The sequence below is a fragment of the Halomonas ventosae genome (assembly GCF_004361885.1).
Taxonomy (GTDB): Bacteria; Pseudomonadota; Gammaproteobacteria; order Pseudomonadales; family Halomonadaceae; genus Halomonas; species Halomonas ventosae_C.
This window is the reverse complement of the sequence record NZ_SNWH01000004.1, coordinates 1-114117: the sequence shown is the minus strand read 5'-3', so window position 1 is coordinate 114117 and position 114117 is coordinate 1. Positions and strand designations below refer to the sequence as shown.

Genomic DNA, 114117 nt, shown 5'->3' with positions numbered 1-114117 from the left:
CCCAGTTGGCATCCGAGGCATACAGCGCAGTCTTGACCAGCGGCGAGTGGGCCACGGTGAAGGCCACATCCAGGGCCTCGCGGCGGCTGCACGCCTCGTCGACCTGCAGGGTGACGAACTTGGTCGCCCCCTCACCGTCGCGGATGATCGCCTGGGCCAGCTCGATCATCACCTGCTGCAGGCCGTCACGGAAGATGGCCAGCTCCGCCTCGTCTTCTACAACAGCCCCCCGCCCGGTGCTGATCAGCAGGCAGGCATCGTTAGTCGAGGTGTCGCTATCGACGCTGATGCAGTTGAAGGAGCATTCGACTGCCTCGCGCAGCAGCCGGTCGAGCAACAGCGGTTCCAGGATCGCATCGGTGGCCACAAAGGCCAGCATGGTGGCCATGTCGGGACGAATCATTCCCGAACCCTTGGCGATGCCGTTGATGGTTATCGTGTTATCGCCCAGCGCCAGGGTCACGCTGGCACCCTTGGCCCGGGTGTCGGTAGTCAGAATCCCCTCGCCAGCCTCTCGCCAGGCGGCAGGCCCATCATCGAGAGCCTGCAGGGCCACGGGCAGGCCCGCCAGTAGCCGCGCCATGGGCAACGGTTCACCGATCACCCCGGTAGAGAACGGCAGTACGCCCTGCTCGCTCACCCCGGCCAGCCGTGCCAGCTCCGCACAGGTGGCACGGGCATCCTGCAGCCCCGTCTCGCCGGTACCGGCATTGGCATTGCCGGTGTTGATCACCAGGTAGCGCACCGACCCTCCGTGAGCCGTGCAGGCGGCGAGGTGCTCACGGGCCACCGTCACCGGCGCCGCACAGAAGGCATTGCGGGTAAAGACCCCGGACACCCTGGCCCCGGCGGGAATCTCGACCACGACCAGGTCGCGGCGATCGGGGGTCTTGATTCCGGCCCTGGCGGTCCCCAGCCGCAGCCCCTCGATGACCGGCATCTGCGGAAAGTGTGTCTCGCCCACTGCCATGATCTGGTCTCCTCAGCTCAGCTTGCCGCAGCATTGCTTGTACTTTTTGCCCGAGCCGCAGGGGCAGGGGTCATTGCGACCCACCTTGGGGCCCTCGCGGCGCAACGGCCGACCGTCGGTCCCCGGGGCCGGAGCGGCCGCGGCCTGCACATCGGCCGTCGTGGGCGCATCGTGGCGGCTCGCCGCGCCGGCCTGCTCGCGTTCCAGCGCCTGGCGACGCTGACGCTCCAGGGCCTCGACCTCTTCGGGGCGTCGTACTTGGACATGGCTGAGGATGCGAGTCACGTCGGCCTTGATGTTGGTGAGCAGGGTCTGGAACAGCTCGAAGGCTTCGCGCTTGTACTCCTGCTTGGGGTTCTTCTGGGCATAGCCGCGCAGATGGATGCCCCGGCGCAGGTGGTCCATGGACTGCAGGTGTTCCTTCCAACGGGTGTCGAGTACCTGCAGCATCACCTGCTTCTCGAAGCGGCGCATCAAGTCCTCGCCCGCCTCGGCCACCTTGGCCACGTAGGCCTCGCGATGCATCGTCTGCAGCCGCTCGCGCAGTTGTTCCTCGTGGAAACGCTCGTCCTGCTCGGCCCACTCGACCACTGGCGCATCGAGGTTGAACTCGCTCTTCAGGTGATCCTGGAGGCCAGCCAGATCCCACTGCTCGGGCAGGCTTTGGGGCGGCACGAACTCGCTGATGGCGAGGTCCAGCACCTCCTCGCGGATACCCATGACGCTGTCGGAGACGTCCTCGGCGGCCAGAATCTCGTTACGCTGCTCGTAGATGACGCGACGCTGGTCGTTAGCCACGTCGTCGTACTCGAGCAGCTGTTTGCGGATGTCGAAGTTGCGGCCCTCGACCTTCTTCTGGGCGCGCTCCACGGCATTGGAGACCATCCTGTGCTCGATCGCCTCGCCGCGCTCCAGGCCCAGCGCCTTCATCATGCGCTGCACCCGGTCGGAGCCGAACAGACGCATCAGGTTGTCTTCCAGCGAAAGAAAGAAGCGTGTCGAGCCAGGGTCGCCCTGGCGACCGGCGCGACCGCGCAGCTGGTTGTCGATACGCCGCGACTCGTGGCGTTCGGAACCGATCACATGCAGGCCGCCGGCCTCGAGCACCGCGTCATGACGAGCCTGCCACTCGGCCTTGAGCTGTTCGAGCTGGGCCTCGGAGGGGTTTTCAAGCTTAGCGGCCTCGGCCTCCCAGTTGCCGCCCAGCACGATATCGGTGCCGCGGCCGGCCATGTTGGTGGCGATGGTGACAGCCCCGGGACGACCGGCCTGGGCGATGATCTCCGCCTCGCTCTGATGCTGCTTGGCGTTGAGCACGTTGAACTGCATGCCGGCACGTTTCATCAGGTCGGCCAGGTACTCGCTGGTCTCGATGGAGGCGGTGCCCACCAGCACCGGGCGCCCCGCCTCGGTCTGGGCCTTGACGTCGTCGATGATCGCCTCGAACTTCTCCTCGGCGGTGAGGTACACGAGATCGTTGAGATCCTGGCGGATCAGCGGCCGATTGGTGGGAATCACCACCACGTCGAGGCCGTAGATCTGGCGGAACTCGAAGGCCTCGGTATCGGCGGTGCCGGTCATGCCGGAGAGCTTGTCGTAGAGGCGGAAGTAGTTCTGGAAGGTGGTCGAGGCGAGCGTCTGGCTCTCGCGCTGCACGGGCACGCCCTCCTTCGCCTCCACCGCCTGATGCAGGCCCTCGGACCAGCGACGCCCCGGCATGCTGCGCCCGGTATGCTCATCGACGATCACCACCTGGCCATCGTTGACGATGTAGTCCACGTCACGGTGATAGAGGTGACGGGCACGCAGCGCCGAGTGCATGTGCTGCAGCAGGTTGAGGTTCTGGGCGGCATACAGGGAGTCCTCCTCGCCCAGCAGCCCCTCGCCACGCATCAGTTCCTCGACCTTGTGATGGCCGGCCTCGGTGACTTCTACCTGCTTTTGCTTCTCGTCGAGGATGAAGTCGCCGCTCTCCGGGTCCTCTTCGTCACTGCACCTCTCGAGATGCTTCGCCAGGCGGTCGACGACGCGGTAGAGCTCGGTGTTCTCGTCTACCGCCCCGGAGATGATCAGCGGGGTCCGCGCCTCGTCGATCAGGATGGAGTCGACCTCGTCGACGATGGCGAAGTGCAGACCGCGCTGGACTTTCTCCTCCAGCGAGAAGGCCATGTTGTCGCGCAGGTAGTCGAAGCCGAACTCGTTGTTGGTGCCGTAGGTGATGTCGCAGGCGTAGGCGTGGCGCTTTTCTTCCGGCGTCTGGCCGGAGAAGATCACCCCCACCGAGAGCCCGAGGAATTCATAGAGTGGACGCATCCACTCGGCATCGCGACGCGCCAGGTAGTCGTTGACCGTGACCACGTGCACGCCCTTGCTCGGCAGGGCATTGAGGTAGACCGCCAAGGTCGCCACCAGCGTCTTGCCCTCACCGGTCTTCATCTCGGCGATGCGGCCACGGTGCAGGGTGATGCCGCCGACCATCTGCACGTCGAAATGGCGCATGCCCATGACGCGCTTGCTGGCCTCGCGCACCGTGGCGAAGGCCTCCGGCAGCAGTGCATCGAGAGACTCGCCGTTTTCCAGGCGCTCGCGGAAGGCCGCGGTGCGGGCCTTCAGAGACGTCTCATCGAGGCTCTCAAGCTCGCTCTCCAGGACGTTGATATCCGTCACCTGACGGGTCATGCGTTTGACATCGCGGTCGTTCTTGGAGCCGACGACCTTGCGTAGGAGGTTGTTGATCATGAAGGATCCAGTGGCAGCGTGGGGTATCGCGTCACGGACAGGCGGGTCCGCGGCGGCTCCGGATAGTCTCGTCATCGGAGGCAAGGAGGGCCACGACGGGTCAGGACATCATGGGCAGCAACCGCTCGGCAGGCCGCGAGGATCGGACCGGCAACGGCTCTGGCTCTCTTTCTCGGCCAGCATGCCGCCCGCCGAACCCAGCGCACCAGGGCATGACGACGGGCCTGTAGCCGGCAGCGCACGCGCAGCAGCGCCGGTACCAAGATGCTGACCTGGGCAGCTCGCTCGATGGGGCGCAGTAACTCGCTGTGCGCCAAGCCAGCCGGCAGCAGACAGCTCACCAGCAAGCCGGCTAGCCACCAGCGGGTCGCGCAGCGCCGACGCAGGCTCCCGTGAGCCCCTGCGCCGATGTCGGTGATGGCGGCTGGCATACTGTCGACGGCCTCCCGTGCGTGCTAGGCTCTGGGTGTTTTGCGACCGCACAGCAGTGGCGGCCGACGCGTAATATCAGGGGCACAGCCCGAGAATCAAGCTGATGAGTATAAAGGTTAAACGGTTCAGAGCACAGCCTATGTCGCGGCTGCTGGAAGGCCATGGCGAGCTGGGTTCATTGATGCGCATGGCCAGCCTGATCGAGCGCGCGCAGGGTTATCTGCGCAACCAGGTGCCTGAGGAGATGCGTGACCACCTGTTCGTCGGCGGCTACCATCAGGGCCGCCTGTCTCTGATCACCGATCGCGCCGTCTGGCTGACCCGGCTGCGCTATGAGCAGCCTCACCTGCTCCAGCGGCTGCAGCAGCTGCCCGGCTTCGAGTCGGTGACCGGCTTCACCCTCAAGGTCCGTCCCGTGCGTCCGGCTCGCCCGCCCCTGCGTCAGGTTCGCCACCTGCCAGAAAAGGCCGCCGACGAGATATCGAGCTGTGCCGCCGATGTCGACGACCCAGGATTAAAGGGGGCCTTGGAGCGGCTGGCGGCCCACGCAGAGCGTCAGCCGTAAGCGGGAGCCCAACATAAAACGAACCGCCCCCATGACAAGTGCCTGGAGGCGGTTTTTCTTCAAACTTACGTCTTATCGCTCCGGACGCACTCCGGTTCAGGCCATGGCCGGCGCGGAATAGGAGATCGGCGCCTTCTCGGACGCGCCCTCGAAGGTGACGAGCTCCCAGGCCTCCGGTTGGGCTAGCAGGGCACGGCAGAGCTGGTTGTTCAGGGCATGGCCGGACTTCACGCCACGAAACTCGCCGATGAGGCTATGGCCGAGCTGGTAGAGGTCGCCGATGGCGTCGAGCACCTTGTGCTTGACGAACTCGTCGTCGTAGCGCAGCCCACCCTCGTTCACGATCCGATAATCGTCGACCACGATGGCGTTGTCGAGACTGCCGCCCAGCGCCAGATTATTGGAGCGCAGGTACTCGAGGTCACGCATGAAACCGAAGGTTCGGGCGCGAGACACTTCCTTGACGAAGGAGGTGGTGGAGAAGTCCACCATGGCGGTTTTTGACTGTTCATCGAACACCGGATGGTCGAAGTCGATGGCAAAGGAGACCTTGAAGCCCTGGTGGGGCAAAAACATGGCCTCCTTGTCGCCCTCGCGCACCACGATCTCGCGCTTGACGCGGATGAATTTCTTGGCGGCGGATTGCTCGGAGATGCCCGCCGACTGGATCAGGAACACGAAGGGTCCCGCACTGCCATCCATGATCGGCACTTCCGATGCGCTCAGGTCGACGTAGGCGTTATCGATCCCCAGCCCGGCGAAGGCCGACATCAGGTGTTCGACGGTGGCGACCTTGGCCCCGCCCACCGAGAGCGCGGTGCATAGAGTGGTGTCGGTGACATGCTCGGCATAGGCCGGCACCTGTACCTCGGGTTTCAGGTCGGTACGCACGAAGACGATGCCCGTATCCACCGGTGCCGGCCGCAGGGTCAGGTAGACTTTCTTGCCGGAATGCAGGCCGACGCCGGTGGCACGAATGACGTTCTTCAGGGTTCGTTGTCTGATCATGGTCGATCGCCAGGCACTCGTTGATTATCAAACAGCGTTCACTTTAACATCGAGCGGACGTTTCAACAAAGAAATCTCGGCCGACACCCCTTATTGACACAATAGGGCGAATCAATCGGCTTGCCGCCGCAGGAAGGCCGGGATATCCAGATAGTCATCGAGTTCCTGGGACTTGCGCTTTTCCGACGCCGGCCTGGTTGCCTCGGGAGACTCACTCCTGGGCGCCGCGGCCTGACCGCGACCGGCGGCCGCCTGCGGGCGCTGGCGATAGCCGCTCGGCTCGGCTCGACGCGCGGCCTCGCGGGAGGCGGGCTTCTGCGCCTTGTTGCCTTCCAGTCCGGCGGCCACCACGGTGACCCGCAGTTCGTCGGTCATATCCATGTCGATGGAAGTCCCCACCACGATGGTAGCGTCCTGGGAGGCAAATTCCTGGACGGTAGCCCCCACGTCATTGAACTCACCGATGGAGAGATCCGGGCCGGCGGTGATGTTGACCAGGATCCCGCGGGCACCGTGCAGGTCGATGTCCTCGAGCAGCGGGCTGCGGATGGCCTTCTCGGCGGCCTCGCGGGCGCGATTCTCGCCGGTGGCGCCGCCGGTGCCCATCATTGCCATGCCCATCTCGGACATCACGGTACGCACATCGGCGAAGTCGACGTTGATGATGCCGGGGCTGGTGATCAGCTCGGCGATCCCCTGCACGGCCCCGAGCAGCACGTCGTTGGCGGCACTGAAGGCGGTGAGCAGGGTCGCGCTCTTGCCCAGCACCGAGAGCAGCTTCTCGTTGGGAATGGTGATCAGGGAGTCGACGTGTTCGGAGAGCTCCTTCATGCCCTCCTCGGCGGCACGCATGCGCTTGGGTCCCTCGAAGGGGAAGGGCCGAGTCACCACCGCCACGGTGAGGATGCCCAGCTCCTTGGCCACCTGGGCGACAACGGGCGCCCCGCCGGTACCGGTACCGCCGCCCATGCCGGCGGTGATAAAGACCATGTCGGCACCACCGAGCAGTTCTGCGATGCGCTCGCGGTCCTCCATGGCGGCCTGGCGGCCGACATCCGGGTTGGCACCGGCGCCGAGCCCCTTGGTGATCTCGCTGCCGAGCTGGAGCACAGTCTTGGCGGCGACCCGCTTAAGGGCCTGGGCATCGGTATTGGCGCAGATGAACTCTACGCCCTCGATGTTGCTCTCGACCATGTGATTGACGGCGTTGCCACCACCGCCCCCGACACCGATAACCTTAATGACCGCACTGCTTGAGGGTGCGCTATCTACGAGTTCGAACATAAGTCCCGTCTCCTGAACCGCGACCGCGGCCCTGTCAGAAATTTCCTTTGAACCAGCCCTTGATCCTTGCCAGCGCCACAATCCCTTTCCCTGTGTCACGCCGGGTGATGTCGTCACGCTTAGGTTGCGCCGGGGTGAGGTTTCCAGGCCCTTGACGGCCAGGCCCTCGACGGGTTTCCAGTAGAGCGTAATGCAGCAGACCGACACCCGTCGAATAAATCGGGTTACGAACCACGTCCGCCAGGCCACGCACGTTCTGTGGGCAGGCGATGCGTACCGGCATGTGGAAGATCTCCTCGGCCAGCTCAACCACTCCCTCCATGCGCGAGGTCCCGCCGGTGAGCACCACGCCCGCGGCGACGAGATCTTCGTAGCCGCTGCGACGCAGTTCGTCACGCACCAGGGTGAAAAGCTCCTCGTAGCGCGGCTCCACCACTTCGGCCAGCGCCTGGCGGGAGAGATTCCGCGCCGGCCGGTCGCCTACGCTGGGCACCTTGATCATCTCGTCGCTGGACGCCAGCTGGGTTAGCGCACAGGCATACTTGACCTTAATCTCCTCGGCGTGCTGTGTGGGCGTGCGCAGCGCCATGGCGATGTCGTTGGTGACCTGGTCGCCGGCAATGGGAATCACCGCGGTATGGCGAATGGCGCCTTCGGTAAACACCGCGATATCGGTGGTGCCGCCGCCGATGTCCACCATGCAGACACCCAGCTCGCGCTCGTCCTCGGTGAGCACCGCATGGCTTGAAGCCAGCTGTTCGAGGATGATCGAGTCCACTTCGAGTCCACAGCGACGCACGCACTTCTCGATATTCTGCACGGCATTGAGCGCGGCGGTGACCAGGTGGACGCGTGCCTCGAGACGCACTCCCGACATACCCAAGGGCTCACGGATACCGCCCTGGGTATCGATGGCGAATTCCTGGGGAATGACATGCAGCACGCGCTGGCCTTCAGAAATCGCCCGTGCCCGAGCAGAGTCGATGACTCGATCGATATCGGACGCGGCGACCTCGCGCTCCTTGATGGCGACAACGCCATCCGAATTCATCGAACTAATATGACTACCGGCGATGCCCACATACACTGAATGGATATCGCAACCGGCCATCAACTCGGCCTCCTCCACGGCACGCTGAATGGATTGCACCGTGGACTCGATGTTGATCACCACGCCTTTCTTCATGCCGCGTGACGGATGTGAACCAATACCGGCTATTTCAATGCCGCCAGCGTCTGTGGGCTGCCCTACGATCGCCACGACCTTGGACGTTCCGATATCCAGCCCGACTACCATATTGGACACATTGGGTGGACCTGCCATGAGTCGGGAAGTCTCCTAGAACCTGGCCCCGAAGGGGAAGAATAATCCTGAAAAGTCGATCCGGGCCGATGATAGGAACAACGTCACTTGCTCCACCAGCCTGATTGCCGAAACACCCGTCACGATACGGCGAATTTGTCGTGAAAGAAACACCCGAAATGCCGTCTGGACAACCCCGATGGGTCATCCAGCCGTCAGCTGTCTGCCGCCGCCTGTTCCTCGACCGGCTCGGTCTGCCCATGCCAGGCCACGGCGACCCCATTGGGGTATCGCAGGTCGATGTAGCGAATATGCGCGGCCAGGGGCCCCAGCTCGCGCTGCCAGGCCGCGACCAGACGCCCCAGGCGGGCGGGACGATCGTTGCGACCGAGCATCACCCAGACCCCGCTGTCGAGCTGGAAGCGCCAGGCCCCACGCGGTTCCAGCCGCAGCTGACCCACGTTGACCCCCTGGCGGGCAAGCAGGGCGGCAAGCCGCTCATGATAGGCCAGCACCTCGCCACCGCTGCCGGGCGGGCCGGCGAGATCCGGCAGGCCAGGAGGCGGCGACACCGAGCCGAAGGCAAAGGGTTGACCCTCGGCATTGAGCAGGCGCTTGTCATTCCAGCGCGCTACCGGCACCTGCTCGACCAGATCGAATCTCAGCGCATCGGGCCACTCGCGCCTGACGCGCACCTCGGCCAGCCAGCCGATCTCGCGGGCCTGCTGACGCAGCGCGGACAGATCGACGGAGAGCCAGGTCTGGCCCTGGATCAACGGCGCCAGCTGGCTGCGCAGGTAATCGGCACTGACATGGTGAAGCTCGCCGCCCACCGAGACCCGCTCGATGGGCCGATCGAGCCATACCCACAGCGCTCGGCCACCGGCACCCAGCAATAAGGCCAGCAAGAACACGCCGACCACGCCTCCACGCGGCGCCATGGCTAGTGCCGCTCCTCGGCCGTGGCAAGGATACGCCGCACCAGGGCATCGAAATCGATGCCGGCATGCGCTGCCGACCGGGGCACCAGGCTGTGGTCGGTCATTCCCGGCACGGTATTGACCTCGATCAACCAGAAGCGCCCCTTGGCATCACGAATCACGTCGACCCGTCCCCAGCCCTCGGCGCCAATCGCCTCGAAGGCCGCCCGGCAGAGCGCGGCGAGCTCGGCCTGCTCGGCATCAGACAGGCCGCACGGCAGATGGTAGCGCGTCTCGTCGGAGAGATACTTGGCTGCGTAGTCGTAGAAGCCGCTGGGCACCTCGACGCGGATCGGCGGCAGCACATCGCCGGCGAGCAGCGACACCGTATACTCCTCGCCCTCGATGAATCGCTCGGCCATCACCCGGGCATCGAAGCGGGCGGCATCGCGATAGGCCGACGCCAGGGCGTCGCGACTGTCGACAATGCTGATGCCCAGGGTCGAACCCTCGTGAACCGGCTTGACGATCAGCGGCAGGCCAAGGCATTCAACGACCGAGGACCAATCAGCCTCGGGGCCGAGCATCACGCTCTGCGGAGTCGGCAGGCCAAGCGCCTGCCAGATCAGCTTGGTGCGTTGCTTGTCCATGCCCAGCGCCGAGGCGAGCACCCCGCTGCCGGTGTAGGGAATGCCCAGCACTTCCAGCGCGCCCTGCAGGGTGCCATCCTCGCCACTGCGGCCGTGCAGGGCAATGAACACCCGATCGGGACTCAACGCCTCCAGCCCTGCCAGGCCACCCTCTGCGGGATCATAACCGATCGCCTCCACCGCCGAGCGCTTCAGCGCCGCAAGCACCGCGGCGCCGCTCTTCAGCGACACCTCGCGCTCGGCGGACTGCCCGCCATAGAGCACCACCACTCGACCGACATCAAGCGTCATAGTCTCACCTCGTCAAGCACCAGGGCGGCATCGGCCAGGTGTTGGGCGATCCCGCCCACGTCGCCGGCCCCCTGAGTGATCAGGATATCGCCGGGGCGCAGCACCCGGGCGAGCAACTCCGGCAGCTCGCGCTTATCCTGGACGAAGATGGGGTCCACCGCACCACGCTGGCGGATTGAGCCTGCCAAGGTACGCCCATCGGCCCCGGGCAGCGGCGCCTCTCCGGCGCTGTAGACATCGAGCAGCAGCAGGGCATCGACCCCGGCCAGTATCCGCACGAAGTCCTCGTAGAGATCCCGCGTACGCGAAAAGCGGTGCGGCTGGTAGACCATCACCAGGCGTCGCTCGGGCCAGCCGGCACGCACCGCGTCGATCACCATCGCTACCTCGCGGGGATGGTGGCCATAGTCGTCCACCAGCATCACCTCGCCCCCACCTTGCGGGGCCGGGAAGTGGCCATGCACCTGGAAGCGTCGCCCCACCCCCTCGAAGCTTGCCAGGCCCCGCAGGATGGCGGCATCGTCTACCCCCGCGTCGCTAGCCACGGCGATGGCCGCCAGGGCATTGAGGGCATTGTGGCGCCCCGGCATCGCCAGGCGTACCTCGAGCGGCGCCAGCCCCTCGGGACGTGCTGCGGTGAAGTGTACCTCGCCGGCATGCTGGACGAAGTCGTCGATGCGATAGTCGGCATCCTTGCTGAAACCATAGGTGACGAACTGACGGCTGACCCGATCGAGCAGGCCACGCACCTGGGCATCATCGATGCACAGGATCGCCAGGCCGTAGAACGGCAGGTTGTGCAGGAACTCGAGGAAGGTGCCCTTGAGCCGTTCGAAGTCGCCACCGTAGGTCGCCATGTGGTCGGCATCGATGTTGGTGACGATGGCCACCATGGGCTGCAGATGCAGGAAGGAGGCATCCGACTCGTCGGCCTCTGCCACCAGGTAGTCCCCCTCCCCCAGCCGGGCATTGGTGCCGGCGCTGGTCAGCCGTCCGCCGATCACGAAGGTGGGATCCAGACCGCCCTCACCCAGCAGGGTGGCGGTAAGGCTGGTGGTGGTGGTCTTGCCGTGGGTGCCGGCCACGGCGATGCCATGGCGAAAGCGCATTAGCTCGGCAAGCATCTCGGCACGCCGCACCACCGGCACGCGATGCTCGTGGGCCCAGCGGATCTCGGGGTTGGTCTCGTCCACTGCGCTGGAGACCACCACCACATCTGCGTCCTTGGCATGCTCAGCGGCATGGCCGATGGCCACGCAGATGCCGCACTGACGCAGACGAGCCACCACCGGGGAGGCCTGCAGGTCGCTGCCGCTGACCGCATAACCCTGATTGGCCAGCACTTCGGCAATACCACACATCCCGGCTCCCCCGATGCCCACGAAATGGATGCGCCGGATTCGACGCATGCCCATCCCACGGCCGGGGTGTGGGGGCGAGACTTGACCGGGAACCGGCCCGAGGGTCTCATCGTTCAAAGCCTATCTCCATGCAACCGGCCACCAGGCGCTCGACAGCCTCGAGACGGGCACAGCCTCGGGCCCTGGCCGCCATGGTGGCAAGAGTGTCGGGATCCAGCAGCGATGCCAGGCACTCAACCAGCGTCGCCGCATTCATTTGCTGCTGGGGCATCAGTCGCGCCGCCTGTGCATCGACCAGGGCCCGGGCGTTGGCCGTCTGGTGGTCATCCACCGCATGGGGAAAAGGCACGAAGAGCGCCGGCTTGGCCGCAGCGGCCAGCTCCGCCACGGTCAGCGCACCGGCCCGGCACACCACCAGATCGGCCCAGGCGTAAGCGCCAGCCATGTCCTCAATAAAGGCCGTGACCTCGGCCTGGACACCCTGCTCACAATACGCCTCACGGGTCACCACCTCCTTGTCGCGACCGGCCTGGTGGCGCACCGCGGGGCGCTGGGCCTCGGGCAGCTCGGCGAGTGCCTCGGGCAGCCGCACGTTGAGAACCTGCGCCCCCAGGGAGCCGCCCACCACCAGCAGCCGCAGGCGCCGACCGGTCATCGCCTCCGCGCGCCGCGGGGCCTCGCCGAGCCGGGCAATCTCGTCACGCACCGGGTTGCCGACCACCTCGGCCCGGCCGGGGAAAGCCTGGGGAAAGGCGGCATAAACGCGGTGCGCCAGGTGAGACAGCACCCGATTGGTCAACCCGGCGATGGCGTTCTGCTCGTGAATCACCAGCGGGCGACGCGCCAGCCAGGCCGCCAGGCCACCGGGCCCGCTGGCGAAGCCGCCCAACCCCACCACCAGCTGAGGATCGACGCTGCGAATGACCCGCCCCGCCTGCCATACCGCCCGCACCAGGTGGAAGGGGGCCAGCAACCAGCCGGCCAGGCCGTTGCCCCGCAGCCCGCTCACCGCGATGTGGTGCAGCGCGATGCCGGCCTCGGGAACCAGGCGGTTCTCGATGCCCCGCGGGCTACCCAACCAGGCGATCTGCACGCCCTGCGCCTGCAGACCGCGGGCCAGCGACAAGGCCGGAATGACGTGACCGCCCGTGCCGCCGGCCATGATCAGCACGCGGCGTCCCTCGCGTCGACTCATGTGGCGAGTCCTTGTGGTCGGCCGGGCGTTGGCGTCCGGGAAGCCGTGGGCCTGGCCCGGCGCATGGCCTGGCGGGTCTCGATATCGGCACGCAGCAGCAGTGCCATCATCACGCAGCTCACCACCAGGCTCGAGCCGCCATAGCTGAGCAGCGGCAGGGTGAGTCCCTTGGTGGGCAGCATGCCGGTGCTCACGGCAATATTGATGAAGGCCTGAGCCCCGATGACCAGGGCGAAGCCATAGCTGAGGTAGGCGGCGAAGGCCAGGCCGGCCAGTTCCGCCCGACGCCCCACCGCCATGGCCCGCCAAATCAGCAGCGCAAAGAGCCCCACCACGGCGATGGCCCCCAGCAGGCCAAGCTCCTCGGCCAGCACGGCGAAGACGAAGTCGGTATGGGCTTCCGGCAGGTAGAACAGCTTCTGCACGCTGTTGCCCAACCCCATCCCCAACCAGTGGCCGCGACCGAAGGCGATCAGCGCCTGGGTCAGCTGGTAGCCGCTGGCGAACTGGTCGGCCCAGGGGTCGGCGAAACTGGTCAGGCGTGCCATCCGGTAGGGTTCGGCCACGGCGGCCAGGCCCCCGAGGGCGGCGACCAGCAGCAGCAGCGCCACAAAGCGCCCCCAGGGGGCACCGGCCATCAGCAGCATGCCCATCACCGCGCCGGTCATCACCACCACCGCTCCGTAGTCGGGCTCGAGGATCAGCAGCCCGGCGATCAGTGCCATCACCACCAAGGGGCGCAGGAAGGCCCCCCACTGGCGACGCACCTGAGGCAGAAAGCGCTCCAGGTAGCCGGCCAGATAGACGATCAGGCAGAACTTGGCAAGTTCCGAGGCCTGCAGGTTCAAGGGCAGCCCCGGTACCGAGAGCCAACGCCGGCTGCCGTTGACCTCGCGTCCTACCAGCAGCACCAGCAGCAGCAGCGCCAACCCCACCAGCAGCAGCAGCGGTCCGTTGGCCTTCCACCAGGCCAGCGGCACCCGCAGGGCCAGCGCCCCGACAGCCAGCGCCACCAGCAGGAAGGTGCCGTGGCGCTGGCTAAAGTACCAGGCGTTGCCGGTGAGGCTCGAGGCCACCTCGCTGGAGGCCGAGGTCACCATCACCCAGCCGATCAGCAGCAGGGCGAAGACGGCCAGCACCAGCCAGCCATCGAAAGGATGATCGGCGGTGCTCAGCCGCCGGCGCAAGCGGGAGAGTCGGTTCATGCCACCTCCCCGGCCAGGCGCTCGACCAACCGGCGGAAGGCCTCGCCACGCGCCTGGTAGTCGCTGAACTGGTCGAGGCTAGCGCAGGCCGGCGACAGCAGCACGCAGTCCCCGGGCGCGGCGATCTCTACCGCCCGCACCAAGGCGGCCTGCAGGTCCGCGACGCGGGTCAGCGACAGCCGGCCATGCAGGGCCTGCTCCAGCTGCTCGGCATCCCGGCCGAAGAGGATCGCCTCGCGGCCGTAACGCGCCAGGGGCGCCGCCAGCGGCTGGAAGTCGGCGCCCTTGCCCACCCCGCCGGCGAGCAGGATCAGACGCCCCTCGAGGGTCGGCCCGAGCCCCTCGATGGCGGCCAGGGTGGCGCCGACATTGGTGCCCTTGGAGTCATTGATCCAGCGCACTCCATCGATTTCCGCCACCAGCTCGCCGCGATGGGGCAGACCGGGAAAACGCCGCAATACCTCGAGCATGGCCGGGCGCGACAGGCCCAGGCGGTGCCCCATGGCCAGTGCCGCCAGGGCATTGACCTGGTGGTGGCGACCGGGCAGGCGCATCTCGTCGGCCGCCAGCAGCCTCTCGCTACCGTGCATCAGCCAGTCACGCCCGTCACGCCGGGCGATGCCCCAGTCGTCGTCCTGCGGAGACCGAGTGCTAAAGCGATCCACGGCCGGCAGCGGCGCCTCCGGCCAGGTGCCGGGGTCGTCGGCATTGACCACGCCATGCCGAGCGCCACGGAAGATGCCGAGTTTCGCGGCCCGGTAGTCGGCCATGTCGCCATGGCGGTCCAGGTGGTCCTCGGAGAGATTGAGGAAGGCGGCCGTCTCGGCGCCCAGGCGCGGGGTGGTCTCGAGCTGGAAGCTGGAGAGCTCCAGCACGAAGAGCTCGGCATCGGGGACGACTTCGAGCAGCTCAAGCGCCGGCGTGCCCAGGTTGCCGCCCACCGCCACCCTCACGCCGGCCATGCGGGCCATCTCGCCCACCAGGGTGGTCACGGTGGACTTGGCGTTGGAGCCGGTGATGGCGGCAATGGGAGCGCGGGCCGCACGCACGAACAGCGCGATCTCCCCCACCAGCGCCGGCTCGCCGGTGGTCTCGTGGAAGCGGCCGGCCAGCGCGGCGAGACCGGGTGTGTGCGGGTCGACGCCGGGGCTGACCACCACCTCGGCCACCTCGGCAAGGTCCAGATCGGTGAGCGGCCCGCAGTGAACCTCGATGGTCGGGTGAGCGGCCTGGAAGTCCGCCAGGCCGGGCGGCGCGGCACGGGTATCGGCGACCATATAAGGCATATCGAGCTGCCCGAGGTGGCGGCAGATGGCCCGTCCAGAGAGCCCCAGCCCGACCACCAGCGTCGTTCCCTTTGGCACCTTGACCATGGTGAGCTCCTTGCCCTTGCGGATGACGATTCGATCCCTGCTGATCAGCGAACTTTGAGGGTGGCCAGGCCAACCAGCACCAGCACCACGGTGATGATCCAGAAGCGCACGATGACCCGCGGCTCCGGCCAACCCTTGAGCTCGTAGTGGTGGTGCAACGGCGCCATGCGGAAGATGCGCCGCCCGGTGAGCTTGTAGGAGCCCACCTGCAGGATCACCGAGACGGTCTCCATGACGAAGATGCCGCCCATGATGAACAACACGATCTCCTGGCGCACGATCACCGCCACCACGCCAAGAGCGGCCCCAAGTGCCAGGGCCCCGACGTCGCCCATGAATACCTGGGCCGGGTAGGTGTTGAACCACAGAAACCCCAGACCGGCGCCGGCAATGGTGGCACAGAACACGGCCAGCTCACCGGCGCCGGGAATGAAGGGGATCTGTAGGTAGTCGGCGAATACCGTATTGCCGGTGGCATAGGCGAATACCGCCAGGCCCATGGCCACCAGCACGGTGGGCATGATCGCCAGGCCATCGAGGCCGTCGGTGAGGTTGACCGCATTGGAGCTGCCGACGATTACCAGGTAGGTGAGTACCATGTAGAACACCCCCAGCGGCAGCACGAACTCCTTGAACAGCGGCACGATCAGGCTGGTCTCCACCGGCGAGGCGGCGGTGACGTAGAGCAGCACCGCCGCCGCCGCACCGATCAGCGACTGCCAAAAGTACTTCCAGCGCGCCGGCAGGCCGCGGGGATTTTTCTCTACCACCTTGCGGTAGTCGTCCACCCAGCCGATGGCGCCGAAACCCAGGGTCACCGCCAACACCAGCCACACGTAGTGGTTGGTCAGATCCCCCCACAGCAGGGTGCTCACGGCGATGGCCATCAGGATCATAGCGCCGCCCATGGTGGGGGTGCCGGCCTTGGAGAGATGCGACTGGGGGCCGTCGTCGCGCACCGCCTGGCCGATCTGGCGCTCCACCAGGCGACGGATCATCAGCGGCCCCAGCCACAGGCAGAGCACCAGGGCTGTCAGCGTCCCCAGGATCATGCGCAGGGTCAGGTAGTTGAAGACATTGAAGGCACTCTGGAATTGCGCTAGGAAGTCAGCCAGAAAAAGCAGCATGTATCGCGTTCACCTTGAGGCATCCGCACGCAGAGCGGCAACGACATCTTCCATGCCAGCACTGCGTGAGCCCTTGACCAGCACGCTGGCGCCAGGCGGTAGATGGTGGAGAATATGACGCATCAGCGCCTCTCGATCGTCGAAATGGACCCCGCCTTCGCCGAAGGCCTGGCTGGCCGGCCTGGCCGGCTCGCCAAGGGTACCCAGGAAATCGATGCCCCCTTCCCGCGCGTAGCGCCCGAGCTCGGCATGCAACGGGGCGGACTCGCCGCCCAGCTCTCCCATGGCACCCAGCAGGCACCAGTGCGGGCCGGGCAGCGTCACCAGGACATCGAGCGCCGCCTTCACCGCGCCGGGGTTGGCATTATAGGTATCGTCGAGCAGCCGAGCGCCGTTGAGGCCCGCCACCATGCTTAGCCGACCCGGCATCGGCACCACCGCGGCGAGCCCGGCCAGCACCTCCCGCTCACCCAGCCCCATAGCCAGGGCGGCCGCCGCGGCCGCCAGGGCATTGACCACGTTATGGCGCCCCATCAGGGCCAGCCGAACGCGGCCGATCTCGCGACCGTCGCGGACAAGCGTGAAAGCATAGCGCCCGAGGGCATCACAGGCCAGCGCCTCGCCGCGCAGGCGTGCCCGCGCCTCCAGGCCGAAGTCGAGCACCTCACGGGGCGCTGCCAGGCGCGCCCAGGTGGCGAAGAAGGCATCGTCGCGATTGAGCACCGCCACGCCGTCGGCCGGCAGGCCGGCCAGGATCTCCGCCTTGGCTTGGGCGATCCGGCCTATACCGCCGAACTCGCCCAGGTGCGCCCCGGTGACGTTGGTGATTACCGCCACCCGGGGCTCGGCCAAGGCGGTGGTCCAGGCGATCTCGCCGAGATGGTTGGCGCCCAGCTCCACCACCGCCTGGCGGTGCATGCTCTCCAGCGCCAGCAAGGTGAGGGGTGCGCCGATGTCGTTGTTCAGGTTGCCCTGGGTGGACAGCGTCGCCCCGCTCCGCTCGAGCAGGGTCGCCAGCATCTGCTTGACGGTGGTCTTGCCGCTGTTGCCGGTCACGGCGACCACCGGGCCGCCCCAGGCGCGCCGCCGGGCCCGCGCCAGCAGCCCCAGGGCCAGCCGGGTGTCGGCCACCACCAGCTGGGGCAGCGGGTCATCCACCGCATGCTCCACCAGCGCCGCCACTGCTCCGCCCTCGCGGGCCTGAGCGAGAAACCCATGGGCATCGAAGCGCTGCCCCTTGAGCGCCACGAATAGGCTCCCCGGGGTCAAGCGGCGGGTATCGGTGACGATCGCGCCAACCGGCAGGTCCTCGGGCGGTGCCGGGAGGCCCAGGGCCGCGGCGACCTCGGCCAGTGTGGTCAGCCCGACGCCGCTCATGGCGCGCCCTCCCCGGGGGCCCTGTGCGGGCTCCATCCGGCCAGCGCCCGCTCGGCCTCGGCGAGGTCCGAGAAAGGGTGGCGCACACCGGCCACTTCCTGGTAGTCCTCATGGCCCTTGCCGGCGATCAGCACCACGTCGTCGGGGCCGGCCTCGGCAAGCGCCCGGGCGATCGCCGCGCCCCGCCCGGCCAGCTCGAGGACCCCGTCGCGCTCGGGCGCTTCCAGGCCCGCGAGTATCTGGGCCCGGATCGCCGCCGGCTCCTCGCCGCGCGGGTTGTCGTCGGTGACCACCAGCCAGTCGGCCCGTCGGGCCGCGGCCGCAGCCATCAACGGGCGCTTGCCGGCGTCGCGGTCGCCACCGCAGCCGAACAGGCACCACAGCCGGCCGTCGCCTGGAAAGTGGGCGCGCAGCGCCGAGAGGGCACTGTCGAGGGCATCCGGGGTATGGGCATAGTCGATGACCACCGTGGGAGCACCCGGCCAGGTCAGGCGCTGCATGCGACCAGGCACCGGGGCGAGGTCGGCCGCCGCCGCAAACAGCGCCTCCAGGGGATGGCCCAGGCCGTGCAAGGTGGCGATGGCCAGCAGCACGTTATCCAGGTTGAAGCGTCCCATCACGCCGAGCTCAAGCACCCGCTCCCCCTCCGGCGTGGCGACGAGCGCCCGCTGCCCCTCGGCATGCGGCACCCAGTCGATGACGCGCAGGGTCACCGCCTCGTCCTCGCCGACGGCCAGGACACGCACGTGGCGATGCACGCCAGCAAGCATCAGGCGCGCCAACGGGTCGTTCCCGTTGACCACCGCGAGCTCGAGCTCATGGCGGCGGAACAGGCGCGCCTTGGCAGCGGCATAGGCCGCCATGCTGCCGTGGTAGTCCAGGTGGTCACGGCTGAGGTTGGTGAACACCGCCGCATGCACGCGACAGCCATCGAGACGCCCCTGCTCCAGGGCATGGGAGGAGACCTCCATGGCCACCCGCTGCACGCCGTCGCCCGCCAGTTCGCCCAGCGCGGCCTGAAGGGCCAGGGGCCCCGGCGTGGTCAGCCGGCCGGCCGCCAGGCGCCCCGGCCGGCCGTGCCCCAGGGTGCCGATCAGCCCGGCGTCCACCCCGAGGGCACTGCTCAGCTCGGCCAGGTAGTGGGTCACCGAACTCTTGCCGTTGGTACCAGTGACGCCGATCAGCACCAGGTCATGGGGCACGGCGAACAGCACCTGTCCCAGTTCGCCCTGGGCCTCGCGCAGGCCTGGCAACCACAGTACCCGGGGATCATCGGGCCCCGGTTTACCATCGCCATGGGCCAGCACCAGCGAGACCCCGGCCTCGAGGGCCGCCGGGATGAAGTCGCGGCCATCGGTCGTCACTCCCGGGACCGCCACGAAGATGTCGCCCTCGGTCACTCGGCGGCTATCGAGCACCAACCGAACGCTGGGCGGCAGGGTGAGCGCCCTCAGGGCATGGCGACAATCGGGCCATAGCCCGGCCAGGCCCGTCTCGAGTCGCTCGGCGGTCAGCTGCATCGCATTCTCTCCCCGGGGGTGGCATTCATGTGGCCGGCTCCCGGGCATCCGGCGGCACATCCAGCAGGCGCAGGGCATGGCCGGCGACCCGCGAGAAGACCGGTGCGGCCACCGCCCCGCCATAGTAGCTGTCGCCCCGTGGATGATCGATCATCACCACCGTGACGATCCGCGGGTCCGAGACGGGGGCGATACCCACAAACAGGCTGCGGTAGGCCTTCTGCTGGTAGCCCCCGGCATCGGTCTTGCGCACCGTGCCCGTCTTACCGGCGATCCGGTAGCCTGGTACCAGTGCCCGGCGAGCGCCGGTCCCCGGCGCCACTACCTGATCCATCATGCCTAAAATCCGTCGCGCCACGCCCGGGTCGATAACCGGCTCACCGGCCGGCACCTCGACGAGCTTAAGCAGCGAAGGCGGCAGACGCCGGCCCTCGTTGGCGATGGCCGTGTAGGCGCTGGCCAGCTGTAGCGCCGAGACCGAGAGGCCATAGCCGTAGGCGAGGGCCGCCCACTGGCTACTCGACCAGCGCACCGGGGCCGGGATACTGCCGGTCGCCTCGCCAGGGAAACCGGTCCCCGGGCTCTGCCCCAGGCCCAGGGCACGGTAGGTGGCCGGCACTACCGGGTCATCCAGACGCAGCGCCAGCTTGGACATGCCGATGTTCGAGGACTTCTCGAGAATACCGGCCAGGCTCAGCTTGCCGTAGTTGCCGATATCTTTGATGGTGAAGCGGTCGATGACCATCCAGCCTGGCGAGGTATCGACCACTGTGTCCAGCGGCACCTTGCCGCTCTCGATCATGGCGGCCATCGCCAGCGGCTTGATGACCGAACCCGGTTCGAAGGTGTCGACGATGGCCCGGTTGCGCAACCCCTGGGGGTCGAGACCGGCGCGATTGTTGGGGTTGTAGGAAGGCTGGTTGGCCATGGCCAGCACCTCGCCACTGCGGGCATCGAGCATCACCACGATGCCACCATCGGCGTCTTGCTCGGCTACTGCGGCCTTGAGCTCACGATAGGCCAGGTATTGCAGGCGCTGGTCCAGCGCCAGCGTGAGATCCCCGCCCGGCTGGGCTTCCTTGAGCAGCGCCAGGTCACGCACCAGGCGACCGCGGCGATCCTTGAGCACCCGGCGCTTGCCGGGCACGCCGGCAAGGTACGGCTGGTAGGCCAGCTCCAGGCCTTCCTGACCGATGTCGTCGATGTTGGTGACGCCCAGCAGCTGGGCGCTCACCTCGCCTGCCGGATAGTAGCGTTTGTACTCCTCGCGAGCGTGAACGCCGGGGATGTGCAGCTCCAGCACTCGCTGTGCCGCTTCCGGTGTCATGCGCCGCTTGAGGTACATAAACTCGTGCGTGGCGTAGCGTGCGATGCGCTCGTTGAGCGCATCGAGTGGCTGGTTCAGGCCCTTAGCCAGCATCAGGCGCTGGATGTCGTCGACCGGCAGGTCCTGGGGATTGGCCCACAGGGTGACTACCGGGGTAGAGATGGCCAACGGTTCGCCGTGGCGGTCGGTGATCATGCCACGATGGGCCGGGATGGTGTCGGTACGCAGGGTGCGGGCGTCGCCCTGTCCCTGCAGGAAGGGACGGTCGAAGACCTGTAGATTGACGATGCGGCCAGTCAGCAACGCAAGTCCCGCCAGCACCAGCAGCATCACCACCCGATAGCGCGCCTTGCCCATGGGCGGCATGGGCAAGGCGCGACGCGGCGTCACACCGCTGCGACTGTCATTACTCATGGACGGATGACCTCAACCTCATCGATCGCGGGCAGGCGCATCTCCAGCCGCTCCTGGGCCAGCCGCTCGATACGCGCCGGCGAGGACCAGGCGCTCTCCTCGAGTAGCAGCTGACCCCACTCGGTCTGCAGCTGCTGCTGCTCGCGCTCGAGCTGCTGGAGGTGGGCGTACTGGAGACGCGTCAGATGGCTGGTAGTGATCACCGCCAGGGCCGTGCCCAAGCAGGCCGCCAGCAGCAGGGCGACGAGCAGCAGCCGCGGCGAAACGCTCACGCGAAGAGGCCAGCCGAAGGAGGAGCTCGCCGTGGATGGTGCCTGTGCCATGAGCGTCCTCAGTATTGCTTGCGGGCCATACGCATCACCGCACTGCGCGCGCGAGGGTTCTCCTGAATCTCCTCGGCGGAAGGGCGACGCGCCTTGCCCAGCGACGCCAGGCGGCGTTTCAGCTGGTCGTCGCGGATTGGCATGCCGCGCGGCAGGTCGGTGTCGCCGCGCACGTGGTCGCGAATGAAGCGCTTGACCCGACGGTCCTCCAGCGAATGGAAGCTGATCACCACCAGATGCCCCCCTGGGGCGAGGGCCTCCAGCGCCGCCTCCAGGGCGGCATCGAGTTGTTGCAGTTCGCCGTTGACCTGGATGCGCAGGGCCTGGAAGACGCGGGTCGCCGGGTGCTTGCCCTTCTCCCAGGCGGGATGGGCGGCCTTGACCACCTCGGCGAGGTCCGCGGTCCGCGCGAAGGGCCGCTCGGGGCGTCGCGCCACGATGGCACGTGCCAGGCGCCTGGCGAAGCGCTCCTCGCCGTAGGCCTTGAAAACCGCGGCGAGCTCACCTTCGTTTGCCCTAGCAAGAAAGTCGGCGGCACTCTCGCCGCGGGTGGGGTCCATGCGCATGTCCAGGGGGCCATCACGCAGGAAGCTGAACCCTCGCTGGGGATCGTCGAGCTGGGGCGACGAGACCCCCACATCGAGCAGCACGCCAGCCAACCGGCCATACAGGCCATGGCGGTCGACGATCTCGCCAAGATTGGCGAACTCACCCTGCTCGATGAAAAAGCGCGGATCGTCGATGGCGGCAGCCTCGGCGACGGCCTGGGGGTCGCGGTCGATGGCCAGCAGGCGCCCTTGCGAGGTCAGTCGCGCGAGGATCGCACGCGAATGGCCGCCGCGGCCGAAGGTGCCATCTAGGTAGGCGCCTTGGGGATCGTGGACCAGTCCCTCCACCGCACCATCGAGCAGCACGCTGGCATGGCGAAAGCCGCGGGCGGGCTGTTCAGGGGCGAATGTCGGCATGGGGCTCTCGTTTGAGGGGCGAAGGGCCGTGCGCAACGGCGGTGTGCAAAAGAAGGGGGAGTCAGCCGATAAGCCGGGTTCTGTCATGGACAGTCATTCCTCTAGGGGCCCTGTCACCAGGACCCTCAAGCAACCTACCCGAACCCGACGCGGGCCACGTCATGGGGTTCCTATTTGGTCTTGCTCCGAGTGGGGTTTACCGTGCCACGCTCTGTTGCCAGGCGCGCGGTGCGCTCTTACCGCACCCTTTCACCCTTGCCGGCCTCCCGCAGGAGACGTAGGCGGTCTGCTCTCTGCTGCACTTTCCGTCGGCTCGCGCCGCCCAGGCATTACCTGGCACTCTGCCCTGTGGAGCCCGGACTTTCCTCCCCCGCTGCGGCCCGAAGGCCAGAGCGGCGGCGACTGTCTGGCCAACTCCCGCGGCAAGCATACCAGCGCCCTTCCTCTGCCTCAATGTCCGTCCTTAAGCGCCTGGAGCCGGCCATACCAGACCTTCTTGGCACCGCCCAGTACCCGCGCCGCCACGGCCGCCGCCTGCTTGACGCCGACGCCCTCAGCCAGCAGCGCGACCAGCAGCGCCTCGCCCTCCACCACGCCGGCTTCGTCCTCCTGGCGCGGCGACGCGCCGGCCACCATCACCACGAACTCGCCACGCGCCTGATCCGGGTCGGCGTCCATGCGCTCAAGCAGCTCGGCGGCACAGCCGTCCAGGAAGGTCTCGAAGGTCTTGGTCAGCTCACGGGCCAGCACCACCCGGCGCGCGCCGAGGGTGGTGGCCAGATCCACCAGGGTGTCGCGGATGCGGTGCGGCGACTCGTAGAACACCAGGGTCTCCTCGCGGGATGCTAGCCTCTCCAGCCGCCCCTGCCGGGCGCCACCCTTCGCCGGCAGGAAGCCCTGAAAGAGGAAGCGGTCAGTAGGCAGCCCCGCCGCCGAGAGAGCCGCCACCAGCGCACAGGCCCCCGGAACCGGCACGATACGACGACCACGGGCACGCAGCTCGCGCACCAGCACGAAGCCGGGATCGCTGATCAGTGGCGTGCCAGCGTCACTAATCAGGGCAACGTCCTCCCCGGCGACCAGGCGAGCGTCCAGGGACTCGACCCGCGCAGCCTCGTTGTGCTCATGCAGCGAGAGCATCGGCCGCGCCAGGCCCAGGTGGCGCAGCAGGCGGCCACTGTGGCGGGTATCCTCGGCGGCGATCACGGCCACCTCTCCCAGCACCCGGGCGGCGCGAGGACTCAGGTCGTCCAGATTCCCAATGGGTGTAGCGACCACGTACAATGAACCGGTAGGGGTATCGGACATCTCGGCTCCCTGGGATGCTCACGGACACGGGGCAAGGAAGGATTCATGAAGATCTCGTTACGCGGCCCGCTGGCCGCTGCACTTACCGCGCTGCTGCTCGCGGGCTGCAGCATCCAGCCGGGTATCATCGAGCGACAGGCCGACGACGACCCGCAGCGCCTGCTGCAGCAAGCCGAGCAGCAGGCGCCCGGCCAGGCCGCGCTGTCGCGCCTGGAGGCGGCCGATATCCTAGCACGCCAGGGAAGCCGCACCCAGGCACTGGAGATCGCCAAGGCGATTAACGACAGCCGGCTGGAGCGCCAGGCACGGACGCGCTGGGCCTTGCTGCTCTCTGAACTGGGTGAGGCCCAGGGAGATCCCTGGGCGGTGATCCAGGCCGGACAGCTGCTTGACGAGATCGAACTGTCTCGTGAGGCCTCCTTGACCCTGCGCCAGCGGTTGGGCATGGCCCTTGCCGCGGTCGACGAGCCACGTGCCGCGGCCCGGGCGCTGATCCGGGTTCAGGCCGAGACTGATCGCGAGGATCTCAACGACACCATCTGGGACCAGCTCTCGCGACTGGATGGTGGCTCGCTGGAGAGCCTGCGCGAGGAAGGCGGCGAGCTGACCCGGGGATGGGTTGGCCTGGCCGAGCTGGTTCGCTCCAGCGGCGGCGACATTTCGCGGCTCTTCGCGCGACTGGATGAATGGCGCGAGCGCTATCCTGATCATCCTGCAGCGCGGCGTCTGCCCAGCGAGATCGCGGCCCTGGGGGAGCTGCGCGGCCAAGAAGTTACCCATATCGCGGTCTTGCTTCCCGAGTCCGGGCCCCTCGCCGGCATCGCCGGGGCGATCCGCGAGGGGATCGTCACCCAGCATCTGGGTGACGATGGCACCCGCCTGACCTTCTTCGACACCAGCCAGGGCGATCTTCAGGCCCTCTATCAAGCGGCGGCGCAGCGAGGTGCCCAGGTGGTGATCGGCCCGCTGAACAAGGATGCCGTCAGCCGCCTCGAGCAGCGCGAACAGGTTCCCCTGCCGACCCTGGCGCTCAACTACGGACGCGGGGAGCACAATCGCGCCAAAGGGCTTATCCAATACGGCCTATCGGCCGAAGACGAGGCCCACCAGGCCGCCCGTCGCGCCTGGATCGATGGCCACCGCCTGGCCTCGCTGCTGGTGCCGGATAACGACTGGGGTCGCCGCGTCGGCGAGGCCTTCTGGAGCACTTGGCGCGAACTTGGCGGAGAGATTGCCAATGCCGTTCGCTACAACCCCGATACCCCGGCCACCGAGAGTGCTCGCCGCGCCGTGACCAACCCTCAGCCGGATATGCTGTTCCTGCTGGCCCTGCCGGAGTATGCCCGCCAAGTACCGCCGACCCTAGATTACTACGGCAGCGGGAAGTTGCCGATCTATGCCACCTCGCATCTCTTCGAGGGCCGTCCCCAGCCCCGACTGGATCATGACCTGAACGACGTTATGTTCCCCGATATTCCCTGGCAGATTCCCGACGCCGCCGTCGGCGGGGTCGAGGCCCTGCCGTTCCTCGACAGCTATCGCCGGCTGCGCGAGGAGTCCGACCCCGCCATGTTCCGGCTGATGGCCATGGGCGTGGATGCTTATGAGCTGGCCACTCGCCTGCCCCAACTGCAGGCCATCGGTGGCATCGAACTGCTCGGCGCCACCGGAACCCTGAGTGTCGGCGACGATGGCCGGATCCAACGCCGTCTGCCTTGGGCGCGTTTCGTCGACGGCATTCCCCAACCCGTGCTGACCGGCGTGTTTGACGATGACCGGGCCCCGTGACGCTCGCGCGCGCGGCAGCGCCATCGAACAACTCGCGGCACGCTGGTTAATGGCGCGCGGGCTCTCCCTGGAAGCAAGCAACCAGCATGCCAAGGGTGGCGAGATCGACCTGGTGATGCGTGATGGTAGCGTTCTGGTGTTCGTCGAGGTCCGCCACCGTGCCGACCCGCGCCATGGACACCCGCTGGAGACGGTAACAGCGACCAAGCAACGCCGCCTGATCCGAGCGGCGCGTTTTTATCTCCAGCACAACCGGCTATCATGTCCCTGCCGTTTCGACGTACTGGCCGTGACCGGCACGCCGCCAGACCTCGAGATGACCTGGGTGGCGAATGCCTTCGAAGCGTACTAAGCGGTCAAGCCCTTCAGCGTAAAGGACCAGGAACCCCGCATGGATTTCCAGCAGCGCATTCTCGGCCACTTCAATGCGAGCATCGACACCAAGACCTATGCCAGCGAGGTGCTGCCTCCGTTCATCGAAGTGGCTAGCCAGATGATGGTTCAGTGCCTGGTCAACGAGGGCAAGATACTGGCCTGCGGCAATGGCGGCAGCGCCGGCGATAGCCAGCATTTTTCCTCGGAGTTGCTCAACCGCTTCGAGCGAGAGCGCCCCAGCCTGCCGGCCCTGGCCCTGAGCACCGATACTTCGACGCTGACCTCGATCGCCAACGATTACAGTTACAACGAAGTCTTTTCCAAGCAGGTCCGCGCGCTGGGTCAGCCCGGCGACATCCTGCTGGCGATCTCCACCAGCGGTAATTCCGCCAATGTCATTCAGGCCATCCAGGCCGCCCACGACCGTGACATGGCGGTGGTCGCACTCACCGGGCGAGATGGCGGCGACATGGCTTCCTTGCTGGGCCAGGACGACTGTGAGATCCGCGTGCCGGCGACCTCGACGGCACGCATCCAGGAAGTCCACCTGCTGGCGATCCACTGCCTATGCGACCTGATCGACGAACAACTCTTCGGGACAAGCGAGTGACCCCCATGACCGGCAAGACCCTGCTCTCTTCTCTACTGCTCAGCCTCGGCCTGATCCTCGCCGGCTGTACGACCGTGACCGCTGTCACCAATTCTGGCACCATCGATGAGGACTATGGTGAGCGTACCTTCGGCACCCAGATCGAGGACGAGGGCATCGAAACCAAGATCAGCCACAACCTCGGGCGCACCGATGCCCGACTGGGCGACGCGCGGATCAACGTCGACAGTTTCAACGGCGTGGTTCTGCTTACCGGTCAGGTGCCCAGCGAGGAACTCAAGGAGAAGGCAACGCAGGTGGCCAGTAAGGTGCGCAATGTTCGCGAGGTACATAACGAGCTCGCCATCGCCGCCAATCTGCCGGCCAGCCAGCGCCTGGCTGATACCTGGCTGAGCACCCGAATCCGTACCAGCCTGGCGGCCAACCAGGAGATCGACTCGGGGCGCATCCGGGTCATCGTCGAGAACAACAGCGTCTACCTGATGGGTATCGTCACTCGCGACGAGGCACAGCGCATCGTCCAGGCCGTCTCCGCGATTGGCGGCATGCAGCGTATCGTCAAGGTCTTCGACTACCTGGATTGAAAGCCGATCCTGCATAACGCCAGACGGCAGGCCATGGGGCCTGCCGTCTGGAATGTCATCTCTGGATCACTTGATGACGCGAAGCGAGGGACGCCCCTTTCGCGGTGGTGACTCGTCATCCTGCCCCTCATGCGGCGAAGCGTCATCGCCACGCTCCACCTCATCGCTACTCTCCACTTCATTGAGCTGTGGCGCCTCATCTTCGGCGGCCTCAGAGGGGATCACCGGCTCGTGTCCGAACACCATACCCACACCGTTTTCCCGGGCATAGATCGCGATCATCGCCTCGCTGGGTACCATCACTTGCATGGGACGGCCACCGAATCGCGCCGAAAAGCTCACTGCCGCGTTCTCCATGGCGAAGTCACGCACGGCGGTCGGTGACAGGTTCAACACGATCTGCCCGTTCTGCACAAACTGGCGAGGCACCTCGACACCCTTCTGCTCGGCATCGACGACGATGTAAGGGGTAAGGTCATTGTCCAGCAGCCACTGGTATAGGGCCCTGGCAATATAGGGACGGCTCGATTGCATCGCTCGTCCTCCTGGGTTGAAGGCCCCGAAGCTCACTGGGGCGAAAAAAGGTTCAGGGGCGCATCTCGCGCTCACTTTCGCTGAGAGAGGCCTTGAAGCCGTCGCGGTCGAACAGGCGCTCCAGGTACCCCATCAAGGGCTTGACCTGTTTTTCGGGCAGCTCAATACCCAGCACAGGCAGGCGCCAGAGAATCGGTGCCAGGCAGCAGTCCACCAGGGTGAACTCCTCGCTCATGAAGTAGGGCATGTCCTCGAAGATCGGCGAGATACCCACCAGACTCTCGCGCAACTCCTTGCGGGCCTTCTCGGCATCCTTCTTCGCCCCACCCTGGATCTGCTCGACCAGCGGGCACCATTCGCGCTCGATGCGATGCATCCACAAGCGGCTCTTGGCCCGCGCCACGGGATAGACGGGCAACAACGGCGGATGCGGGAAGCGCTCGTCCAGATACTCCATCATCACCTTGGACTCGTAGAGCACTAGGTCACGATCGAGCAGGGTAGGCACGCTATTGTAAGGATTGAGATCGGCGAGTTCCTCGGGGTGCTGCTCGTCGCTCACTTCGACGATATCCACGGCCACGCCTTTCTCGGCAAGGACGATTCGCACACGGTGACTGTAATGGTCATCTCCTCCAGAGTAGAAGATCATCGACGACCGCTTGGTCACTACACCCATGTAACAATCCTCGCATCAGTTCGTGCCAATATGATAACACGGCCGACCCGCCGTGAGGGACATCGTGCGACCCACTATAGGATTGTGACCACGGGGGCGCATGATCGTAGACCATGCACCCCCGTAGTAGAGCTCTACCGCTAATGGATTAATGCACGTCGCGCCAGTACTCGCGCTTGAGCAGGTAGGAGATAACCCCGAAGATGAAGATGAAGATCAGCACCTTAGGCCCCAGCGACTGCGCTTGCAACTTGGAGGGCTCACCCACGTAGGCGAGGAAGTTGGTGATGTCGTAGACCGCCTCCTCGAACTCCGCCGGCTCCATCTCGCCGGGCTTAGTAACCTGCAGCGTTTCGCATGACTGGTACTTGCCACTCAATGGATCGAGCTCGGCGCCCTTGATCGGCTTGTCGGTGGCGGCGCAGACCATCTCCTGCACCCCCTGCAATGGCTCCAGCACATTGGGCATGGCCACCAGCGGGAAGACCTTGTTGTTGACGCCAGTGGGACGTGTCGGATCCTTGTAGAAACTCTGCAGGTACGTATAGATCCAGTCGGTACCGCGCAGGCGCGACTCGAGAGTCAGGTCGGGGGGCGGAGCACCGAACCAATTTTTGGCATCGCCGTTATTCATAGCGATATGCATCTGGTCGTTGAAGGCCAGGTCAGAGGAGAAGATCAGGTTCTTCTCGACGAGCTCCCGGGGAATGTTCAGATCCTCGGCGGCGCGCGCGAAGCGCTGATACGCCAGCGAATGGCAGCCCATGCAATAGTTGACGAACAGCTTCATGCCGTTCTGCAAGGAGGGCTTGTCCTCGAGATCCGGGGTCATCTCTTCAAGATGCACGCCACCCTGGGCAGCGAACCCGACCATCGGCACCAGCGCAAGGAGCAGTGCGAACAGTTGCTTTTTCATTAGCCAGTCACCCTTTCCGGAACGGGTTTGGTCTTCTCCAGCCGAGTATAGAACGGCATCAGCAGGAAGAAGGCGAAGTAGATGACGGTAAACAGCTGGGACAGCTGAGTTCGCCCCTCGGTGACCGGCAGCACCCCGAGCACGCCCAGCGCCACAAAGCTGAGCGCGAACAACCCTAGCATGACCTTGGACATCCAACCCTTGTAGCGCATGGAGCGCACCGGACTGCGATCGAGCCATGGCAGCACGAAGAGCACCGCGATGGCCGCACCCATGCAGATCACGCCGAGGAACTTGGCATCGAGGCCAAACAGCGAGAAGGTGATGGCGCGCAGGATCGCGTAGAAGGGCGTGAAATACCAAACCGGAGCGATGTGAATGGGTGTCGTCAACGGATCAGCCGGCTTGAAGTTGGGCTGCTCGAGAAAATACCCCCCGCCTTCCGGGAAATAGAAGATCACCACACAGAAGACGAACAGGAATACCGCCACGCCGACCAGGTCCTTGACCGTGTAGTACGGGTGGAAGGGGATGCCATCCAGCGGCTTGCCGGTCTCGTCCTTCTTCTTCTTGATGTCGATGCCGTCGGGATTGTTGGAGCCCACCTCGTGCAGGGCGATGATATGCAGCACCACCAGTGCCAGAATCACGATCGGCAATGCCACCACGTGCAACGCGAAGAAGCGGTTGAGCGTGATACCCGAAATCAGGAAATCGCCACGGATCCACTGGGTTAGGTCGGGCCCGATCACCGGAATCGCCGAAAACAGCGAGATGATGACCTGGGCGCCCCAGTAGGACATCTGCCCCCAGGGCAGTAGGTAGCCCATAAAGGCCTCGGCCATCAGCGCCAGGTAGATGGCCATGCCGAAGATCCATACTAGCTCGCGAGGGGCCTTGTAGGAGCCGTAGAGCAGGCCGCGGAACATGTGAAGGTAGACCACAGCAAAGAACGCCGAAGCACCGGTGGAGTGCATGTAGCGGAGTAGCCAGCCGTACTCCACGTCGCGCATGATGTACTCGACCGAAGCGAAGGCGCCCTCCGCAGTAGGCGTGTAGCTCATGGTCAGCCAGACACCGGTGAGTATCTGGTTAACCAGTACCAACAATGCCAACGAACCGAAGAAGTACCAGAAGTTGAAGTTCTTCGGCGCATAGTACTTGGCCATGTGGTCCTGCCACATCTGGGTGGCCGGGAAGCGGTCGTCGATCCAGCGCATCAGTCCGCGATCCGCCTTGACCTTGTTCGGGTTAGCCATCAGGCAGTCTCCTCATCTTCGCCGACAGTGATCAGCACGTCGCTATCGAGGCGGTAAGGCGGCACCTGGAGGTTCAGCGGCGCCGGCACATTGCGAAACACCCGCCCAGCTAGGTCGAAACGCGAGCCGTGGCAGGGACAGAAGAAGCCACCCGGCCAGTTGTCTACACCAACCCCTTCGGCATCCGGCTCGGGCTTGAACAGCGGCGAGCAGCCCAGATGGGTGCAGATGCCGACGATCACACCGATTTCCGGCTTGATGGAGCGCAGCAGACCATCCGCATAAGGCGGCTGCTGTGGCTGCTGGGAATTCGGGTCGGCCAAGCGTTCGGGGGCGATGGACTTGGTCCGCTCGATCATCTCCTGAGAGCGATAGAGAATCCACACCGGCTTGCCACGCCATTCGACGGTCATCCGCTGGCCGGGTTCAAGCTTCGACACGTCGGCCTGGACGGGAGCACCCGCCGCTCTTGCCCTAGCACTCGGCTGCCAGGAAGCCACAAAGGGGACCGCAACCCCGACGACACCTACCGCACCCACGACGGTAGTAGCACCTACGAGGAAACGGCGCCGACCCTTGTTTACGCCGTTATCTGCCATTTTTTGGTTTCTCCCATCAGCTTACCCGTTGTTCCATCACGGGCAGTGAATTCCCCGCGACCACGGATACCAAATGTAGTGTATGGTAAAAAATCGTCTCGCGCGGCACAAGGAAAGGTTCCCTGAGCAGCGTGGAAACCTGATGACAAATTCCTGATGCAGAACAAAAAACGCCCAGGTCACTGGGCCTGGGCGTTTTTGTCCGACAATTCGCGAAGTATCAGCGCTTGGAGAACTGCGGGCGACGACGCGCCTTGCGCAGGCCAACCTTCTTGCGCTCGACCTGGCGGGCATCGCGGGTGACATAGCCCGCTTCGCGCAGCTGGCCGCGGAAGTCCTCATTGTAATCCATCAGGGCACGGGTGATACCGTGACGGATGGCGCCAGCCTGGGCGCTGCCCCCGCCTCCTTTAACGGTCACGTAAACATCGAACTGACCCATGGTGTTGGTCAACTCGAGTGGTTGGCGAACCACCATGCGACCGGTGACGCGACCGAAGTACTGGTCCAGCTCACGGCTGTTGACGGTGATCCTGCCGGTGCCCGGCTTCATGAAAACGCGCGCGGTCGAGGTCTTGCGGCGCCCGGTCCCGTAATACTGCTGTGTCATGGCGAAGACTCCCTCAGATGTTCAGTGCTTGCGGCTGCTGAGCCGCGTGCGGATGCTCGGTGCCGGCGTAGACCTTGAGCTTCGAGTACATGGCACGCCCCAGCGGACCCTTTGGCAGCATGCCCTTGACGGCGGATTCGATGACACGCTCAGGCGCGTGGGCGATCATCTTCTCGAAATTCATGGAGCGCAGGCCTCCCGGGTAGCCGGTATGGCGGTAGTAGGTCTTGGCGCTGGCCTTGTTGCCGGTCACCTGGACCTTCTCGGCATTGATCACCACGATGTAATCGCCGGTATCCACGTGCGGAGTGTATTCCGGCTTGTGCTTGCCGCGCAGGCGGCGCGCGATCTCGGTAGCGAGGCGGCCGAGCGTCTTGTCCGCAGCATCGACGACGAACCAGTCGCGCTGCACGGACTGCGGTTTGGCAGTGAACGTCTTCATGGATGAATCACCATTTGATGTATTGGGTTCTACCGCCGGGCATCCGGCATGGAACCATCCCTATTTTTCTTGGTTGCCTGCAGCCGCGAGGCGAGACAACAGTCGAGCGAGCGCGCATTCTACACGAGGCTCCGGCGCCAGAGCAATGCCGGGTCACGGCTTGTGCGGCAAGGCCAGGTAGTCACGAGACTGCATCTCCTGGAGCCGCGAGAGAGTGCGCTGAAACTCGAACTCGAGACGGCCATCGCGATAGAGCTGTTCGGCTGGCACCTCTGCGGACATCAGCAACTTAACCCCACGGTCGTAGAACTCGTCGACCATGTTGATAAAACGACGCGCCTGATCGTCCGTTCCGGCGTTCATGCGGATGACGTTGGAGACCAGCACGCTATGGAATTCGCGGGCCAGCTCGATGTAATCGTTCTGACTGCGCGGCCCCTCACAGAGCTCGCTGAACTCGAACCACACCACATCGTCATGCAGCCGCCGGGTGTGCAGCAGCCGATGATTGATCTCGATCGACACCCCTGCCTCGCCCTCGTGGCCGGCGATCGCATAGAAACTGCGGGCCAATTCAGCCTCGGCCACCGCATCTAGTGGAAAGTGGAAGATCTCGGCGCGCTCCAGGGCGCGCAGGCGGTAGTCGATTCCCGAATCCACATTGAGTACCTCGCAATGGCGCTCCAACAGATCGATGGCCGGCAGGAAACGGGCTCGCTGCAAGCCCTCCTTGTAAAGCTCCCGGGGCACGATGTTCGAGGTCGCCACTAGCACCACACCGTGTGCGAAGAGCGACTCGAGCAGGTTGGCCAGGATCATGGCATCGGTGATGTCCTTGACGAAGAACTCGTCGAAGCAGATGACACGGGCCTCGGCGGCGAACTTGGCAGCGATCAGCGTCAGCGGGTTGCGCTCGCCCTTGTAATGCTCTAACTCGTTATGCACCCGCTGCATGAAGCGGTGAAAGTGGGTGCGCATCTTGTCGGGAAAAGGCAGCGTCTCGAAGAACACATCCATGAGGTAGGTTTTGCCACGTCCTACCCCTCCCCAGAGATAGAGGCCGCGGATCGTCGGAAGCGCCGGGTCGAATGACGCCCCACGATCACGACGACCGAACAGGCCGGCGACCCGCGACTTCAGCCCGCCGCGTTTCGGCACCACCACCCGGGAAGGCGGTGTGGTCACCAGCTCGTCGAAGAGACGCTGCAGATGCACCACGGCCTGTTGCTGAGCAGCGTCGGGCTGGAAGCCATGACGCTCGAGATCCGCCCGGTAGCGGCTCATCGGCGTCTGGGAATACCGCATGTTGCGCGAAGAAGAAGTGGAAGGTAGCGTCTCACTCATGGGATTGCGCGGGGCCTGTATCCGATACATTCGAGCACATCATTGTACGCCTCCCCTGGCCGGTTGGCATCGCCCCCATCGCGCTGACCGCGCGCAGCCCATCGCCTATCGCACTGCCTCTTGCCTAAAATAGAGAGCCAACACGCCAAGAGACTGGTCACACAGCGCCCCGGGAAGAACGCATCACGTGGACGAGAGCAACATCAACTGGCTGCTGGCCATCGCCTGCCTGCTGAAGGGCATCGGTATCGGGGTCTTGGACTACATTATTGCTCAGGCGGGGTTGTCGATATCGACGAAGCGGTGTTCGATAGTGAAGCCCCTGGCCAACCATTCGCCCAGGGCCTGGACGCCGTAGCGCTCGGTGGCATGATGACCCGCCGCCAGGTAGTGGATGCCCATTTCGCGCGCCAGATGGGTGGTGCGTTCGGCAATCTCGCCGGAGATGAAGGCGTCGGCACCAGCTTCCCGGGCAGCGGCGATCATGTCCTGGGCGCCACCGCTGCACCAGGCGACACGGCGTATCTCGCCGCCTTTCGGCGCCTCGATCAACCATGGCTCGCGACCCAGGCTCGCGGCAATTTCCCGGGCCAGGCCCGCCGGGCTCAGGCCGGCACGCGGTTCGCCCAGCCACAACAAGCCTTCGCCGAGTTCGCCATCGGCGCAGCCAGTGACGGCAAAACCCAGCCGCCTGCCGAGTTCGGCGTTGTTGCCGAGCTCGGCATGGGCGTCGAGCGGCAGGTGATAGGCCAGCAGGTTGATATCGTGAGCCAGCAGCGTCGCCAGGCGCCGGCGCTTGATACCCGTGATGGTGACCGGCTCGTTTTTCCAAAAGTAGCCGTGATGGACCAGCACTAGGTCGGCCTGCCAGGCCACTGCCTCGTCGAGCAGGGCTTGGCAGGCGGTTACCCCGCTCATGACCCGCGTGACGTGCTCGCTACCGGCCACCTGCAGGCCGTTCACGGTATAGTCCCTAAAGCGCTCGGGTTCCAGTAGTCGGTTGCATGCCGCAACCAGGTCGTCTCGATTCGCCATGTAGCCTCCAGACGCAAACGGATTGGCAATGTTACCATCCGCCCAGTGTAACCAGCGGGAGGATCGCCCGCGAGCCAGCCCCCATGAGGACTCTCACCGCATGCGACGCACCCTGCTCCCCTACCTCTGGCCCATCCTCATCGGTGTGCTGGCGGCCATCGTGCTGCTCAATGCCTTCCCCCAGCTGATCGGTCAGTCAGCCACGCTGACAGCCACCCCTGGCCAGGCAGCACGGCAAGCCGGCGAAGAGCAGCAGCCTCGTGAGGCCCCGGAGCTGCTTCAGGCCGAGCCGCTCAACCGCGGCCAGGGGCCGGTCAGTTATGCCCAGGCGGTGGATCGCGCCGCGCCGGCCGTGGTCAATGTCTACTCCAGCCGGGTGGTCGAGCGCGACTCGCACCCCTTGATGTCGGACCCTTTCTTCCGCCAATTCTTCGGTGACGAGCTTCCCGGCCGCCAGCGCATGCTCTCCAGCCTCGGCTCCGGGGTCATCGTCAGCAGCGAGGGCTACGTGCTGACCAACCATCACGTGATCCGCGGCGCCGACCAGATCCAGGTCGCCCTGCGCGACGGCCGCGAGACACTGGCGGAGGTGATAGGCACCGATCCCGAGAGCGACCTCGCCGTGCTGCGCATCGACCTGGACGCGCTGCCGGTCATGGAACTGTCCGACACCACCCGCGTCGCGGTGGGCGACGTCGCCTTGGCCATCGGCAACCCTTTCGGCGTCGGCCAGACGGTCACCATGGGCATCATCAGCGCCACCGGGCGCAGCCACCTGGGACTCAATGCCTACGAGGACTTCATCCAGACCGATGCCGCCATCAATCCCGGCAATTCCGGCGGCGCGCTGGTCAACGCCGAAGGCGCTCTGGTCGGCATCAACACCGCGATCTTCTCGCGATCCGGCGGCTCCCAGGGCATCGGCTTCGCTATCCCCGCCAACCTGGCGCGCAACATCCTCGAGGAACTGATCACCCAAGGGCGCGTCATCCGCGGCTGGATGGGTATCGAGGCGCAGGAGCTCAGCCAGGATCTCGCCGCCTCTTTCGGCCTACAGACACCCGCCGGGGTGATCATCGCCGGCGTGGTGCCGGACGGGCCTGCCGATCGCGCCGGCCTGCAGCCTGGCGACGTGCTGCTGAAGGTCGACGGCCAGCCGGTGCTCGATCCGCGACGCACGATGAGCGATATTGCCGCATTGGCGCCGGGTACCCGACTGCCGCTAACGGTGGTGCGCGGCGGCGAGCGACACGAGATCACCATAACACTCGGCGAACGCCCAACCCCCCAGACAAACCGCCCCGAGCCGCCGTAACGCCAACCCAGGACGAGACACCAACAGGGGCCTGCCAGTCGCGGTAGGGTCCTCTGCTATCAGCAATTCGGCTTCGGCTCATGCCTCGGGATCATACCTTGAGGCGATACTCGGCCGAACGGGCGTGGGCGGTGAGCGACTCGCCCCGGGCAAGCGTGGAGGCGATCTTGCCGAGCGCCTCGGCGCCCTCGGCCGAGCAGTGGATGATCGATGAGCGCTTCTGGAAATCGTAGACCCCCAGTGGTGAGGAGAAACGCGCCGTTCCCGAGGTGGGCAAAACATGATTGGGGCCGGCGCAGTAATCGCCCAGTGCCTCGGCGGTATAGCGACCCATGAAGATCGCCCCGGCATGGCGCACGCCAGGGAGCCAACCCTCAGGGTTGGCCACCGAGAGCTCTAGGTGCTCCGGGGCGATGCGATTGATCAGCGCCAGCGCCTCGTCGCGATCCCGGCAATGGATCAGCGCACCACGGCGAGCCAGCGACTTACGCACGATGGGAGCGCGCTCCAGGGTCGGCAGCAGCCGTGCCATCGAAGCCGCCACCGCTTGCAGGTGATCGAGATCCCAGCTCACCAGCAGCGCCTGGGCATCCTCGTCATGCTCGGCCTGGGAGAAGAGGTCCATGGCCAGCCAATCCGGGTCGGTGCCGCCGTCCGAGACCACCAAGATCTCCGAGGGGCCGGCGATCATGTCGATGCCCACCTGGCCGAACACCGCCCGCTTGGCGGTGGCCACATAGATATTGCCCGGGCCGACCACCTTATCCACCCGCGGCACCGTCTCGGTGCCGAAGGCCAGGGCCGCCACCGCCTGGGCGCCGCCGATGGTGAAGACGTGGTCAACACCGGCGAGGTAGGCAGCGGCCAGCACCAGCTCGTTGAGGATGCCATCGGGGGTCGGTACCACCATGACGATCTCGCGCACGCCGGCCACATGGGCGGGAATGGCGTTCATCAACACCGATGAGGGATAAGCCGCCTTGCCGCCCGGCACGTAGATGCCCGCACGGTCCAGGGGAGTGACCTGCTGGCCCAGCACGCTGCCGTCGGCCTCAGTGTAGTGCCAGGATTCAGGCTTCTGGCGCTCGTGATAGGCACGGATGCGCTCGGCGGCGCTCGACAGCGCCTCGCGCTGCTCCGCTGGCAACCCCTCGAAGGCCTGGCGCAGTCGCCCCTCGCTCAGGGTCAACTCGGCCATGGAGGCGACTTTGAGCCGGTCAAAGCGGTTCGAGTACTCGACCAACGCGGCATCACCCCGGCACTTCACGGCGGCCAGTATTTCGTCGACGCGCTGCTGGAGCTCGGCATCGGAGACCCCCTCCCAGGCCAGCAGGTCGGCCAGGCGGCGATCGAAGTCGGCCTGTGAGGTCGACAGCCGCGCGATGTCGACGCCATCAATGGGGGATTGGCTCATGGCAGTGGCTTCCTCTCGAAACGGGGCTCGTTGTCTGTGAGACTGCCGCGGCGTGGAGCCGCGGGCAAGGCCGGCGTGGCTATGGGACCGACACCGCGAGACTATCGCGCCGCGCCAACACCGCCTCGCGCAGGCGGGCGATGAGCGGTTTCAGGCGGTCGTGCTTCATGGTCATGGCCGCCTTGTTGACCACCAGCCGGGTGCTGATCGGGGCGATCAGTTCGCGGGGCTCCATGCCGTTGGCCCGCAGGGTGTTGCCGGTATCGACGATATCGACGATCTCGTCGGCCAGGTTCATCAGCGGCGCCAGTTCCATGGCACCGTAAAGCTTGATCACCTCGGCCTGGATCCCCTGCTCGGCGTAGTAGCGGCGCGCCACGTTGACGAACTTGGTGGCCACCCGCCGGCGCGCCCGGGCCGGCTCGGCGCCGGTGATGCCGGCGGTCATCAGCCGGCAGCGGGCGATCTCCAGGTCGAGGGGCTCGTAGAGGCCCTCGACGCCGTGCTCGAGCAGCACGTCCTTGCCGGCCACGCCGAGATCCGCCGCGCCGAGCTGCACGTAGGTCGGCACGTCCGTGGCCCGGATCACCACCAGCTTGACATCCGGCAGGTTGGTCTCGAACAGCAGCTTGCGGCTCTTGCCCAGCTCCTCGGCCGGGGTGATGCCGGCATCGGCCAGCAGCGGCAGGGTCTCGTCGAGAATGCGGCCCTTGGAGAGGGCCAGGATCAGTTGCTTGCTCATGGTCTCGCCTGTTGGTCGACTCAGCCGGGAATGCGCCTAATGCGGGCGCCCAGCAGTTGCAGCTTTTCCTCGATGCATTCGTAGCCACGGTCGATATGGTAGATCCGGTCGACCAGGGTCTCGCCCTCGGCCATCATCGCCGCGATCACCAGCGAGGCCGAGGCCCGCAAGTCGGTGGCCATCACCGGCGCGCCGGAGAGGGACTCGACCCCGGTGATGACCGCGGTATTGCCTTCCAGGGCGATATCGGCCCCCATGCGGTTGAGTTCTTGCACGTGCATGAAGCGGTTCTCGAAGATGGTCTCCACCACTCGGGCGGTACCCTCGGCCACTGCGTTCATCGCCACGAACTGAGCCTGCATGTCGGTGGGAAAGGCCGGATAGGGCGCGGTGCGCACGTTGACCGCCTTCGGCCGCCTACCCTGCATGTCGAGCTCGATCCAGTCCTCGCCGGTGGTGATGGTGGCCCCCGCCTCTTCGAGCTTGGCGAGTACCGCATCGAGGATATCGGCACGAGTGCGACGGACTCGAACCCGTCCCCGGGAGAGTGCCGCCGCCACCAGGAAGGTGCCGGTCTCGATGCGGTCGGGCATGACAGCATGATAGGCGCCATGCAGCCGCTCGACGCCTTCGATGACGAGGGTAGCGGTGCCGTGGCCGCGAATCCTCGCGCCCATTTTGATCAGGCACTCGGCCAGGTCGACCACCTCGGGCTCCCGGGCGGCGTTTTCCAGCACCGTGGTGCCATCCGCCAGGGTCGCCGCCATCAGCAGGTTCTCGGTGCCGGTCACGGTGACGGTGTCAAAGAAGATGGTGGCACCGTGCAGTCGACCATCGACCCGCGCCCGGATGTAGCCGGCCTCGACGCTGATCTTGGCGCCCATCGCTTCCAGTCCGCGCAGGTGCAGATCCACTGGGCGTGAGCCGATGGCACAGCCACCGGGCAGCGAAACGTCGGCATGGCCGAAGTGGGCAAGGAGCGGCCCGAGCACCAGGATCGAGGCACGCATCTTCTTGACCAATTCATAGGGCGCATGACAGTGGGTGACCTGGGAGCCGTCAAGCTGGATGCACATCCGGTCGCCCATCTCAGCCTCGACACCCATGTGGCCCAGCAGCTCCAGGGTAGTGGTGATGTCCTGCAGGTGCGGGAGATTGCCAATGGTCACCGGCTCGTCGGCCAGCAGGGTCGCGCAGAGGATCGGCAGGGCAGCATTCTTGGCGCCGCTGGCCCAGACCTCGCCGTCGACAGGCCCGTTACCGGTAATGATCAGCTTGTCCATGGCAGCTCGAGCCTCAGGCTCCCTGATTGTCGGTGGCGGCCTGCCACTGTTGCGGGGTATAAGTCTTGATGCTTACCGCATGCAGAGCGCCGGAGGCGATCTCCTCGGACAGTGCCGAATAGATCATCTGTTGGCGCTTAACTGGTGAAAGGCCTTTGAAGGCCTCGCCCACGGCCACCACCTGGAAGTTGCAGCCTTCACCCTGAATATGGAACTCGCAATCGTCGAGTCGGCTCTCGAGCAGCGCCTTCACTTCGCTGGGTTGCATGACACCGGCACTCCTGTGATTCGTCGTGGGCCACTCCTCCGACGGCCACAGGTGGTCGCCGTCAGCGGAGATCTAGTAGCACAGCATGGTAAAGAAAAGCACCGCTCTTGGCGATGGGGAGGGGGCGCGTCAGGCGGCAGCCTGTTCGGCGGGCGGCAGCAGGGTATCCAGTTCCGCGACCCGGGTCAGCCGTTGGAGGGGAACGGAAAGCCGCACGGTGGTGACCTCGATGTGGCTATCACGAGCCTGGCGTATCCACTCCAGCAGTACGCTGAGCGCCGCGCTGCTGACCCGATCGACCCCGCTCAGATCGAAGATCACCTGGCTGCCGGAAGGACGAGCGGCTAGCCATTCACTGCCGGCCTCAGCCATCGCGGCGGCACCTTCAAAACCGACCTCACCGGTTGCCGCCAGTCGGCAACCATCGGCCTCCAGGCCGGCGCCGCGCTGTTGTAGCAACACGCTCATGCGTTGCTACCCTGTTCCAGCTCTTCAGCGGCAATCTCGGGCGCCCAGTTGTTGATGACCGCATCGTAGTCGCGATTCTGTTCGCGCATCGCCTGGTCGAACTGGTTACGGAAGGTCAGTCCCAGGTTGATACCATTGACGATCACGTTGACCACCTTCCACTGGCCGTCGTCCAGGCGCAGCGAATAGCTGACGGGATAGACGGTCCCGTCCATGGCCACCACTTCCATGTCCACGCTCGCTTGATCCTTGTAGCGTGAGGCCTGCTGGTTATCGAGCACCCGAATCTCGCGGTAGTCGAAGGAGAGCAGGCCCTTGGCGTAGGTATCGATCAGTGTCTTGCGGAAGGTATCGACGAAGCGCGACCGCTGTTGCGGTGTGGCGTTACTGAAATAGCGCCCCATCACACTGGCGCCGATGTAACGAAAGTCGGCCACGTTCTCGAGGCTGTCATCGATGATCGCCTTGAGCTCGTCGAGATGGTTGCTGAAATAGGCCTCTCGCCCCTCGATCTGTTTCATCAGCTCGGTGATGCTGTCGCGGATCATCTGCTCGGGGGTCTGCTCGGGCTGGGCCGCCAGCGATGGCAATGCCATCAGCAGCAGGCACAGCCCGGCAAACAGCGCGCGAAGGTTTATCATCTTCATCACGTTCACTCCTTGATCATACTGGACACAAACTTCTGGATCAGCTCTTCCAGAACTATGGCTGACTGGGTATCGCGCAGGGTATCACCATCGGCGAGGGTCTCTGGTGCCCCACCCACCGAGAGCCCGATATATTGCTCTCCCAGCAGGCCCGAGGTGAGGATGGCAGCGGTACTGTCCTGAGGCAGCTGGCCTTCAAGCTGCCCATCGAGTTCCATCAACACCCGTGCATCATACCACTCGGTATCGAGCTCGATGCTCTCGACCCGCCCCACGGTGACGCCCGCCAGGGCCACCCGTGACCCTGGCTTGAGGCTACCGATATTGGCGAAATTGGCTTCCAGCTGGAAGGTATCGCTGGGCAGGCTTAGGCTCAGGCCACTAACCCTGAGCCCCAGGAACACCAGGCCCACAATGCCAGCCAGCATGAACAGGCCGACCCCTAACTCCATCGTCTTGCTGCGCTTCATTCGTTTGCTCCGAACATCAGGAAAGCTCTCCGAACATCAAGGCGGTGAGCACGAAATCCAGGCCCAGCACCGCCAGCGAGGAATAGACCACCGTCCGGGTGGTGGCACGCGAGATGCCTTCCGAGGTGGGAATCAGGTCATAACCCTGGAACACCGCAATCCAGGTCACCACCAGCGCGAACACCAGGCTCTTGATCAGGCCGTTGCCCACATCGGCCACGAACGCGACGCTGGACTGCATGTTGCTCCAGTAGGAGCCCTCAAAGACGCCGAGCCATTCGACTCCGACCAGCTGGCCACCCCACACGCCCACCACGCTGAAGCCGATGGTCAGCAACGGCAGCGCCACGAAACCGGCCCAGAGTCGCGGCGCCACCACGCGCCGCAGGGGGTCGACGCCAATCATTTCCATGCTGGTCAGCTGCTCAGTGGCCTTCATCAGGCCGATCTCGGCGGTCAGGGCAGAGCCGGCGCGGCCGGCGAACAGCAGTGCTGACACCACTGGTCCCAACTCGCGTAGCAGCGACAGGGCCACCATCTGCCCCAGCGCCTGCTCGGCCCCGAAGTCGACCAGGATGGTATAGCCCTGCAGGGCCAGCACCATGCCGATGAACAGCCCCGAGACCAGCACGATGGCCAGCGACATCACGCCGACGAAGTGCATCTGGCGCAGCCAGAGGTGGAAGCCCTCCCGGGACGGCACTCCCAGCGCCGACTGACCGAGGAATATCCCGGCCCGACCCAGCGCTTCCAGCAGAGCGCAGCCTTGCTGGCCGAGGTGACGGATGCGTTCGATCATCGTGGCCCTCCGCTGCCCAGAATATCGGCATGGAAGTCCATCGCGGGATAGTGAAAGGGCACTGGTCCGTCGGGCTCGCCATGCATGAACTGGCTGACCCGGGGGTCGCGGTCGGTATCGAGGCTCGCCGGCGTGCCATGGGCCATCACCTGGCCATCGGCGATCACGTAGACATAATCAGCAATGGACAGCGTCTCCTTGATATCGTGGGACACGATCACCGCCGTCAGCCCGAGGGCCTCGTTGAGGCGCTTGATCAGCTGTATCAGCACGCCCATGGAGATGGGGTCCTGCCCGGCGAACGGTTCGTCATAGAGAATCAACTCAGGGTCCAGGGCGATGGCGCGCGCCAATGCCACCCGACGGGCCATGCCGCCGGAGAGCTCCGAAGGCTTCAGCTCCCGGGCACCGCGCAGCCCGACGGCCTGAAGTTTCATCAGCACCACGTCGCGGATCATGACCTCGGGCAGGTCGGTATGCACCCGCAGCGGGAAGGCTACGTTCTCGTAGACATCGAGATCGGAGAACAGAGCGCCACTCTGAAACAGCATCCCCATGCGCCGGCGCAGCACGAACAGTGCCTTGCGTGACAGCGCATGAACATCCTGACCATCGATGCGCACATGCCCCGCGTCGGGGGTCAACTGGCCGCCGATCATCTTGAGCAGGGTGGTCTTGCCGGTACCACTGGGCCCCATGATGGCGGTGATCCGACCGCGCGGGATGGTCAGGTCGACGCCGCGAAATATCTCCATCTCGCCGCGCGAGAAATGCACGCTCTCCACTTCCACGAAGGCGGAGTCCGTCATCGCTTCATCATCCTTGGAAATATTGTCGAACATCGTATCCTGACCATAGCCTTCAATGCCAGCATCCTGCATGGAACTGATCGTCGCTCCCCCTCGCGACGGTCAGCCGCAAACGGCTTGGCGCCTTGCACCCCTGGTGTTCGGCATGTTCAATGTGCGCCTCCCACTCACCAGCTATGCGGATTCTGAGATGCTGCTTCCCCTGCTGATCATCCTGCTCGGCTTCATCGGTCTGCTATGGAGTGCCGAGCGCTTCGTCGGCGTGGCAGCGGCCACCGCCTGGCGCGCCGGCATGAGCACCCTGCTGGTCGGCATGACTGTCGTTTCGCTGGGCACCTCGGCACCGGAAATCGTGGTCTCGGTGATGGCTTCGCTGGATGGCGCACCCAACCTCGCCATCGGCAATGCGCTGGGCTCCAATATCGCCAACATCGCCCTGGTGCTGGGAATCACCGCCCTAGCGGTGCCGATCCCAGTACGCTTCTCTATCGTGCGCCGCGAGCTGCCGCTACTGCTCGGCGCCACGGGATTGGCCGGCTACGCGCTGGCCAACAGCCACCTCGACCGTCTCGATGGCATACTGCTACTGGTGCTATTGGCGTTCAGCCTGTGGTGGCTGTTCCGCGCCGATAGCCCCGATGGCGAAAGCATCGGGGAAATTCCCGAAATGCCGCTGAGCCGGGCCCTGGCCTGGCTGGTCGGTACCCTGGCGATCATGGTGGCCAGCTCACGCGCGCTGGTGTGGGGGGCCAGCGAGCTGGCCAGGGGGCTGGGCGTCAGCGAACTGGTGATCGGGCTAACGGTAGTGGCCATCGGTACCAGCCTGCCGGAACTTGCCGCCTGCCTGGCCAGCGCCCTCAAGCGCCACCATGATCTGGCCATCGGCAACGTCATCGGCTCCAACCTTTTCAACATGCTGACCGTGCTGCCGGTACCGGCGCTGCTGGCCCCGGGTATCACGGATTCAGCCGCGGCCGGCCGCGACTATCCGGTGATGCTGGTGCTGACCCTGGCGCTGGGTGCGCTGCTACTGTGGAACCGTCATGGCCAGCTGGGCCGCCTGCCGGGGGCGCTATTGGTCATCGCCTATGCCGGCTACCTGCTCTGGCTCGGCAACTCGGGTCCGGCTGCCGCCGGCTTGAGCCCTTGAGTGAAACCCCACAACGGATAACAATCACCATTATGACCCATGATGCCTCCCCCGCGGTCGACACATCCCTGCTGCGCGACAGTGCCCGCCGCACCCTGGAACTGGAACAGCAGGCCATCGGCGCCCTGATCGGACGCCTTAATGGCGCCTTCGACCATGCCTGCGACCTGATCCTGGCTTGTCGCGGCCGCGTGGTGGTCACCGGCATGGGCAAGTCTGGGCATATCGCCGGCAAGATCGCCGCCACCTTGGCCAGCACCGGCACGCCAGCCTTCTTCGTGCATCCCGGCGAGGCCAGCCATGGCGATCTGGGCATGATTACCCGCGGCGACGTGGTGCTGGCGCTCTCCAACTCCGGCGAAACCGCCGAGGTCACCGCTCTGCTGCCGCTGCTCAAGCGTATGGGAACCCCGTTAATCAGCATGACCGGTCGGCCGGGCTCAACCCTGGCACGGCACGCCGATGCTCACCTGGATGCCGGGGTCACGCGGGAAGCCTGTCCACTGGACCTGGCGCCGACCTCCTCCACCACGGCCGCCCTGGCGCTCGGCGATGCCCTGGCCGTAGCGCTGCTCGAATCGCGCGGCTTCACCGCCGAGGACTTCGCCCTCTCCCACCCCGGCGGCAGCCTGGGCAAGCGCCTGCTGCTGCGAGTCAGCGACCTGATGCACGACGGCGCTCGACTGCCCAGGGTTGCCTTGGGCAGTCCGCTGCGCGATGCCCTGCTGGAGATCACCCGCCAGGGACTGGGCTTCACCTGCGTAGTCGATGCCGACGATCGCCTGGCCGGGGTCTACACCGACGGCGACCTGCGCCGCACCCTCGATCAGCACAGCGACCTCTCAGGCCTCACCGTCGACGATGTCATGACCCGCCCCGGCAAGCGGATCGCTCACGATACCCTGGCTGCCGAGGCGGTACGCATCATGGAGGACAACCGTATCTCGGCACTGGCCGTGGTCGATCCCCACGGCCGACCGGTCGGCGCCCTGCACATGCATGACCTGCTTGCCAGCGGGGTCATCTGACACCCTGTATGCCCACCCCAAGCCCCGGATTGTTGGAGACATCATGAAACTCGACCCCCCCTTGCTCGACAGCCAACTGGTCGACCGCCTGCGTCACGTCCGCCTGCTCGCCCTAGACGTGGACGGCGTGCTTACCGACGGACGCCTCTACTTCCAGGCCGACGGCGTTGAGATCAAGGCCTTCCACAGCCACGATGGCCATGGCATCAAGCTGGCGCAGCGTGCCGGCATCGTGGTGGCCTTCATCACTGGACGCGACTCGCCGATGGTCAGCCAACGCGCCGCTGCGCTGGGCGTCAAGCATGTCTTCCAGCGGGCCGAGAAGAAGCTCAGCGTGCTGCGCGAACTTTCAAGCCGCCTGGGGCTAGAGCTCGAGCAAGTCGCCTACTGCGGGGACGACATGCCCGACGTGGCCGCCATCCGGCGTGCCGGGGTCGGCATCAGCGTGCCCGACGCACCGGCCTATATCCGCAAGCAAGCCGACTGGGTCACCGAGGCCGCGGGCGGGCATGGCGCAGTGCGCGAGATCTGCGACACCCTGCTCCAGACCCAGGGGCATTGGGATGCAGTGCTCGACACCTACCTGCATGGCGCAACCTGACCCATGCGCCTGCCACGCCCCGGCTTTCATACCGGCCTGATACTACTATTGCTGCTGCTGGGCGGCGGACTGGCAGTGCTAGACCTGCGCAACACCCCGCCTATCGGACCCATCCCCGGCGACACGACCGGCGAGCCAGACTACTACCTGGAAGACGCACAACTGACCCGCTTCGATGCCCAGGGGCGTCCCCACCAGCGGCTCGATACCCCGCGCCTGTCCCACACACCACACGATGACATCACCCGCCTCGAGCGACCGCAGGGACGGCTGCTGGACAATACAGGACGGGTCTGGCTAGTCAGCAGTGCGCGCGGCACCCTTGGAGCAGGCGGCAACCCGCTAACCCTCTCCGGCGAGGCGCGACTGCTGGCCCCTGCCGAGCGCTGGCAGCTCGATACCGAAGTGCTTCACTTCGACGCCGACAGCGGCCATGCCTGGAGCGACACCCCGGCGCTACTGCGCCAGCCACCCCAGTGGATGCGCGGCGAGCGCTTCGATGCCTGGATCAATGACAACCGCGCCCGGCTGACCGACAATGTGCGCGGTTACCATCCGCCCGCCACCCGCGAGGAACCCGAGTCATGACGCGACACACCTTCGCCCCCCTGCTGACCCTCGGCATCATCGGCCTGTTGCTGGGCAGCGCCCCGGTGCTGGCCCTCAAGGGTGATGCCAGCGCCCCCATTGAGGTTGAGGCTGACCGCCTCGATCTCGACGAACGTGCCGGTACCGCCGTCTATACCGGCGACGTGGACATCCGCCAGGGCAGCATGCGACTGACCGGGGCCCGAGTGGAAATACAGCGTAACGACCAGGGCCAGCTGGCTCGCGCCTCCGCCACCGGCGAGCGCGCCTACATCGAGCAGAAGCCCGCCCCGGATGAACCCCTGGTGAAAGGCTGGGGACGCACCATCGTCTACCACGTCGCCGAGCGGCGTATCGAGATGATCGACCGGGCCGAACTGCACAAGGGCGACAACACCTTCGTCGGTGGCTACCTGGAATACTTTCTCGACCGTCGCGTGGTCCAGGCTCGTGCCGAGGCCGAAGGTGTCGAAGAGCGCCAACGCGTGCGCATGACGCTCGACCCCGAGCAGCAAGGCGCTCAGTGATGAAGACCCTGAGCGCTCACCATCTGGCCAAGAGCTACAAGCAACGTCGGGTGGTGCAGGACATCAGCCTGTCCATCAAACAGGGACAAATCATCGGGCTACTCGGCCCCAACGGCGCCGGCAAGACCACCTCGTTCTACATGATCGTCGGCCTGGTGCGCGCCGATGCCGGGAACGTGCGTATCGACGATCTCGACCTCTCCACGGCGGCCATGCATGAGCGGGCACGGGCGGGTATCGGCTATCTGCCCCAGGAAGCCTCGATCTTCCGCAAGCTGTCAGTCGCCGACAACATCATGGCGATTCTCGAGACACGCAAGGATCTCGACCGCGACGCGCGCCGCACTCGACAGGAGCAACTGCTCGAGGACTTCCACGTGACGCATATCCGCAACAACCTCGGCATGAGCCTCTCCGGGGGAGAACGTCGCCGGGTGGAAATCGCCCGGGCGCTGGCCACCGAGCCGCTCTTCATCCTCCTCGACGAACCCTTTGCCGGTGTCGACCCCATCTCGGTGGGCGAGATCAAGGGTATCATCCGCCAGCTCAAGGCCCGCGAGATCGGCGTGCTGATCACCGACCACAATGTCCGCGACACCCTCGACATCTGCGACTCCGCCTACATCGTCGGCGATGGGCGCATCATCGCCGAAGGCAATGCCGAGGCGATACTTGCCGATCAGCGGGTCCGCGAGGTCTACCTGGGCGAAGACTTCCGCCTCTGAGCGCACTCAGCGATCATGTTTGCCAGCGTTAGGAAATGGCATGGAGATTACTGTGGCACGGTTATTGCTAGATGCATGCTTGCAACGCCTCGGCAGCAGGGACTAGGCTGAGGGTTTTCGGCAAACCGAGGGCGCTGATTTCATGACCATGAAGGCGTCTCTGCAACTACGCGTCGGCACCCAGCTGACCATGACCCCTCAGCTGCAGCAGGCCATCGCGCTGCTGCAGCTCTCGACCCTGGACCTGCAACAGGAGATCCAGCAGGCACTGGAATCCAACCCCATGCTCGAGGTCGAGGATGACTTCGGCGAGCAGGCGGTGAACGAGGCGACCGACGAAGCGTGGGCCAGCGAGATTCCCGACCAGCTCAGCACCGACAGCGACTGGTCTGACACCTACCAGGACCTCGGCACCGCGCCCACCGGTGGCAGTGGCGAGGGCCCGGACTTCGAGCGCCAGGCATCGGGCCAGAGCCTCCAGGGCCACCTGGCCTGGCAGCTGGCCATGACTGACCTGAACGAGCGCCAGCAGCGCATCGCCGAAAGTCTGATCGACAGCGTCAACGGCGATGGCTACCTGACCCAGCCGCTGGAGGAGATCCGCGACGGCCTTCGTGCCCAGGATCTCGGGGATCTCCAGACGCGCGAAGTGGAGCAAGTGCTGCTGCGCCTGCAGCAGTTCGAGCCTACCGGCGTCTTTGCCCGCGACCTGCGCGAGTGCCTGATGCTGCAACTAGCGAACCAGCCCGAGACCACTGCGCTGCTGCCGCAGGCGCGCCGCCTGGTACGCCAGTTCCTCGAGGCGCTCGCCGGCGACGACCGCCGCCTGCTCAAGCGCCGCCTCGGCCTCGATGACAGCGCCCTGGACAGCGTGATCGCGCGGGTGCGCTCGCTGGACCCGCGCCCCGGCAGCGGCTTCGCCGACAGCGACAACGCCTACGCCATACCCGACCTGATCGCTCGCCACAGCCGAGAGGGCTGGCGGGTGGAGCTCAACTCGGAGGCCATGCCGCGACTGCGTATCCAGCCCGATTATCCCGCACTGATCCGCCGGGGCGACAAGAGCGAGGACAACCAGTTTCTCAAGGACCGCCTGCAGGAGGCCCGCTGGCTGATTAAGAGCCTCTCCAGCCGCAACGATACGCTGCTGCGGGTGGGTCGAGAGATCATCGCGCGTCAGCTCGACTTCCTGGAGCATGGCGAGGAGGCGATGAAACCGCTGATCCTGGCCGACATCGCCCAGGCAGTGGAATTGCATGAGTCGACTATCTCGCGAGTCACCACCCAGAAGTTCATCCACACGCCGCGCGGCATGTTCGAGCTCAAGTACTTCTTTTCCAGCCAGGTGGGAGGGGCCAGCGGCGAGAGGGACGCCCATTCCAGCACCGCCATCCGCGCCCACATCCGCAAGCTGATCCAGGACGAGCCCGCGCGCAAGCCGCTTTCTGACAGCAAGCTGGTCACGCTGCTCGACGAGGCCGGGATCCGTGTCGCACGGCGCACGGTCGCCAAGTACCGCGAAGCGATGAATATCCCCTCCTCCAGCGAACGCAAGCGGCTGCGCTGAGTGCCCTGACACCAGCTTGACGCGGCGCTTGCGTCAGGCGCAAGCAGTTGAAATGACATCGGTCATCTGCCTCTTCCATGCCCCGGCGGAGGGGCTATGCAGAACAGCAAAAAGGGTTACAATCGACCTACAACCCAGAAGAGCAAGGAGCATGTCATGCAAGTCAATATCACCGGACACCATGTGGAACTGACCGACGCTCTGCGTGACTATGTACAAGATAAGCTCGCCCGCATTGAGCGCCACTACGACAACATCACCACCGTGCAGGTCACCCTCTCCGTGGAGAAGGAGCGCCAACAAGCCGCCTGCACGCTGCATGCTGCCGGTGCCGAACTGCATGCCGAAGCCATGGACAACGACATGTACGCGGCCATCGATGCGCTGGCCGACAAGATCGATCGCCAACTGGTCAAGCACAAGGAAAAGGCCCAGGCCCGCGCCCAAGGCGCCGGCGCTCGTTGATTCCGTCATGACACTGGACGCCATCCTTCCCCCCGAGCGCACCCTCTTCGACGTACCGGGGGGAAGCAAGAAGCGAGTGCTGGAGTTCTTCAGCACCTTCATCGCCCAGAACACGCCTAGCCTCGACAGCCAGGAGGTCTTCAGCCGGCTGATCGGCCGCGAGCGACTGGGCAGTACCGGCATCGGCAACGGGGTTGCCATACCCCATGCCCGCAACCCGCACTGCAAGGCCCCCATCGCCGGCTTCCTCAAGCTCAATGAGCCAGTGGATTTCGACGCCATCGACGGCGAGCCGGTCGATCTAGTGTTCGTGCTAGTGGTGCCGGAGGAGGCCGATGAGGCCCATCTGGCCCTGCTCGGCCAGGTCGCCGGCGTAATGAACGATGCCGATACCCGTGCCAGGCTGCGCCAGAGTACCAGCCAGCGCGAACTTCACGAGCGCCTCATTGAGGCGATCCGACGACAGGCTTCGGCCGGCAGCCAGTGAAGCTATCCGCTGACCTGCCGGGACATGCCACGATCAGGAGACCCGCATGCAGTTAGTGATCATCAGTGGCCGGTCGGGGTCCGGCAAGTCGATCGCGCTGCAGGCGCTGGAGGATCTAGGCTACTACACCATCGACAATCTGCCGGCGATGCTGCTGGGACCGCTCATCGATGAACTCCAGGCGAGCCGCTCGCTACGCTCGTCGATCGCCGTCAGCATCGATGCCCGCAACCTGCCCGACGCCCTGGAGCGCTTTCCTGAATTGCTCGAGGAGTTACGCGGGCGCCAGGTGGAGTGCCAAGTGATCTACCTGACCAGCGATGTGCGGATTCTCCTCGAACGCTTCTCGCAAACCCGCCGCCGCCATCCACTGACCCGCGGCAGCGACATGACCCTCGCCGAAGCCATCGATACCGAGGAGCAGTCGCTGTCCGGGATCCGCGACCTCGCCGACCTGGTGATCGACACCACGCGGCTCTCGGTGCATGAGCTTCGCAGCCGTATCACCGACCAGGTCGCCAGCCATCGAGCCGAGCGCATGACCCTGACCGTGGAGTCCTTCGGCTTCAAGCGTGGCGTGCCGCTGGATGCCGACATCGTCTTTGATGCTCGCTGTCTACCCAACCCCTACTGGGATCCGGCACTGCGCGATGCCACGGGACGCGACCCCCGCATCATCGCCTTCCTCGACAGCTACCCCGTCGTCGGCGAGATGCTCGACGACATCCTCGCCTGGATGGAGCGCTGGCTGCCGCACTATCAGGCCAGTCAGCGCAGCTACCTCACCGTGGCCATCGGCTGCACTGGCGGCCAGCACCGCTCGGTCTACCTGGCCGAGCGCCTCGCCGACCGGCTGGCGAGCCGGCAGGACGGGGTGCGGCTGCGCCATCGCGAACTGGGCGTACAGCTCACCCTGCCTGCCGCTCGAGAACTGGCCGAAGACAGCCCTGCAACACAAGGAAGCTGACGCGTGCCGAGTCGCAAGCTGACCCTCACCAACCGGCGTGGCCTGCATGCCCGCGCCGCCACCAAGCTGGTGCAGTGCTGCCAGCCATTCGATGCCCGGGTCAGCGTATACCGCGGAGACCAGCAGGCCGATGCCAGCAATATTATGTCGTTGCTGATTCTCGCGGCCCCCTGCGGCACCGAGCTTGAGATCTGCACCGAAGGCGAAGAGGCCGAGGAAGCCCTGGAAGCGATCACCCAGCTCTTCGAGGCCCGCTTCGAGGAAGATAGCTGAACCCGAGACAAGCCTATGGCTGGGAAGCGAGCGCTCTTGCTGCGCGTGGCGGCCCAGGGCCGGCTTAGCCGCCGGCCACCATCATCTCGTCGATCAGCCAGCTGCCGGTATGGATGCTGCCGCGGGTGTCAGTATCGTCGCCGACACCGAGCAGGCCTCGGAACATGGCTTCCAGGTTACCGGCGATGGTGAATTCCTCCACTGGATACCGGACCTCGCCCTCCTCAACCCAGAAACCGGCCGCCCCGCGCGAGTAATCACCGGTCACGCCATTGACCCCTTGTCCCATCAGCTCAGTGACCAGCACGCCGCGGCCCATCCGGGAAAGCAGGGCTTCACGGCTCTCCAGCGGTGCAGTAATGCGCAGGTTGCGCGCGCCGCCGGCGTTGCCGGTGGTCTCAAGGCCCAGCCGCCGGGCACTGTAGGCCGAGAGCATGTAGCTGGCCAGTCGGCCATCGCGCACGAAGACGTTGTCGCGCGTCTGCACCCCGTCGCCATCGAATGGCGAACTCGCCATGGCGCCGACCTCCATGGGCCGTTCGCCAAGGCTGAACCACTCGGGAAATAGCGGAGTATCGAGCCGATCGCACAGGAAAGACGCCTGGCGATACAGAGCTCCCCCGGCGATGGCCCCCATCAGGTGACCGATCAGGCCACTGGCGAGGCTCGGGTCGAAGAGCACCGGCATGCGCCCAGTGGCCGGTCGCCGGGCGCCCAGGCGACTCAGGGTTCGCCGGGCGGCGCTCTCGCCCACCGCTTCGGCGGCGACCAGATCACTGGGCGCACGCGCACTGGTGTAGTCGTAGTCGCGCTGCATGCCGCTCTCATCCTCGGCGATCAGCATGCAGGAGAGCGAGTGGCGGCTGCCACGCTGGCTGCCCAGAAAGCCGTGACTGTTGGCATAGACGCGCACCCCCTCGCCGCTTGAGAGACTGGCGCCATCGGAGCTCTTGATCCCCGCCATGCCGCGTCCGGCCGACTCGCAGCGCAGCGCCAAATCAGTCGCCTCTTCGATGGTCAGCGGCCAGGGATGATGCACATCGAGGTCTGGCAGTTGGGTGGCCATCAAGCGCGCATCGGCCAGTCCCGCGGCAGGATCCTCGCCGGTGTGCCGGGCGATTGCCACGGCCTTCTCGACCACCGCGCGCAGCGAGGTCTCGCTGGCATCGCTGGACGAGGCGCTGCCCTTGCGCTGCCCCACATAGACGGTCACAGCGATCCCCTGGTCACGGGACAACTCGACCGTCTCCACCTCGCCCTCGCGAACGCTGACGCCGACGCCCTGGTCGACGCTGGCCCCCACCTCGCAGGCATCGGCGCCCAGCCGATGGGCCAGCTCCACGGCCATCCGGGCGCGACTCTCCAGCAGCGTCTGCTGCGCGCTAGCATCGAAAGCCTGTGTCATGAATGTTTCTCCTCACTCGGCCGGCAATGGGCCGGCCCTGTCGATAGTGCATTGTCCAGCCGCGTGCTGCAGGCTGATATACTAGCGTTCCAATCGATCCCGACTGACGTGGAACCGGCATGACCCAGGAAGAGCTCTCAGCGGCCGACGAGCGGCCCAGCAAGTCCCAGCTCAAGCGCGAGATGCAGGCCCTGCAACAGCTCGGCGAGCAGATCATCGCTATGAGCGACGCCCAGCGCGCCCGCTTCCCGCTCTCCGATGACCTGCTACGCGCCATCGAGGAGACCGGGCGCATCAAGGCCCGCGAGGCGCGCCGACGGCACATGCAGTATGTCGGCAAGCTGATGCGCGGCGAGGACCTCGACGGCATCCAGGCAGTGTTCGCCGAGATCGACAGCGAGACGCTGCGTCGTGACCATGCCTTCCACCGTCTCGAGGGGTGGCGCGACCGGCTGATCGCCGAAGGCGACGCGGCCGTGGAGGCCTTTATCGACGACTATCCCGACGCCGACCGTCAGGCGCTGCGCCAGCTGATTCGCAATGCTCGCCGCGAGCGGGAGCAGGACAAGCCCCCGACCAACGCTCGCCGACTCTTCCGGCTGATTCGCGATACCGCGGGCTTATAAGCCTGATGCCTCTTGGGGGCTGATCCGGCGGCAGGCCGACGAGGAGGCGCTGTGAACCCTTCCTTGGGCGCTACCGATGCCATCCCTGGCATAGGACCTCCTCTTTGGCCTGCCCCCGGCGCCCCTCGCTTCACTTAGCGATAGTGGCGATCTCTGCCTCAAGACTGCGTCCCACCCACGGTCAGTTCGTCGAGCTTGAGCGTCGGCTGGCCCACGCCTACCGCCACGCCCTGCCCCTCCTTGCCGCAGACGCCGATGCCGGTATCGAGCTGCAGGTCGTGGCCGATCATCGAGACCCGGCCCATGGCCTCGGGACCATTGCCGATCAGCGTCGCGCCCTTTACCGGCGCGGTGATCTTGCCGTCCTCGATCAGGTAGGCCTCACTCGCCGAGAAGACGAACTTGCCCGAGGTGATGTCCACCTGGCCGCCGCCGAAGCTCAGCGCATAGAGCCCGCGCTTCACGCTCTTCAGGATGTCCGCCGGGTCATCGCTGCCAGCGCGCATGTAGGTGTTGGTCATGCGCGGCATCGGCAAATGGGCGAACGATTCGCGCCGCGCGTTGCCGGTGGGCGCCATGCCCATCAGCCGGGCGTTGAGCTTGTCCTGCATGTAGCCGGTCAGGATGCCGTCCTCGATCAGGGGAGTACTCTGGCCTGGGGTTCCCTCGTCGTCGATAGAGAGCGAGCCACGCCGGTCGGCGAGGGTGGCATCGTCGACCACGGTGACGCCAGGCGAGGCAACCCGTTGGCCAATCCGCCCGGCGAAGGCCGAGCTGCCCTTGCGGTTAAAGTCCCCTTCCAGGCCGTGGCCTACCGCCTCATGGAGCAGGATGCCCGGCCAGCCTGGTCCCAGCACCACCGGCATCTGGCCGGCCGGTGCCGCAACGGCCTCGAGGTTGACCAGCGCCTGTCGCACCGCCTCCTCGGCATAGCGCTCGGCGACGTTCTCGTCGCGCAGCCGCGCCATGGCGTAGCGGCCGCCCCCGCCGGCGCTGCCCCGCTCGCGGCGGCCATTGCGCACCGCGATCACGCTGACGTTGAAGCGCACCAGCGGGCGGATATCCGCCGCCAGGGTGCCGTCGCTGGCTCGCACCAGCACCACCTCGTGGACCCCGCTGAGCGAGGCGCTAACCTGGGACACGGCAGGGTCAGCCGCCCGCGCCACCCGGTCGGCGAGCTTGAGCATGGCGATCTTGTCCTCGGCAGACAGGCCGCTGAGCGGGTCGATCCCGGCGTAGCGGGCCTGGCTGGCCATGGCCACGCCAGGCGCCACCGCCAGCCGCTCGCCGCGGCGCACGATGCCCGCAGCAGTGCGTCCGGTCTCGGCCAAGGCCTCGGCGGTGATCTGGTTGGAATAGGCAAAGCCGGTCTTCTCGCCGGCCAAGGCGCGCACTCCAACGCCACCGTCGATGTTGTAGCTGGCCTCCTTGACCTCGCCATCCTCCAGCACCCAGCCCTCGTGCCAGCTGCGCTGGAAGTAGAGGTCGGCATAGTCGATGCCCCGACCCATGGCGTGGCCGAGCCCGCCATCCAGGGCCGCGAGATTAAGGCCACCGGGCGTCAGCAGGACAGCGGTGGCCTCGTCGAGCATGGCGTGAGTCTGTGATGTCATTCGGCATTTTCCAGAGAGATCCGCGGCGAGGTCCAGGGGCCCTTCACGCGGTAGTGTATTCGGGTCACGCGGTCGATGGCGTCGCCGAACAGCTTGTCGGCAACGAACAGCGCACCACCCACCACCGGGGCGCCAGCCAGTACCGCTGCCAGCGGCAGGTTGTTGCTTACCGGCACTGTGACGGTCAGGCGCTGGTCGAGTTCCCGTCGCGCCAGGTCAACACTGCCGTCCAGGGTGAAGCGGCTTGCCGGCCCTTCGATCTCCACCGGCCCACGGGTTTCCAGGACACCACCATACAGCGTCGCGGCACCGCTGACACGATCGAAAGCCGTCCCCTGACCGGTGACATCGGAGAAATCAAGCCTCAGCCGGCGCAGCAGGTTGTCGACGTTGAGCAGGCCGACGACCCGCGCCGAGGGGGAATCGATGTTGACGAAACGACCATCGCGCAAGGTCATCTCGAGACTGCCCCGGGAGCGGACCAGGGCGAACTGCCAGGGGGCTCCCGGCCAGGCCAGCTGGCTTTTCACCCGGGTCTCGGCGCTGCGCACGGCCACCTGCTGTCCCAGCGCGGCCAGGGCCGTGCCCAGATCGCCGCCGTCCAGATCGAGCCGCGCCCGGGTCAGGCTATCGCCGGCGCCGGTCGCCTCCCAGGTCAGGTTGCCATGGGCACTGATCTGGCCCAGGGTCAGACCCAGCGGCTCGACAGACAACCGATCGGCCGACGAGCGCCAATATCCGTTGAAGGGCCCAAGGCGCTGCCCCTGCCAGGCGAGCTCGGCGATGCGCAGCCGACCATTTGGCACGGCCGCTAGCCACGACGGCAGGGGGGCCGCCTCGGAGGGGACATCGAGCTCTTCCATCAACTGGCCACTCTCGCTGACCGGCGCCACCAAGGGATCCAGCGCCAGCCGTTCCAGGGCAATGTCCAGCGCCGCGGCCTGCGCGGGTCGATAGACGAGGTGACCGTTGGCCAGGCTGCCGCCCAGATCCAGTTCCCAGCCCCCGTCGCGGGGGCCGCCCTCCAGCACCAGCGACCCCAGGCAGCGCGACTGCAACTCAAGGCAATCGCTACGAATGGCCAGCGACGCCAGCGCCGACGGGGCGGAAAGGCCTATCGAGCCCCGGCCACCCTCGGCGATCAGCGTTGACAAGGCCCGCACCCAGTCGGCCACCGGCAGGCGCGGCTGGTAGACGTCGACACTCCAGCCGGGCCCGCGCGGCCAAGCGTCCGGCCGCCGGCCCAGCCAGACCTGCCCCTGTTCGGCGGCGTCTTCCCGTTCGCGCCAGCGCAGACCCAGCCGCTCGCCCAGGCGAGCCTCGAGGCGGCCACCGGTCAAGTCGAACGTCAGTTGCAGCGGCAGGCGGTCCTCACGGCGCTTGCCGAGGGGCTCCGGCAGCGCGATGGCCAGGCCTTGCAGGCCGCTTTCCAGGTGCAACGAGGTGTCCTGCTCGTCGATGGTCAACCGCCCCCGCCAGGGCAGCTGGCCCTCAAGCATACTGCCCAGGCCCGGCATGCCACTCCACTCGGCGATGGCCTGGGCGTTGGCCGTGCCGGAGAGGTCGACCCCACCACCCTGGGTATCGATCTCGCTCGTTACCGACCCGCCCAGCAGGTGCCCGGCCAGGCGACCCTTCAGCTCACCCTCATCGCCGCGCTGATGCCAGGCGAGAGGCCCCATCAGGTCACGAAATACCAGCTGCAGGGGAGCATGGGAGAGCCTCGGGAAGTCCACCCGGGTGGCGATGTCCAGTGCCAGGGAGTCAGGCTCGTCCAGGGTCATGGATAGCGCCAGGCTACCGGTAGCCCGGCCTTCGCCCTGCCAGGGCGCCACTGCCGACATTCCCTCGACGGGCAGCGCCATCAGGTAACGGCGCAGCGCCTCGGCGGAAGCCTCGAGCTCGCCACTGACGGTGAGCCGCTCATCGGCCAGACGGACCTCGCCATCGTGGGCCTCGACCCCCAGGCTCTCGGCGTGATCGACTTGCGCGGTCAAGGTCTCATCGACCAGTTGCAGCCGCCCGCTGACGGCCTCGAGGCGCGGCCAGCCGGGCGCGACCGGCAGGCGACCCTCCGCCACAGCCAGATCCATTTGCAGGGATGGCGCAACCTGCTTGCCCTCCCCGCTCAAGGGCAGATGAAGGCGCACCTCACCCTCGGTCACGCGGCCGGCCACCCCGCTGGCCAGCCAATCGTTGAGCGCGGGGTCAAGCGCGCCTACCGGCAACCAGTCGATCAGCGGTGTGCCGATGGCATCCACGTCTTGCAGATCGAGTTGCAGACCGAAGCCACCGTGCCGCCCTCCCCCCACCGAGAGGCCGAAACTCCCCTCGACATGGGCACCGTTCCAGTCGAGCGCGAGGTCGCGCCCACTGACGAAACTACGTGGGCCATCATAGGCCCAGTTGATGATCCCGCTGGCACGGCTGAGCGCCATGGGCGAATCGAACAGCTGGGGAAAGTACAGGCGGCTGTCGCGGCCGACAAACTCGACATGGCCCCGCAGGTCACGCGAGGTGATCCAGATATCCAGAGGACCCACGCCGGGGGCATGCTCCCAGGCAGACACCGCCACCTCCCTGGCCGAGGCTCGGGCGAGCCACTCGCCACCCTCACGGCCTAGCCGAAAGCCAGTAACGCGTCCTCGCGGGTCCAGGCTATCGATCACCCGCACCAGGGCCTCGGGCAGCGGTAGCCGGTCGCGCCAGGCGGCCAGCGCGCCGAGGTCGAACTCGCTGGTGGTGAGCCACCAGCCATCCTCGCGGCTGCGCGCGTGCCAATAATGGGGCACCTCCGGGCCGCTAGCTGCCTGGATACGCTTGCCCTCGGGATGGGTTCCGTCGGCACTGCGCGCATCGCCTTCGAGCCAGGCCTGCCAGCCCGAGGCATCGCGCAGCCATTGGCCACGCGCCGTGACACGATGGAGCACGATGGCCGGGGGCGCCTCCTCAGTGGCGGATGGAGGCTGCCCCAGGGTCAGCAGGGGGGCGTCGATGTCGAGGCGCAAGTCGGCCAGGCGCCCGCTCTGCCAGCGGCCCCAGAGGCGCGCATCGCCACTGGCGGCCTCCAGGCGCAGGACGTCGCCAACGCCCAGTACGCTGGAAAGCCCCACCAGGCTATCGAGACGCATGTCCGCCTGCAGGGCGGCACTGAAGTCACGCAACCCCGTAGGACCCGGTACCACTTCCATTACCATCTGGATGGCCTGACCGCCTTGCCCCTCTACCCGCACCTTGCCCTCCAGATGAGTACGCCGGGCATCCCCGGTCATCACCAGCCGAGGGGCCGTAAGCACGGTGCGCTTCTGCTGGCCATGCAGCACCAGGCTGACCTGCTCGGCCCAGGCGCTCTGACGCAGCAGCATGCCGACCCAGAAGTCGAGGCGCTCGAGGTCGAACTCGCCCTCGAGAACCAGCTCGGAGGGAAGCTCCGCAGGGCCTGGCCAGCGCCAGCGCCCGTTCGCCTCCTGGTAGAGATGCACGGTCACGTCTTGCACTCGGGCATCCGCCACCACCGGTATCCCGGCGGCGAGGCTGGCGAGGCTGTCCAGGCGCAGCTGCGCCTGCTCCACCTCGAGCAGTGGCACATTGCCCGTGGCGTTTCGGGAGCGAATCTGCAGGCCGGAAATCACCAGCTGGGGGTCGTAGCGCGGCAGGCCGACCGTCAGTCCTTCGAGCTCCACCACCGCATTGAAGCGCGCCGAGAGCAACTGCTCCAGGCGCGGCGCCTGCTCCTCGAGCACGAACGGCACCAAGCGCAGTACCAGGGTCAATGCAGCCAGCACGGCTAGCAGCACTGCCGACAGCGTCAATAACCAGCGAAGCACCAGGCGGGTCAGGGACATAGGCTCACATCAGCACGATGTCGTACTGCTCTTGGGAGTAGTGGGTTTCCACCTGGAAGCGGATCGGCTTGCCGATGAACTTCTCCAGATCAGCCACGGCGGCGGACTCCTCGTCGAGCAGGCGATCCACCACCGCCTGGGAGGCCAGCACGGTATAGGTCTCGGCGCTGTAGGCACGATCCTCGCGCAGGATCTCGCGGAAGATCTCGTAGCAGACCGACTCCGGGGTCTTGAGGGTGCCGCGACCGGCACATACGGGACAAGGCTCGCACAGCGTCTGCTCGAGACTCTCGCGGGTGCGCTTGCGAGTCAGCTGGACGAGGCCCAGTTCGGTGACCCCGGTGCATTTGGTTCTGGCGTGGTCGCGCTCCAGCGACTTCTCGAGCATGCGCAACACCTGGCGCTGATGCTCAGTGTCCTCCATGTCGATGAAGTCGATGATGATGATGCCGCCGAGGTTGCGCAGTCGCAGCTGGCGGGCGATCACCGTGGCGGCCTCGAGGTTGGTCTTGAAGATTGTCTCCTCGAGGTTGCGATGACCCACGTAGCCACCGGTATTGACGTCGATAGTGGTCATCGCCTCGGTGGGATCGATGACCAGATACCCGCCCGACTTGAGCTGCACCTTGCGCCCCAACGCCTTCTGGATTTCATCCTCAACGCTGAACAGGTCGAAGATCGGCCGCTCGCCGGCATAGTGCTCGATGCGCTCCACCGCGGTGGGCATGAACTCCTCGGCGAACTCGAGCAACTTGACGTAGTTTTCCCGGGAGTCGATGCGCACCTTCTCGATGTCGTCACGCATCACATCACGCAGGGTGCGCATGAACAGCGGCAGGTCATCGTAGATCACGCCGGGGGCCGAGGTGGTCAGCATGCGCTCGCCAACCCGCCGCCACAGGCGCAGCAGGAAGGCCATGTCGGCGGCGAGCTCCTCAACCCCGACACCCTCGGCGGCGGTGCGCACGATGAAGCCGCCGGTGACCTCCACCGACTGCTCAAGGCCAGCCGCCTCGACCAGGCCGCGCAGGCGTTCACGCTCCAACTCGTCCTCGATGCGCTGGGAGACGCCGTGGTGGGGTGAATCGGGCATGTAGACCAGGTAACGCGAGGGTATCGAGAGGTGGGTGGTGAGCCGCGCTCCCTTGGAGCCGATAGGGTCCTTGGTGGCCTGCACCACCAGGGTCTGGCCCTCATGGAGCAGCTGTGCAATAGAGACCTGGTCGTCGCCCGGGGTCGCAGCTGGCATCACTTCGTGGGCGTGTATGAAGGCAGCGCGGTCCAGGCCGATATCGACGAAGGCAGCCTGCATCCCCGGCAGCACACGCACCACCTTGCCCTTGTAGATATTGCCGACGATACCGCGGCGACGGGCTCGCTCGATGAAGGCCTCCTGCAGCACGCCGTTCTCCACCACGGCGACACGGGTTTCCATCGGCGTCAGGTTGATGAGTACTTCACCGCTCATGCGGAAGTCCTTGTCCAGAAGAGTTTGCCGCCATTATGACATAGGGCATGAGCTGGGGCCGATCGGCAGCGCCCCGTTCCAGAGCAGCACGCCCTGCTGGCTCAGCAGGTTGGCGGTCTCGAACAGCGGCAGGCCCACCACTGCCGAATGGCTGCCCTCGATGCGCTCGACGAACACCGCGGCCAGGCCCTGGATGGCGTAGCCGCCGGCCTTGTCCGCCGGCTCGCCGGTGGCCCAGTAGGCGGCAAGCTCCGTCTCGCTGATCGCACGCAAATAAACACGGGTGGCCACGCAGGCCGTCAGCAGCCCGGCAGGGCCGCTGACGGCCACGCCGGTGAGCACCTCGTGGGCACGTCCAGCAAGTCCGCGCAGCATGCTCGCGGCCTGTTCGGCGCCCGCCGGCTTGCCGAGGATCGCGCCATCACAGACCACCGCGGTATCCGCGCCCAGAATGGGCAGCGTGGAAAAGGGGGCACCGGCCAGCGCCTTCTCCCAGGCCAGGCGGACCACATAGTCATGGGCGGCCTCGTCGGCTCGCGGCGTCTCGTCAATGTTGACGGGGCGCACCTCGACGGCGACGCCGATCGTAGCGAGCAGCTCGCGTCGGCGTGGCGAGGCCGACGCCAGGCAGAGCACGGGATCGTAAGTCATGACAGCTCCGCGGCGTAGGGCAAGTGGTCAATGGCGAGCGAGGCGGCGCCCCAGTGCCTCAAACAGGGTGGTTAGCCAGGGCCAGAGCAGTGCCCCGATCAGCGAAGACAGCAGGAACGAGAGGTGCATGGCGAAGGGGCCGAACAGGGCCCTGAGCCATTGCTCGGCCACCTGGACCATACCCAGCAGCACGAAGATCAATAGCGCCTGCTGGATCAGCGAGTAGGCCCGGAAACGGGGATAGACCAGGGCGCAGAGGAAGGCCAGCAGCGACAACAGCAGGGCGTTGTGCCCCAGCGGGGTGCCTTCGATGAGATCCATCAGCAAACCCAGCACGAAACCGTGAAAGACGCCGACCCGCTGTGGCTCGTGCATGTACCAGTAGATCAGCATCAGGCCCAGCCAGTCCGGGCGCCACACCTGCCAGCCATCGGCGAGCGGCATGACCTGCAGGCACAGGGCCAACAGCAGGGTCAGCCAGATCCACAGCAGGTTAGCAGGCGGAGACGTGGCCATCAGGGCGACTCCTGGTTGGTCGCCGAGGTGCCAAGACCAAGAGCCGCCTCGAGGGCCGGGGCAGCCAGCTCTCCCTCGGCAGGGGCTGCGGGAAGGGCAGGTGGAAACAGCAGCAGGAAGTGCCGTGAACGCTGCAGCTGCGCCACCGGCTCGGCGGTGACATGGGCAAAGGGCTCGCCCGGGTCATGGATCACCGCCGAGACCCGAGCCACCGGATAGCCGGGCGGGAAACGCTTGCCCAGCCCCGAGGTGGTCAGCAGGTCGCCCTGGCGGATGTCGGCGGTGTCGGGCACATGGGTGACGTTGAGGGCATCGTAGCTACCCACCCCCTGGAGGATGAAGCGCAGCCCGTTGCGATTGACCTGCACTGGCAGGGCATGACTGGCATCGGAGAGCAGCAGCACGCGGCTGGAGTAGGCTGAGGTGGCAATGACCTGCCCGACCAACCCCGAGGCATCCAGCACCGGCTGACCCACATAGACCCCATCCCGGCGACCACGATCGACGACCATCTGATGGGTGAAGGGGTCGGGGTCCAGCGAGAGTAGCTCGGCGGTGATATAGGGCATGTCGCGCTGGCGGGTGGCGTCGAGCAACTCGCGTAACCGCACGTTCTCAGCGGTCAGGCTGGCCATGCGCTGCACACGGTGCGATAGCGTGAGAATCTGCTCGCGCAGGCGGCGATTTTCATCCACCAAAGCCCGTTGTTCGGAGAGTGCCAGCGAGGCCCAGTTAAGAACGTCGCTGGGCAGGCTGACCAGCCACTGGATCGGTGCCACCAGCGTGGAGAGCTGGGTTCGCACCGGTTCCATGCGAGTGAAGCGCGTATCGGCAAACATCAGCACCGACGCCAGAACCACGCACAGCAACATGCGATAGCCCGGCAGCGGTCCATTCGAGAACAGCGGCTTGATAGGGCATCCCCCCGAGTCAATCGCTGGAAAGCAGCTCGAAGGTGTGCTGGTCGATCATCTCCAGAGCCTTGCCGCCGCCGCGGGCCACACAGGTCAGCGGATCCTCGGCGACGATCACCGGCAGCCCGGTCTCCTCGGCGATCAGCTTGTCGAGGTCGCGTAGCAGCGCCCCGCCACCGGTGAGCACCAGGCCGCGCTCGGCGATGTCGGAGGCGAGTTCCGGCGGCGACTGCTCGAGGGCGCTCTTCACCGCGGCGACGATGGAGCCCAGCGTCTCCTGGAGGGCATCGAGGATCTCGTGGGAATTGAGCGTGAAGCTGCGCGGGATGCCCTCGGCCAGGTTGCGGCCGCGCACGTCGATCTCGCGCAGCTCGCCGCCCGGGTAGGCGCAACCGATCTCTTCCTTGATCCGCTCGGCGGTGGCCTCGCCGATCAGGCTGCCATAGTGGCGGCGCACGTAGGCGGTGATCGCCTCGTCGAAACGGTCACCGCCGACACGGATGGATTCCGAGTAGACCACGCCGTTAAGCGAGATGATGGCGATCTCGCTAGTGCCGCCGCCGATGTCGACAACCATCGAACCCTGGGCTTCTTCCACCGGCAGGCCGGCGCCGATGGCAGCCGCCATGGGCTCCTCGATCAGAAACACCTCGCGGGCCCCGGCACCCTCGGCGGACTCCTTGATGGCACGCCGTTCGACCTGGGTCGACATGCAGGGCACACAGACCAGCACCCGGGGACTCGGGGTCATGAAGGTGCTCTGATGCACCTTGCGGATGAAGTACTGCAGCATCTGCTCGGTGACGGTGAAGTCGGCGATCACGCCATCCTTCATCGGGCGGATGGCGGTGATGTTGCCAGGAGTGCGCCCCAGCATGCGTTTGGCATCGGCTCCCACCGCGGCCACGCTGCGCATGTTGCCAGACTGGCGAATCGCCACCACCGATGGCTCATCGAGCACGATGCCGCGACCGCGGACATAAATCAGCGTATTGGCCGTCCCCAGATCGATCGACAGATCGCTGGAAAACAGCCCCCTCAAGCGTTTGAACATGGAGTCGTTACCTAGTGCAGTCCGGGAACCCAGTGCGGAGGCAAACGGTATCACCGCGGCCCCCCGGCAGCAAGCAAAGTCCCGCGGCGCGCGGCATTCCCGGACCTGCCCGCGAGGCGGAGGATGTGGTACCTTTTGCGGTCATTTCCCAGATTCCACTCCCTGTCGAGGATATCCGATCATGGCGCTTGAACACGCAGACGTTCTCAGGGCCGCCCACCTGGCCCGGCTCGGCTTGGACGACGACGAAGCCGCCCACTATCTGGATGACCTGGGTCATATCCTGACGATGGTCGACCAGCTCCAGAGCCTGGATACCGAGGGGGTCGCCCCCTTGGCCCACCCCCTGGAGACCACCCAGCGGCTGCGCGCCGACGAGGTCACCGAGAGCGACCAGCGCGAGCGTTTCCAGCGCTGTGCGCCGGCGGTGGAACAGGGCCTCTATCTGGTTCCGCGGGTCGTCGAATGACCCGTGCCACTCCCATCTGTTTCCGGCAAGCCATCACGGAGCCCAGGGCCCATGCATGACACAACTCTGACGGCACTCGCCGCCGGGCTCGCCGCCGGCGAGTTCTCCAGCCGCGAGCTCACCCAGGCGCTGCTCGCGCGCATCGAGCGCCTCGACGGCGAGCTCAACAGCTTTATCACCCTCACCGCCGAGCAGGCGCTCGAGGCTGCCGACCAGGCCGATGCCGCCCGCGCCGCCGGCAACGCCGGCCCGCTAACCGGCGTGCCCCTGGCCCTCAAGGACCTCTTCTGCACCGAAGGTGTCAGGACCAGTGCCGGCTCGAAGATGCTCGACACCTTCGTGGCTCCCTACGACGCCACCGTGGTCGAGAAGCTCAAGGCCGCCGGTACGGTGAGCCTGGGCAAGACCAACATGGACGAGTTCGCCATGGGCTCCTCCAACGAGAACAGCTTCTACGGGGCGGTGCATAACCCCTGGCACCGCAACGCCGTGCCGGGTGGCAGCTCCGGGGGCAGCGCCGCCGCGGTGGCCGCCGGCCTGGTACCTGCCGCCATGGGCACCGACACCGGCGGCTCGATCCGCCAGCCGGCCGCCTTTTGCGGCATCACCGGCTTGAAGCCCACCTATGGACGGGTGTCGCGCTACGGCATCATCGCCTACGCCTCGAGCCTCGACCAGGCTGGCCCCATGGCGCGCACTGCCGAGGACTGTGCCCGCCTGCTCACCGCCATTGCCGGCCATGACCTGCGCGACTCCACCAGCGTGGCTCGCGGGGTGCCCGACTACACCCAGGAGCTCGACGCCCCCCTGGCCGGGCTGAGGATCGGCCTGCCCCGCGAATACTTCGGCGAGGGCCTCGACCCGGCGGTGGAACGCGCCGTGCGCGAGGCGATCGGCGTCTTTGAGACGCTGGGCGCCACGCTGCGCGAGGTCAGCCTGCCGCACACCCACTACGCCATCCCGGCCTACTACGTCATCGCCCCGGCGGAGGCCTCCTCCAACCTGGCACGCTACGACGGTGTGCGCTTCGGCCACCGCTGCGATGCCCCCGCGGATCTCACCGACCTCTACAAGCGCTCGCGGGCCGAGGGCTTCGGCGAGGAGGTCAAGCGGCGCATCCTGATGGGCACCCACACCCTCTCCGAGGGCTTCTTCGATGCCTACTACAAGAAGGCCCAGCAGGTGCGCCGGCTGATCCGCCAGGACTTCCTCGACGCCTTCGACGAGGTCGACGTGCTGATGGGCCCCACCTCGCCGACCCCGGCCTTCGACCTGGGGGCGAAGAAGGATCCCGTGTCGATGTATCTGCAGGACATCTACACCATCGCCATCAACTTGGCAGGCATCCCCGGGATCAGCGTGCCGGCCGGCTTCGTGGGCGGCCGCCCCGTGGGCCTACAGATACTCGGCACCCACTTCGCCGAGGCGCGGCTACTCAACGTCGCCCACCAGTTCCAGCAGGCCACCGACTGGCACCTGCGTCGGCCCGCTATCGCCGAGGAGACCCTGTGATGCAATGGGAAACCGTGATCGGGCTGGAGGTCCACGTCCAGCTCGCCACCAAATCGAAGATCTTCTCCGGTGCCTCCACCGCCTTTGGCGCCGAGCCCAACAGCCAGGCCTGCGCCGTCGACCTGGGGCTGCCCGGCGTGCTGCCAGTGCTCAACGAGCAAGCCGTGGCCATGGCCGTGCAGTTCGGACTGGGGATCCACGCCGAGATTCCCGAGGTCTCGGTGTTCGACCGCAAGAACTACTTCTACCCCGACCTGCCCAAGGGCTATCAGACCAGCCAGATGTATCACCCTATCGTCGGGCCCGGCGAGGTGGAGATCACTCTGGAGGATGGCAGTACCAAGGCCGTCCGGGTGCATCACGCCCACCTGGAGGAGGATGCCGGCAAGTCGCTGCACGAAACCTTTGCCGACGGCAGGGGCCACGCCATGACCGGCATCGACCTGAATCGCGCCGGCACACCGCTGCTGGAGATCGTCTCCGAGCCGGACATGCGCTCGGCCAGGGAGGCCGCGGCCTACCTCAAGGCGATCCACTCGATCGTCACTTACCTGGGCATCTCCGATGGCAACATGGCCGAGGGCTCGATGCGCTGCGACGTCAATGTGTCGGTGCGCCCGCGCGGCCAGGCAAGCTTCGGCACCCGCGCCGAGATCAAGAACGTCAACTCCTTCCGCTTCGTCGAGCGCGCCATCGAATTCGAGGTGGAGCGCCAGATCGAGCTGCTCGAGGATGGCGGCGAGGTGATCCAGGAGACCCGCCTGTTCGACCCCGAGCGCGACGAGACCCGCAGCATGCGCACCAAGGAGCAGGCCAACGACTACCGCTACTTTCCCTGCCCCGACCTGCTGCCGGTGGTGCTCGACCGCGCCTATGTCGACCACCTGCGCGACACCCTGCCGGAGCTGCCCGCTGCCAAGCGCGCCCGTTTCCAGGATGAACTGGGGCTCTCTGCCTACGACGCCGGGGTGCTCTCGGCGAGCCGCGAGATGGCCGAGTACTTCGAGGCGGTCAAGGAGGTCTGCGGCGATGCCAAGCTGGCCGCCAACTGGGTCCAGGGCGAGCTCTCCGGCGCCCTGAACCGCGAGGGCCTGCCGATCCAGGACAGTCCGGTCTCGGCGACCCAGCTTGGCGAGCTGGTCAGTCGGGTGATGGATGACACCATCAACGGCAAGGCCGCCAAGCAGGTCTTCCAGGCGCTGTGGAACGGCGAAGGGCAGTCCGCCGACGAGGTGATCGAGGCCAAGGGGCTCAAGCAGGTCACCGACAGCGGCGCCATCGAGGCGATGATCGACCAGGTGATCGCCGACAGCCCCGCCCAGGTGGCCCAGTACCGGGACGCCGAGCCGGACAAGCGCGGCAAGATGATCGGCTACTTCGTCGGCCAGGTGATGAAGGCCTCGCGGGGCACCGCCAACCCCCAGCAGGTCAACGCCCTGCTGAAAGAGAAGCTCGACGCGTTGTGCTGAGCCCGCGCTGAGGGAAGGAGAACCGGATGTCGGATGATGTCGGCGCGAGACTGCGCGCCCTGCGCACCCTGAAGGGCATCTCCCAGCGCGAGCTGGCCAAGCGCTGCGGGGTCACCCACTCCAGCCTGTCGCTGATCGAGCAGGGCAAGGTGAGCCCCTCGGTCAGCTCGCTGAAGAAGATCCTCGACGCCATTCCCATGAGCGTCGGGGACTTCTTCACCATGGACCTGGAGAGTCGCAACCAGGTGTTCTATTCGGTCGACGAGCTGGCCGACGTGGGCTCGGGTGATGTCATCTACAAGCTGGTAGGCGCCAACCGCGCCAGCCGCGCCCTGGCCTTCATGATCGAGACCTATCCGCCCGGGGCCGACACCGGCCGCGAGATGATCGCCCACCAGGGCGAGGAGGCCGGGGTGGTGCTGGAGGGCGAGATCGAGATCACCATCGGCGCCGACACCCGGGTGCTGAGCCCCGGCGAGGCTTACTACTTCGAGACCAACGTGCCCCACCGCTTCCGTAATCCCGGCCGCGAACCCTGCCGGCTGGTCAGCTGCGCCACCCCGGCGCGAGCGTTCTGAACCAACGCTGCAGGACGTCTTGATCATCTCTATCTCCTCGCAAAGCGAACCAGGCACCCTAGGATGCCGGCCTCGCCGCTTTCATGCCGAGGAACGCAGGTCAGGTGGCCAGCGACATCCACACGCTCTTGAGATCGGAGTACTCCTGCAGCGAGTGCATCGACTTGTCGCGACCGTTGCCGGACTGCTTGACCCCGCCGAAGGGCATGGTCTGGTCGCCGCCGGCCCAGTTGTTGACGAACACCTGGCCGGAGGCCAGCCGACGCGTCACGCGCATGATGCGGTCGATGTCCTGGCTCCACAGGCCCGCGGCCAGGCCATAGACGCTGTCGTTGGCCAGTTCGATGGCCTCCTCCTCGCTGTCGAAACCGAATACTGCGAGCACCGGGCCGAAGACCTCCTCTCGACCGATGGTCATCGCCGGGGTCACGTTATCGAACACCGTGGGTGGAATGAACAGCCCCTTGCCCTCCAGCGCCTCGCCACCGCAACGCAGCCTGGCCCCCTCCTCGACGCCCTGGCGGATGTAGTCGAGGATGCGGCGATGCTGTGTCTCGTCGACGATCGCCCCCATGAAGCTCTGCGGGTCGAGCGGGTCGCCGGGCTGCATCTGTTCGGCGGCGGCCAACACCTTTTCGACGAAGGCCTCGCGAATCGCGTTTTCCACCAGCAGCCGGGAACCGGCGATGCACACCTCGCCCTGGTTGTGGAAGATCGCCTCGGCGGCATGGCGGGCCACGCGGTCAAGATCCTTGCAGTCGGCGAAGACCAGATTGGGGCTCTTGCCGCCGCACTCCAGATAGAGGCGCTTGAGGTTCGACTGGCCGGCATACTGCATCAGCTGCTTGCCTACGCCAGTGGAGCCGGTAAAGGCCAGGCAGTCGACCTGCATGGAGAGCGCCAGCGCGCGGCCCACGGTGTGGCCAAAGCCCGGCAGCACCTGGAAGACACCGCGGGGCAGCCCCGCCTCACGGGCCAGCTGGGCCAGGCGCAGCGCCGACAGCGGCGACTTCTCCGAGGGCTTGAGGACCACGCTGTTGCCGGCGGCCAGCGCCGGGGCGATCTTCCAGGCGGTCATCATCAGCGGGAAGTTCCAGGGCACGATGGAGGCCACCACGCCCAGCGGCTCGCGCAGCACCAGCGCCAGGGTCTCCTCGCCGGTGGGGGCAACCTCGCCGAAGAGCTTGTCGATGCACTCCGCCTGGTAGCGAAAGCAGGCGATGGCACCGCTCATGTCACCCAGGGAACTGGTCACCGGCTTGCCCATGTCCAGGGTATCGAGCAGCGCCAGCTCGTGCTTGTGGGCCTCCATCAGCTCCGCCAGGCGCAGCAGCACCTTCTTGCGCCGCGCCGGCGCCAGGCGTGACCAGGCGCCACCGTCGAAGGCTGTCCGGGCATGGCCCACGGCGATCTCGGCGTCGGGGCCGTCGCAGCTGGCGACCCGGGCAAGCACCTCGCCGGTGGCCGGATTGAGGGTGTCGAAGGTCTCGCCGCTGGCGGCATCGACGAAGGCGTCATCGATGAAGGCGCGCGACTCGAGGGTCAGGCCGGCGGCCAGGGCCTGCCAGTCGGCCAGCGTCTTGGGAGATTCGGGACGGCTCATGCGGGTCTCTCCTCGGGTTGCGGTTCGTCGGCGACGCTGGCCGCCAGGCACCGCGCGGTCTCGTCCAGCGCCTCGCGGGCCAGGGTCACCAGGTCATCGATCTGCTCGCAGGTGATCACCAGGGGTGGGGCGATGATCATCGTATCACCCACCGAGCGCATCACCAGGCCATGGCGGAAGCTGATGTCGCGGCACAGGTTGCCGGCGGCCAGGGCCTTGTCGAAGCGCTCGCCGGTGGCCGGGTCGATGAGCTCCAGCGCGCCCATCAGCCCCAGCGAGCGGGCCTCGCCGACCAGCGGATGATCGCCCAGCGTGGCCCAGCGGCGCGCCAGGTAGGGCCCCAACTCATCGCGGACACGCTCGACCACGCCCTCGGTCTCCATGAGCTCCAGGTTCTTCAGCGCCACCGCGGCACACACCGGGTGGCCGGAGTAGGTGAAGCCGTGGAAGAACTCGCCGCCCTCCTCGATCAGGGTGTCGGCGACCCGGTCGCCGACCAGTACCCCGCCGATCGGCAGATAGCCGGAGGACAAGCCCTTGGCGATGGGCATCAGGTCGGGGGCGAGATCGAAGTGGACGCTGCCGAACCATTCGCCCAGGCGGCCGAAGCCACAGATTACCTCGTCCACCACCAGCAGGATGTCGTACTTCGCCAGCACCGCCTTGACCGCCGGCCAGTAGCTTTCCGGCGGCATGATGGCACCACCGGCGCCCTGCACGGGCTCGGCGATAAATGCCGCCACCCGAGCTTCCCCCAACTCCTGTATCTTCGTCTCCAGGGCCGCCGCGCACTGACGGCCGAAGGCCTCGGGATCCTGGTCGCGCCCTTCACCGAACCAGTAGGGCTGACGCACGTGGGTGATGCCCGGCACGCCGGGGCCGCCCTGGTCGTGCATCGGCGCCATGCCGCCCAGGCTCATGCCGGCCACAGTGGAGCCGTGATATCCGTTCTCGCGACCGATCACCCACTGCTTCTCCGGCCTGCCCTCGAGCGCCCAGTAGCGGCGCACCATGCGCAGCACGGTGTCGTTGGCCTCGGAGCCGGAACCGGTGAAGAAGACATGATTGAGGTGCTCCGGCGCCAACGCGCAGAGCTTCTCGGCGAGCTTCACCGCCGGCGGGTGCGTGGTCTTGAAGAAGGTGTTGTAGTAGGGCAGTTGGCGCATCTGCTCGGCGGCGGCCGTGACCAGCTCCTCGCGCCCGTAGCCCAGGTTGACGCACCACAGGCCCGCCATGCCATCGAGAATCCGGTTGCCCTCGGCATCGAAGATGTAGACCCCTTCGGCGCGTTCGATAAGGCGACTGCCCTCTTCGCCCAGTGCCTTGAAGTCGGTGAAGGGGTGCAGGTGGTAGGCACGATCCAGTGCCTGCAGGGAATGCGTCATGCTGGCTCTCCAGGTTGGAACGACGGTCTCAGGCGCCGACGCTGGTTGACGACAGACGGGCACCGCGATAAACCCCGCAGGCCGCGGCGAAGGCCCGGAACAGGGCGTCATACAGCGGGTGCTCGCGGGGCTTCCACTCGGGATGCCACTGCACCGCCAGGGCGAAGCCAGGAGCACCGGTCACCGAGATCGCCTCGACGAGCCCATCCGGGGCCACGGCCTCGGCGACGAGTCCCGGTCCCAATTCGGCGATACCCTGCTGGTGCAAGGAGTTGACCCAGGATACCGACGCGCCATAAAGGGCCGAAAGCCGCCCACCCGGCAGGATGGTCAGCTCATGGGCAGGCGCATACTTGGCGTCGCGATCGCCCTGCGGCTCACGATGGTCGAGCATGCCAGGCACCTGCTGCAGGGCTTGATGAAGAGTGCCGCCAAACGCCACGTTGAGTTCCTGGCAACCGCGGCAGATAGCGAACAAGGGCAGGCCCAGATCCAGGGCGGCAGGAATCCAGCTCAGCGCCGCGGCGTCGCGATGGGGGTCGCCGCGGGTATTCTCCGGGGCGCGTTTAGCACCGTAACGCTGCGGCTCGACGTTGGTGTAGCTGCCAGTAAGCAGCAGGCCATCGAGCGACGTCAGCAGCTCGCTCTCCACCGCGTCCTCCCATACCGGCAGGATCACCGGCGCCAGACCATAGTCGCGCAGGGCGGAGAGGTACTTGTCGGTGACCATGTGCGCGGGGTGGCCTTCCACTTCGCGGCGGCAGGCAATCACGCCTACCAGGGGTCGAGTGCGCATGACGCTCTCCTCGAAAGACGCATTGATGGCTGTTGTGCTGCACCCAACATATCGCCGTTGATTAAGATTGCCAAGCCCCGCAGCAACGCCTCCCGGCGATTATCAACACAACTCTATGTTTCAAAAAATTAAAGATGATATATCAGGTATTTCTCCGCCATCATTGCATGCCACGCCACGTAAAAGATTTGACAACAAGGATGAGGGCTTCAAAGATGACAGCCACCCCTGCAAAGACCCACAGCCGATAGGTGGCCCCATGTCCTCATCCCCTGCCGATGAAGCTCGCGACTTCCTCGACCGCCATCCCCACGTCGACAGCATCGACCTGCTGATCAGCGACCTCAACGGCGTGCTGCGCGGCAAGCGTATCCCTCGCAACAACCTCGAAAAAGCGTTTTACGACGGCGTCAACCTGCCGGCGTCGGTGTTCGCCCTGGACATCCTGGGCAACACCATCGAGGCCACCGGCCTGGGTCTCTTGAACGGCGATAGCGACCGGCTCTGCCGACCGGTAGCGGGCACCCTGATGCCGAGCCCCTGGCTGCGTGAGGCCCGCCAGGCGCAGCTGCTGATGACCATGACCGAGGCCGACGGGACACCCTTCTTCGCCGATCCCCGCCAGGTGCTCGATCGGGTGCTGCAGCGTTTCCGGCGAGCCGGGCTGACGCCCATGGTCGCCGTGGAGATGGAGTTCAGCCTGGTCGATCGCCAGCGCGACCCGCTGGGCATGATCCAGCCGCCCTGCTCACCGACGACCGGCGAGCGGGCCGCGCAGAGCCAGCTCTATTCGATCAACGAGCTCGACGAGTATGCCGAGCTGCTCGAGGAGATTCATGCCGCCGCTCGGACCCAGCGGCTGCCGCTGGACACCGCCCTCAAGGAGTGCGCGCCGGGACAGTTCGAGATCAACCTGATCCACTGCGATGACGCCCTAGCGGCTTGCGACAGCGCGGTGCTGCTCAAGCGCCTGATCAAGGGCGTGGCGTTGCGCCATGGTTTCGAGGCCACCTTCATGGCCAAACCCTATGGCCAGCAGGCCGGCAACGGCACCCATGTCCACATCAGCCTGCTTGACGAGGCGGAGAACAACGTCTTCGCCGCCGAGGATGGCGCCCCGCTCGGCACGCCGCGGATGCAACACGCCGTGGCTGGGCTGCTCGCGCTGATGCCCGCCTCCATGGCCCTGTTCGCCCCCAACCTCAACTCCTTTCGCCGCTTTCAGGCTGGCCTCTACGTGCCGATGGCGCCGACCTGGGGCTACGACAACCGCTCGGTGGCGTTGCGCATCCCTTCAGGCCCCAACGCGGCGCGGCGCATCGAGCACCGCGTGGCCGGTGCCGATGTCAACCCCTACCTGCTGCTGGCGACCCTGCTCGGCGCCATCGACCACGGCATGGCACAGCAGCTGGCACCGCCGCCGGCCATCACCGGCAACGCCTATGACCAGGTCGTACCGAGCCTCACCAACAGCTGGTGCCAGGCCTTGGAACTGCTGGAGCAGAGCGAGCCCCTGGCCGAGGCACTGGGCGAGGACTTCCTCAGGGTTTTCCTGGCCAACCGCCGTGCCGAGCGCGACCTGGCCCTGCAGGCGGTCAGCAAGCTCGAGTACGACTGGTACCTGCGCCATGTCTGAACGGGCCATGCCATCGACAACGACGCCGCCCCGGCCGTCACTGGCCGGGGAGGTATCTTGCATGACCAGATGCAGCTCGCTCAGCCACCTTGCGAGGTGACGGCATTCCACTGCGGCCGCCCCTCCTCGAGTCGCACCCGATCGCCCTGGGGCGGGCTGTCCAGGCGGCTGGTCTCGAGCGTCTCGCCGTGGCGCCAGGTAACCTCGTAACCCTCGGTCTGCTGATGGGTATCGACCACGGTCCGGCATTCCTGGCGGGTGGTGGTACGCGGCTGGGACTGCGCCGCCTGGGCATGCTGACGCGCTTCGACGCGCTCCTGGACCTCGCGGCCGGCCAGGCCGCCGCCGATGGCGCCGGCAAGCGTGGCAATCTTCTTGCCGCTGCCACCCCCCACCTGGTTGCCGAGCAGCCCGCCAACGATGGCGCCGGCCGCGGTGCCCAGCACACGGTGGGGATCCCGGCTGGCCCCCGGCCCCGAAGAGGCCTGCGGCGGCAGTTGCACGACCATCTCCTCGCACACCTCGCGAGGGGTCTCCACGGTGCGCGTCAGGGCCTCCACGTTGGTGATCTCGGCATACTCGGGGCCGCGCTGCTGCTCCTGGATCTGCCAGGCCCCGTAGCCCAGCCCGCCCAGTCCCAGCACGGCCAGGCTAGCGCCTATCACGATCGACTTGCTCATCTGTCACCTCCTGGGGGACGCCGTTGCGCCTCTTCATGATCACGAGGCTCAGGGAGATGCGTGATGGAAAAGGGGGCGATGGTGAGGGCACATCCTGTGCCTCTCGAGAATCGCCTTCAGTATAAGCCCCGAGATGCACGACATCAGGGGCATGCCGTGAGTTTCACATTTCCTGACCTGCTGTCACTGGATGGCGACGACCCAGGCGGTCAGTCAAGCCAGGGCTCGCTCTGCTCCAGCAGGTTGGGTTGCGCCATGAGCTCCAACGCCTGGTCTATTTCCACATGGCTGGATACCAACGAGGATGGCGAGACAGTCGGCCTCTGTTGAGCTCAAACGCCAAGCTTGTCGCGGGTCTGATAGTACCAGGCGCCGATGGCCGACAGCGGCACCCGCAGCAGGCGTCCGCCGGGAAACGGCAGCTGCGGCAGGCCGGCGAAGGCATCGAAGCGCTCCTCGCGCCCCGTCATCACCTCGGCGATCAGCCGTCCGGCCAGATGGGTGCAGGTGACGCCGTGCCCCGAGTAGCCCTGGGCATAGTAGACGTTGCCGTTGACCACGCCGAACTGCGGCAGGCGGTTGAGGGTCATCAGGAAGGTGCCGCTCCAGGCGTAGTCCACCTTGACGTCGTCGAGTTCAGGGAAGGTGGTGAGCATCTTGGGGCGGATGACGGCTGTGATGTCAGTCGGGTCGCTGCCGCCGTAGTTGACCCCGCCGCCGTAGAGCAACCGGTTGTCACGGGTCAGGCGGTAGTAGTCGAGCAGGTAGTTGCAGTCTTCCACCGCCAGGCCGTTGGGGATCAGGGCACGGGCCCGCTCCTCGCCCAGAGGCTCGGTGGTGATGATCTGGGTGCCGCAGGGCATCGACTTTCCCTCGATCTCGGGCAACACGCCCTTGAGGTAGGCATTGCCGGCCATCACCACCCGCTCGGCGCGCACCCGGCCCTTAGCGGTATGCACTACCGCCGGCTCGCCGTGCGTCACGCCGGTGACCGGTGAGTATTCGAAGATGCGCCCGCCCAGCGACTCCACCGCGGCGGCCTGGCCCAGCACCAGGTTGAGCGGGTGCAGGTGGCCACCGCCGTGGTCCACCAGGCCCCCGGTGTAGCGCCGGGAGTTCACTTCGCGCGTCACCGCCTCCCCTTCGAGCAGTTCGAGCTCCCGATACCCATAGCGCTCCCAGAGCGCCTGGTGTTCGCGCAGCCCCTCGAGCTGCTTTTGATTGCAGGCGGCGAACAGGTTGCCATTCCTGAGATCGCAGTCGATGGCGTATTTGGCCACGCGCTCGCGGATGATGCGGTTGCCCTCGAAGGCCATGTCCCCCAGGGCCCGGGCGGTCTCGGCACCATACTTCTCCTCGATGACATCCAGGTCGCGGCTGTAGCTGTTGACGATCTGCCCGCCGTTGCGTCCCGAGGCGCCGTAACCGACCTTCACCGCCTCCAGCACCACCACCGAGAAGCCACATTCGGCCAGGTGAAGGGCGGCAGAGATGCCGGTGAAGCCGGCTCCCACCACGCAGACGTCACAGCTTACCTCGTCCTCGAGGGCGGAGCGCTCGGGGGCAGGGTTGGCGGTGGCGGCGTACCAGGACGCGGCATGATCGGGCTCGAACGAGACGGACATGGGGTCTCCAAGTGGAAACTTTATTCAACATATTGCTGCGATATTACGCGATATTTCGGTAGATTATCAATAAAATGGATCTATATACTTACCAAACAATGCCGCCGGAGGGATGATCCCTCCGGCGGCAGGCTCGTACGGGCAACCCGCGCTCAGCGGCTACGCGCCTCGTTCCACAGCTCCTGCAACAGTTCCAGCTCCTCTCCACTCACCGAGGGGGTGAAATGCAGGCGCTCGCGGGCGGCCTCGTCGGGCATCACCGGCGGCTCGCGCAGGGCATCGTTGACCAGCGGCAGTGCCGCCTCATTGGGCGTGGTGTAGAAGTTGTAGTTGGCCAGCTGGGCGGCTATCTCGGGACGCAGCAGGTACTCGATGAAGGCACGTGCGGCCTCGGGATTGGGCGCGCGCGCCGGGATCGCCAGCGCGTCGACCCAGCGCTGGGAGCCCTCCTTGGGGATGAAAAAGCCCAGCTTGCCATAGGTCTCGGGATCCCCCGCGCGCTTTCCGGCCAGGTCGCCGTTGTAGGCGACGCCGACGTGGATCACCCCCTTGGCCACCTGTTCGATGGCCGCCGTGGCGTCGACGAAACCGACGAAGTTGTCACGCCCACGGGTCTCGATCACCAGCCGTGCCGCCTCCACCCAGGGCGCCTGGCCCACGCAGTCGAAGCCGGCCCCCTGGAAGGCGCAGGCGGTGCCGAAGGTGAACTGGGCGTCCCCCTTGAGCAGCGCGAAGGGATAGTCGGCATTGACCTCGGGATCGTAGAGCAGCCCCCAGCTCGGCGCCGGGTCGGGCCAGGTCTCGGTGTTGTAGACGATGCCGGTGGCGCCCCACAGGTAGGGCACGGTGTAGTCACCCTCGGGGTCATAGCTCGGCGCGCGGAACTCCGCGAGGATATTGTCGTGACCCTCGAGCTCCTCGCCCTCGGCGGCAAGCGGCTGGATCAGGCCGGCGTCGATCAGCCGTGGCACGAAGTAGTCGGAGGGCACGATCAGATCGTACTGGGCATCGCCCCCGGCGGTAAGCTTGGAAAAGAGCTCAGCGTTCGAGTTGTAGTAGTTCTGCACCACCTCGATGCCCGTCTCCGTCTCGAAGGCGTCGATGATGGCCGGATCCATGTAGTCCGACCAGTTGAACAGCCTCAGCTTGCCCTCCTCGGCGCTCGCCGCCAGGCTGACGGCCGCCAGCCCCAGACCCGCCAGCCAGGCCCACTGTCGTAGCAGCATCTCGTCCCCTCCCTAATGATGGTTAACTCGAGTCGGGGCCGAACCCCGTCCCGGCACTATACCCGCAACAACAGATGCTCGCGTTCCCAGGAGCTGATGACCTGGAAGTAGGCGCGATGCTCGGCGCGCTTGACCGCCAGGTAGCTGTGGGTGAAGCGCTCGCCGAGGATGTCGGCCAGCGGCTGGCAGTCGTGCAGCAGGTCCAGCGCCGGACCGATGTCGTCGGGCAGCTTGTTGCCGCTGGACCAGGCGGAACCGGCCATCGGTGGGCGCGGCTCGAGACGGCCCAGCAGTCCCAGGTAGCCGCAGGCCAGCGAGGCTGCCATCACCAGGTAGGGATTGGCGTCGGCGCCGGCCAGGCGGTTCTCGACACGTGTCGCCTCGGGCGGTGACACCGGCACGCGCAGGCCCACGGTGCGGTTGTCCATGCCCCACTCCACGTTGACCGGCGCCGAGCCGCTGGTCTCGGTGCGCATCAGCCGGCGGTAGGAGTTGACGTTGGGCGCCAGCAGCGGCATCACCGCGGGCAGGTAGCGCTGCAGGCCGCCGAGGAAGTGGTGAAAGAGCTTGCTGGGCTGGCCATCGCCGTCGGCGAAGACATTGTGCCCGTCCTTGGCGTCGAGCAGGCTCTGATGGATGTGCATGGAACTGCCCGGCTCGCCCGCCATGGGCTTGGCCATGAAGGTGGCATACATGCCGTGGCGCAGCGCGGTCTCGCGCAGGGTGCGCTTGAACATCACCACCTGGTCGGCGAGGCGCAAGGGGTCGCCATGCTGGAAGTTGACCTCCATCTGGCCGGCACCCTCCTCGTGGATCAGGGTGTCGAGGTCCAGGTTCATGGCCTCGCAGTAGTCGTACATCTCCTCGAATAGCGGATCGAACTCGTTGACTGCATCAATGGAGAACGACTGACGACTGCTCTCCTGGCGTCCGGTACGCCCGATCGGTGGCTCCAGGGGATAATCGGAGTCGGTATTGGTCTTGACCAGGTAGAACTCCACCTCCGGGGCGATCACCGGCGTCCAGCCTCTCGCGACATAGAGCTCCAGCACGCGCTTGAGCACATAGCGTGGCGCGAGCTCCACGGGCTCGCCGGTCAGATAGAAGCAATCATGAATGATCTGGGCGGTGGGATCCTCGGCCCAGGGCACCAGGAATACGGCCTGGGGATCGGGCACCAATTCCATGTCGCGCTCCGCCGGGTTCCAGAAGCGGATGTCCTCGTCGTCGGGGTAGCCACCGGTGACGGTCTGGATAAAGATCGAGTCGGGCAGGCGCGGACGCCCGCCGTTGAGGTACTTGCCGGCGGGCATGATCTTGCCCTTGAGGATGCCGGTCAGGTCGCTGACCAGGCACTCCACCTCGGTGATGCCGTGATTCTGGAACCAATCGTTGAGGAGCGGTTGCTCCTGTCGGTTACTCATGGAGAAATTCCTTGCTCGGGATGGCGAGGCCCCCGGCCAGGAGGCGGTTGAACTTAACACTGATCCGCTGAGAAACCTGAATCTCTCACCCCGATCGGTCAAATCCGACAGCCTCCCAGGGAGCCGGCGCTCAGCGAGACTGGACCTCGGACCACAGCTGCTGGAAGGTCTGCAAGGCCTGGCCTTCCAGGCTAGGGGTAAAGCGCAGTCGCTTCATGTCAGCCTCACTGGGCTGCACAGGCGGCACGGTCAGCACCGCATCCAGATACGGCACGGCGGCCGCATTGGGGCTGGCATAGTAGTTGTAGTTGGAGAGCTGCGCGCCCACCTTGGCATCGAGGATGAAATCGATGAACTTGTGGGCCATCTCCGGGTTGGGTGCCTCGGAAGGAATGAGCATCGAATCCACCCACATCTCGGCGCCCTCGTCGGGGATCATGAAATCCAGGTTCGCGAAGGTCGCCGGGTCCTCCTCCTTGAAGAAGAGGTAGTCGCCGTTGTAGGAGAGCCCCACGTGGGTGACGCCGCGGGCCAGCTGCTGCAGCGCCGGTGTGCCGTCGGAGAAGCCGCTGAAGTTGTCGCGCCGCTTGGTATCGATCAGCAGCTGAGCGGCCTGCTTCCAGGCGTTCATGTCGGTGCAGTCATAGCCATGGCCCAGATAGGCACAGGCGCCGCCCATGCTGACCTGGCCATCGCCCATCAGGGCAAACGGATAGTCGGGATTGACCTCGGGGTCGAACAGCAGCGACCAGCTCTTGGGGGCATCGGGAAAGGTCGCGGTATTGTAGACGATGCCGGTGGTGCCCCACTGGTAGGGCACGCTGTATTCAGCCCCCGGGTCAAAGCTGGGATCCCGGAACTGCGCCATGACGTTATCCAGATTCGCGAGCTTCGACTTGTCGAGCTTCTGCACCAGGCCGGTCTGGATCAGCCGCGGCACATAGTAGTTGGACGGCACGATGATATCGTACTGGGAGACGCCGCCGGCATTGAGCTTGGCGAACATCTCGGGCAGCGAGTTGAAGTAGTTCTGCACGACGTCGACGTCGTACTTCTTCTCGAAGGCCTCGATGATCGCGGGATCCATGTACTCGGTCCAGTTGAACAGGTAGAGCTTGTTCTCCTGAGCCTGGACGCTGCCGGCCAGCAGCGCGGCGCCGATGGACAGGGCAAGTGCGGTCTTGTTGATTGTCATCTCGGACTCTCCTGGTTTCCCCATGGGGGCGGAATGCCGGCTCAAGCTGGCCGGCGACGGCTAAACATCAGGCTGATCACGGCAGCGACGGCCACCGCGCCGATCATCAGCGCAGCAATGGCATTGATCTCCGGCGACACGCCCTTCTTGATCGCCCCCCAGATGTAGATGGGCAGGGTCGCGCTCTCCGGTCCCGCGGTGAAGAAACTGATCACGAAGTCATCCACCGACAGCGTGAAGGAGAGGAAGAAGGCCGAGATCAATGCCGGCTTGATGGTCGGCAGCATGAAGTGGATAACGCGCTTGGTCGGCGAGGCATAGAGATCCTTGGCCGCCTCGAAGAGCGTCGGGTCCAGGCCCACGAAGCGCGAGTAGACGATCAGCGCCACGAAGGGAATCTGGAAGGTGACGTGGGCGATGATCATGGTGATAAGCCCCGGCTGCAGCAGCCCGGTGAGGCGATGGACCTGCACGAAGAAGGCCATCTCCGAGATGCCGAAGACGATGTCCGGCAGCACGATGGGCAGGTAGATCAGCACGATCAGCCAGCCCAGCTTGCGCTGGCGATGGCGGTACATGCCGTAGCCGATCAAACAGCCGATCCCCAGCGCGATCATCGATGAGCTGATGGCCAGTATCATACTGTTGGCGAAGGCCGAGAGGATCTCCTCGTTGCCCATCAGGCGGGTATACCAGCGCAGCGAGATGCCGGTGAAGGAGGCCGCACTGTTGGAGGCATTGAAGGAGAACAGCACCACGACCGCCAGCGGCAGGTAGAGGAAGGCCAGGGTGAACCACCAGAAGGCGGTCAGGCCGCGCTTGAGCGTGCGCTTTCTCATATCACCACCTCCTCGCCGCCACCCAGGCGCTTGCCGATGCGACGCATGACGAACAGCCCGATGAAGGTGGCGATCAGCATCAGGATCGCACCGGCCGCCCCCAGCGGCCAGTTGGCGCCGCCGGCGAACTGGTTGGCCACCAGGTTGCCGAGCATCATGCCCTTGCCGCCGCCGAGCAGCTCGGGGATGACGTACATGCCGAAGGCGGGGATCGCCACCAGCACGATGCCGGCCAGCAGCCCCGGCAGGGTCTGAGGAAAGACCGCGTGCCAGAAGGCGCGCACCGGCGAAGCAAAGAGATCCTGAGCGGCCTCCACCTGGGCGATGTCGAGCTTCTCGAAGGCGGCGTAGAGCGGCAACACCATGAACGGCAGGAAATTGTAGACCAGCCCCAGGGTCACCGCGAAGTTCGATGGATACAGCCCCATGTTGGGCGCGATCAGACCCAGCGACTCGGCAAGCTCGGAGAGCGGCGTGCCCGGCGCCAGCAGGTTCATCCAGCCGAAGGTGCGGATCACCTGGTTGGTCCAGCTCGGCACTACCACCAGCAGCAGCATGATCGGCCGCCACGTCTCGCGGCAGGTACTGATGTAGTAGGCGATGGGATAGGCCACGAGCACCACCAGGCCGGTGGAGACCAGCGTCTGCCACAGCGAGCGAAGTAGGGTATAGAGGTTGCCGGGGCTCCAGCCCAGGAAGCCGAAGCCAGCCAGGCGTCGGAAGGACTCCAGTGACAGCGGCATCTGCGGAAGGCCATAGGGGCCGTTGGTCATGAAGGCCACGCCCATCAGGTAGGCGGCGGGCAGCACCAGGAAGATCACGATCCAGCTGGCGCCGGGGGCCACGGTGAACAGCAGGTGCCGTGCCTCGCGCACCATGCCACGGCTGCGGGCGGAAGGCGTTACGCCGGTATAGGCCATGGACGTCTCCTCACTCGCTCAGGGTGACCAGATCATCGGGAGCCACCGTCACCGTGACCCGATCCCCGACCTCGGGCAGGTGCCTGCCGCGGTTGTTGAGGGTCGCCTGCAGGGTGCCCGCCCCGACCTCGAGGCGATACTCGGCATGGCTGCCGCGATAGAGCCGCTCGTTGACCACGGCCAGCAGATGATTGTCGCCCGCCACCTCGCCGGGCAACAGGTCCAGGGTCTCGGGACGAATCAGCAGCAGGTCGCCCTCGCCGGCCTGATCGGCGACAAGCTCGCCGAGCGGCGTGGTCAGGCGATTGCCCTGGCGGGCGGTGATCGGATAGAGGTTGTCGTGGCCCATGAAGCGGGCGACGAAGGCGTTGACCGGGTGTTCGTAGACCTCGCGTGGCGGCCCCACCTGCTGGATGACCCCGCCGTTGAGCACGGCGATACGGTCGGACATCACCATGGCCTCCTGCTGGTCATGGGTAACAAACACGAAGGTCATGCCCAGGCGCTTCTGGACCCGCAAGAGCTCCACCTGCAACTGACTACGCAGGCCGGCATCCAGTGCCGAGAGCGGCTCGTCGAGCAGCAGCACGTCGGGCTCGTTGACCAGGGCGCGGGCCAGGGCGATACGCTGACGCTGGCCACCGGAGAGTTGGTCGATGCGGCGCGCCACCAGGTCGCCCAGCTTGATGAACTCGGCGATCTTGGCCACCCGCGCCTCGCGCTCCACGGGCGGCAGGCCGCGCATCTTGAGCCCGAAGGCCAGGTTCTCGCGCACCGAGAGGTGCGGGAAGAGCGCATAGGACTGAAAAACGGTATTGACGCTGCGCTTGTGCGGCGGCACCTCGGTGATGTCCTTGCCGCCGATGGCCAGGCGGCCATCGTCGGCCTCCTCGAGGCCGGCGAGGATGCGCAGCAGCGTGGTCTTGCCGCAGCCCGAGGGGCCAAGCAGAGTGAAGAACTCACCGGCCTCGATGGTCAGATCGACCCCATTGAGCGCCACGGTGTGGCGACCGAAGCGCTTGTGCAGGCCATGCAGCTCAATGGAGGAGGCCTCGCGGGCCGTTTCGACGTTCTCGTTTCGCGAAGCCTCTGCGGTGTCCAGGGTCAGGGAGTCGTTCATGAGGGTGCCCTCTCGATTAGAGATGGCCTGGTTCACAACCGATCGCGCAGCTTGTAGAAGTGGGTGGCCAGCAACAGCAGCGGCTTGCGCAGCAAGGCACCACCCGGAAAGCGGCGATGGGGCATGGCGGCGAAGACGTCGAAGCGTTCGCTCTGCCCGGCGATGGCCTCTGCCAGCAGCTTGCCCGCCAGCCCCGCCAGGGCCATGCCGTGTCCTGAGTAGCCCTGAGCATAGTAGACATTGCGGCCCAGCCGGCCGAAGTCGGGCGCCCGGTCGAGGGTGATGGCCACGTCGCCGCCCCAGCGGTAGTCGATGCGCACGCCCTTAAGCACTGGAAAGAGCCGCGCGATCTTGGCATCCATGCGCGCCTCGAGGCCGCGCGGCTCGCGGCCGTCGTAGCTGACCTCGCCACCGTAGATCAGACGCCGGTCGGCGGAGAGCCGATAGTAGTCGAGCACGAAGTTGGCATCGGACAGCGCGTCGTTGCGCGGCAGCACCTGGGCGGCACGCTCGGCGGAGAGCGGCTCGGTGGCGATCATGTAGTTGGCGGCAGGCATGATGCGCCCCGAGAGTTCCGGCACCAGGCCCGCCTGGTAGGCGTTGGTGGCCAGGACCACGAAATCAGCCGTCACACGGCCCGCGGCGGTGATCACGCTGGCCGGTTGGCCATGGCGGATCTCCACGACGGCACTCTGCTCGTGGATCGCCACGCCGGCGCGACGGGCCGCCCGCGCCAGGCCCAGGGTATAGTTGAGGGGGTGCAGGTGGCCGCCCTCGGCATCGTACAGCGCCGCCGGGTAGGCGTCGGTCACCACGTGCTCGCGCAGGGCCTCTCCCTTGAGCAGGGTGAGCGCCGAGTAGTCGTAGTCGCGCGCCATGCGCTCGCGGAAGGCTTCGAGCTCGCGCACGTGGCGACGCTTGACCGCGGCATGCAGGTAGCCCCAGGCCAGCTCGCAGGGAATGGCGTGACGCTCGATCAGCTCGGCGGTAAGGCGCACTGCCTCGCGGCTCATCTCCCAGATCTCCCGGGCGCGCGCTCGACCCAGCGCCTTCTCTACGGTGGCGATGTCGGTGCCCAGTCCCGGCAGGATCTGACCGCCGCTGCGACCGGAAGCGCCGTGACCGATCTGCCCAGCCTCGAGCAGCACCACCGAGTAACCCCGTTCGGCCAGATGCAGGGCTGCCGAGCAGCCGGTGATGCCGCCACCGACCACGCAGACATCGGCCCTCTCCTCGCCCTCGAGCGGGGGACAGTCGCCAAGTTCGACAGCGATGGAATCGCGGTACCAGGAGGCGGGCGGCGCGAGCGGCGGTGAGGTCATGCGGGACACCTGTTAGTGATGCGCGGTACGCGGGTTGTTGTTGGATGACTCGCCCGGCGGCAGTCACCTCAGTGTGGCACCAGCACCGCAAAGGCTGTCAAGTATTTAATACCTCAAGGCTTGACGATCTGCCAGGGAAGTCAAGCTGACTTTCTATTGATATTATCCATTCCATTGTTTTTACATTACATTGAATAGAGATGCGCTCACATGAGTCCGGGTTGTGCCTCCCGCAATCCGCACCGGCATCGTCAATTAATCACCATCATCTGCCCGATATCCACCGGCCGGGCGTTCACCAGGGCGCTCGGCGATCACGTCAGGACTCCCTCACGCGAGGGCCAGCAGGAGGGCCTTTTAACGACATCACACACCCCCATGTTCCAATGAGAACCCTGCCCAGCAAGAGGAGATCCCCATGACCCCGTCAAGCCCCCCTGACCTCCATGCCATCGAGCACGGCCACGGGCCCCGCCCCCTCAATCACCACTACTGGATGCCGTTCAGCGCTAATCGCGACTTCCATGCCCATCCGCGGGTGATCACAGCCGCCGAGGGACGCTACTTCATCGACGACCGTGGCCGACGACTTTTCGACTCCCTCTCCGGCCTCTGGACCTGTGGCGCCGGCCACAACCGTGCCGAGATCCAGCAGGCGGTGGCGGCCCAGCTGGGCCGGCTGGACTACGCGCCAGGCTTCCAGGTCGCCCACCCACTCGCCTTCGAGCTGGCCGAACGGGTGGCGGCGCTGACGCCGCGGGGCCTGGACCACGTCTTCTTCACCGATTCCGGCTCCGAGTCGGCCGATACCGCGGTGAAGATGGCGCGGGCTTACTGGCGACTCCAGGGGCGTCCGGAGAAGACCCGACTGATCGGCCGCGCCAAGGGCTATCACGGCGTCAACGTGGGCGGCACCAGCCTCGGCGGGATCGGTGGCAATCGCAAGCCCTACGGCCAGCTTCTGGATGTCAGCCACCTGCCCCACACCCTCCAGCCGGCCCTCGCCTTTACCCGCGGCCAGGCCGACAGTGGGGCGGAACTCGCCGATGCCCTGCTCGACCAGATCGCCCTGCACGACGCCTCCAACATCGCCGCGGTGATGGTCGAGCCGATGTCCGGCTCGGGCGGCGTCATCGTGCCGCCCAGAGGGTATCTCGAGCGGTTGCGCGAGATCTGCTCGGCCCACGACATCCTGCTGATCTTCGACGAGGTGATCACCGCCTTTGGCCGCGCCGGGGCGCGCACCGGGGCCGAGGCCTTCGGGGTCACCCCGGACATCATGAACGTGGCCAAACAGCTCACCAACGGCGCGGTGCCCATGGGCGCGGTGATCGCCTCCCGGGAGATCTTCGACACCTTCATGGCGGGGGGCGGACCGACGCACGCCATCGAGTTCCCGCATGGCTACACCTACAGCGCCCATCCTGTAGCGTGCGCCGCGGGGTTGGCGACGCTGGAGCTCCTTGAGCGCGAGGACTTCCCCGGCCAGGTACGAGCCCTCGCCCCGGCGTTCGCGGACAAGCTCCACGCCCTCAGAGGGTGTTCTCATGTAGTGGACATCCGCAACCACGGTCTGGCCGGGGCCGTGCAGCTCGCGCCCCGCGACGGTGACCCGACCATCCGTCCACGCGACGCCCACCTGGCGCTCTGGGAAGCCGGTTTCTACGTGCGCTACGGCGGCGACACTCTGCAGTTCGGCCCGCCCTTCGCCAGCACCGAGGCGGAGCTCGAGCGGCTCTTCGATGCCGTGGCCACCACCCTGGATCGGCTGGCGTGACGTGCAGCCCCAGGGAGCATCGACCTCGCCTCAGGCCTTCCCACAGACCGTGCAGGCGGGGTCGCGCAGCACCCGGAAGTGGCGCCACTGGCCAGCGAGGCCGTCGAAGGTGGAAAGCCCGCGATGGGGGGTGCCCGCGCCGCTGACCAGCTTGATCGCCTCCAGTGCCTGGAAGCTGCCGATCAGCCCCACCAGGGGCGCCACCACACCGCTCTCGGCGCAGCTCAGCGCCTCGTCGCCCTCGCCACTCGCTGCTCCCTCGGGCGGATAGAGGCAGGCATAGCAGGGCGAGTCGGGGTCGCGAGCGTCGAAGACCGCGAGCTGCCCGGAGAAGCGGATCGCCGCCCCGGAGACCAGCGGTACCCGCGCCGCCTGGCAAGCGGCGTTGATGGCATAGCGGCTGGAGAAGCGGTCGGTACAGTCGAGCACCACATCGGCCGCGGCGACCGCCTGCGCCAGCGCCTCGCCGTCGAGATGCGCGGTGAGGGCGTGGATGCAGCAGCCGGGATTGAGAGCCAGTGCCGCCTCCCGGGCCGACTCGGCCTTGTTGCGGCCGAGGTCGGCAGTGGCGTGAGCGATCTGACGCTGCAGGTTGGAGAGCTCGACCTCGTCGGCGTCGGCCAGGGTCAATCGACCCAGGCCGGCGGCCGCCAGGTAGAGGGCCACCGGCGAGCCCAGCCCGCCAGCGCCGATCACCAGGGCATGACCAGCCAGCAGTCGCTGCTGGCCGGCGATATCGATCGGGTCGAGCATGATCTGGCGGCTGTAGCGCAGCAGGGCCTGGTCATCCATCAATGGGCTCACTTCTCTTCGAACTCCTCGATGTCGGGCACGCGCAGGCTGACGTCCTCCTTGACCTCCTCCATCACCACGTAGCTCTTGGACTCCTTGACCCCCGGCAGGGTCAGCACCACGTCGCCGAGCAGCTGGCGGTAGGCGGACATCTCGGGAATCCGGCACTTGAGTATGTAGTCGAACTGCCCCGAGACCAGGTGACACTCCTGGATCTGCGGCAGCCTGGCCACGGCGCGGCGAAACTCGTCGAACACTGCCGGCGAATGGGTCTCCAGGCTGATCTCGACGAACACCAGCAGGTTGGCCTTGAGCGCCCGGGGATCGAGCAGCGCCTTGTAGCCGCGGATGATGCCGGCGCGCTCCAGGCGCTTGACACGCTCCAGGCAGGGCGTGGTGGAAAGCCCGACCCGAGAGGCCAGGTCGACATAGGAGATGCGGGCATTCTCCTGCAGAGCGCGCAGGATCTTGAGGTCGATGCGGTCAAGCGAGCGAGTCTTGGGTTTCATCTAGGCAAAGGCAACGCGACGTAGTGTTTTTTGCTGCTCAAGATGTACCACATCACGTCAGTCTTGCTCCAGTCTCGCCCTGAACCTGGCGGCCCAGGCTGACCCGGTCATGGCCGCCGATGTCGCGAAGCGTCGCCGTCTCCCCATAGCCGGCATCGGCGAGGGCTTCACGCACCGCCGCTCCCTGGCCATGGCCATGCTCGAGCAGCAGCCAGCCACCAGGGACAAGATGGCCACGGGCCTCGACCACCAGATGGCGCAGGTCGGCCAGCCCCTGCTCGGCGGCTACCAGGGCGCCGCGCGGCTCGAAGCGCAGATCGCCCCGCGCCAGGTGCGGGTCGTCCGCGGCGATATAGGGCGGATTGGAGACGATGAGCGTGAAGCGCTCGACACTCTCTTCATGGTCCAGCCCCGTGAACCAGTCACCCACGCGGAAGTCGACGTTGCCGATGGCGAGGCGCTCGGCATTGTGCCGGGCCAGGGCCACCGCCTCGGGGCTCAGGTCGATGCCGACCACCGACCAGCCGGGTCGCTCGCTGGCGAAGGCCAGGGCGATGGCGCCGGTGCCGGTGCCTAGATCCAGCAGTCGCCCACGCGGAGAGGCAGCATGCGCCAGAGCCGCTTCCACCAGCTGCTCGGTGTCGGGACGGGGAATCAGGGTGTGCGACGAAGTGGCCAGCCGCAGCCCCCAGAACTCCCGCTCGCCGGTCAAATAGGCCACCGGGCACCCCACGGCGCGGGCTGCCAGCAGCGCCTCGAAGCGGGCCCGCTCAAGGCTCGGCGCCTGGCGGTCGCCCCAGGTGTAGAGCCAGGTGCGATCGACATCCAGCACGTGGCAGAGCAGCACCTCGGCATCCAGCCGCGCGCTCGGCGAGCCGGCGTCAGCGAGGCGCCGAGCGGCCCGCGCCAGCAGGGTGTCGAAGGTCATCCGGCGTCCTGCTGGAGGGCCGCGAGCTGTTCGGCTTGATACTCGTGGATCAGCGGCTCGATCACGGCGTCGAGCTGCTCGCCGCTGACCACCTCGGCGAGCTTATAGAGCGTCAGGTTGATGCGGTGGTCGGTGACCCGCCCCTGGGGGAAATTGTAGGTGCGGATACGCTCGCTGCGATCACCGGAGCCCACCAGCGAACGCCGGGCATCGGCCTGCTGCTGGCGCTGGCTGGCCACCGCTGACTGCTTGAGTCTGGCGGCGAGCAACGCCATCGCCTTGGCGCGATTCTTGTGCTGGCTGCGCTCCTCCTGGCACTCCACCACCACGCCGCTGGGCAAGTGGGTGATGCGGATGGCGGAGTCAGTGGTGTTGACGTGCTGGCCGCCGGCGCCGCTGGAGCGGAAGGTATCCACCCGCAGATCATTCGGGTCGATATCGATGTCAACCACCTCGTCGGCCTCGGGCATCACCGCCACCGTGCAGGCGGAGGTATGGATACGCCCCTGGGATTCGGTGGCCGGCACGCGCTGCACCCGGTGGGCGCCAGACTCGAACTTGAGCCGCGCATAGACGCCCTCGCCCTTGATCCGCGAGATGATCTCCTTGTAGCCGCCCTGCTCTCCATGGCTGGCGCTGACCACCTCGACCTTCCAGCCGTGCTGCTCGGCATAGCGGGCGTACATGCGAAAGAGATCGCCGGCGAACAGCGCCGCCTCGTCGCCGCCAGTGCCGGCACGGATCTCGAGGAAGACATTGCGCCGGTCGTCGGGGTCGCGGGGCACCAGCAGCTGCTTGAGTCGGGTTTCAAGGGCCTCCAGCCTGTCGCGGCCCGCGTCGCGCTCGAGCTCGGCCAGCTCGCGCATCTCGGCATCGGCATCGCCGAGCAGCTGCTCGGCGGAAGCAATGTCGGCCTCCACGGCGCGATACTCGCGCCAGGCCTCTACCAGGGGTTCAAGCTCGGCGTATTCCCGCGAGTAGTCGCGAAAGCGGGTCTGGTCGCTGATCACCTCGGGCTCCGCCAGCAAAGCGGAAAGCTCCTCGAAGCGCTCGACGAAGGCATCGAGGCGCTGGCGCAGGGTGGCTTTCATCGGCGCATCCTATCGGGAGTGGTCGGTGGATTCATCCAGCAACAAAGTGGTGGCGGCCTCCAGCAGGTCATGACGCTCCCGGGAAGCCGCCTCGCGCATCGCCACGGTAGGGCGATGCATCAGCCGGTTGGTCAACTGATGGGCCAGGCGGCGGATCACCAGTTCGGGGTCCTCGCCGCGGGCCAGGCGGGCCAGAGCCTGCCGCTCGGAGAGCTCGCGCATGGCCTCGCCGCGAGCGCGCACGTCGCGGATCAGCTCGCCGCCACTGCGGATGCGCCGCGCATGCTGCCAGTGGTCCACGCCTTGCTCGATCAGCGACTCGGCCTGGTCGGCGGCCACCTGGCGATGCCGGCGGTTCTCCTCGATGACCTCCTGAAGATCATCGACGGTATAGAGGAAGACATCGCTGAGCTCACCCACCTCGGGCTCGATATCCCGGGGCACGGCGATGTCGACCATGAACACCGGGCGGTGGCGGCGCTTCTTGAGTGCCCGCTCGACCATGCCTTTGCCGAGGATCGGCAAGGGTGCGGCAGTCGAGGAAATCACGATATCCGCCTCGGCCAGTGCCTCGGGAATCGCATCGAGGGTGATCGCCTGGCCGCCTAGCGGGCCGGATACGGCCTCGGCCCTTTCATGGGTACGGTTGGCCACGGTAAGCCGGCGCACCCCCGCCTCGTGGAGGTGGCGCGCCACCAACTCGATGGTCTCGCCAGCACCGATCAACAGCGCCCGCGAGCGTGTGAAGTCACCGAAGATTCGGCTGGCCAGGCTCACCGCCGCATAGGCCACTGACACCGGGTTGCGACCGATGCCCGTCTCGGTTCGCACCTGCTTGGCCACGGCGAAGGTGTTCTGGAACAGATCCTCCAGCTCGCCGCCCAGGCCATGGGCCCGACGGGCCGCCTGGTAGGCCTCCTTGAGCTGGCCCAGAATCTGCGGCTCGCCCAGCACCATGGAGTCCAGGCCCACCGCCACCCGCATCAGGTGCCGGGCCGCCTCATTGTCGTGGAAGTGGTAGGCACAGCCCAGCAGCTCCTCCACGCTCAGGCCATGGAAGCGACCCAGCCAATCGAGGATCTCGCGCTCGCCGACAGTATCGGTGACACAATAGAGCTCGGTACGGTTGCAGGTGGAAAGCACCGCCGCCTCGCGCACCGTCGGCAGCGCACGCAACTCGGCCAACGCCGACGCCAGCTGTGTCGGCGAGAAGGCGACCTGCTCACGCACCTCGATGGCGGCGGTACGGTGATTGATACCCAGGGCAAGAAGCGTCATGCGTTCAGCGTCTTCGCGAGTCGTGGTTTCGGCAGAGGCGCAAGGTGATGTCCGCCGATGCGGACCGCCCATCCTCGAAGCGCCATACTCTACCACAGGCCATCCATCGGGCGCGCCATGACATGCCATAAGCGGGATCATGCTTTGCCCAGCGGAGTCAAGCCGTTATGCTGGCCTCTCGCCCTCTGGCACGAGACGCGCATGCTCCGCGTAACGCTCCTTCAAATCCTGCAAAGTCTGCCACTGGCGCCATTGGCGCTGGCGTCCCTACTTGCTGGCTGTCAAGGCCTGCCGGGAGCCTCCTCGCCCGCCATCCCCTCCCAGGATCCCATGGCGGAAGCACCGCCGGTCAGCCGCGGGCTGGATGCCGACGGCCTCTCCCGGCTGCTGGTAGCCGAACTGGCCGGCCAGCGCGGCGACTACCCGCGAGCCACCCGCGGCTTTCTCGACGTCGCCGAGCGCTATCACTCGCCCTCCCTCGCCGAACGAGCCGCGCTGGCGGCTCGGCTCAGCGAGAACCCCGGGTTGCTCGAGGAAACCGCACGGCGCTGGCAGTCTCTGGCCCCCCAGGACGACGCACCTGCCCGCCTGCTCGCTAGTCTCGCCATCCTGCGTGGCGACTGGGATGACGCACTGGCGCAGCGCCTGGAGGCCATCTCGCGAGGTGCGCAGGAAGATCTGACCGGCTTTGTTGAGAGCGCCCTCGAGTCCGGCACCGACCCGGCACCGCTACTGGCCAGAATGCGCAGGCACCTGGCCAGTAGCGGCGAGAATCGTCCCGACAGCGAACTGGCCGCTGCCCTGCTGGAGGCCGCCGCCGGCGAGCGCGCAGCGGCCGAGCAGCGGTTGGCGCGCCTCGCCCGACAAGCCCCCGAGCTTCCCGATCTATGGCGGATTCGTGCTCGCCTGGCCCTTGAAGCCGATGCCCCCTCTCAGGCTCGCTCGGCGGCACAACGTGGCCTGGAGGTGGCGCCCGGCGACCCGCGTCTGATGTTGCTGCTGGCACGCGCCGAGATCCGGCTGGGTGGTATCGAGGCCGCCGAGACCACCACCAATGCCTTGCTCGACGAGCATGGCGAAGACCCCCAGCTGCGCCTGGGCCTGGCACGACTCTTCCTGGCGGAAGGGTATGCGCCCCCGGCACGCCGGCTGCTGCTGCCGCTGGTCGGCGATGACACGGCCCCGGCGCTGGCCCTCCTGCTGCTGGGTGCCATCGCCGAGGAAGAGGGCGAGATCGACAACGCCCTGCTGTATTACCGCCAGGTGCCCGAGGGCGAGCAGTTCCTGACCGCCCGCATGAACGCGGCCCGCATGCTGATCGACAACGACCGGCTGCTCGACGCACGCGCCTTCCTGCGCCTCGAGCGGCTGCGCCACGCATCCTACTCCAGCGACCTGGTTGCCCTGGAGGTCGAGCTGCTCGACAAGGCCGGCCTCGGCGAGCAGGCCGATGTCCTGCTTGACAGTCAACTCGACCGGCGACCCGATGACACCCAGCTACGCTACCTGCGGGCCATGCGCGCCGTTGCCGATGGCGATCTCGTCACCATGGAGGCCGACCTTCGGCATATCATCGCCACTGATCCAACCAATGCCAACGCCCTCAACTCCCTGGGCTATACGCTTGCCGATGCCGATGTGGAAGGCCGCCTGGACGAGGCACGCGCGCTGATCGAGCGGGCCCACGCGCTGGAGCCCGATAATCCGGCCATCCTCGACAGCCTGGGCTGGGTCCGCTATCGCCAGGGCGATGCCGAAGGCGCCCTGGTCTGGCTCGAGCGCGCCTGGGCGGCGATGCCCGACCAGGAAGTTGCTGCCCACCTGATCGAGGTACTCTGGGCGCTGGGTGAGGAACAGCGCGCCCGTGAACTGCTCGATCAGGCCCGGCAGCGCTTCGAGGAGCGACCGCTGATCGACGAGCTGCTGCAACGCTACCCTGAACTCGACGCCCAGAACGTGCCGACTGACCGCAACGAACGGACCTCGCCATGACCACACTGCCGCGACTGCTGGCCCTGCTGCTCGCCTTGGCCTGGCTGGCCGGCTGTGCAGGCCAGCCTCTCACTACCAAGGGCGAGCAGCGTGTCGCCGGACAATGGGCCGCCCAGGCCGAACGCATCGCCGAACTCGACACCTGGGTACTGGTCGGCAAGGCTGGTCTGCGCACCCCCGAGCAGGCCACCAGCGCCAACCTGGACTGGAGCCAGCACCCGTTTTACTACCGGCTGCTGATCAGCGGCCCCTTCGGCAGCGGGCGCAGCACCTTGGAGGGTCGCGAGGGACGCTTCTCACTGACCACCGCCGAGGGCCGCTTCGAGGCCGCGACCCCGGAGGCGTTGATGGCCCAGCAGCTGGGTTGGTCGTTACCCGTCAGTGCCCTCTCGGACTGGATTCGTGGCTTGCCAGCCCAGGACAGCCCCTACCGACTGGAAAAGGACGCACTGGGCTTTCCCCGTCTTCTCGAGCAGGATGGCTGGGAGATCGCCTACCGTGACTGGGTACGCGTCGCCGATCTCTGGCTGCCCCGGCGCCTGGTGATGAGCTATGACGATCTTAAGGTCACCCTGGTCGTCACCGACTGGCGCCCGGTCCTCGATGACTGACATGTCACCGACCAGCCACCTTACCCAGACACGGGTGCTACCGGCGCCGGCTAAACTCAACCGCCTACTGCACATCACCGGCCGACGGCCGGATGGCTACCACGAGCTGCAGACGCTGTTCCAGTTCCTGGATCACGGCGACACCCTCAGTCTGCGCAGCCGCAAAGATGGCGAGCTGCGCCTCACACCGACCCTGCCCGGGGTGCCCGACGAGACGAACCTGATCCTGCGTGCAGCCCGCCTGCTGAAGGAGGCAAGCGGCTGTCGGCTCGGCGCCGACCTGCATCTGGAGAAGCGTCTGCCTCTGGGCGGCGGCCTGGGTGGCGGCAGCTCTGATGCCGCCACCACCCTGCTCGGCCTCGATGCCCTGTGGGGACTCGGCCTTGAGCTTGCGCCGCTGGCCGAGCTCGGCCTCAGCCTGGGGGCCGACGTCCCGGTGTTCGTGCATGGGCATGCCGCCTGGGCCGAAGGAATCGGCGAACACCTCACTCCGATCGCGCTCGACACCCCGTGGTTCGTGGTGATCCACCCCGGCGTGACGGTCGCCACCCAGGCGGTGTTCGGGGCGCCGCAATTGACACGCCATACCCCCCCGATTACTATGGCGCGCGCCCTGCAGGAGGGAGCGTCAAGCTGGCGCAACGACTGCGAGCCTACCGTACGGAAACTCTACCCCGAGGTGGCGCGTGCCCTCGATTGGCTGGAGAGCCGAACCCCGGCCATGTTGACCGGCACGGGTGCCTGCATCTTTGCCTGGCTAGATGACGAGGCAGCGGCAGACCGGCTTTTGGTCGAGCTTCCCGACGGCTGGCAGGCCTTCAAGGCACGCGGCCTGAATCGCTCACCTCTGCATGCGGCGCTGGGTCGATAAACCCGCTCGCCGAGGCAACTCGCAACGACTCTCGACCCGAGCCCTGACGACCCCACACAGTAAAGGTGGCTGCGCGTGTCAAAATTGATGGTTTTCGCCGGCAACGCCAATCCCGAACTCGCCCGAAAGGTTGCCGAGAGCCTGGACACCCACCTGGGCAATGCCTCGGTCGGCCAGTTCAGCGATGGCGAAGTCGCGGTCGAGATCAACGAAAACGTGCGAGGCAAGGATGTCTTCATCCTGCAGTCTACTTGCGCACCGACCAATGACAACCTGATGGAACTGATCCTGATGGTAGACGCCCTGCGCCGGGCATCTGCCACGCGGATCACTGCCGTGGTGCCCTACTTTGGTTACGCTCGACAGGATCGCCGCGTGCGTTCCGCGCGCGTGCCGATCTCGGCCAAGATCGTCGCCGACATGATGGTCAAGGCCGGTGTCGACCGAGTCATGACCATGGACTTGCATGCCGACCAGATCCAGGGCTTCTTCGACGTGCCGGTAGATAACGTCTACGGCTCACCGATCCTGCTCGATGATATCGAGCGCCAGAACTACGACGATCTGGTAGTGGTCTCGCCGGACGTCGGCGGCGTAGTGAGGGCGCGCGCCATCGCCAAGCAGCTCAATGCCGACCTGGCGATCATCGACAAGCGTCGTCCCTCGGCCAATCAGGCCCAGGTGATGCATATCATCGGCGAGATCGAGAACCGCACCTGTGTGGTGGTAGACGACATGATCGACACCGCCGGCACCCTGTGCAAGGCCGGCGAGGCGCTCAAGGTGCGCGGCGCTCGACGCGTGGTCGCCTACGCCACCCACCCGATTCTGTCGGGGCCGGCGGTGGACAACATCACCGACGCGGTGCTCGACGAGGTGGTAGTGACCGACACCATCCCCCTTTCCGATACCGCGCGACGCAGCGGTAAGATCCGCCAGCTCAGTGTCGCCGGACTGATCGCCGAGGCGATCCGCCGGGTCAGCAACGAGGAATCCGTCAGCGCTATGTTCCACTGAACGCGGGTCCACCGAGACTCGCTCGGCGGGACAGGGTGCGGGACACATGCCCTGCGGGGCTCCCGGAAACGCCGTGGCCTGGTCGCGGGCCACGACGCTTTCCTTACTTCCAGAAAGAGGCAACTTCATGTCCGATTACACACTCAATGCCAGCGTTCGTCACGACCTGGGGAAAGGTGCGAGCCGCCGCCTGCGTCGTGCGAACGAACAGGTGCCGGCCATCATCTATGGTGGCGAGCAGACACCGCAGCCCATCGCCGTCGACAAGACCAGCTTCTACAAGGCGCTGGAAGACGAGGCGTTCTTCTCTTCCGTGATCGACCTTCACGTGGATGGCAAGCCCCAGCAGGTGGTGGTGCGAGACCTGCAGCGTCACCCTTTCAAGCCGCTGATTACCCATGCCGACTTCCTGCGCGTCGATGCCACCCACGAGATCTCCCTGCGCGTGCCGCTGCACGTGGTGGGCGAGGAGACGTGCAAGGGTATCAAGGACGAGGGCGGTGAGCTCCATGTGCTCTCCAACGAGGTGGAAGTCAGCTGCCTGCCGAAGGACCTGCCCGACTTCCTGGAGGTCGACATCAGCGAGGTCGAGCTGGGCACCACCCTGCACCTTTCCGACCTCAACCTACCGGCCGGCGTCACCCTGGTGGCGCTCAGCCATGGCGAAGATCACGACAACGCCGTGCTGAGCATCAGCAAGCCCACGGTCCGCGAAACGGAAGAAGGCGAGGAAGCCGGTGAAGGCGAGGAAGGCGAAGACAGCGCCGAGTAAGCGCGCCTGGCCGGGGCCTTGCCTGGCATGGCCCCTTCCTTCAACGATCAAGCGCCTCGGCGCTTGATTTTTTTGGAGTGACACGCAATGAGCCAGGTGAAGGCAATCATTGGACTGGGCAATCCCGGCGCCGACTACGAGGCCACTCGCCACAACGCAGGCACCTGGCTGGTGCAGGCCGTGGCCCGGGCGGCGGGCGGCGAGCTGCGCCCGGAAAAGAAGCTCCTGGGCCTGCATGCCAGGGTCCAGCTGGATGGCCAGGAGCTGCACCTGCTCGCGCCCACCACCTTCATGAACCGCAGCGGCGCCGCTGTGGCGGCCCTCTGCCAGTTCTTCAAACTGGCGCCGGATGCGTTGCTGGTGGCCCACGACGAGCTCGACATGCCGCCAGGCACGGCGCGCTACAAGACCGATGGGGGTCATGGCGGGCACAACGGCCTGCGCGACATCATTCGCGCCCTGGGCAACGACAAGGGGTTCCACCGCCTGCGCATCGGTATCGGCCATCCCGGCGATAGTCGCCAGGTGACGAACTACGTGCTGGGCCGGCCCGGCAAGGCCGAGCGCGCCGCCATCGACGCCGCCATCGACGAATGCCTGGCCACCCTGCCCCAGGCCGTGGCCGGCGACTGGGCCAAGGCCATGAACCGACTGCACAGCTTTTCCGCCTGAGACGGAAAAGCCAGCTGTAAGTTTGGCGCTATAAGCGGTACGTCACCCCCTGCTCAACGGTACGGCTTTTCTTGCAGCTTACAGCTTATGGCTTACGGCTCTGTCGAGTAGAATACTCGCCATTTTGCTCTCATGAACACGCTTTTCAGGACACTCCCATGGGTTTCAACTGCGGTATCGTCGGCCTACCTAACGTCGGCAAGTCCACGCTGTTCAATGCGCTGACCAAGTCCGGCATCGACGCCGAGAACTTCCCCTTCTGCACCATCGAGCCCAATGTGGGCATCGTGCCGATGCCCGACCCGCGTCTCGATACCCTGGCAGCGATCGTCAAGCCACAGAAGGTGATCCCCACCACCATGGAGTTCGTCGACATTGCCGGGCTGGTGGCCGGCGCCTCCAAGGGCGAGGGGCTGGGCAACAAGTTCCTGGCCAACATCCGCGAAACCCAGGCCATCGCCCATGTGGTGCGCTGCTTCGATAATGACAACGTGATCCATGTCGCCAACCAGGTCGATCCGCGCGCCGATATCGAGATCATCAACATGGAGCTCGCGCTGGCCGACCTCGACACCGTCGAGCGTGCCATCCAGCGCCTGGTGCGGGTGGCCAAGGGCGGCGACAAGGAGGCCATCGCCACCAAGGCGATCCTCGAACGTATCCAGCCCCACCTGGCCGAGGGCCTGCCGCTGCGAAGCGTCGGCCTCGACGACGACGAGAAGCGCCAGCTCAAGAGCTTCGGTTTTTTGACCCTCAAGCCCACCATGTACATCGCCAACGTCAACGAGGATGGCTTCGCGGCCAATCCCTACCTCGACGTGGTCAACGAGATCGCCGCCGAGGAAGGCGCCGTGGTGGTGCCGGTATGCAACCAGCTGGAGGCCGAGATCGCCGAACTGGAAGACGAGGAACGTGCCATGTTTCTCGACGAGATGGGCATGGCGGAGCCGGGGCTCGACCGGGTGATCCGCGCCGGCTATGCCCTACTCGGGCTACAGACCTACTTCACCGCCGGAGTCAAGGAGGTGCGTGCCTGGACGGTCAGGGTGGGAGCCACCGCCCCCGAGGCCGCCGGGGTGATCCACAGCGACTTCCAGAAGGGCTTCATCCGCGCCGAGGTCATCGCCTATGAGGACTTCGTTGCGCTGGGTGGCGAGCAGGGCGCCAAGGATGCCGGCAAGTGGCGTCTGGAGGGCAAGGACTACATCGTTCAGGACGGTGACGTGATTCACTTCCGTTTCAATGTGTAAGGAAGGCAAGATGGTGGCATGAGAGAGACAGGGCGATCACCGTTATCCCAAGCGCAAGCGAGAGGCGCCGGGGACAGGTCGACGCTGAGGCCCGAGAGTTTCTGTGCCGCCCTGTCACCGGGCAAGCCGTCGTGAGGACAAAAGCCCCGAAACCGCCGGCTTAGCGTCGTCGAGGCCTCACACCTCCAGATAGTCGAGGATGCCTTCGCCGGCCTGGCGACCCTCGTAGATGGCGGTGACCACCAGGTCGGAGCCACGCACCATGTCGCCGCCGGCAAAGACCTTCTCGTGGGTGGTCTGGAAGGCATGAACCCCCCCCTTCTCTGGCGCCTTCACCCGGCCGCGCTCATCAACCTCGATGCCCACGGTCTCGAACCAGGGCGCCGGGCTCGGCTGGAAGCCGAAGGCCACCACCACCGCGTCGGCGGGAATGATCTCCTCGGAGCCGGGCACCACTTCCGGGCGCTGCCGGCCGTTCTCGTCGGGCTCACCCAGGCGGGTGCGCACGACCTTGACGCCCTCGACCTTGCCCTCGCCGACCACCGCCACCGGCTGGCGATTGAACAGGAACTCCACCCCCTCCTCGCGGGCGTTGGCCACCTCGCGCTTGGAGCCGGGCATGTTCTGCTCGTCACGGCGGTAGGCGCAGGTCACGCTGGTGGCGCCCTGGCGGATGGCCGTGCGGTTGCAGTCCATGGCGGTATCGCCGCCGCCCAGCACCACCACCCGCTGGCCCTTCAGCGAAGTGAACTCCCGCGGGTCCTTCTCGAAACCCAGGCAGTGATTGACGTTGGCGATCAGGTAGTCGAGGGCCTTGTACACACCGGGCAGGTCCTCGCCGGGGAAGCCGCCCTCCAGGTAGGTGTAGGTGCCCATGCCCAGGAAGACGGCATCGTACTCCTCGAGCAGGCGATCGAAGGCGATGTCCTTGCCCACCTCGACGCCGAGGCGGAACTCGATCCCCATCTCCTCGAAGACGGCCCGTCGGCGCTCCATTACCGTCTTGTCGAGCTTGAACTCGGGAATACCAAAGGTCAGCAGCCCGCCGATCTCCGGGTACTTGTCGAATACCACCGGCTTGACGCCGTTGCGGATGAGGATGTCGGCACAGCCCAGCCCCGCGGGGCCGGCACCGATCACCGCCACCCTGCGGCCGGTCGGGGTGACGCGGGAGAGGTCCGGGCGCCAGCCCATGGCGAAGGCGGTATCGGTGATGTACTTCTCCACCGAGCCGATGGTCACCGCGCCGAAGCCGTCGTTGAGGGTACAGTCGCCCTCGCAGAGCCGATCCTGGGGACAGACCCGCCCGCACACCTCGGGCAAGGAGTTGGTCTTGTGGCACAGCTCCACCGCCTCGAGGATATTGCCCTCGCTGACCAGCTGCAGCCAGTTGGGGATGTAGTTGTGCACCGGGCACTTCCACTCGCAGTAGGGATTGCCGCAGTGCAGGCAGCGGTGCGCCTGGCTGGCCGCCTCCTGGGGTTTAAAGGGTTCATATATCTCGGCGAACTCCCGCGCACGGGTGCGGGCGTCCTTCTTCTGCGGGTCCTGGCGACCCACGTCAATGAACTGGAAGTCGTTGCTCAAGCGGTTAGCCATGGTCTCTGCTCCTGATGTCTGCGGGGCGATCTCGTCGTCTCGGCGGCGGCTGATTCCGGCTGACGCCGATTCACCTACTCCGGCTGACGCCGACTCTTATTCCGGCTGACGCCGGGATTGGGCCAGCAGGCTGCCCAGGCTCGCGGCCTTGGGCTTCACCAGCCAGAAGTGACGGACGAAGTCGCTGAAGTCCTCGAGAATCGCGCGGCCGCGCGCGGAGCCGGTCTCGCCGACGTACTCCTCGATGACCTCCCGCAGATGACGCCGATAGGCCTCCGTGGCCTCGGTATTTACCCGGTGAATCTCCACCAGTTCATGGTTGTACTTGTCGACGAAGGCGCGGTCCTCGTCGAGTACGTAGGCGAAGCCGCCGGTCATGCCCGCCCCGAAGTTGACGCCCACCTCGCCGAGCACGCAGACCAGGCCACCGGTCATGTACTCGCAGCAGTGGTCGCCGGCACCCTCGATCACCGCATGAGCACCGGAGTTGCGCACCGCGAAACGCTCGCCGGCGGTCCCCGCGGCGAACAGCTTGCCGCCGGTGGCGCCGTACAAGCAGGTATTGCCGACGATGGCGGTGCGGTGGCTCTCGAAGGCACTGCCGGCGGGCGGCACGATCACCACCTTGCCGCCGTTCATGCCCTTGCCGACATAGTCGTTGGCATCGCCCTCCAGGTAGAGGTTGAGACCGCGGGCGTTCCAGACACCGAAGCTCTGACCGGCCACCCCGGTGAAGCGCACGGTGAGCGGTGCATCCTCAAGGCCCGCCTCGCCATAGCGCTTGGCGATGGCCCCGGAGGTGAGTGCCCCGACGCTGCGGTCGCAGTTGGTGATGGTGAAGGCGAACTCGCCGCCAGACTTCGCCTCGATGGCATCCGCGAGGGCCTCGAGCACCTCCTGGTTCTTAGCCCCCGGGTCGTGGGGGGCGTTGCGGCTGACCGCACAGAACTGCGGCGCATCTTGCGGCACGAAGTCGTTGCCCAGCAGCCCCGACAGGTCGAGTTTGCGCTGGGAGGCGGTGACGCCCTCCAGCACTTCCAGTAGGTCGGTACGGCCGATCAGGTCGGTGAGCTTGCGCACCCCCAGCAGGGCCATCAGCTCGCGCACCTCCTCGGCAATGAAGCGGAAGTAGTGCTTGACCATGTCCACGGTGCCGCGGAAGTGCTCGTCGCGCAGGTACTGCATCTGGGTGGCCACGCCGGTGGCACAGTTGTTGAGGTGGCAGATGCGCAGGTACTTGCAGCCCAGCGCCACCATCGGCGCGGTGCCGAAGCCGAAGCTCTCGGCGCCGAGGATCGCCGCCTTGACCACGTCGAGGCCGGTCTTCAGGCCGCCATCGGTCTGCAGGCGGATCTTGTCACGCAGACCATTGATGCGCAGCGCCTGGTGGACCTCGGGCAGGCCCAGCTCCCAGGGGCTGCCGGCGTGCTTGATCGAGGTCAGCGGGCTCGCCGCGGTACCGCCGTCGTAACCCGAAACAGTAATCAGGTCGGCGTAGGCCTTGGCCACGCCGGTGGCGATGGTGCCGATGCCGGGCTCGGAGACCAGCTTTACCGAGACCTGGGCGTCGGGGTTGACCTGCTTCAAGTCGAAGATCAGCTGCGCCAGGTCCTCGATGGAGTAGATGTCATGGTGCGGCGGCGGCGAGATCAGGGTCACGCCGGGCACCGAGTAGCGCAGCCGGGCGATCAGCTCGTTGACCTTGCCGCCGGGCAGCTGGCCGCCCTCGCCGGGCTTGGCACCCTGGGCCACCTTGATCTGCAGCACCTCGGCATTGACCAGGTAGGCCGGCGTGACGCCGAAGCGCCCGGAGGCGATCTGCTTGATCTTGGAGGAGCGGATGGTGCCGTAGCGGGCCGGGTCCTCGCCCCCCTCGCCGGAGTTGGAGCGCCCGCCGGCCTCGTTCATGGCCTGGGCCAGCGCCTCGTGGGCCTCGGGCGACAGGGCGCCGAGGCTCATGCCGGCACTGTCGAAGCGCGGCAGCAGGTCCTCGACCGCCTCGACCTCCTCCATCGGCAGCGGCTCGGCGGCGGGCCTGAGCCCGAGCAGGTCACGCAGAGTGGCCGGCGAGCGCTCGTTGACCAGCCGGGCAAACTTCTTCCACTTGGCGTAGTTGCCCTGCTGGACCGCCTCCTGCAGCGACATGACCACATCGGGGTTGTAGGCGTGGTACTCGTGCCCATGCACGTACTTCATCAGGCCGCCCTGGACGACTCCCTTGCGCGGCGTCCAGGCCTCGCGCCCCAGCAGCTCCTGCTGCAGCTGCAGCTCGCTGAAGCCGGTGCCCTCGATGCGCGAGGCCATGCCGGTGAAGCACAGCTCGACCACCTCCGAGGCGAGGCCCACCGCCTCGAACAGCTGGGAGCCGCGGTAGGAGGCGAGCGTCGAGATGCCCATCTTGGACAGTATCTTGAACAGCCCCTTCTGCAGGCCCTTGCGGTAGTTCTCCCGGGCATCGGCGGGGTTGCCGACAAGCTCGCCGGTGTGGTGCATGTCAGCCATGACCTGGTAGGCCAGCCACGGGAAGACCGCGGTGGCCCCCACCCCGAACAGCACCGCCATCTGGTGGGCATCGCGGGCATAGCCGGTCTCCACCACGATGTTGCAGCGCGGGCGCAGGGCCAGGCGGCCCAGGTGGTGGTGCACCGCGCCCACGGCCAGCGCCGCATGGATGGGCAGCAGCCCCTTGCCCAATTCGGCGTCGGAGAGCACCAGGACCACCTTGCCGTCGTTGACCGCCTCCTCGGCCTGGCGGCAGAGCTCATGGAGCGCGCCCTTGAGGCCGAGCTCCTCGGGATCGTAGCCAAGCGTGAGGGTGTGGCTGGCGAAGGCCGGATCGTCCTGGTTGACCAGGGCGGCGAACTTGCGCGGCGAGAGGATCGGCGTGGTCAGGATGATGCGATGAGCGTGCTCCGGAGTCGCCTTGAAGACGTTGAGCTCGGCGCCGATGCAGGTCTCCAGCGACATCACAATCGCCTCGCGCAGCGGGTCGATGGCCGGGTTGGTGACCTGGGCGAACTTCTGGCGGAAGTAGTCGGTGAGCATCCGCTGCTTGCTGGAGAGCACTGCCATGGGAGTGTCGTCGCCCATGGAGCCCACGGCCTCCTGGCCGCTCTCGGCCAGCGGGCGCAGCACCTGGTCGCGCTCCTCGAAGCTGACCTGGAACATCTTCTGCTGGGTGAGCAGCGCCTCGGGGTCCATGTTCTGGAAGCTGGCGAGCTCGGTCAGCGCCGACTCCAGGTACTGGGCCTCCTGCTTCAGCCAGCGCTTGTAGGGATAGGCCGACTTGAGGCGCTCGTCGATGTCAGAGGTATGCAGCACCTCGCCGGTCTCGGTATCCACGGCGAGTATCTGGCCCGGGCCGACACGCCCCTTGGCCACCACATCCTCGGACTTGTAGCCGTAGGTACCGATCTCCGAGGCCAGGGTGATGTAACCGTTGCGGGTGATCACCCAGCGGGCCGGGCGCAGCCCGTTGCGGTCGAGCATGCAGACCGCCTGGCGACCATCGGTCATCACCACCCCGGCGGGGCCGTCCCAGGGCTCCATGTGCATGGAGTTGTACTCGTAGAAGGCGCGCAGGTCGCCGTCCATAAGCTCCACGTTCTGCCAGGCCGGCGGCACCATCATGCGCACCGCCCGATGCAGCTCCATGCCCCCGGTGAGCAGCACCTCGAGCATGTTGTCCATGCTCGAGGAGTCCGACCCGGAGGTGTTGACGATCTCGTCGAGCTCGGCAATATCGGGCAGCCTGTCGCTTAAGAAGTTCTCCTTGCGCGAGTTGGCCCAGCCCCGGTTGGCCTCAACGGTGTTGATCTCGCCGTTGTGGGCCAGCAGGCGGAACGGCTGGGCCAGCGGCCAGCGCGGCGCGGTGTTGGTGGAGAAGCGCTGGTGGAAGACGCAGATCGCGGTCTCCAGGCGCTCGTCACCCAGGTCGGGGTAGAAGGCCGGCAGGTCCACCGGCATCATCAGCCCCTTGTAGGAGACCACCTCGCGGGAGAGCGAGCAGACATAGAAGTCCTCGTCGTCACGCAGCGCCTGCTCGGCGCGGCGGCGGGCCATGAACAGGTCCACGTCGAAGTGGCCGACCTCCTCACCTCCCGCCTCGACGAACAGCTGACGGATCCGCGGCAGGCAGTCGAGCGCCATGGGCCCGCAAACGCTGGCATCCACCGGCACGTCGCGCCAGCCGGCCACCCGCAGGCCACGCGCCTCGAGCTCGGCGACCAGGGTCTCGCGGCCGCGGGCCTCACGGGCGTCGTCGTCGGGCAGGAACACCACGCCCACGGCGAAGTGCTCGCCCAACTCCACACCGAGAGATTCCTTGGCGACGTCGCGCATGAAGGCATCGGGCATCTGCAGCAGCAGCCCGCACCCATCGCCGGTCTTGCCGTCTGCCGCGATGCCGCCACGGTGGGTCATGCAGGTCAGGGACTCGATGGCGGTCTTGAGCAGGTCGTGGCTGGCCTGGCCCTCCATCTGGGCGATCAGGCCGAACCCGCAGTTGTCGCGGAACTCGCCGGGCTGATGAAGACCTCTGTTCATGGGCGTGCCTCGGGTTGAAGGGTTTTTTTTGCAGTCATTACATGCTATTGTAGACAATTTTTCTTTTTTCATGCTGCGCCCGAAGCGGGCGCACGACTGCTGGACAAAAGGCCGACCAGCATAGCCAGAGCCGCCCTCACCGCGCAATATTGCACCTCGCGGATTTCGTGAAAAACCATCAGAAAATCCGCGACTTGCATCAACGACAATCCAAAAAAACCTGCCAACTCAATAGCTTGAAAGCACCAACAAGATCCCTTCAAAGAGTCTGAATCCGCACCAGACGTTGGTCTATATTGGCGCGATTTTCCCATGCCGATACAGCATACGCCATGCGGATACTCGAGGGCGAGGCCGCCGACCTCCCTCTCCTCCCTCCTCCAGACATGACGACGCCCGCACGGGGCGGGCGTCGGCCGATGGTGAGGGCGATGCCATCCTCAGCGGCGAGGAAACGCCTCGATCAGCGCGGCCAGGGTCTCGGGGGGCGTCGCGTCATGGATGCAGGCCTCGCCCAGGGTACGCAGCAGGATCAGGCGCAGGCGGCTGTCGAGGTTCTTCTTGTCCAGACGCATGATGGCGAGGAAGTCCTCCACGCCCATGCTGGCCGGGGCGGCCAGCGGCAGGCCCGCGGCCTCGATGATCACCCGGGTACGCGCCACCTCAGCATCGCTCAGCCAACCCAGCCGCCGGGAGAGCTCGGCGGCCATCAGCATGCCGGCGCCCACAGCCTCGCCGTGCAGCCAGCTGCCGTAGCCCTGATGGGCCTCGATGGCATGACCGAAGGTATGGCCCAGGTTGAGCAGCGCCCTCACCCCCTGTTCGGTCTCGTCCTCGGCGACGATCTCGGCCTTGAGCGCACAGCTGCGCTCGATGGCCTGAGTCAGGGCGGCGGCGTCGAGGCCGCGCAGCGCGACCATCTGCGCTTCCAGCCAGGCCAGGAAGTCGGCATCGCGGATCAGGCCGTACTTGATCACCTCGGCGAGCCCCGCAGATAGCTCTCGCGGGGGCAGCGTCACCAGGGTGTCGGTATCGACCAGCACCGCCTGGGGCTGCCAAAAGGCGCCGATCATGTTCTTGCCCCGCGGGTGGTTCACCCCCGTCTTGCCGCCCACCGAGGAGTCGACCTGGGCAAGCAGCGTGGTCGGCACCTGCACGAAGGCCACGCCGCGCTGGTAGCAGGCCGCGGCGAAACCGACCATGTCGCCGATCACCCCGCCGCCCAGGGCCACCAGCGTGCAACGGCGATTGAAGCCGGCCGCCAGCAGGGCATCCCAGATCCGCTCGACGCTGGCCAGCGTCTTGGTGGCCTCGCCGTCGGGCAATACCAGGGTGCTGACCTCGAGGTCAGCGTCCAGCCCCTGGGTCAAGCGCTCCAGGTAGAGGGGGGCCACCGTCTCGTTGGTGACCACCATGACCTGGCGACCTGCCAGGTAGGGCGCGAGCCAGCGAGGATCACCGAGCAATCCGGGGCCGATATGGATGGGATAGCTGCGATCGCCCAGCGATACCTCCAGGGTGATCGGGGCATTTTGGGAATCGTTCATGGGCTCAGGCCTTGCACTGCAGGGGATCGACCAGACGCGTGATGCGCCGCACGATCTCGTTGATCACGGCCCGTGGGCCACGTCGGTCGGTACGCACCACCACGTCGGCCGTGGCACGGTAGAGAGGGTCACGCAGTGCGAACATCTCGCGCAGCAGCTGCTCGCGGTCGCCGCGTTGCAGCAGCGGGCGGTTGCGATCCTTGGCGGTACGCCGCAGCTGCTGTTCCACGGTGGTGAGCAGGTAGATGACGCTGCCGCTTTCGCGCAGCAGCCGGCGGTTCTCCTCGCGCAGCACGGCACCGCCACCGGTGGCGATGACCACGCCCTCGTGGCGGGTCAGCTCGCGGATCATCTGGGTTTCGCGGTCGCGAAAACCCGCCTCGCCCTCGACATCGAAGATCCACGGGATGTCGGCACCGCAGCGCGCCTGGATCTGGTGGTCGCTGTCATAGAACTCACGTGACAGCTCGGCCGCCAGAAGGCGGCCGATGGTGCTCTTGCCGGCCCCCATAGGGCCGATCAGTATGAGGTTGGGAAGTGCCTGCATCAGCGAATGGCCAGGTTGTCGTCCAGTATTCGTGGAGTGATGAATATCAGCAACTCTACCTTATCGTTGGTGTTCTCGGTATAGCGGAAGAGGTTTCCGAGCACTGGCAGGTCGCCGAAGAAGGGCGTCTTGAACAGGTTGCGGACCTCCTCGGTGGTGAGGATGCCGCCCAGCACTACGGTCTCGCCGTTGTCAACCAGCACCTGGGTCTCGATGGAGTTCGTGTCGATGGAGGGCACGCCGTTGAACAGCTCCCCCACCGTATCGTTGCTGACCACCAGGTCCATGATGATGCGGTTGTCCGGCGTGATCTGCGGGGTCACCTCCAGAGACAGCACCGCCTCCTTGAACTCGACGTTGGTGGCCCCGCTGGAAGCGGCCTCCTGATAGGGGATCTCGGTGCCCTGCTTGATCACGGCAGGACGCTGGTTGGCGGTGATCACCCGAGGCTGAGAGATGGTCTGGCTCTTGCCTTCGCTCTCCAGGGCGCGCAGCTCCAGGTCGAGCAGGACATCACCGGAAAGATAGCCGAAGCTGAAAGTGGTGCTGGCGACGTCAGCACTGCCCATATCCACGGCTAGACCGCCATTGCTGGCCACACCGCTCGAGGCGCCTTGGGCATTGAGGCCATTGGGCGTGCCTCCACCGCCGGGCAAGCCAGTTTCATTGTTGGAGAGTCCCCAGTTGACCCCCAGCTCCCGGGTCGCGCTATCCCGGGCGATGACGATGCGCGCCTCGATCTGCACCTGGCGCACCGCCACGTCGAGTTGCTGCAGGGTCTGCATGATGCGGTCGATCTGCTCGGCAGTATCCTGAAGCAGCAGGGTATTGGTGCGCGGGTCGACGGCCACCCGACCACGTTCGGTCAGTAGGCCGAAGCCGCTCTCGGCTCGCAGCAAGGCCGCCAGCTCGGCGGCCTTGGCATACTTCACCTGGATGTACTCGGTTTCCAGCGGCGCCAGGGTCGCGAGCTGCTCGCGCGTTTGAAGCTCGATCTGCTCACGTTGGGCGAGCTCGGCGGCCGGCGCCACCACGATCACGTTGCCCTGCTGACGGCTGGCCAGGCCGTGACTCTTGAGCACCAGATCCAGCGCCTGATCCCAGGGGACGTCTTGCAAATTGAGGGTGACGCGACCGGTCACGCTGTCGCTGGCCACCAGGTTGAGGCCGGTAAAATCGGCGATGACCGCCAGCACCGAGCGCACCTCGATGTCCTGGAAGTTCAGGGTGATGCGCTCGCCGGTATAAGGGAACTGCTCGCGGATGCGCTGCTCGCGCTGCGCCGGGGTGATCGGCTGAGCCTCGATGGTCAGCTTACGACCGCTCAGGGTGGAGAGCATGGCGAAGCCGCCCTCGCCCTGGATATCCAGAGTGACGCCATCGCGCCCCACTTGCGGCGTGATGCGCTGCAGAGGGGTGCCGAAATCACTCACATCGTAGACCTGATTCAGGGAGGGCGGCAGCTGGACGCCGCGCAGCTCGGCGATGATGCGGTTGCGCCCGCTCTCGCGAACCCGGGCGTCTACCCCGGTTCGGTCGAAAGTGACGACCAGTCGCCCGGCTCCATCCTCGCCACGCCGGAAGTCGATATCCTGGATGCTGGGCGGGGTATAGGCCGAGGTCGTAGCGCGACGGGGGCTGGACGAGACGGGGGAAGCCGTGGCCGAGGCGCTCATAGTCGACGATGGGGGCCCGGCACCGCCGCCGATGGAGAGGCGCAGGCGGTCACCCTGCTGGCGGGTATCGTAAGATAGGGAGCCTTCCAGATCGAAGACCAGGCGCGTGCGCGACCCGGCCTCCAGGACCGTGACTCGCTCGACGCCGCCGATGCTGAGCTCCTCGCGACGACGCTCCAGGGCGCTGTCGGTATCCATCAGGTCGATGGTCAGCCGGGGCGGAGCGTCGAGGCGATAGCCGCGCACCTCTGGCACGGGCCCCTGGAAGTCGAAATCCACGTCAAGCGCGCCGTCACTGCCCTGGTGGAATGTCAAGTCGGTGAGGGTGGAAGCCGCCACAGCCGTCGAGGAGACCACCAGCAGTGTCATGAGCACGAGACCACGAATCATCGGTTGCATTGTTCCTTTCCCTGTTCCTTTTCCCTGCTGGCCCGTGCCACCCCCCTCCGAAGGCATGGCCTCAGGATGTCTAGTTGTCGAATGTCAGCTGCGTGGTGCGCTCGACCCAGTCACCGCGTCCGGTCGGTACCACCTCGATCAGCTGCACTGACGAGGAGGTAATGCTGGTGATGCGACCGAAATCACTACCCAGATAGTTGCCAACCCGAAGCCGATGCACCTGGCCATCTGGGGCGCGCACCAGCGCAGAGGATTGCCCCCCCTCGACCAGGGTTCCCACCAGCTGGAGCTCACTGAGCCGATAGGCTTCGAGGGGTTCGCGGGGCCGAGTCATGTCGGGTGCGAGCTCATTGGACCCCTGAGCCCGCGCTTGGGCCTCGGGCCGCTGGGGCATGAAGGGACTGCGCTGGTCAGCCTCGGCGTAGGGCACGGGCTCGAATTCGGGTATCTCGGGCAAGACGATGTTGTGTGGCGCCCCGGGATTGCGACGGATATCGGCCAGCTGGCGATCAAGTTCACCCAGACGGGGCTCGGCACAACCGACGAGCAGTGTCAGCACGACGACGAGCAGGAGCAGGTAGCCAGGGTTCATGGCACATCCTTTTCACGCTGGCGATAGCGGTAGGTGCGTGCCAGCAGCGACAGGCGAAGATTCTGGCCATTTTCGCCCTCGGGCGTCAGCGTCATGTCGTGCAGGGTAACGATACGCGGCAGGCCGGCGACTCCGGCCAGAAAGGCGGCGATCCGATGGTAGTCGCCACGCACCTGGATATCGAAGGGTTGCTCGACATAATGCTCGCGCGCCGCGGTGTCACGCAGACGGATGTAATCGATCTCCAGCTGATTATCGAGCGCGGTCTCGGTGATGCTGTCGATCAGCGCCGGTACCTCGGCGCCGCTGGGCAACATCTCACGCAGGGTGACCATCCGCGCCTCAAGCATGTTCATCTGCTCACGCATCATATCGAGATTGGCCGCCTGGGCGGCCTTGCTGCGATAATCGCCGAGCAGCTTGACCTCCATGGCCTGGGCCTGCTGCAGCTGTTGCCTGGCGGGGCCGGCGAGATACCAGTGCATGGCGAAGAAGATCCCGCCAAGCACCAGCAGGCAGCACAGCAGCTGCAGCGACCAGGGCCACATGCCCGCTTCCTTGATATCCAGTTCGCGCCAATCCAGCTCGCGCAGCCGGCGCATCTCGGCCTTGAGACTCATGCCCCCTCCCGGTCAGCACTGCCCTCAGAGGCTGCTGACGCCTGGGGCATGCGCTGGCTCATGCTGAGGCTGAAGCGACGACGCTCTCCCCCACCCGTGGCTTCCACCTCGGAAAGCACCGGTTCGGTAAAGGAAGCCGCGGCCGCAAGACGCCGAAGCTGGTCAGACACCTGGGCATTGCTCTGAGCCAGGCCGGAGAGGCGTAACGTGTCTCCCTGTCGTGAGAGCTGGGTGTAATACACCCCCTCCTCGAGGCTGGTGGTGAGATCCTCCAGCACATGGACCGTCTGGGTTCGCCCGTTCTGCAGTTCGGTGAAGAGGCGGACCTGTTCGAGCATCTGATCACGGCTCTTCTCGAGCTCGCTGATTTCGCGAATCGCGGTGTCGAGCTGACGACTCTGGGACTCGATATGGGCGTTTCGCTGACGTTGCGCCTCGGTCTCTTGCTGATAGTACCAGGTCATGCCATAACCGCTGCCAAGCCCGATCATCGCCATCAATGCCAGCGCCAGGTAGAAGCGCTTGCTGCGCCGGGCCCGAAGTTCCTCCCGCCAGGGGAGCAGGTTGATCTCGATGGTCATTTGCCTACTCTCATCGCCAGACCGCACGCCGTGAGCATGGCCGGCGCATCCTCGGCCAGGGTTGGAGCATCGATGCGAGGATTCACCTTCATGCGTCGGAAGGGGTTGGCGATCACCACCGGCATGCCGCTCTCCTCGGCCAGCCGCTCGGCCAGCCCCGGCAGCACGCTGGTGCCCCCGGCCAGGATCATTCGCCGTACCTGCTGTTTGCGCCCGGCGGTGTAGTAGAGCTGCAACGAACGGCCCACCTGCTGGACCAGGGTGTCAACGAAGGGATCGAGTACGCTGTGCTGATAGTCATCGGGCAGACCACCGCGCTTCTTGGCCAGGCCCGCCTCCTCTAGGCTCAGCCCATAGCGGCTGCGAATCTCGTCGGTCAGCTGGCGGCCACCGAATACGGTATCGCGGCTGTAGGTGACGCGCCCCTCGCGCAACACATGGAAGGCGTTCATGGTAGCGCCGATGTCCACCAGAGCCACGCACTGCTGCTCGCTCTCGTCCGCAGGCAACTGGTGGCGCAGCTCCTGGAAGGCACGTTCCATAGCAAAGGTCTCGACGTCCACCGCCGCCGGGGTAATGCCGGCCTGCAATATGGCCTCGGTCAGCTGGTTGACATCCTGTTGACGACAGGCGACCAGCAACACGTCCTGCTGGTCGCCGTAACGCGAATTGAGGCCCAGCCGCTGGAAGTCGAAGACGACCTCACTGAACGGAAACGGGATGTGCTTGTCGGATTCCATTTCGATGTACGCCTCGATCTCGTCATCATCGAGCCAGGCGGCCAAGGTGAGGGTCTTGGTGATGGCGGCACTGGCTGGTACCGCCACCGCTACGTTGCGTGATCCAGGCCGTGCATGTTCTATAGCGCGCTTCAGTGCGTCCACCACGGCCGGCATGTCGCGGATCCGTCGCTCGATAACAGCGCCTTCGCGCAGAGGCCGAACCGCATAGCTTTCAACCTGGTAATGATCACCTGCACGCTTGAGCTCGATGACCTTGACAGTTGCCGAAGTGATATCGACACCGACCAGTCCCTTGCTGGATGCTCTCAGTCGCATGTTGCGTCATGCCCCTGCCTGATCCATGCGGCGCACCGTCATTATTATGAGTACCCACTGCAAATCGGCGCGGAAGAAAACGAACACTACATGATATTGACCAATCTCACACGAATGAAGGGGCCTCCCGGCATCAACGCTGGTGACCACCCCTATGGATTCCTATAATGGCCACCGCAAGGGAAAGTCATCTTCATCGCCGCACTTCAGACCCTCTCCCCCGCATGGATACCGTGTTTTCATGAAGTTACTCAGAACCCTGGTCGTTTCCTTCCTCTGGCTGCTGGTCTCGCTTTCGGCCGCCGCCGGCCTGGGCGTGGTGGGTGCCGCCCTCTATTTCACGCCCGGCCTGCCCGATGTGCGTCAGTTACAGAATTTCGAGCTGCAGACCCCGCTGCGCATCTTCACCCGCGACGGCAAGCTGATCGGCGAGTTCGGCGAGGAGCGCCGCATGCCGATCTCCTATGACGAGATTCCCCAGGAACTCATCGGGGCCCTGCTGGCTGCCGAGGATGCCACCTATTTCGAGCACCATGGCGTCGACCCCAAGGGTCTGGCGCGCGCTGCGGTGGAATTGATGGCCAGCGGCGGTGACATCCAGTCCGGTGGCTCGACCATCACCATGCAGGTGGCGCGCAACTACCTGCTCACCCTCGACCGGACCTTCACCCGCAAGATCCGCGAGATACTGCTGGCGCTGCAGATGGAACAGATCCTCTCCAAGGAGGAGATTCTCGAGCTCTACGTCAACAAGATCTACCTGGGCAATCGCGCCTATGGCATCGCCGCTGCGGCAGAGGTCTACTACGACCGGCCATTGGATGAGTTGACCCTGGCCGAGAAGGCGATGATCGCCGGACTGCCCAAGGCACCCTCCGCCTTCAATCCGCTGGCCAATGCCGAACGCGCGCTGATCCGCCGCAACTGGATCCTGTTTCGCATGCGTGAGCTGGAGATGATTGACCAGGTCGCCTACGAGGATGCCGTGCAGGCACCAGTGACCGCGCGGCGCCACCTCACCCAACTCGAGGTGGAGGCCGACTACGTCGCCGAGATGGCGCGACAGTTCGCCGTCGAGCGTTATGCCGATCAGGCCTACACCGGCGGGTACCGCATCCACACCACGCTGGACAGCACCCTGCAGCCACTGGCGAGTCAGGCCCTGGCCAACGGGCTGATCGCCTATGATACCCGGCATGGCTGGCGCGGCCCCGAGCAGACCGATATTCCGCCCAGCCTGGCCGAGGCTCAAGAGCAGACCGGGCGCGAGGGCCTCGAGGAGGAGCTCGCCACCTCCCCCGAGATCATGCAGACCGCCCGGCGCGCCGCCGAGCGCAGTCAGACCGAGGTCGAGGGCATCGAGGGCGATGTAAGCAACTGGCTACAGGTGCTCGAACGCACCCCTGCTTATGGCCCCCTGCAACCGGCCATCGTGGTACGCAGCGAAGTCCGTAAGATGCAGGTGCTGGCTCGTGGCGGCGAACTGCTTAGCCTTGACTGGGCCGGCCTGGAGTGGGCGCGCCCCTATCGCAGCGCCAGAAGCCGTGGCAGCGCCCCGGGTACGGCGGGCGAGATCGCCAGCCGCGGCGACCTGGTGCGTATCCTGCAGCGGGAAGACGGCAGCTGGCGTCTCTCCCAGCGCCCGGATGTCGAAGGTTCGCTGGTGGTGATGGCCCCCGATACCGGGGCCATTCTGGCCCTGCAGGGCGGCTTCGACTTCGATGCCAGCAAGTTCAACCGTGCCACCCAGGCACGCCGACAGTCAGGCTCGATCTTCAAGCCCTTCATCTACCTGGCGGCACTCAATAGCGGCGAGATGAACCCGGCCAGCGTGGTCAACGACGCTCCCGTGGTGGTAAAGGACGGCAGCAACGAGCTATGGCGCCCAGCGAACTCCAGCGGTGACTTCCTCGGCCCGACCCGGATCAGGGTAGGCCTGGCACGCTCGCGCAACCTGGTCACCATCCGCGTGCTGCAATCGCTGGGTCTGGAGCGCACCATTGATTTTCTGGAAGGCTTCGGCTTCGACCCCGACCAGCTACCGCGCGGCCTCTCCCTGGCCCTGGGCAGTGCCAGCCTGACGCCGCTGGAGATGACCAATGCCTACGCAGTGCTGGCCAACGGCGGCTTCAAGGTATCGCCCTGGTTCATCGAGCGGGTGACCCGCGGCAATGACGCCACCGTCGTCGATGAGGCCCAGCCACGCGTTGCCTGTCGTGACTGTGTGGACGGTCAGCAGACCGTCGAGCGCGACGGTGAGATCTATGCGGTCGCGCCCCGCGTCGCCGACCCTGCCGCCGTCTTCATCCTGCGCGACATGCTGCGCGATGTGGTCGAGCATGGCACGGCACGCAAGGCGCTGGAACTTGGCCGCAGCGACATCGTCGGCAAGACCGGCACCACCAATGACCAGCGCGACGCCTGGTTCGCCGGCTTCAACAGCAAACTGGTGACTACCGCCTGGGTCGGCAAGGACGACAACTCCTCGACCGCCGAGTATGGTGCCCAGGCCGCCCTGCCGATCTGGATGGACTTCATGGGCAAGGCCCTGGAAGGCCAGCCAGAGCACTGGCCCGAGCGCCCGGAGAACGTCGTCACCAAGCGTGTTGACCCCGATACCGGGCGCCTGCTGCGCGCTGACCAGCAAGGCGGTATCGAGGAGCTGTTCATGGCCGAACACCTGCCCGACGTCCAGCCACGCCGCGTCGAACGCGCGGTGGAGCGTGAGAGCGGCTCCCAGGGTACCGGCGCCTATGAGGCCATCTTCTGAGCCCTTTCTTCTTGGCACCCCTCTCCCTTCTGGACCCACTCTGGGGCCGTGCCGTCGGCCCCTGTAAGATCCTATCCCATAGGGACACAACACAAAGCCGACCCTGGTGGGGTCGGCCTTGTGTTGAACGTCCTTCGGCTTTGACGTCAGACGCCGTACACGTCATCCACGGTCTTCAACGGATAGTGGCCAGGATAGGGCTTGCGTGCCACCCCGGAATCCACTGCCGCCTGCGCCACCGCCGAGGAGATTCGCCCCAGCAGTCGAATATCCACCGGGGTAGGAATGATGTACTCCGGCCCGAAACTCATCGCGCGCTTCTCGTAGGCCACCAGGACCTCCGGCGGGACCGGTTCGCGGGCGAGATCCTTGAGGGCATGCACGGCGGCGACCTTCATCTCCTCGTTGATGCGGGTGGCGCGGACATCGAGCGCGCCGCGGAAGATGAAGGGAAACCCCAGCACATTATTGACCTGGTTGGGGTAGTCGGAGCGACCGGTAGCCATGATCACGTCTGGGCGCGCCTCACGAGCCACGTCGGGATGGATCTCCGGGTCGGGGTTGGTACAGGCGAAGACCACCGGATGGGGGGCCATGCGGCGGATGTGGTCGGCATTCATCAGACCAGGGCCAGAGAGACCAACGAAGACGTCGGCGCCCTCGATGGCATCGCTGAGGGTGCGCTTGTCAGTCTCCATGGCGAACATCGCCTTGTACGGGTTCAAATCCTCGCGACCGCTGTGGATCACCCCCTTGCGGTCGAGCATCACGATGTTCTCGGGATGCGCGCCGCAGGAGACCAGCAGCTTCATGCAGGCGATGGCCGCGGCGCCGGCCCCCAGGCAGACGATGCGCGCGCTGTCCAGCGACTTGCCGGCGATCGCCAGGGCATTGAGCATACCCGCGGCAGTGACGATGGCTGTACCGTGCTGGTCATCGTGAAAGACCGGGATGCTGCACTGCTCGATCAGCGCCTGCTCGATCTCGAAGCACTCCGGAGCTTTGATATCCTCGAGATTGATGCCGCCCCAGCTATCGGCGATGCGTGCCACGGTGTCGATGAAGGCCTGCGGGCTCTCGGCATTGACCTCGATATCCACCGAGTTGATGCCGGCGAAGCGCTTGAACAGCACCCCCTTGCCCTCCATCACCGGCTTGCTGGCCAACGGCCCCAAGTTACCGAGGCCGAGGATGGCGCTGCCGTCGGAGATCACGGCTACCAGATTGCCCTTGCCGGTATACAGGTAGGCGTTCTCCGGATCATGGGCAATCTCGCGAACCGGCTCCGCTACCCCCGGGCTGTAGGCCAGGGCCAGATCCCGGGCCGTGGCGGTGGGCTTGGTAAGCTCCACCGACAGCTTTCCGGGGATGGGTTTCGCGTGGTAGTCCAGCGCCGCCTGCTTCTTCGCGTCAGTCATGCTGAGAGGATCCGGTAAAACAGTTAGAGACCGGCTAGCGTATACAAAAAGCCCGGCGCACTCAACTCGCCAGATATCCATCCTGTTGTACGCTCGTTTAACGGCGTTACCGACCATTTACCGACACTTGTGGTTTGCCGGGCCATCCGTGACGACTTGTTTATCCTCGCGACGGGCAGCGGACAGCAAGCTTCATCGAGTAGGAGGGGGAGTCGCCTCCCCCGTCCTCTCACACCACCGGGCATACGGTTCCGTACCACGGCGGTTCACGAAGAACGATTAAGCCCTC

103 protein-coding genes and 1 other RNA gene (1 of these 104 only partly in view) are annotated in these 114117 nt (G+C 66.0%); 32 read left to right on the top strand and 72 right to left on the bottom strand.

What is annotated here, in order from left to right; genetic code table 11:
• Nucleotides 1-970, bottom strand: the 5' portion of a protein-coding gene (argJ, locus tag DFO68_RS04795; protein ID WP_133482545.1) for a bifunctional glutamate N-acetyltransferase/amino-acid acetyltransferase ArgJ. Its footprint begins 260 nt before the window's first position; only the first 970 of its 1230 coding nucleotides appear in the window; its start codon is at nt 968-970; the stop codon falls past the left edge of the window.
• A 12-nt stretch (nt 971-982) separates the two neighbouring features.
• Nucleotides 983-3709: a preprotein translocase subunit SecA gene (secA, locus tag DFO68_RS04790; protein WP_133482544.1), complete on the bottom strand. Its 2727-nt coding sequence runs from the start codon at nt 3707-3709 to the stop codon at nt 983-985.
• A 571-nt stretch (nt 3710-4280) separates the two neighbouring features.
• Between secA and DFO68_RS04785 the strand changes: the two genes are divergently transcribed.
• Nucleotides 4281-4706 (top strand): DUF721 domain-containing protein, encoded by a 426-nt coding sequence (locus DFO68_RS04785; protein WP_133482543.1) that lies wholly within the window; start codon nt 4281-4283, stop codon nt 4704-4706.
• 96 nt (nt 4707-4802) lie between these two features.
• On the opposite strand, the gene lpxC is transcribed toward DFO68_RS04785, so the two are convergent.
• From lpxC to rsmI, 17 genes are all read right to left on the bottom strand, one after another.
• Entirely contained in the window at nt 4803-5714 is a 912-nt protein-coding gene (lpxC, locus tag DFO68_RS04780) for a UDP-3-O-acyl-N-acetylglucosamine deacetylase (protein WP_133482542.1), read from the bottom strand.
• Between the two features lie 111 nt (nt 5715-5825).
• Nucleotides 5826-6998, bottom strand: coding sequence for a cell division protein FtsZ (ftsZ, locus tag DFO68_RS04775; protein WP_133482541.1), 1173 nt, complete (start codon nt 6996-6998; stop codon nt 5826-5828).
• Between the two features lie 34 nt (nt 6999-7032).
• Nucleotides 7033-8322, bottom strand: coding sequence for a cell division protein FtsA (ftsA, locus tag DFO68_RS04770; RefSeq protein WP_133482540.1), 1290 nt, complete (start codon nt 8320-8322; stop codon nt 7033-7035).
• Between the two features lie 194 nt (nt 8323-8516).
• A complete protein-coding gene (locus DFO68_RS04765; RefSeq protein WP_133482539.1) occupies nt 8517-9242 on the bottom strand; it encodes a cell division protein FtsQ/DivIB in 726 nt (241 codons plus the stop codon).
• Between the two features lie 2 nt (nt 9243-9244).
• Nucleotides 9245-10162 (bottom strand): D-alanine--D-alanine ligase, encoded by a 918-nt coding sequence (locus tag DFO68_RS04760; RefSeq protein WP_133482538.1) that lies wholly within the window; start codon nt 10160-10162, stop codon nt 9245-9247.
• Complete coding sequence (murC, locus tag DFO68_RS04755; protein ID WP_133482637.1) at nt 10159-11577, bottom strand: UDP-N-acetylmuramate--L-alanine ligase; 1419 nt, start codon at nt 11575-11577, stop codon at nt 10159-10161. The genes DFO68_RS04760 and murC overlap by 4 nt, the downstream gene beginning before the upstream one ends.
• Nucleotides 11578-11629: 52 nt before the next feature.
• Nucleotides 11630-12718, bottom strand: a complete 1089-nt coding sequence (gene murG / locus DFO68_RS04750; protein ID WP_133482537.1) for an undecaprenyldiphospho-muramoylpentapeptide beta-N-acetylglucosaminyltransferase — start codon at nt 12716-12718, stop codon at nt 11630-11632.
• Complete coding sequence (gene ftsW, locus DFO68_RS04745) at nt 12715-13923, bottom strand: putative lipid II flippase FtsW (RefSeq protein ID WP_133482536.1); 1209 nt, start codon at nt 13921-13923, stop codon at nt 12715-12717. Before ftsW ends, murG begins: the two co-directional genes overlap by 4 nt.
• Nucleotides 13920-15296 carry a UDP-N-acetylmuramoyl-L-alanine--D-glutamate ligase gene (gene murD, locus DFO68_RS04740; protein ID WP_133482535.1) on the bottom strand — a complete coding sequence of 459 codons (1377 nt, stop codon included), beginning with the start codon at nt 15294-15296 and terminating at the stop codon, nt 13920-13922. The genes ftsW and murD overlap by 4 nt, the downstream gene beginning before the upstream one ends.
• A gap of 44 nt (nt 15297-15340) precedes the next feature.
• Nucleotides 15341-16423, bottom strand: coding sequence for a phospho-N-acetylmuramoyl-pentapeptide-transferase (gene mraY / locus DFO68_RS04735; protein ID WP_133482534.1), 1083 nt, complete (start codon nt 16421-16423; stop codon nt 15341-15343).
• Between the two features lie 9 nt (nt 16424-16432).
• Nucleotides 16433-17800, bottom strand: a complete 1368-nt coding sequence (locus DFO68_RS04730) for a UDP-N-acetylmuramoyl-tripeptide--D-alanyl-D-alanine ligase (RefSeq protein WP_133482533.1) — start codon at nt 17798-17800, stop codon at nt 16433-16435.
• Nucleotides 17797-19320, bottom strand: coding sequence for a UDP-N-acetylmuramoyl-L-alanyl-D-glutamate--2,6-diaminopimelate ligase (locus DFO68_RS04725; RefSeq protein WP_133482532.1), 1524 nt, complete (start codon nt 19318-19320; stop codon nt 17797-17799). The genes DFO68_RS04730 and DFO68_RS04725 overlap by 4 nt, the downstream gene beginning before the upstream one ends.
• Nucleotides 19321-19345: 25 nt before the next feature.
• Complete coding sequence (locus tag DFO68_RS04720) at nt 19346-21061, bottom strand: peptidoglycan D,D-transpeptidase FtsI family protein (protein ID WP_133482531.1); 1716 nt, start codon at nt 21059-21061, stop codon at nt 19346-19348.
• Complete coding sequence (gene ftsL, locus DFO68_RS04715) at nt 21058-21384, bottom strand: cell division protein FtsL (RefSeq protein ID WP_133482530.1); 327 nt, start codon at nt 21382-21384, stop codon at nt 21058-21060. Before ftsL ends, DFO68_RS04720 begins: the two co-directional genes overlap by 4 nt.
• Before the next feature lie 8 nt (nt 21385-21392).
• Nucleotides 21393-22349 carry a 16S rRNA (cytosine(1402)-N(4))-methyltransferase RsmH gene (gene rsmH / locus DFO68_RS04710; protein ID WP_133482529.1) on the bottom strand — a complete coding sequence of 319 codons (957 nt, stop codon included), beginning with the start codon at nt 22347-22349 and terminating at the stop codon, nt 21393-21395.
• 53 nt (nt 22350-22402) lie between these two features.
• Nucleotides 22403-22767, bottom strand: an RNA gene (rnpB, locus tag DFO68_RS04705) — RNase P RNA component class A.
• Nucleotides 22768-22799: 32 nt separating this feature from the next.
• Nucleotides 22800-23657, bottom strand: coding sequence for a 16S rRNA (cytidine(1402)-2'-O)-methyltransferase (rsmI, locus tag DFO68_RS04700; protein WP_133482528.1), 858 nt, complete (start codon nt 23655-23657; stop codon nt 22800-22802).
• Nucleotides 23658-23702: 45 nt separating this feature from the next.
• Here rsmI and DFO68_RS04695 point away from each other — a divergent pair, with 45 nt between their 5' ends.
• The 4 genes from DFO68_RS04695 to DFO68_RS04680 are packed head-to-tail and all read left to right on the top strand — an operon-like array spanning nt 23703 to nt 27014.
• Nucleotides 23703-25445 carry a penicillin-binding protein activator gene (locus DFO68_RS04695; protein WP_133482527.1) on the top strand — a complete coding sequence of 581 codons (1743 nt, stop codon included), beginning with the start codon at nt 23703-23705 and terminating at the stop codon, nt 25443-25445.
• Nucleotides 25429-25797, top strand: a complete 369-nt coding sequence (locus DFO68_RS04690) for a YraN family protein (RefSeq protein ID WP_133482526.1) — start codon at nt 25429-25431, stop codon at nt 25795-25797. Before DFO68_RS04695 ends, DFO68_RS04690 begins: the two co-directional genes overlap by 17 nt.
• 39 nt (nt 25798-25836) lie before the next feature.
• Nucleotides 25837-26430 (top strand): phosphoheptose isomerase, encoded by a 594-nt coding sequence (locus DFO68_RS04685; protein ID WP_133482525.1) that lies wholly within the window; start codon nt 25837-25839, stop codon nt 26428-26430.
• A 5-nt stretch (nt 26431-26435) separates the two neighbouring features.
• A complete protein-coding gene (locus DFO68_RS04680; protein ID WP_133482636.1) occupies nt 26436-27014 on the top strand; it encodes a BON domain-containing protein in 579 nt (192 codons plus the stop codon).
• Between the two features lie 66 nt (nt 27015-27080).
• Here DFO68_RS04680 and DFO68_RS04675 read toward each other — a convergent pair whose 3' ends face one another.
• The 9 genes from DFO68_RS04675 to DFO68_RS04635 form a co-directional block, all read right to left on the bottom strand.
• Nucleotides 27081-27548, bottom strand: a complete 468-nt coding sequence (locus DFO68_RS04675) for a ClpXP protease specificity-enhancing factor (protein ID WP_133482524.1) — start codon at nt 27546-27548, stop codon at nt 27081-27083.
• Nucleotides 27549-27600: 52 nt separating this feature from the next.
• A complete protein-coding gene (gene sspA, locus DFO68_RS04670; protein WP_133482523.1) occupies nt 27601-28227 on the bottom strand; it encodes a stringent starvation protein SspA in 627 nt (208 codons plus the stop codon).
• A 148-nt stretch (nt 28228-28375) separates the two neighbouring features.
• Nucleotides 28376-29143 carry a cytochrome c1 gene (locus DFO68_RS04665; RefSeq protein ID WP_133482522.1) on the bottom strand — a complete coding sequence of 256 codons (768 nt, stop codon included), beginning with the start codon at nt 29141-29143 and terminating at the stop codon, nt 28376-28378.
• Entirely contained in the window at nt 29143-30402 is a 1260-nt protein-coding gene (locus tag DFO68_RS04660; RefSeq protein ID WP_133482521.1) for a cytochrome b, read from the bottom strand. The genes DFO68_RS04665 and DFO68_RS04660 overlap by 1 nt, the downstream gene beginning before the upstream one ends.
• A complete protein-coding gene (petA, locus tag DFO68_RS04655) occupies nt 30402-31001 on the bottom strand; it encodes a ubiquinol-cytochrome c reductase iron-sulfur subunit (protein WP_133482520.1) in 600 nt (199 codons plus the stop codon). Before petA ends, DFO68_RS04660 begins: the two co-directional genes overlap by 1 nt.
• 220 nt (nt 31002-31221) lie before the next feature.
• On the bottom strand, nt 31222-31611 hold the full coding sequence (gene rpsI / locus DFO68_RS04650) for a 30S ribosomal protein S9 (RefSeq protein ID WP_133482519.1): 390 nt from the start codon (nt 31609-31611) through the stop codon (nt 31222-31224).
• A 13-nt stretch (nt 31612-31624) separates the two neighbouring features.
• Nucleotides 31625-32053 (bottom strand): 50S ribosomal protein L13, encoded by a 429-nt coding sequence (gene rplM, locus DFO68_RS04645; RefSeq protein ID WP_133482518.1) that lies wholly within the window; start codon nt 32051-32053, stop codon nt 31625-31627.
• Nucleotides 32054-32206: 153 nt separating this feature from the next.
• Nucleotides 32207-33397 (bottom strand): cell division protein ZapE, encoded by a 1191-nt coding sequence (zapE, locus tag DFO68_RS04640; protein WP_373190622.1) that lies wholly within the window; start codon nt 33395-33397, stop codon nt 32207-32209.
• 273 nt (nt 33398-33670) lie between these two features.
• Nucleotides 33671-34432: a Nif3-like dinuclear metal center hexameric protein gene (locus DFO68_RS04635; protein ID WP_133482517.1), complete on the bottom strand. Its 762-nt coding sequence runs from the start codon at nt 34430-34432 to the stop codon at nt 33671-33673.
• A gap of 100 nt (nt 34433-34532) precedes the next feature.
• Here DFO68_RS04635 and DFO68_RS04630 point away from each other — a divergent pair, with 100 nt between their 5' ends.
• The gene (locus DFO68_RS04630) at nt 34533-35747 is read left to right on the top strand and encodes a Do family serine endopeptidase (protein WP_133482516.1); all 1215 of its coding nucleotides are present in this window, start codon (nt 34533-34535) and stop codon (nt 35745-35747) included.
• A gap of 91 nt (nt 35748-35838) precedes the next feature.
• On the opposite strand, the gene hisD is transcribed toward DFO68_RS04630, so the two are convergent.
• The 9 genes from hisD to DFO68_RS04585 form a co-directional block, all read right to left on the bottom strand.
• On the bottom strand, nt 35839-37161 hold the full coding sequence (gene hisD / locus DFO68_RS04625) for a histidinol dehydrogenase (RefSeq protein ID WP_133482515.1): 1323 nt from the start codon (nt 37159-37161) through the stop codon (nt 35839-35841).
• A 79-nt stretch (nt 37162-37240) separates the two neighbouring features.
• Nucleotides 37241-37903 carry an ATP phosphoribosyltransferase gene (hisG, locus tag DFO68_RS04620; protein WP_133482514.1) on the bottom strand — a complete coding sequence of 221 codons (663 nt, stop codon included), beginning with the start codon at nt 37901-37903 and terminating at the stop codon, nt 37241-37243.
• 20 nt (nt 37904-37923) lie between these two features.
• Nucleotides 37924-39186, bottom strand: coding sequence for a UDP-N-acetylglucosamine 1-carboxyvinyltransferase (gene murA, locus DFO68_RS04615; protein ID WP_133482513.1), 1263 nt, complete (start codon nt 39184-39186; stop codon nt 37924-37926).
• Nucleotides 39187-39199: 13 nt separating this feature from the next.
• On the bottom strand, nt 39200-39454 hold the full coding sequence (locus DFO68_RS04610; RefSeq protein ID WP_133482512.1) for a BolA family protein: 255 nt from the start codon (nt 39452-39454) through the stop codon (nt 39200-39202).
• Nucleotides 39455-39583: 129 nt separating this feature from the next.
• On the bottom strand, nt 39584-39922 hold the full coding sequence (locus DFO68_RS04605) for an STAS domain-containing protein (protein WP_133482511.1): 339 nt from the start codon (nt 39920-39922) through the stop codon (nt 39584-39586).
• On the bottom strand, nt 39919-40569 hold the full coding sequence (locus tag DFO68_RS04600; protein ID WP_373190585.1) for an MlaC/ttg2D family ABC transporter substrate-binding protein: 651 nt from the start codon (nt 40567-40569) through the stop codon (nt 39919-39921). The genes DFO68_RS04605 and DFO68_RS04600 overlap by 4 nt, the downstream gene beginning before the upstream one ends.
• Before the next feature lie 5 nt (nt 40570-40574).
• Complete coding sequence (gene mlaD / locus DFO68_RS04595; RefSeq protein WP_133482510.1) at nt 40575-41039, bottom strand: outer membrane lipid asymmetry maintenance protein MlaD; 465 nt, start codon at nt 41037-41039, stop codon at nt 40575-40577.
• A gap of 16 nt (nt 41040-41055) precedes the next feature.
• Nucleotides 41056-41838, bottom strand: a complete 783-nt coding sequence (mlaE, locus tag DFO68_RS04590; RefSeq protein WP_133482509.1) for a lipid asymmetry maintenance ABC transporter permease subunit MlaE — start codon at nt 41836-41838, stop codon at nt 41056-41058.
• Nucleotides 41835-42647 carry an ABC transporter ATP-binding protein gene (locus tag DFO68_RS04585; RefSeq protein WP_133482508.1) on the bottom strand — a complete coding sequence of 271 codons (813 nt, stop codon included), beginning with the start codon at nt 42645-42647 and terminating at the stop codon, nt 41835-41837. Before DFO68_RS04585 ends, mlaE begins: the two co-directional genes overlap by 4 nt.
• Nucleotides 42648-42837: 190 nt before the next feature.
• Between DFO68_RS04585 and DFO68_RS04580 the strand changes: the two genes are divergently transcribed.
• The 11 genes from DFO68_RS04580 to DFO68_RS04530 all read left to right on the top strand — a co-directional run bounded on the left by DFO68_RS04580 (nt 42838) and on the right by DFO68_RS04530 (nt 51025).
• Nucleotides 42838-43797 carry a calcium/sodium antiporter gene (locus DFO68_RS04580; RefSeq protein ID WP_133482507.1) on the top strand — a complete coding sequence of 320 codons (960 nt, stop codon included), beginning with the start codon at nt 42838-42840 and terminating at the stop codon, nt 43795-43797.
• 32 nt (nt 43798-43829) lie between these two features.
• Nucleotides 43830-44825: a KpsF/GutQ family sugar-phosphate isomerase gene (locus DFO68_RS04575; RefSeq protein ID WP_133482506.1), complete on the top strand. Its 996-nt coding sequence runs from the start codon at nt 43830-43832 to the stop codon at nt 44823-44825.
• 43 nt (nt 44826-44868) lie between these two features.
• Nucleotides 44869-45426, top strand: coding sequence for a KdsC family phosphatase (locus DFO68_RS04570; RefSeq protein ID WP_133482505.1), 558 nt, complete (start codon nt 44869-44871; stop codon nt 45424-45426).
• A 3-nt stretch (nt 45427-45429) separates the two neighbouring features.
• The gene (lptC, locus tag DFO68_RS04565; RefSeq protein ID WP_133482504.1) at nt 45430-46014 is read left to right on the top strand and encodes an LPS export ABC transporter periplasmic protein LptC; all 585 of its coding nucleotides are present in this window, start codon (nt 45430-45432) and stop codon (nt 46012-46014) included.
• Nucleotides 46011-46541, top strand: a complete 531-nt coding sequence (lptA, locus tag DFO68_RS04560; RefSeq protein ID WP_133482503.1) for a lipopolysaccharide transport periplasmic protein LptA — start codon at nt 46011-46013, stop codon at nt 46539-46541. The genes lptC and lptA overlap by 4 nt, the downstream gene beginning before the upstream one ends.
• Entirely contained in the window at nt 46541-47266 is a 726-nt protein-coding gene (gene lptB, locus DFO68_RS04555) for an LPS export ABC transporter ATP-binding protein (RefSeq protein ID WP_133482502.1), read from the top strand. The genes lptA and lptB overlap by 1 nt, the downstream gene beginning before the upstream one ends.
• Before the next feature lie 142 nt (nt 47267-47408).
• Nucleotides 47409-48833: an RNA polymerase factor sigma-54 gene (locus DFO68_RS04550; RefSeq protein ID WP_133482501.1), complete on the top strand. Its 1425-nt coding sequence runs from the start codon at nt 47409-47411 to the stop codon at nt 48831-48833.
• Nucleotides 48834-48989: 156 nt separating this feature from the next.
• A complete protein-coding gene (gene hpf / locus DFO68_RS04545; protein WP_133482500.1) occupies nt 48990-49298 on the top strand; it encodes a ribosome hibernation-promoting factor, HPF/YfiA family in 309 nt (102 codons plus the stop codon).
• A gap of 7 nt (nt 49299-49305) precedes the next feature.
• Nucleotides 49306-49785: a PTS IIA-like nitrogen regulatory protein PtsN gene (gene ptsN / locus DFO68_RS04540; RefSeq protein ID WP_133482499.1), complete on the top strand. Its 480-nt coding sequence runs from the start codon at nt 49306-49308 to the stop codon at nt 49783-49785.
• A 46-nt stretch (nt 49786-49831) separates the two neighbouring features.
• Nucleotides 49832-50752, top strand: coding sequence for an RNase adapter RapZ (gene rapZ / locus DFO68_RS04535; RefSeq protein WP_133482498.1), 921 nt, complete (start codon nt 49832-49834; stop codon nt 50750-50752).
• Between the two features lie 3 nt (nt 50753-50755).
• A complete protein-coding gene (locus DFO68_RS04530) occupies nt 50756-51025 on the top strand; it encodes an HPr family phosphocarrier protein (protein WP_133482497.1) in 270 nt (89 codons plus the stop codon).
• 64 nt (nt 51026-51089) lie between these two features.
• Here DFO68_RS04530 and pmbA read toward each other — a convergent pair whose 3' ends face one another.
• On the bottom strand, nt 51090-52430 hold the full coding sequence (gene pmbA, locus DFO68_RS04525; RefSeq protein ID WP_133482496.1) for a metalloprotease PmbA: 1341 nt from the start codon (nt 52428-52430) through the stop codon (nt 51090-51092).
• Between the two features lie 119 nt (nt 52431-52549).
• Here pmbA and yjgA point away from each other — a divergent pair, with 119 nt between their 5' ends.
• Nucleotides 52550-53056 carry a ribosome biogenesis factor YjgA gene (gene yjgA, locus DFO68_RS04520; protein ID WP_133482495.1) on the top strand — a complete coding sequence of 169 codons (507 nt, stop codon included), beginning with the start codon at nt 52550-52552 and terminating at the stop codon, nt 53054-53056.
• A 158-nt stretch (nt 53057-53214) separates the two neighbouring features.
• Here the strand turns inward: yjgA and tldD are convergent, their stop codons facing one another.
• Genes tldD through DFO68_RS04485 form a run of 7 tightly spaced genes read right to left on the bottom strand, consistent with a single transcriptional unit; the run spans nt 53215 to nt 63117 of the window.
• On the bottom strand, nt 53215-54669 hold the full coding sequence (tldD, locus tag DFO68_RS04515) for a metalloprotease TldD (protein ID WP_133482494.1): 1455 nt from the start codon (nt 54667-54669) through the stop codon (nt 53215-53217).
• Complete coding sequence (locus DFO68_RS04510; RefSeq protein WP_133482493.1) at nt 54666-58514, bottom strand: YhdP family phospholipid transporter; 3849 nt, start codon at nt 58512-58514, stop codon at nt 54666-54668. The genes tldD and DFO68_RS04510 overlap by 4 nt, the downstream gene beginning before the upstream one ends.
• A 4-nt stretch (nt 58515-58518) precedes the next feature.
• Entirely contained in the window at nt 58519-59982 is a 1464-nt protein-coding gene (gene rng, locus DFO68_RS04505; protein WP_133482492.1) for a ribonuclease G, read from the bottom strand.
• Nucleotides 59983-60015: 33 nt separating this feature from the next.
• Nucleotides 60016-60633, bottom strand: coding sequence for a Maf family protein (locus tag DFO68_RS04500; RefSeq protein WP_133482491.1), 618 nt, complete (start codon nt 60631-60633; stop codon nt 60016-60018).
• Between the two features lie 27 nt (nt 60634-60660).
• Nucleotides 60661-61149, bottom strand: a complete 489-nt coding sequence (mreD, locus tag DFO68_RS04495; protein WP_133482490.1) for a rod shape-determining protein MreD — start codon at nt 61147-61149, stop codon at nt 60661-60663.
• Complete coding sequence (gene mreC, locus DFO68_RS04490) at nt 61149-62063, bottom strand: rod shape-determining protein MreC (RefSeq protein WP_279512794.1); 915 nt, start codon at nt 62061-62063, stop codon at nt 61149-61151. Before mreC ends, mreD begins: the two co-directional genes overlap by 1 nt.
• Nucleotides 62064-62079: 16 nt before the next feature.
• The gene (locus DFO68_RS04485) at nt 62080-63117 is read right to left on the bottom strand and encodes a rod shape-determining protein (protein ID WP_133482486.1); all 1038 of its coding nucleotides are present in this window, start codon (nt 63115-63117) and stop codon (nt 62080-62082) included.
• A gap of 181 nt (nt 63118-63298) precedes the next feature.
• Between DFO68_RS04485 and gatC the strand changes: the two genes are divergently transcribed.
• The 4 genes from gatC to DFO68_RS04465 are packed head-to-tail and all read left to right on the top strand — an operon-like array spanning nt 63299 to nt 67145.
• Complete coding sequence (gene gatC, locus DFO68_RS04480; protein WP_133482484.1) at nt 63299-63586, top strand: Asp-tRNA(Asn)/Glu-tRNA(Gln) amidotransferase subunit GatC; 288 nt, start codon at nt 63299-63301, stop codon at nt 63584-63586.
• A gap of 51 nt (nt 63587-63637) precedes the next feature.
• Nucleotides 63638-65098 (top strand): Asp-tRNA(Asn)/Glu-tRNA(Gln) amidotransferase subunit GatA, encoded by a 1461-nt coding sequence (gatA, locus tag DFO68_RS04475; RefSeq protein ID WP_133482482.1) that lies wholly within the window; start codon nt 63638-63640, stop codon nt 65096-65098.
• Nucleotides 65098-66567, top strand: a complete 1470-nt coding sequence (gatB, locus tag DFO68_RS04470; protein WP_133482480.1) for an Asp-tRNA(Asn)/Glu-tRNA(Gln) amidotransferase subunit GatB — start codon at nt 65098-65100, stop codon at nt 66565-66567. Before gatA ends, gatB begins: the two co-directional genes overlap by 1 nt.
• Nucleotides 66568-66593: 26 nt before the next feature.
• The gene (locus DFO68_RS04465) at nt 66594-67145 is read left to right on the top strand and encodes a cupin domain-containing protein (RefSeq protein ID WP_133482478.1); all 552 of its coding nucleotides are present in this window, start codon (nt 66594-66596) and stop codon (nt 67143-67145) included.
• A 100-nt stretch (nt 67146-67245) separates the two neighbouring features.
• Here the strand turns inward: DFO68_RS04465 and DFO68_RS04460 are convergent, their stop codons facing one another.
• Genes DFO68_RS04460 through DFO68_RS04450 form a run of 3 tightly spaced genes read right to left on the bottom strand, consistent with a single transcriptional unit; the run spans nt 67246 to nt 70929 of the window.
• Complete coding sequence (locus DFO68_RS04460; RefSeq protein ID WP_133482476.1) at nt 67246-68748, bottom strand: aldehyde dehydrogenase; 1503 nt, start codon at nt 68746-68748, stop codon at nt 67246-67248.
• Complete coding sequence (locus DFO68_RS04455; RefSeq protein ID WP_133482474.1) at nt 68745-70133, bottom strand: aspartate aminotransferase family protein; 1389 nt, start codon at nt 70131-70133, stop codon at nt 68745-68747. Before DFO68_RS04455 ends, DFO68_RS04460 begins: the two co-directional genes overlap by 4 nt.
• Nucleotides 70134-70161: 28 nt before the next feature.
• Nucleotides 70162-70929, bottom strand: a complete 768-nt coding sequence (locus DFO68_RS04450; RefSeq protein ID WP_133482472.1) for a gamma-glutamyl-gamma-aminobutyrate hydrolase family protein — start codon at nt 70927-70929, stop codon at nt 70162-70164.
• 259 nt (nt 70930-71188) lie between these two features.
• Between DFO68_RS04450 and DFO68_RS04445 the strand changes: the two genes are divergently transcribed.
• On the top strand, nt 71189-72565 hold the full coding sequence (locus DFO68_RS04445) for a glutamine synthetase family protein (RefSeq protein ID WP_133482470.1): 1377 nt from the start codon (nt 71189-71191) through the stop codon (nt 72563-72565).
• Nucleotides 72566-72645: 80 nt separating this feature from the next.
• Here DFO68_RS04445 and DFO68_RS04440 read toward each other — a convergent pair whose 3' ends face one another.
• The 9 genes from DFO68_RS04440 to DFO68_RS04400 form a co-directional block, all read right to left on the bottom strand.
• On the bottom strand, nt 72646-73245 hold the full coding sequence (locus tag DFO68_RS04440; protein WP_133482468.1) for a glycine zipper 2TM domain-containing protein: 600 nt from the start codon (nt 73243-73245) through the stop codon (nt 72646-72648).
• 332 nt (nt 73246-73577) lie between these two features.
• Nucleotides 73578-74870 (bottom strand): NAD(P)/FAD-dependent oxidoreductase, encoded by a 1293-nt coding sequence (locus tag DFO68_RS04435; protein WP_133482466.1) that lies wholly within the window; start codon nt 74868-74870, stop codon nt 73578-73580.
• Nucleotides 74871-75022: 152 nt separating this feature from the next.
• Nucleotides 75023-76096 carry a polyamine ABC transporter substrate-binding protein gene (locus DFO68_RS04430; RefSeq protein ID WP_133482464.1) on the bottom strand — a complete coding sequence of 358 codons (1074 nt, stop codon included), beginning with the start codon at nt 76094-76096 and terminating at the stop codon, nt 75023-75025.
• A gap of 56 nt (nt 76097-76152) precedes the next feature.
• Nucleotides 76153-77520, bottom strand: a complete 1368-nt coding sequence (locus tag DFO68_RS04425) for a glutamine synthetase family protein (RefSeq protein ID WP_133482462.1) — start codon at nt 77518-77520, stop codon at nt 76153-76155.
• A gap of 130 nt (nt 77521-77650) precedes the next feature.
• Nucleotides 77651-78715, bottom strand: coding sequence for an ABC transporter substrate-binding protein (locus DFO68_RS04420; protein WP_133482460.1), 1065 nt, complete (start codon nt 78713-78715; stop codon nt 77651-77653).
• A 41-nt stretch (nt 78716-78756) separates the two neighbouring features.
• Nucleotides 78757-79554, bottom strand: a complete 798-nt coding sequence (locus tag DFO68_RS04415) for an ABC transporter permease (protein ID WP_133482458.1) — start codon at nt 79552-79554, stop codon at nt 78757-78759.
• A complete protein-coding gene (locus DFO68_RS04410) occupies nt 79551-80474 on the bottom strand; it encodes an ABC transporter permease (protein ID WP_133482456.1) in 924 nt (307 codons plus the stop codon). The genes DFO68_RS04415 and DFO68_RS04410 overlap by 4 nt, the downstream gene beginning before the upstream one ends.
• Nucleotides 80475-80484: 10 nt before the next feature.
• Nucleotides 80485-81594, bottom strand: coding sequence for an ABC transporter ATP-binding protein (locus tag DFO68_RS04405; RefSeq protein WP_133482454.1), 1110 nt, complete (start codon nt 81592-81594; stop codon nt 80485-80487).
• A gap of 32 nt (nt 81595-81626) precedes the next feature.
• A complete protein-coding gene (locus tag DFO68_RS04400; RefSeq protein ID WP_133482452.1) occupies nt 81627-82916 on the bottom strand; it encodes an NAD(P)/FAD-dependent oxidoreductase in 1290 nt (429 codons plus the stop codon).
• A gap of 418 nt (nt 82917-83334) precedes the next feature.
• On the opposite strand from DFO68_RS04400, the gene DFO68_RS04395 reads away from it, so the two are divergent.
• Nucleotides 83335-84693, top strand: a complete 1359-nt coding sequence (locus tag DFO68_RS04395; protein ID WP_133482450.1) for an aminotransferase class III-fold pyridoxal phosphate-dependent enzyme — start codon at nt 83335-83337, stop codon at nt 84691-84693.
• Nucleotides 84694-84723: 30 nt separating this feature from the next.
• On the opposite strand, the gene DFO68_RS04390 is transcribed toward DFO68_RS04395, so the two are convergent.
• Genes DFO68_RS04390 through hemA form a run of 5 tightly spaced genes read right to left on the bottom strand, consistent with a single transcriptional unit; the run spans nt 84724 to nt 89291 of the window.
• The gene (locus DFO68_RS04390) at nt 84724-85488 is read right to left on the bottom strand and encodes a HesA/MoeB/ThiF family protein (protein ID WP_243726423.1); all 765 of its coding nucleotides are present in this window, start codon (nt 85486-85488) and stop codon (nt 84724-84726) included.
• Nucleotides 85489-85493: 5 nt separating this feature from the next.
• Nucleotides 85494-85994 (bottom strand): Lrp/AsnC ligand binding domain-containing protein, encoded by a 501-nt coding sequence (locus DFO68_RS04385; protein WP_133482448.1) that lies wholly within the window; start codon nt 85992-85994, stop codon nt 85494-85496.
• Between the two features lie 52 nt (nt 85995-86046).
• The gene (gene prmC, locus DFO68_RS04380; protein WP_133482446.1) at nt 86047-86922 is read right to left on the bottom strand and encodes a peptide chain release factor N(5)-glutamine methyltransferase; all 876 of its coding nucleotides are present in this window, start codon (nt 86920-86922) and stop codon (nt 86047-86049) included.
• A complete protein-coding gene (gene prfA / locus DFO68_RS04375) occupies nt 86919-88013 on the bottom strand; it encodes a peptide chain release factor 1 (RefSeq protein WP_133482444.1) in 1095 nt (364 codons plus the stop codon). Before prfA ends, prmC begins: the two co-directional genes overlap by 4 nt.
• Before the next feature lie 9 nt (nt 88014-88022).
• The gene (gene hemA / locus DFO68_RS04370) at nt 88023-89291 is read right to left on the bottom strand and encodes a glutamyl-tRNA reductase (RefSeq protein ID WP_133482442.1); all 1269 of its coding nucleotides are present in this window, start codon (nt 89289-89291) and stop codon (nt 88023-88025) included.
• 201 nt (nt 89292-89492) lie between these two features.
• On the opposite strand from hemA, the gene DFO68_RS04365 reads away from it, so the two are divergent.
• The 7 genes from DFO68_RS04365 (at nt 89493) to ychF (ending at nt 96476) form a co-directional block, all read left to right on the top strand.
• Nucleotides 89493-91283: a tetratricopeptide repeat protein gene (locus DFO68_RS04365; protein WP_243726412.1), complete on the top strand. Its 1791-nt coding sequence runs from the start codon at nt 89493-89495 to the stop codon at nt 91281-91283.
• Nucleotides 91280-91894, top strand: coding sequence for a lipoprotein insertase outer membrane protein LolB (lolB, locus tag DFO68_RS04360; RefSeq protein ID WP_133482440.1), 615 nt, complete (start codon nt 91280-91282; stop codon nt 91892-91894). The genes DFO68_RS04365 and lolB overlap by 4 nt, the downstream gene beginning before the upstream one ends.
• 1 nt (nt 91895) lies before the next feature.
• Nucleotides 91896-92765, top strand: a complete 870-nt coding sequence (gene ispE, locus DFO68_RS04355; RefSeq protein WP_133482438.1) for a 4-(cytidine 5'-diphospho)-2-C-methyl-D-erythritol kinase — start codon at nt 91896-91898, stop codon at nt 92763-92765.
• Between the two features lie 75 nt (nt 92766-92840).
• Nucleotides 92841-93782 carry a ribose-phosphate pyrophosphokinase gene (locus DFO68_RS04350; protein ID WP_208107354.1) on the top strand — a complete coding sequence of 314 codons (942 nt, stop codon included), beginning with the start codon at nt 92841-92843 and terminating at the stop codon, nt 93780-93782.
• 127 nt (nt 93783-93909) lie between these two features.
• Nucleotides 93910-94554, top strand: coding sequence for a 50S ribosomal protein L25/general stress protein Ctc (locus DFO68_RS04345; RefSeq protein ID WP_133482436.1), 645 nt, complete (start codon nt 93910-93912; stop codon nt 94552-94554).
• Between the two features lie 87 nt (nt 94555-94641).
• Entirely contained in the window at nt 94642-95226 is a 585-nt protein-coding gene (gene pth / locus DFO68_RS04340) for an aminoacyl-tRNA hydrolase (RefSeq protein WP_133482435.1), read from the top strand.
• A 158-nt stretch (nt 95227-95384) separates the two neighbouring features.
• The gene (gene ychF / locus DFO68_RS04335) at nt 95385-96476 is read left to right on the top strand and encodes a redox-regulated ATPase YchF (RefSeq protein WP_133482433.1); all 1092 of its coding nucleotides are present in this window, start codon (nt 95385-95387) and stop codon (nt 96474-96476) included.
• A gap of 177 nt (nt 96477-96653) precedes the next feature.
• Here the strand turns inward: ychF and DFO68_RS04330 are convergent, their stop codons facing one another.
• From DFO68_RS04330 to pilM, 9 genes are all read right to left on the bottom strand, one after another.
• Nucleotides 96654-98075, bottom strand: coding sequence for an FAD-dependent oxidoreductase (locus DFO68_RS04330; protein WP_133482431.1), 1422 nt, complete (start codon nt 98073-98075; stop codon nt 96654-96656).
• Nucleotides 98076-98171: 96 nt separating this feature from the next.
• Entirely contained in the window at nt 98172-102620 is a 4449-nt protein-coding gene (gltB, locus tag DFO68_RS04325; RefSeq protein ID WP_133482429.1) for a glutamate synthase large subunit, read from the bottom strand.
• A 440-nt stretch (nt 102621-103060) separates the two neighbouring features.
• The gene (aroB, locus tag DFO68_RS04320; RefSeq protein WP_133482427.1) at nt 103061-104167 is read right to left on the bottom strand and encodes a 3-dehydroquinate synthase; all 1107 of its coding nucleotides are present in this window, start codon (nt 104165-104167) and stop codon (nt 103061-103063) included.
• Between the two features lie 4 nt (nt 104168-104171).
• Nucleotides 104172-104714, bottom strand: coding sequence for a shikimate kinase AroK (gene aroK, locus DFO68_RS04315; protein WP_133482425.1), 543 nt, complete (start codon nt 104712-104714; stop codon nt 104172-104174).
• Entirely contained in the window at nt 104714-106789 is a 2076-nt protein-coding gene (gene pilQ, locus DFO68_RS04310; protein ID WP_133482423.1) for a type IV pilus secretin PilQ, read from the bottom strand. Before pilQ ends, aroK begins: the two co-directional genes overlap by 1 nt.
• Nucleotides 106790-106859: 70 nt before the next feature.
• The gene (locus DFO68_RS04305; RefSeq protein WP_133482422.1) at nt 106860-107381 is read right to left on the bottom strand and encodes a pilus assembly protein PilP; all 522 of its coding nucleotides are present in this window, start codon (nt 107379-107381) and stop codon (nt 106860-106862) included.
• Nucleotides 107378-108001: a type 4a pilus biogenesis protein PilO gene (locus DFO68_RS04300; RefSeq protein WP_133482420.1), complete on the bottom strand. Its 624-nt coding sequence runs from the start codon at nt 107999-108001 to the stop codon at nt 107378-107380. The genes DFO68_RS04305 and DFO68_RS04300 overlap by 4 nt, the downstream gene beginning before the upstream one ends.
• Nucleotides 107998-108582 (bottom strand): PilN domain-containing protein, encoded by a 585-nt coding sequence (locus tag DFO68_RS04295; RefSeq protein ID WP_133482418.1) that lies wholly within the window; start codon nt 108580-108582, stop codon nt 107998-108000. The genes DFO68_RS04300 and DFO68_RS04295 overlap by 4 nt, the downstream gene beginning before the upstream one ends.
• Nucleotides 108579-109640: a type IV pilus assembly protein PilM gene (gene pilM, locus DFO68_RS04290; protein WP_133482416.1), complete on the bottom strand. Its 1062-nt coding sequence runs from the start codon at nt 109638-109640 to the stop codon at nt 108579-108581. The genes DFO68_RS04295 and pilM overlap by 4 nt, the downstream gene beginning before the upstream one ends.
• A gap of 241 nt (nt 109641-109881) precedes the next feature.
• On the opposite strand from pilM, the gene DFO68_RS04285 reads away from it, so the two are divergent.
• A complete protein-coding gene (locus DFO68_RS04285) occupies nt 109882-112410 on the top strand; it encodes a penicillin-binding protein 1A (protein WP_133482414.1) in 2529 nt (842 codons plus the stop codon).
• A gap of 146 nt (nt 112411-112556) precedes the next feature.
• Here DFO68_RS04285 and DFO68_RS04280 read toward each other — a convergent pair whose 3' ends face one another.
• Nucleotides 112557-113828 carry a malic enzyme-like NAD(P)-binding protein gene (locus tag DFO68_RS04280; protein ID WP_133482412.1) on the bottom strand — a complete coding sequence of 424 codons (1272 nt, stop codon included), beginning with the start codon at nt 113826-113828 and terminating at the stop codon, nt 112557-112559.
• Nucleotides 113829-114117 lie beyond the last annotated feature (289 nt).

Excerpts from the sequence above, each read along its gene's own strand:
- pilM (WP_133482416.1), bottom strand. The coding sequence starts at position 109,640 with ATGCGACTGAGAGCATCCAGCAAGGGACTGGTCGGTGTCGATATCACT.
- DFO68_RS04660 (WP_133482521.1), bottom strand. The coding sequence starts at position 30,402 with ATGGCTAACCCGAACAAGGTCAAGGCGGATCGCGGACTGATGCGCTGG.
- DFO68_RS04765 (WP_133482539.1), bottom strand. The coding sequence starts at position 9,242 with ATGGCGCCGCGTGGAGGCGTGGTCGGCGTGTTCTTGCTGGCCTTATTG.
- DFO68_RS04450 (WP_133482472.1), bottom strand. The coding sequence starts at position 70,929 with ATGCGCACTCGACCCCTGGTAGGCGTGATTGCCTGCCGCCGCGAAGTG.
- mlaE (WP_133482509.1), bottom strand. The coding sequence starts at position 41,838 with ATGATCGAACGCATCCGTCACCTCGGCCAGCAAGGCTGCGCTCTGCTG.
- pmbA (WP_133482496.1), bottom strand. The coding sequence starts at position 52,430 with ATGACACAGGCTTTCGATGCTAGCGCGCAGCAGACGCTGCTGGAGAGT.
- petA (WP_133482520.1), bottom strand. The coding sequence starts at position 31,001 with ATGGCAGATAACGGCGTAAACAAGGGTCGGCGCCGTTTCCTCGTAGGT.
- DFO68_RS04440 (WP_133482468.1), bottom strand. The coding sequence starts at position 73,245 with ATGAGCAAGTCGATCGTGATAGGCGCTAGCCTGGCCGTGCTGGGACTG.
- lptC (WP_133482504.1), top strand. The coding sequence starts at position 45,430 with ATGCGCCTGCCACGCCCCGGCTTTCATACCGGCCTGATACTACTATTG.
- lptB (WP_133482502.1), top strand. The coding sequence starts at position 46,541 with ATGAAGACCCTGAGCGCTCACCATCTGGCCAAGAGCTACAAGCAACGT.
- DFO68_RS04435 (WP_133482466.1), bottom strand. The coding sequence starts at position 74,870 with ATGTCCGTCTCGTTCGAGCCCGATCATGCCGCGTCCTGGTACGCCGCC.
- mlaD (WP_133482510.1), bottom strand. The coding sequence starts at position 41,039 with ATGAAGCGCAGCAAGACGATGGAGTTAGGGGTCGGCCTGTTCATGCTG.
- DFO68_RS04460 (WP_133482476.1), bottom strand. The coding sequence starts at position 68,748 with ATGAGCCGTCCCGAATCTCCCAAGACGCTGGCCGACTGGCAGGCCCTG.
- ftsZ (WP_133482541.1), bottom strand. The coding sequence starts at position 6,998 with ATGTTCGAACTCGTAGATAGCGCACCCTCAAGCAGTGCGGTCATTAAG.
- DFO68_RS04445 (WP_133482470.1), top strand. The coding sequence starts at position 71,189 with ATGTCCTCATCCCCTGCCGATGAAGCTCGCGACTTCCTCGACCGCCAT.
- DFO68_RS04605 (WP_133482511.1), bottom strand. The coding sequence starts at position 39,922 with ATGAGCGTGTTGCTACAACAGCGCGGCGCCGGCCTGGAGGCCGATGGT.
- ptsN (WP_133482499.1), top strand. The coding sequence starts at position 49,306 with ATGACACTGGACGCCATCCTTCCCCCCGAGCGCACCCTCTTCGACGTA.
- ispE (WP_133482438.1), top strand. The coding sequence starts at position 91,896 with ATGTCACCGACCAGCCACCTTACCCAGACACGGGTGCTACCGGCGCCG.
- ftsA (WP_133482540.1), bottom strand. The coding sequence starts at position 8,322 with ATGGCAGGTCCACCCAATGTGTCCAATATGGTAGTCGGGCTGGATATC.
- DFO68_RS04280 (WP_133482412.1), bottom strand. The coding sequence starts at position 113,828 with ATGACTGACGCGAAGAAGCAGGCGGCGCTGGACTACCACGCGAAACCC.
- gatB (WP_133482480.1), top strand. The coding sequence starts at position 65,098 with ATGCAATGGGAAACCGTGATCGGGCTGGAGGTCCACGTCCAGCTCGCC.
- rpsI (WP_133482519.1), bottom strand. The coding sequence starts at position 31,611 with ATGACACAGCAGTATTACGGGACCGGGCGCCGCAAGACCTCGACCGCG.
- DFO68_RS04425 (WP_133482462.1), bottom strand. The coding sequence starts at position 77,520 with ATGAGTAACCGACAGGAGCAACCGCTCCTCAACGATTGGTTCCAGAAT.
- DFO68_RS04760 (WP_133482538.1), bottom strand. The coding sequence starts at position 10,162 with ATGACGCTTGATGTCGGTCGAGTGGTGGTGCTCTATGGCGGGCAGTCC.
- DFO68_RS04550 (WP_133482501.1), top strand. The coding sequence starts at position 47,409 with ATGACCATGAAGGCGTCTCTGCAACTACGCGTCGGCACCCAGCTGACC.
- DFO68_RS04500 (WP_133482491.1), bottom strand. The coding sequence starts at position 60,633 with ATGACTTACGATCCCGTGCTCTGCCTGGCGTCGGCCTCGCCACGCCGA.
- lptA (WP_133482503.1), top strand. The coding sequence starts at position 46,011 with ATGACGCGACACACCTTCGCCCCCCTGCTGACCCTCGGCATCATCGGC.
- hisG (WP_133482514.1), bottom strand. The coding sequence starts at position 37,903 with ATGAGCAAGCAACTGATCCTGGCCCTCTCCAAGGGCCGCATTCTCGAC.
- DFO68_RS04690 (WP_133482526.1), top strand. The coding sequence starts at position 25,429 with ATGACCGGGCCCCGTGACGCTCGCGCGCGCGGCAGCGCCATCGAACAA.
- DFO68_RS04385 (WP_133482448.1), bottom strand. The coding sequence starts at position 85,994 with ATGAAACCCAAGACTCGCTCGCTTGACCGCATCGACCTCAAGATCCTG.
- pth (WP_133482435.1), top strand. The coding sequence starts at position 94,642 with ATGAGCCAGGTGAAGGCAATCATTGGACTGGGCAATCCCGGCGCCGAC.
- DFO68_RS04300 (WP_133482420.1), bottom strand. The coding sequence starts at position 108,001 with ATGAGTCTCAAGGCCGAGATGCGCCGGCTGCGCGAGCTGGATTGGCGC.
- mreD (WP_133482490.1), bottom strand. The coding sequence starts at position 61,149 with ATGGCCACGTCTCCGCCTGCTAACCTGCTGTGGATCTGGCTGACCCTG.
- ftsL (WP_133482530.1), bottom strand. The coding sequence starts at position 21,384 with ATGGCACAGGCACCATCCACGGCGAGCTCCTCCTTCGGCTGGCCTCTT.
- DFO68_RS04285 (WP_133482414.1), top strand. The coding sequence starts at position 109,882 with ATGAAGTTACTCAGAACCCTGGTCGTTTCCTTCCTCTGGCTGCTGGTC.
- hisD (WP_133482515.1), bottom strand. The coding sequence starts at position 37,161 with ATGAGCCAATCCCCCATTGATGGCGTCGACATCGCGCGGCTGTCGACC.
- DFO68_RS04635 (WP_133482517.1), bottom strand. The coding sequence starts at position 34,432 with ATGGCGAATCGAGACGACCTGGTTGCGGCATGCAACCGACTACTGGAA.
- mraY (WP_133482534.1), bottom strand. The coding sequence starts at position 16,423 with ATGCTGCTTTTTCTGGCTGACTTCCTAGCGCAATTCCAGAGTGCCTTC.
- DFO68_RS04580 (WP_133482507.1), top strand. The coding sequence starts at position 42,838 with ATGCTGCTTCCCCTGCTGATCATCCTGCTCGGCTTCATCGGTCTGCTA.
- DFO68_RS04600 (WP_373190585.1), bottom strand. The coding sequence starts at position 40,569 with ATGAAGATGATAAACCTTCGCGCGCTGTTTGCCGGGCTGTGCCTGCTG.
- ftsW (WP_133482536.1), bottom strand. The coding sequence starts at position 13,923 with ATGAACCGACTCTCCCGCTTGCGCCGGCGGCTGAGCACCGCCGATCAT.
- hpf (WP_133482500.1), top strand. The coding sequence starts at position 48,990 with ATGCAAGTCAATATCACCGGACACCATGTGGAACTGACCGACGCTCTG.
- DFO68_RS04395 (WP_133482450.1), top strand. The coding sequence starts at position 83,335 with ATGACCCCGTCAAGCCCCCCTGACCTCCATGCCATCGAGCACGGCCAC.
- murC (WP_133482637.1), bottom strand. The coding sequence starts at position 11,577 with ATGGGCATGCGTCGAATCCGGCGCATCCATTTCGTGGGCATCGGGGGA.
- DFO68_RS04400 (WP_133482452.1), bottom strand. The coding sequence starts at position 82,916 with ATGACCTCACCGCCGCTCGCGCCGCCCGCCTCCTGGTACCGCGATTCC.
- aroB (WP_133482427.1), bottom strand. The coding sequence starts at position 104,167 with ATGAACGATTCCCAAAATGCCCCGATCACCCTGGAGGTATCGCTGGGC.
- DFO68_RS04305 (WP_133482422.1), bottom strand. The coding sequence starts at position 107,381 with ATGAACCCTGGCTACCTGCTCCTGCTCGTCGTCGTGCTGACACTGCTC.
- pilQ (WP_133482423.1), bottom strand. The coding sequence starts at position 106,789 with ATGCAACCGATGATTCGTGGTCTCGTGCTCATGACACTGCTGGTGGTC.
- prmC (WP_133482446.1), bottom strand. The coding sequence starts at position 86,922 with ATGACCTTCGACACCCTGCTGGCGCGGGCCGCTCGGCGCCTCGCTGAC.
- DFO68_RS04510 (WP_133482493.1), bottom strand. The coding sequence starts at position 58,514 with ATGTCCCTGACCCGCCTGGTGCTTCGCTGGTTATTGACGCTGTCGGCA.
- DFO68_RS04675 (WP_133482524.1), bottom strand. The coding sequence starts at position 27,548 with ATGCAATCGAGCCGTCCCTATATTGCCAGGGCCCTATACCAGTGGCTG.
- gatC (WP_133482484.1), top strand. The coding sequence starts at position 63,299 with ATGGCGCTTGAACACGCAGACGTTCTCAGGGCCGCCCACCTGGCCCGG.
- gltB (WP_133482429.1), bottom strand. The coding sequence starts at position 102,620 with ATGAACAGAGGTCTTCATCAGCCCGGCGAGTTCCGCGACAACTGCGGG.
- DFO68_RS04485 (WP_133482486.1), bottom strand. The coding sequence starts at position 63,117 with ATGTTCAAACGCTTGAGGGGGCTGTTTTCCAGCGATCTGTCGATCGAT.
- DFO68_RS04695 (WP_133482527.1), top strand. The coding sequence starts at position 23,703 with ATGAAGATCTCGTTACGCGGCCCGCTGGCCGCTGCACTTACCGCGCTG.
- yjgA (WP_133482495.1), top strand. The coding sequence starts at position 52,550 with ATGACCCAGGAAGAGCTCTCAGCGGCCGACGAGCGGCCCAGCAAGTCC.
- aroK (WP_133482425.1), bottom strand. The coding sequence starts at position 104,714 with ATGCAGGCACTTCCCAACCTCATACTGATCGGCCCTATGGGGGCCGGC.
- gatA (WP_133482482.1), top strand. The coding sequence starts at position 63,638 with ATGCATGACACAACTCTGACGGCACTCGCCGCCGGGCTCGCCGCCGGC.
- DFO68_RS04720 (WP_133482531.1), bottom strand. The coding sequence starts at position 21,061 with ATGAGTAATGACAGTCGCAGCGGTGTGACGCCGCGTCGCGCCTTGCCC.
- rplM (WP_133482518.1), bottom strand. The coding sequence starts at position 32,053 with ATGAAGACGTTCACTGCCAAACCGCAGTCCGTGCAGCGCGACTGGTTC.
- DFO68_RS04725 (WP_133482532.1), bottom strand. The coding sequence starts at position 19,320 with ATGCAGCTGACCGCCGAGCGACTCGAGACGGGCCTGGCCGGGCTATGG.
- DFO68_RS04610 (WP_133482512.1), bottom strand. The coding sequence starts at position 39,454 with ATGCAACCCAGCGAAGTGAAGGCGCTGCTCGAGAGCCGACTCGACGAT.
- DFO68_RS04430 (WP_133482464.1), bottom strand. The coding sequence starts at position 76,096 with ATGCTGCTACGACAGTGGGCCTGGCTGGCGGGTCTGGGGCTGGCGGCC.
- DFO68_RS04680 (WP_133482636.1), top strand. The coding sequence starts at position 26,436 with ATGACCGGCAAGACCCTGCTCTCTTCTCTACTGCTCAGCCTCGGCCTG.
- lolB (WP_133482440.1), top strand. The coding sequence starts at position 91,280 with ATGACCACACTGCCGCGACTGCTGGCCCTGCTGCTCGCCTTGGCCTGG.
- DFO68_RS04570 (WP_133482505.1), top strand. The coding sequence starts at position 44,869 with ATGAAACTCGACCCCCCCTTGCTCGACAGCCAACTGGTCGACCGCCTG.
- DFO68_RS04665 (WP_133482522.1), bottom strand. The coding sequence starts at position 29,143 with ATGAAAAAGCAACTGTTCGCACTGCTCCTTGCGCTGGTGCCGATGGTC.
- secA (WP_133482544.1), bottom strand. The coding sequence starts at position 3,709 with ATGATCAACAACCTCCTACGCAAGGTCGTCGGCTCCAAGAACGACCGC.
- murD (WP_133482535.1), bottom strand. The coding sequence starts at position 15,296 with ATGGTCAAGGTGCCAAAGGGAACGACGCTGGTGGTCGGGCTGGGGCTC.
- rng (WP_133482492.1), bottom strand. The coding sequence starts at position 59,982 with ATGAGCGGTGAAGTACTCATCAACCTGACGCCGATGGAAACCCGTGTC.
- DFO68_RS04330 (WP_133482431.1), bottom strand. The coding sequence starts at position 98,075 with ATGGCTAACCGCTTGAGCAACGACTTCCAGTTCATTGACGTGGGTCGC.
- lpxC (WP_133482542.1), bottom strand. The coding sequence starts at position 5,714 with ATGATCAGACAACGAACCCTGAAGAACGTCATTCGTGCCACCGGCGTC.
- DFO68_RS04630 (WP_133482516.1), top strand. The coding sequence starts at position 34,533 with ATGCGACGCACCCTGCTCCCCTACCTCTGGCCCATCCTCATCGGTGTG.
- DFO68_RS04365 (WP_243726412.1), top strand. The coding sequence starts at position 89,493 with ATGCTCCGCGTAACGCTCCTTCAAATCCTGCAAAGTCTGCCACTGGCG.
- DFO68_RS04685 (WP_133482525.1), top strand. The coding sequence starts at position 25,837 with ATGGATTTCCAGCAGCGCATTCTCGGCCACTTCAATGCGAGCATCGAC.
- DFO68_RS04455 (WP_133482474.1), bottom strand. The coding sequence starts at position 70,133 with ATGACGCATTCCCTGCAGGCACTGGATCGTGCCTACCACCTGCACCCC.
- rsmI (WP_133482528.1), bottom strand. The coding sequence starts at position 23,657 with ATGTCCGATACCCCTACCGGTTCATTGTACGTGGTCGCTACACCCATT.
- rapZ (WP_133482498.1), top strand. The coding sequence starts at position 49,832 with ATGCAGTTAGTGATCATCAGTGGCCGGTCGGGGTCCGGCAAGTCGATC.
- murA (WP_133482513.1), bottom strand. The coding sequence starts at position 39,186 with ATGGACAAGCTGATCATTACCGGTAACGGGCCTGTCGACGGCGAGGTC.
- DFO68_RS04415 (WP_133482458.1), bottom strand. The coding sequence starts at position 79,554 with ATGAGAAAGCGCACGCTCAAGCGCGGCCTGACCGCCTTCTGGTGGTTC.
- murG (WP_133482537.1), bottom strand. The coding sequence starts at position 12,718 with ATGAGTCGACGCGAGGGACGCCGCGTGCTGATCATGGCCGGCGGCACG.
- DFO68_RS04465 (WP_133482478.1), top strand. The coding sequence starts at position 66,594 with ATGTCGGATGATGTCGGCGCGAGACTGCGCGCCCTGCGCACCCTGAAG.
- tldD (WP_133482494.1), bottom strand. The coding sequence starts at position 54,669 with ATGACATCACAGACTCACGCCATGCTCGACGAGGCCACCGCTGTCCTG.
- hemA (WP_133482442.1), bottom strand. The coding sequence starts at position 89,291 with ATGACGCTTCTTGCCCTGGGTATCAATCACCGTACCGCCGCCATCGAG.
- DFO68_RS04410 (WP_133482456.1), bottom strand. The coding sequence starts at position 80,474 with ATGGCCTATACCGGCGTAACGCCTTCCGCCCGCAGCCGTGGCATGGTG.
- DFO68_RS04405 (WP_133482454.1), bottom strand. The coding sequence starts at position 81,594 with ATGAACGACTCCCTGACCCTGGACACCGCAGAGGCTTCGCGAAACGAG.
- DFO68_RS04785 (WP_133482543.1), top strand. The coding sequence starts at position 4,281 with ATGTCGCGGCTGCTGGAAGGCCATGGCGAGCTGGGTTCATTGATGCGC.
- DFO68_RS04730 (WP_133482533.1), bottom strand. The coding sequence starts at position 17,800 with ATGAGCGGCGTCGGGCTGACCACACTGGCCGAGGTCGCCGCGGCCCTG.
- DFO68_RS04585 (WP_133482508.1), bottom strand. The coding sequence starts at position 42,647 with ATGACGGACTCCGCCTTCGTGGAAGTGGAGAGCGTGCATTTCTCGCGC.
- ychF (WP_133482433.1), top strand. The coding sequence starts at position 95,385 with ATGGGTTTCAACTGCGGTATCGTCGGCCTACCTAACGTCGGCAAGTCC.
- DFO68_RS04420 (WP_133482460.1), bottom strand. The coding sequence starts at position 78,715 with ATGACAATCAACAAGACCGCACTTGCCCTGTCCATCGGCGCCGCGCTG.
- DFO68_RS04575 (WP_133482506.1), top strand. The coding sequence starts at position 43,830 with ATGACCCATGATGCCTCCCCCGCGGTCGACACATCCCTGCTGCGCGAC.
- prfA (WP_133482444.1), bottom strand. The coding sequence starts at position 88,013 with ATGAAAGCCACCCTGCGCCAGCGCCTCGATGCCTTCGTCGAGCGCTTC.
- rsmH (WP_133482529.1), bottom strand. The coding sequence starts at position 22,349 with ATGCCGACATTCGCCCCTGAACAGCCCGCCCGCGGCTTTCGCCATGCC.
- sspA (WP_133482523.1), bottom strand. The coding sequence starts at position 28,227 with ATGGGTGTAGTGACCAAGCGGTCGTCGATGATCTTCTACTCTGGAGGA.
- zapE (WP_373190622.1), bottom strand. The coding sequence starts at position 33,397 with ATGAGTGAGACGCTACCTTCCACTTCTTCTTCGCGCAACATGCGGTAT.
- DFO68_RS04295 (WP_133482418.1), bottom strand. The coding sequence starts at position 108,582 with ATGACCATCGAGATCAACCTGCTCCCCTGGCGGGAGGAACTTCGGGCC.
- DFO68_RS04345 (WP_133482436.1), top strand. The coding sequence starts at position 93,910 with ATGTCCGATTACACACTCAATGCCAGCGTTCGTCACGACCTGGGGAAA.